Source organism: Nocardia ninae NBRC 108245 (genome assembly GCF_007990755.1).
Taxonomy (GTDB): Bacteria; Actinomycetota; Actinomycetes; order Mycobacteriales; family Mycobacteriaceae; genus Nocardia; species Nocardia ninae.
The window spans coordinates 57,672-173,014 of sequence record NZ_BJXA01000008.1 but is presented as its reverse complement, the minus strand read 5'-3'; the positions used below and the strand labels follow the sequence as shown (position 1 = coordinate 173,014).

88 protein-coding genes and 2 pseudogenes (2 of these 90 cut by a window edge) are annotated in these 115,343 nt (G+C 66.9%); 30 read left to right on the top strand and 60 right to left on the bottom strand.

Annotated features, from left to right (window positions below; translation table 11 throughout):
- The 23 genes from NN4_RS08950 to NN4_RS08840 form a co-directional block, all read right to left on the bottom strand.
- On the bottom strand, positions 1-123 hold the 5' portion of the coding sequence (locus NN4_RS08950) for a WXG100 family type VII secretion target (protein ID WP_147129459.1). It extends 174 nt beyond the left edge of the window; the window shows 123 of its 297 coding nt (coding positions 1-123); its start codon is at positions 121-123; the stop codon falls past the left edge of the window.
- 87 nt (positions 124-210) lie between these two features.
- Positions 211-1,002, bottom strand: coding sequence for an ESX secretion-associated protein EspG (locus NN4_RS08945; protein WP_147129458.1), 792 nt, complete (start codon positions 1,000-1,002; stop codon positions 211-213).
- Positions 999-1,985: a PPE domain-containing protein gene (locus NN4_RS08940; RefSeq protein WP_147129457.1), complete on the bottom strand. Its 987-nt coding sequence runs from the start codon at positions 1,983-1,985 to the stop codon at positions 999-1,001. Before NN4_RS08940 ends, NN4_RS08945 begins: the two co-directional genes overlap by 4 nt.
- Before the next feature lie 47 nt (positions 1,986-2,032).
- The gene (locus NN4_RS08935; protein WP_107654189.1) at positions 2,033-2,377 is read right to left on the bottom strand and encodes a PE domain-containing protein; all 345 of its coding nucleotides are present in this window, start codon (positions 2,375-2,377) and stop codon (positions 2,033-2,035) included.
- A gap of 17 nt (positions 2,378-2,394) precedes the next feature.
- A complete protein-coding gene (locus NN4_RS08930; protein ID WP_147129456.1) occupies positions 2,395-3,792 on the bottom strand; it encodes a hypothetical protein in 1,398 nt (465 codons plus the stop codon).
- Complete coding sequence (locus NN4_RS08925; protein WP_107654187.1) at positions 3,789-4,106, bottom strand: type VII secretion target; 318 nt, start codon at positions 4,104-4,106, stop codon at positions 3,789-3,791. The genes NN4_RS08930 and NN4_RS08925 overlap by 4 nt, the downstream gene beginning before the upstream one ends.
- A gap of 93 nt (positions 4,107-4,199) precedes the next feature.
- Positions 4,200-4,502: a YbaB/EbfC family nucleoid-associated protein gene (locus tag NN4_RS08920; RefSeq protein ID WP_147129455.1), complete on the bottom strand. Its 303-nt coding sequence runs from the start codon at positions 4,500-4,502 to the stop codon at positions 4,200-4,202.
- 26 nt (positions 4,503-4,528) lie between these two features.
- Positions 4,529-4,885, bottom strand: coding sequence for a hypothetical protein (locus tag NN4_RS08915; RefSeq protein ID WP_147129454.1), 357 nt, complete (start codon positions 4,883-4,885; stop codon positions 4,529-4,531).
- 48 nt (positions 4,886-4,933) lie between these two features.
- The gene (locus NN4_RS08910) at positions 4,934-5,737 is read right to left on the bottom strand and encodes an ESX secretion-associated protein EspG (protein WP_246180784.1); all 804 of its coding nucleotides are present in this window, start codon (positions 5,735-5,737) and stop codon (positions 4,934-4,936) included.
- A complete protein-coding gene (locus NN4_RS08905) occupies positions 5,737-7,425 on the bottom strand; it encodes a hypothetical protein (RefSeq protein ID WP_147129453.1) in 1,689 nt (562 codons plus the stop codon). The genes NN4_RS08910 and NN4_RS08905 overlap by 1 nt, the downstream gene beginning before the upstream one ends.
- Positions 7,426-7,904: 479 nt before the next feature.
- Positions 7,905-8,291: a hypothetical protein gene (locus tag NN4_RS08900; RefSeq protein ID WP_147129452.1), complete on the bottom strand. Its 387-nt coding sequence runs from the start codon at positions 8,289-8,291 to the stop codon at positions 7,905-7,907.
- A gap of 75 nt (positions 8,292-8,366) precedes the next feature.
- Positions 8,367-8,633 carry a hypothetical protein gene (locus NN4_RS08895; protein ID WP_147129451.1) on the bottom strand — a complete coding sequence of 89 codons (267 nt, stop codon included), beginning with the start codon at positions 8,631-8,633 and terminating at the stop codon, positions 8,367-8,369.
- Between the two features lie 15 nt (positions 8,634-8,648).
- Positions 8,649-27,827 (bottom strand): WXG100-like domain-containing protein, encoded by a 19,179-nt coding sequence (locus NN4_RS08890; protein ID WP_147129450.1) that lies wholly within the window; start codon positions 27,825-27,827, stop codon positions 8,649-8,651.
- Positions 27,828-27,844: 17 nt separating this feature from the next.
- A complete protein-coding gene (locus NN4_RS08885; protein ID WP_147129449.1) occupies positions 27,845-28,354 on the bottom strand; it encodes a YbaB/EbfC family nucleoid-associated protein in 510 nt (169 codons plus the stop codon).
- Positions 28,355-28,370: 16 nt separating this feature from the next.
- The gene (locus NN4_RS08880; RefSeq protein WP_147129448.1) at positions 28,371-28,721 is read right to left on the bottom strand and encodes a hypothetical protein; all 351 of its coding nucleotides are present in this window, start codon (positions 28,719-28,721) and stop codon (positions 28,371-28,373) included.
- Between the two features lie 181 nt (positions 28,722-28,902).
- The gene (locus NN4_RS08875) at positions 28,903-29,313 is read right to left on the bottom strand and encodes a toxin-antitoxin system YwqK family antitoxin (RefSeq protein WP_147129447.1); all 411 of its coding nucleotides are present in this window, start codon (positions 29,311-29,313) and stop codon (positions 28,903-28,905) included.
- Entirely contained in the window at positions 29,310-30,947 is a 1,638-nt protein-coding gene (locus tag NN4_RS08870) for a hypothetical protein (protein WP_147129446.1), read from the bottom strand. The genes NN4_RS08875 and NN4_RS08870 overlap by 4 nt, the downstream gene beginning before the upstream one ends.
- A gap of 156 nt (positions 30,948-31,103) precedes the next feature.
- Positions 31,104-31,553: a TY-Chap domain-containing protein gene (locus tag NN4_RS08865; RefSeq protein WP_147129445.1), complete on the bottom strand. Its 450-nt coding sequence runs from the start codon at positions 31,551-31,553 to the stop codon at positions 31,104-31,106.
- Positions 31,550-32,041 (bottom strand): DUF6301 family protein, encoded by a 492-nt coding sequence (locus NN4_RS08860; protein ID WP_147129444.1) that lies wholly within the window; start codon positions 32,039-32,041, stop codon positions 31,550-31,552. Before NN4_RS08860 ends, NN4_RS08865 begins: the two co-directional genes overlap by 4 nt.
- A 103-nt stretch (positions 32,042-32,144) precedes the next feature.
- The gene (locus tag NN4_RS08855) at positions 32,145-33,110 is read right to left on the bottom strand and encodes an alpha/beta hydrolase (RefSeq protein WP_147129443.1); all 966 of its coding nucleotides are present in this window, start codon (positions 33,108-33,110) and stop codon (positions 32,145-32,147) included.
- Between the two features lie 138 nt (positions 33,111-33,248).
- Positions 33,249-42,959: a WXG100-like domain-containing protein gene (locus tag NN4_RS08850; RefSeq protein WP_147129442.1), complete on the bottom strand. Its 9,711-nt coding sequence runs from the start codon at positions 42,957-42,959 to the stop codon at positions 33,249-33,251.
- Positions 42,960-43,075: 116 nt separating this feature from the next.
- Complete coding sequence (locus NN4_RS08845) at positions 43,076-43,399, bottom strand: hypothetical protein (RefSeq protein WP_147129441.1); 324 nt, start codon at positions 43,397-43,399, stop codon at positions 43,076-43,078.
- Between the two features lie 463 nt (positions 43,400-43,862).
- Positions 43,863-44,645 carry a MerR family transcriptional regulator gene (locus NN4_RS08840; protein ID WP_135234818.1) on the bottom strand — a complete coding sequence of 261 codons (783 nt, stop codon included), beginning with the start codon at positions 44,643-44,645 and terminating at the stop codon, positions 43,863-43,865.
- A 285-nt stretch (positions 44,646-44,930) separates the two neighbouring features.
- Here NN4_RS08840 and NN4_RS08835 point away from each other — a divergent pair, with 285 nt between their 5' ends.
- The 4 genes from NN4_RS08835 (at position 44,931) to NN4_RS08820 (ending at position 51,061) form a co-directional block, all read left to right on the top strand.
- Positions 44,931-46,496, top strand: coding sequence for an amino acid permease (locus NN4_RS08835; RefSeq protein ID WP_147129440.1), 1,566 nt, complete (start codon positions 44,931-44,933; stop codon positions 46,494-46,496).
- A gap of 103 nt (positions 46,497-46,599) precedes the next feature.
- Positions 46,600-48,912, top strand: a complete 2,313-nt coding sequence (locus NN4_RS08830; protein ID WP_147129439.1) for a serine/threonine-protein kinase — start codon at positions 46,600-46,602, stop codon at positions 48,910-48,912.
- 49 nt (positions 48,913-48,961) lie between these two features.
- Complete coding sequence (dtd, locus tag NN4_RS08825; RefSeq protein WP_147129474.1) at positions 48,962-49,405, top strand: D-aminoacyl-tRNA deacylase; 444 nt, start codon at positions 48,962-48,964, stop codon at positions 49,403-49,405.
- A gap of 132 nt (positions 49,406-49,537) precedes the next feature.
- The gene (locus NN4_RS08820; RefSeq protein ID WP_246180783.1) at positions 49,538-51,061 is read left to right on the top strand and encodes a hypothetical protein; all 1,524 of its coding nucleotides are present in this window, start codon (positions 49,538-49,540) and stop codon (positions 51,059-51,061) included.
- 4 nt (positions 51,062-51,065) lie between these two features.
- Here NN4_RS08820 and NN4_RS08815 read toward each other — a convergent pair whose 3' ends face one another.
- Complete coding sequence (locus tag NN4_RS08815) at positions 51,066-51,347, bottom strand: PLD nuclease N-terminal domain-containing protein (protein ID WP_147129438.1); 282 nt, start codon at positions 51,345-51,347, stop codon at positions 51,066-51,068.
- 436 nt (positions 51,348-51,783) lie between these two features.
- Between NN4_RS08815 and NN4_RS08810 the strand changes: the two genes are divergently transcribed.
- The 3 genes from NN4_RS08810 to NN4_RS08800 are packed head-to-tail and all read left to right on the top strand — an operon-like array spanning position 51,784 to position 53,500.
- Complete coding sequence (locus NN4_RS08810) at positions 51,784-52,242, top strand: DNA-directed RNA polymerase subunit beta (protein ID WP_135234815.1); 459 nt, start codon at positions 51,784-51,786, stop codon at positions 52,240-52,242.
- Positions 52,239-52,667 carry a DUF4254 domain-containing protein gene (locus NN4_RS08805; protein ID WP_107654166.1) on the top strand — a complete coding sequence of 143 codons (429 nt, stop codon included), beginning with the start codon at positions 52,239-52,241 and terminating at the stop codon, positions 52,665-52,667. The genes NN4_RS08810 and NN4_RS08805 overlap by 4 nt, the downstream gene beginning before the upstream one ends.
- Positions 52,668-52,708: 41 nt before the next feature.
- Complete coding sequence (locus NN4_RS08800) at positions 52,709-53,500, top strand: class I SAM-dependent methyltransferase (RefSeq protein WP_147129437.1); 792 nt, start codon at positions 52,709-52,711, stop codon at positions 53,498-53,500.
- A gap of 584 nt (positions 53,501-54,084) precedes the next feature.
- Here the strand turns inward: NN4_RS08800 and map are convergent.
- From map to rpsH, 9 genes are all read right to left on the bottom strand, one after another.
- Positions 54,085-54,882, bottom strand: coding sequence for a type I methionyl aminopeptidase (gene map / locus NN4_RS08795; protein WP_147129436.1), 798 nt, complete (start codon positions 54,880-54,882; stop codon positions 54,085-54,087).
- A 6-nt stretch (positions 54,883-54,888) separates the two neighbouring features.
- On the bottom strand, positions 54,889-55,434 hold the full coding sequence (locus NN4_RS08790; protein WP_107654163.1) for an adenylate kinase: 546 nt from the start codon (positions 55,432-55,434) through the stop codon (positions 54,889-54,891).
- Positions 55,431-56,753 (bottom strand): preprotein translocase subunit SecY, encoded by a 1,323-nt coding sequence (secY, locus tag NN4_RS08785; protein ID WP_107654162.1) that lies wholly within the window; start codon positions 56,751-56,753, stop codon positions 55,431-55,433. Before secY ends, NN4_RS08790 begins: the two co-directional genes overlap by 4 nt.
- Positions 56,754-56,934: 181 nt before the next feature.
- On the bottom strand, positions 56,935-57,378 hold the full coding sequence (rplO, locus tag NN4_RS08780; protein WP_147129435.1) for a 50S ribosomal protein L15: 444 nt from the start codon (positions 57,376-57,378) through the stop codon (positions 56,935-56,937).
- 1 nt (position 57,379) lies between these two features.
- Positions 57,380-57,559: a 50S ribosomal protein L30 gene (gene rpmD, locus NN4_RS08775; RefSeq protein WP_135234810.1), complete on the bottom strand. Its 180-nt coding sequence runs from the start codon at positions 57,557-57,559 to the stop codon at positions 57,380-57,382.
- A complete protein-coding gene (rpsE, locus tag NN4_RS08770) occupies positions 57,559-58,218 on the bottom strand; it encodes a 30S ribosomal protein S5 (protein ID WP_107654159.1) in 660 nt (219 codons plus the stop codon). The genes rpmD and rpsE overlap by 1 nt, the downstream gene beginning before the upstream one ends.
- 28 nt (positions 58,219-58,246) lie before the next feature.
- A complete protein-coding gene (rplR, locus tag NN4_RS08765; protein ID WP_135234809.1) occupies positions 58,247-58,654 on the bottom strand; it encodes a 50S ribosomal protein L18 in 408 nt (135 codons plus the stop codon).
- A 2-nt stretch (positions 58,655-58,656) separates the two neighbouring features.
- On the bottom strand, positions 58,657-59,196 hold the full coding sequence (gene rplF / locus NN4_RS08760) for a 50S ribosomal protein L6 (protein WP_107654157.1): 540 nt from the start codon (positions 59,194-59,196) through the stop codon (positions 58,657-58,659).
- A 15-nt stretch (positions 59,197-59,211) separates the two neighbouring features.
- The gene (gene rpsH / locus NN4_RS08755; protein WP_069161946.1) at positions 59,212-59,610 is read right to left on the bottom strand and encodes a 30S ribosomal protein S8; all 399 of its coding nucleotides are present in this window, start codon (positions 59,608-59,610) and stop codon (positions 59,212-59,214) included.
- A 287-nt stretch (positions 59,611-59,897) separates the two neighbouring features.
- Between rpsH and NN4_RS08750 the strand changes: the two genes are divergently transcribed.
- From NN4_RS08750 to NN4_RS08725, 6 genes are all read left to right on the top strand, one after another.
- On the top strand, positions 59,898-60,206 hold the full coding sequence (locus NN4_RS08750; protein ID WP_147129434.1) for a WXG100 family type VII secretion target: 309 nt from the start codon (positions 59,898-59,900) through the stop codon (positions 60,204-60,206).
- Complete coding sequence (locus tag NN4_RS08745; RefSeq protein WP_147129433.1) at positions 60,206-60,493, top strand: WXG100 family type VII secretion target; 288 nt, start codon at positions 60,206-60,208, stop codon at positions 60,491-60,493. The genes NN4_RS08750 and NN4_RS08745 overlap by 1 nt, the downstream gene beginning before the upstream one ends.
- A complete protein-coding gene (locus NN4_RS08740; protein ID WP_246180786.1) occupies positions 60,493-61,707 on the top strand; it encodes a colicin E3/pyocin S6 family cytotoxin in 1,215 nt (404 codons plus the stop codon). The genes NN4_RS08745 and NN4_RS08740 overlap by 1 nt, the downstream gene beginning before the upstream one ends.
- Positions 61,708-61,758: 51 nt before the next feature.
- Positions 61,759-61,989, top strand: a complete 231-nt coding sequence (locus NN4_RS08735) for a DUF7683 domain-containing protein (protein WP_147129431.1) — start codon at positions 61,759-61,761, stop codon at positions 61,987-61,989.
- 42 nt (positions 61,990-62,031) lie between these two features.
- Entirely contained in the window at positions 62,032-62,394 is a 363-nt protein-coding gene (locus NN4_RS08730; protein WP_186818328.1) for a YbaB/EbfC family nucleoid-associated protein, read from the top strand.
- Positions 62,395-62,923: 529 nt separating this feature from the next.
- Complete coding sequence (locus NN4_RS08725; protein WP_228540923.1) at positions 62,924-63,112, top strand: hypothetical protein; 189 nt, start codon at positions 62,924-62,926, stop codon at positions 63,110-63,112.
- Positions 63,113-63,151: 39 nt separating this feature from the next.
- Here the strand turns inward: NN4_RS08725 and NN4_RS08720 are convergent, their stop codons facing one another.
- Positions 63,152-63,730, bottom strand: coding sequence for a TetR/AcrR family transcriptional regulator (locus NN4_RS08720; RefSeq protein ID WP_147129429.1), 579 nt, complete (start codon positions 63,728-63,730; stop codon positions 63,152-63,154).
- Between the two features lie 87 nt (positions 63,731-63,817).
- Here NN4_RS08720 and NN4_RS08715 point away from each other — a divergent pair, with 87 nt between their 5' ends.
- The 3 genes and pseudogenes from NN4_RS08715 to NN4_RS08710 all read left to right on the top strand — a co-directional run bounded on the left by NN4_RS08715 (position 63,818) and on the right by NN4_RS08710 (position 64,866).
- On the top strand, positions 63,818-64,219 hold the full coding sequence (locus tag NN4_RS08715) for a nitroreductase family deazaflavin-dependent oxidoreductase (RefSeq protein WP_147129428.1): 402 nt from the start codon (positions 63,818-63,820) through the stop codon (positions 64,217-64,219).
- Between the two features lie 213 nt (positions 64,220-64,432).
- A pseudogene (locus tag NN4_RS46875) lies at positions 64,433-64,558 on the top strand (ATP-binding protein); the annotation flags it as partial.
- A complete protein-coding gene (locus NN4_RS08710) occupies positions 64,501-64,866 on the top strand; it encodes a DNA glycosylase AlkZ-like family protein (RefSeq protein ID WP_222595008.1) in 366 nt (121 codons plus the stop codon). The pseudogene NN4_RS46875 and the gene NN4_RS08710, both read left to right, overlap by 58 nt.
- 74 nt (positions 64,867-64,940) lie before the next feature.
- Here the strand turns inward: NN4_RS08710 and NN4_RS08705 are convergent, their stop codons facing one another.
- From NN4_RS08705 to rplN, 13 genes are all read right to left on the bottom strand, one after another.
- Entirely contained in the window at positions 64,941-65,294 is a 354-nt protein-coding gene (locus tag NN4_RS08705; protein WP_147129427.1) for a DUF6086 family protein, read from the bottom strand.
- A 125-nt stretch (positions 65,295-65,419) separates the two neighbouring features.
- The gene (locus tag NN4_RS08700) at positions 65,420-65,764 is read right to left on the bottom strand and encodes a hypothetical protein (protein WP_147129426.1); all 345 of its coding nucleotides are present in this window, start codon (positions 65,762-65,764) and stop codon (positions 65,420-65,422) included.
- A gap of 93 nt (positions 65,765-65,857) precedes the next feature.
- Positions 65,858-66,181 carry a hypothetical protein gene (locus NN4_RS08695; protein WP_246180781.1) on the bottom strand — a complete coding sequence of 108 codons (324 nt, stop codon included), beginning with the start codon at positions 66,179-66,181 and terminating at the stop codon, positions 65,858-65,860.
- A 125-nt stretch (positions 66,182-66,306) separates the two neighbouring features.
- Entirely contained in the window at positions 66,307-66,651 is a 345-nt protein-coding gene (locus NN4_RS08690; RefSeq protein ID WP_147129424.1) for an Imm8 family immunity protein, read from the bottom strand.
- Complete coding sequence (locus NN4_RS08685) at positions 66,648-67,070, bottom strand: SMI1/KNR4 family protein (protein WP_147129423.1); 423 nt, start codon at positions 67,068-67,070, stop codon at positions 66,648-66,650. The genes NN4_RS08690 and NN4_RS08685 overlap by 4 nt, the downstream gene beginning before the upstream one ends.
- A 137-nt stretch (positions 67,071-67,207) precedes the next feature.
- Positions 67,208-67,831 carry a hypothetical protein gene (locus NN4_RS08680; RefSeq protein WP_147129422.1) on the bottom strand — a complete coding sequence of 208 codons (624 nt, stop codon included), beginning with the start codon at positions 67,829-67,831 and terminating at the stop codon, positions 67,208-67,210.
- 48 nt (positions 67,832-67,879) lie between these two features.
- Positions 67,880-69,298, bottom strand: coding sequence for a glycohydrolase toxin TNT-related protein (locus NN4_RS08675; protein WP_147129421.1), 1,419 nt, complete (start codon positions 69,296-69,298; stop codon positions 67,880-67,882).
- A complete protein-coding gene (locus tag NN4_RS08670; RefSeq protein ID WP_147129420.1) occupies positions 69,295-69,597 on the bottom strand; it encodes a WXG100 family type VII secretion target in 303 nt (100 codons plus the stop codon). Before NN4_RS08670 ends, NN4_RS08675 begins: the two co-directional genes overlap by 4 nt.
- Before the next feature lie 12 nt (positions 69,598-69,609).
- Positions 69,610-69,912 carry a WXG100 family type VII secretion target gene (locus NN4_RS08665; RefSeq protein ID WP_147129419.1) on the bottom strand — a complete coding sequence of 101 codons (303 nt, stop codon included), beginning with the start codon at positions 69,910-69,912 and terminating at the stop codon, positions 69,610-69,612.
- 191 nt (positions 69,913-70,103) lie between these two features.
- A complete protein-coding gene (locus tag NN4_RS08660; protein ID WP_040731429.1) occupies positions 70,104-70,289 on the bottom strand; it encodes a type Z 30S ribosomal protein S14 in 186 nt (61 codons plus the stop codon).
- A gap of 2 nt (positions 70,290-70,291) precedes the next feature.
- Positions 70,292-70,855, bottom strand: a complete 564-nt coding sequence (gene rplE, locus NN4_RS08655) for a 50S ribosomal protein L5 (RefSeq protein ID WP_107654148.1) — start codon at positions 70,853-70,855, stop codon at positions 70,292-70,294.
- A gap of 1 nt (position 70,856) precedes the next feature.
- Entirely contained in the window at positions 70,857-71,174 is a 318-nt protein-coding gene (gene rplX / locus NN4_RS08650) for a 50S ribosomal protein L24 (RefSeq protein ID WP_107654147.1), read from the bottom strand.
- A gap of 1 nt (position 71,175) precedes the next feature.
- On the bottom strand, positions 71,176-71,544 hold the full coding sequence (gene rplN / locus NN4_RS08645) for a 50S ribosomal protein L14 (protein ID WP_107654146.1): 369 nt from the start codon (positions 71,542-71,544) through the stop codon (positions 71,176-71,178).
- 343 nt (positions 71,545-71,887) lie between these two features.
- Here rplN and NN4_RS08640 point away from each other — a divergent pair, with 343 nt between their 5' ends.
- From NN4_RS08640 to NN4_RS08630, 3 genes are all read left to right on the top strand, one after another.
- Positions 71,888-73,936 (top strand): M13 family metallopeptidase, encoded by a 2,049-nt coding sequence (locus tag NN4_RS08640; protein WP_147129418.1) that lies wholly within the window; start codon positions 71,888-71,890, stop codon positions 73,934-73,936.
- A 95-nt stretch (positions 73,937-74,031) separates the two neighbouring features.
- On the top strand, positions 74,032-76,071 hold the full coding sequence (locus NN4_RS08635) for a M13 family metallopeptidase (RefSeq protein ID WP_147129417.1): 2,040 nt from the start codon (positions 74,032-74,034) through the stop codon (positions 76,069-76,071).
- 111 nt (positions 76,072-76,182) lie between these two features.
- On the top strand, positions 76,183-76,641 hold the full coding sequence (locus NN4_RS08630) for a nuclear transport factor 2 family protein (RefSeq protein ID WP_222595007.1): 459 nt from the start codon (positions 76,183-76,185) through the stop codon (positions 76,639-76,641).
- Between the two features lie 43 nt (positions 76,642-76,684).
- On the opposite strand, the gene NN4_RS08625 is transcribed toward NN4_RS08630, so the two are convergent.
- Positions 76,685-78,463: an MFS transporter gene (locus NN4_RS08625; protein ID WP_147129416.1), complete on the bottom strand. Its 1,779-nt coding sequence runs from the start codon at positions 78,461-78,463 to the stop codon at positions 76,685-76,687.
- 161 nt (positions 78,464-78,624) lie between these two features.
- On the opposite strand from NN4_RS08625, the gene NN4_RS08620 reads away from it, so the two are divergent.
- Both NN4_RS08620 and NN4_RS08615 read left to right on the top strand, forming a co-directional pair.
- Complete coding sequence (locus tag NN4_RS08620) at positions 78,625-79,605, top strand: ABC transporter substrate-binding protein (protein WP_246180780.1); 981 nt, start codon at positions 78,625-78,627, stop codon at positions 79,603-79,605.
- 45 nt (positions 79,606-79,650) lie between these two features.
- Positions 79,651-81,033, top strand: coding sequence for a SagB family peptide dehydrogenase (locus tag NN4_RS08615; protein WP_147129469.1), 1,383 nt, complete (start codon positions 79,651-79,653; stop codon positions 81,031-81,033).
- On the opposite strand, the gene NN4_RS08610 is transcribed toward NN4_RS08615, so the two are convergent.
- The 7 genes and pseudogenes from NN4_RS08610 to NN4_RS08580 all read right to left on the bottom strand — a co-directional run bounded on the left by NN4_RS08610 (position 81,002) and on the right by NN4_RS08580 (position 98,137).
- Entirely contained in the window at positions 81,002-82,108 is a 1,107-nt protein-coding gene (locus NN4_RS08610; protein ID WP_147129415.1) for an MAB_1171c family putative transporter, read from the bottom strand. The genes NN4_RS08615 and NN4_RS08610 overlap by 32 nt on opposite strands.
- Positions 82,105-83,199 carry an MAB_1171c family putative transporter gene (locus NN4_RS08605; protein WP_147129414.1) on the bottom strand — a complete coding sequence of 365 codons (1,095 nt, stop codon included), beginning with the start codon at positions 83,197-83,199 and terminating at the stop codon, positions 82,105-82,107. The genes NN4_RS08610 and NN4_RS08605 overlap by 4 nt, the downstream gene beginning before the upstream one ends.
- A 94-nt stretch (positions 83,200-83,293) precedes the next feature.
- Positions 83,294-87,829: a non-ribosomal peptide synthetase gene (locus NN4_RS08600; RefSeq protein WP_186818327.1), complete on the bottom strand. Its 4,536-nt coding sequence runs from the start codon at positions 87,827-87,829 to the stop codon at positions 83,294-83,296.
- A pseudogene (locus NN4_RS08595) lies at positions 87,826-92,938 on the bottom strand (amino acid adenylation domain-containing protein). Before NN4_RS08595 ends, NN4_RS08600 begins: the two are co-directional and overlap by 4 nt.
- A gap of 13 nt (positions 92,939-92,951) precedes the next feature.
- A complete protein-coding gene (gene nbtC, locus NN4_RS08590) occupies positions 92,952-96,047 on the bottom strand; it encodes a nocobactin polyketide synthase NbtC (RefSeq protein ID WP_147129412.1) in 3,096 nt (1,031 codons plus the stop codon).
- Positions 96,040-97,362, bottom strand: a complete 1,323-nt coding sequence (locus NN4_RS08585; protein ID WP_147129411.1) for a beta-ketoacyl [acyl carrier protein] synthase domain-containing protein — start codon at positions 97,360-97,362, stop codon at positions 96,040-96,042. Before NN4_RS08585 ends, nbtC begins: the two co-directional genes overlap by 8 nt.
- A gap of 19 nt (positions 97,363-97,381) precedes the next feature.
- On the bottom strand, positions 97,382-98,137 hold the full coding sequence (locus NN4_RS08580; RefSeq protein WP_147129410.1) for a thioesterase II family protein: 756 nt from the start codon (positions 98,135-98,137) through the stop codon (positions 97,382-97,384).
- 250 nt (positions 98,138-98,387) lie between these two features.
- Here NN4_RS08580 and NN4_RS08575 point away from each other — a divergent pair, with 250 nt between their 5' ends.
- Positions 98,388-99,059 carry a GNAT family N-acetyltransferase gene (locus tag NN4_RS08575; protein WP_147129409.1) on the top strand — a complete coding sequence of 224 codons (672 nt, stop codon included), beginning with the start codon at positions 98,388-98,390 and terminating at the stop codon, positions 99,057-99,059.
- Between the two features lie 21 nt (positions 99,060-99,080).
- Here the strand turns inward: NN4_RS08575 and NN4_RS08570 are convergent, their stop codons facing one another.
- Entirely contained in the window at positions 99,081-100,358 is a 1,278-nt protein-coding gene (locus tag NN4_RS08570; RefSeq protein ID WP_147129408.1) for a SidA/IucD/PvdA family monooxygenase, read from the bottom strand.
- A 142-nt stretch (positions 100,359-100,500) separates the two neighbouring features.
- On the opposite strand from NN4_RS08570, the gene NN4_RS08565 reads away from it, so the two are divergent.
- The 3 genes from NN4_RS08565 to NN4_RS08555 all read left to right on the top strand — a co-directional run bounded on the left by NN4_RS08565 (position 100,501) and on the right by NN4_RS08555 (position 103,378).
- Positions 100,501-100,989 (top strand): MTB12 C-terminal domain-containing protein, encoded by a 489-nt coding sequence (locus tag NN4_RS08565; protein WP_246180778.1) that lies wholly within the window; start codon positions 100,501-100,503, stop codon positions 100,987-100,989.
- 114 nt (positions 100,990-101,103) lie between these two features.
- Entirely contained in the window at positions 101,104-101,805 is a 702-nt protein-coding gene (locus tag NN4_RS08560; RefSeq protein WP_147129407.1) for a siderophore-interacting protein, read from the top strand.
- A 160-nt stretch (positions 101,806-101,965) separates the two neighbouring features.
- Entirely contained in the window at positions 101,966-103,378 is a 1,413-nt protein-coding gene (locus NN4_RS08555) for an alpha/beta hydrolase family protein (protein WP_147129406.1), read from the top strand.
- 55 nt (positions 103,379-103,433) lie between these two features.
- On the opposite strand, the gene NN4_RS08550 is transcribed toward NN4_RS08555, so the two are convergent.
- The 3 genes from NN4_RS08550 to NN4_RS08540 form a co-directional block, all read right to left on the bottom strand.
- Positions 103,434-105,170 carry an ABC transporter ATP-binding protein gene (locus tag NN4_RS08550; RefSeq protein ID WP_147129405.1) on the bottom strand — a complete coding sequence of 579 codons (1,737 nt, stop codon included), beginning with the start codon at positions 105,168-105,170 and terminating at the stop codon, positions 103,434-103,436.
- Positions 105,170-107,017 carry an ABC transporter ATP-binding protein gene (locus NN4_RS08545; RefSeq protein WP_147129404.1) on the bottom strand — a complete coding sequence of 616 codons (1,848 nt, stop codon included), beginning with the start codon at positions 107,015-107,017 and terminating at the stop codon, positions 105,170-105,172. Before NN4_RS08545 ends, NN4_RS08550 begins: the two co-directional genes overlap by 1 nt.
- Before the next feature lie 123 nt (positions 107,018-107,140).
- Positions 107,141-107,752 carry a maleylpyruvate isomerase N-terminal domain-containing protein gene (locus NN4_RS08540; RefSeq protein ID WP_147129403.1) on the bottom strand — a complete coding sequence of 204 codons (612 nt, stop codon included), beginning with the start codon at positions 107,750-107,752 and terminating at the stop codon, positions 107,141-107,143.
- A 500-nt stretch (positions 107,753-108,252) separates the two neighbouring features.
- On the opposite strand from NN4_RS08540, the gene NN4_RS08530 reads away from it, so the two are divergent.
- The 5 genes from NN4_RS08530 (at position 108,253) to NN4_RS08510 (ending at position 113,910) form a co-directional block, all read left to right on the top strand.
- A complete protein-coding gene (locus NN4_RS08530; protein ID WP_147129401.1) occupies positions 108,253-108,708 on the top strand; it encodes a TIGR03667 family PPOX class F420-dependent oxidoreductase in 456 nt (151 codons plus the stop codon).
- A gap of 13 nt (positions 108,709-108,721) precedes the next feature.
- Entirely contained in the window at positions 108,722-109,300 is a 579-nt protein-coding gene (locus tag NN4_RS08525) for a putative glycolipid-binding domain-containing protein (protein WP_147129400.1), read from the top strand.
- A 45-nt stretch (positions 109,301-109,345) separates the two neighbouring features.
- Positions 109,346-110,275, top strand: a complete 930-nt coding sequence (locus NN4_RS08520; protein WP_147129399.1) for an RluA family pseudouridine synthase — start codon at positions 109,346-109,348, stop codon at positions 110,273-110,275.
- 210 nt (positions 110,276-110,485) lie between these two features.
- Positions 110,486-111,229 (top strand): CPBP family intramembrane glutamic endopeptidase, encoded by a 744-nt coding sequence (locus NN4_RS08515; RefSeq protein ID WP_147129398.1) that lies wholly within the window; start codon positions 110,486-110,488, stop codon positions 111,227-111,229.
- Between the two features lie 290 nt (positions 111,230-111,519).
- Positions 111,520-113,910 carry a hypothetical protein gene (locus tag NN4_RS08510; protein ID WP_147129397.1) on the top strand — a complete coding sequence of 797 codons (2,391 nt, stop codon included), beginning with the start codon at positions 111,520-111,522 and terminating at the stop codon, positions 113,908-113,910.
- A 116-nt stretch (positions 113,911-114,026) separates the two neighbouring features.
- Here NN4_RS08510 and NN4_RS08505 read toward each other — a convergent pair whose 3' ends face one another.
- Positions 114,027-115,343, bottom strand: partial view of an MMPL family transporter gene (locus NN4_RS08505; RefSeq protein ID WP_147129396.1) — the 3' portion only. The gene runs 840 nt beyond the window's last position; only the last 1,317 of its 2,157 coding nucleotides appear in the window; its start codon lies beyond the right edge, outside the window — the gene reads right to left on this strand; its stop codon occupies positions 114,027-114,029.

The window sequence follows — 115,343 nt, the reverse complement described above, 5'->3', positions numbered from 1 at the left end:
GATTTCCCTGACCGAGGTGCGGAGATTATTGATGGCGCCCTCCAGACTGGAGACGACATTGTCGACACCGCCTTCTTCGACACCAACGGCCTTATCCGAGCCACCGAGTGAGGTGAGTGACATTTCTTTGACCTTTCGTCATATGTGAGGACCGTTCCTAGACAAACGGTCTCGTTGATATCCGAGACAACCGAAGTTGCCACCCGAGTACTACTGAGGCAGCCACCTCCCCCCGGGCAGTCCCTCGATCAACGTGGCGACTGCTTGCGCAACCCGGTGGTCGGTACCTGGCGTGACCGTGGACCAGACCTGCTGATCCGGGGAGACCGTTGGCGCGGCGACGATCCGCCCGCGGGCGGTGTCGTACACGGCGACTGCGCCGGGTGCCCTTCTGGTCACGCCGTCCTCATGGGTGCACGCCACAATTTCGGCGTAAGCGTGCGTTGCGCCGAAGGCGAGGCCCAACTTGGTGGCGTCGCGATCGGGGGCACCCAGGGCATAGAGAGCGTCGGTGAGCTCACTGGCCGTCGCGGCCGAGTCGAGCCGCTCGGCCAGCTCTGCGGCGGGGACGCTGAAATTGGGGATGTCGGCGGCGGGACACGGATCCATGGCGGCCAGCAGCGGCCGCACCAGATCGGTCGCCGAGCCGTCGGTCCACACCTGGCGCACATCGAAGTCGTCGCCGGAGCGGACGGCGACCGCGTGTGTATGCCCGCGGCGCACCACACAGACTCGGCGCGAGCCGTGCTCGGTGTAGATGCGCGCTACCAGCTCCTGCTCCGGCAGCGCCAGCGTGAACAGCGTGACCGCCAGCTCCGCGTCCACTTCACCGTGTGCGTCGATGAGGCCGTCGTCGGTCAGCGTGGCCACCGCGTGTTCCTGCGCCCGCTGCCATTCCTCGTACGAATCCTGCTGCGGCCCCACCGATAAGGCCAGCGGCAGGGTCTGCACGCCGATCCGGTCGGCGACGGCGAGTAGCGCGTCGTTGGTCAACGTGGTCACAGCGCACCGCCGGATTCGGTCCGGGTCTCGGTGGGCGCCTTGGCCACCGGCTCGGTGCCGCCGAGCACCGCTGGAGCGGCTTGGATTTCGCCTTCGAGCCCGATCTGGTCGGCCTCACCGGCCAGGCTGGCCCGCGGGAACCTGTTCGAATCCTGGGACGCGCCTGCCGCACCCATCGCACCGGGGGCTACGGGCGCGGACTGGCCGGTCGCGCTGGTCGTGCCGACCTGACTGCTGCGGGCCACCGGCTCGGCGGTCGTGGTGGACTGCGAGTACACCGGCGCGCGGTAGGCGGACAGCTCCCGCGGCGGCAAGGTGGGCATCGCGAACGAGCCGATCGGCACGCCCGCGAATCCCGGCATGGATTTCGGCGCGGCAGCCGCTGCCGCGGCGGCGGACTGCTCGGCGATCCACGCCTGCTCCGGCGCGATCTTCGGCGGTTCCTGATGCTGCCACGGCGTCGCCAACGGCTCGGCGGCCGTTTCGTAGCTGCGCATCACCCGCGACGCAACGGCTTTCGCCACGTCTGCTTCCGCCTCGTTGTCCGCGGCGATCGCCCGAATCGGTGCGCCGAGCATCGCGCCCACGCTTTCCACCGCCTGCTGCACCTGCTTGATCTTCTCGATCTCGGCGGTGTTCGGCATGGCCAGTCTGGCCACCTCGTACGCGGTGACCTGCGCCTGCAGGCGCGCGGCGTTCGAGCTGGCGGTCGCGGCCGCGTCCACCAGCCACTGGCGCAGGGTGGACACCTTCTCCATGACCTCGCCGCTACGCCCGGACTGCCATGCGCCGCGCAGCGCAGCAAGAACCTGCTCGTATTCGAGCACCGCCGCACCGAAAACCGTGGCGAGCCGCGACCATTCGGCGGCTGCCTCAGCCATCGGCAAGGAGCCCGGTCCCGTGGTGAGATCCTGCGCGAGCCGCTCCGGCGGCCGAGCCTCCCACACCACGCCGGTGAACCCAGGCTTCGGTGGTTCGATCATTGCTGCGCTGTGCCTTTCCAAGACAGGCCTTTCCGGTGGACTTCGCCTCAGGCGGACCTGCCGCCCGCAGCGTCGAAGTCCGCGACGCTGTCACTTTCGATCTGGCTGAACTCCTTGGTGTGCATCCGCAACGTGGCGGCCAGCTTTCGCATCTCCTGCACGCTGGCCTGCGCACTCGCCAGGTACGAGGTGGCGACCTCGTTCCCGGTCTGCGCGGCCCGGCCGGAGACTTCGTCGGCTCCAGCAGGCTGGATCGTCAACGCCTCCTCGGCGGCCTGCAGATCCGCGGCCAGTCGATCGGCGAGTACGTCCAGGCCATTCGAGGCCTTCCCCGCCGCGGCAGGGTCGAACTGGACGCTCGCGAATGCGTCCCCTATCCCGTCAGCACCCATGAGATTCTCCTAATCGGTCAGAGCGTGAGTTCTTTGTCCGGCGGCGGTTCCGAAGTGCTGTCGGCCGCGCCGACCACCGGCAACGAGACCCCTTCGATGTGGCCGACCACTTCGTCGCCGTGCTGGCTGGTCACCATCTGGCCGCGCAGCGAGTCGCTGGTCGACTCGCCGTCCCTGGCCATGCCGGCCGCACCCGCGGCACCGGCCATCGGCATCATGCCACCGCTGCCACCGGTAGTGCCGCCGGTCGACATCGACGCGGGCGCAACGGAACTCGACCCGAGACCACTCAGCCCGCTCAGCGAACCGACCGAGCCGCTCGCGACCCGGGTGCCCTGCCACGGGTTCAACGGAGCAGGCGGCGGTGCGGCCACCGCGCCGGGGCCTGGGCCACCGAAACCACGCCCGCTCGCACCAGGCCCGCCCGCAGCTGCCGCCTTGGCCTTCTCCTCGTCGGAAAGCCCAGCGCCCGTATGGGCTTTCGAGTCGACCGTCTTCGGCGCGCTGAGCGCCGAGCTCGCCTGGGCGAGCTGACCGAGCGACTGCGCGGCCGTGGTCGCGGTGCCGATCAGCGGTGTGACCATGCTCATCAGCTGACTGAGCTGGTCGGCACCGCCCGCGCCCGCGACGCCCTTGGGCGCGTTGGTGATCGGGACCTTGGTCCCGGCCTTGGTCATGGTGCCGCTGTGGCCGAGCAGCTCGCCCTTGGTCTTGACGGTGATGCCGATCGCCTCCGCCATCGCCTCGACCGCGGACGCGGCCAGAAACACCTGTCCCGCAGGGGTTGCGGCATACAGCGGCGACGCGGCGAGGATGGCGGAGAACTTCGCCACCACCGCGGACATCAGCCCGGCGCCGGTGAAGACGCTGCCCGCCGCTTCGGTGAGCACGACCTTCTCTTCCGTGCTCTGGGCTTCCAGTTTGCCCGCGTCCGCCTGGGCCTCGCCTGCCTTCTTCGCCGCCTCCATCGCGGCCATGCCCTGCCAGACCGACATCGCCGTCTGGATCGCGGACGTGCCGACCTGCATGACGGTTTGCATGACGGTCGAGATGCCGGACAACAGCTGGGTCGGGTCGGGCGCAGGTGCGGGCGCCGCCGCGTTCTGCGGCGTGGCACCGGCGTTCGCGGGAGCGGGCGCAGGTGCGGGCGCACCGAGCTGTCCGCTGCCGAACGCCGCGGCCAGGTCGGTCAACGGCCGCATCAGCGCGGTGAGATCCAGCGGCGGCAGCGGCGGCATCTCCGGCATCTGGATGAACGACGGCATCTCCGGCAGGTTCGGCAGCCCCATGTCGTGCAGGATGTCGTTCACCGGCTGATCGAGCATCGGGGCAAGGGCACTGCCGCGCAACAGATCCAGCACGGTCGGATCCAGTGGCTCCGCCCCCGGCGGTGGGATGGCCCCGGGCGTCGTCATGACTGCGAGCTGACCGATCCGATGGCCGCGCCCGACGCGCTGTCGGTGACCTCGTAGGTGCTCGCGGCCTGATGCGCGGTCAGCGCGGTGCCCGCGTGCACCGCGGCCAGTTCGGCCACCGAGCTCAGGTGGTTCGCCTGCGCGAACGCGAACGAGGCGAGGAACTCCTGGCCGATCAGGCCGAACACCGGCACGACCGTGGCGATGGTCGCCGCCTGGTCCACCGCGCCCGCCGAGGCGACCCCCGCGGCCATCGCGGCCGAGGCGGAGCCGTAGGCCCGAACCGCATCCGGAACAACTTCAATGTGATTCATGACTGACGTCCAATCCCGTAACCCCACATGGGGTTTCGACAAACCTTACCTATCGGAGCAACACTTCGCTGTCACTGTGTGCGCATCATCCGGTCACGTCACCGCGCTTTCCTCGTTGTACGCCGTGACCAGCTCGGCGCGCTCGGCGAAGGCGCGATATGCCGCCGCCTGTGCGGTGTCGACCAGTGTCTTCTCGAAGTCGGCCGGCGACAGCTTGGCTATCGCACCGCCGAGGCTCAGCCCGACCAGCGCGCCGTTGCCGTCCACCGAGGCGGTCACCGCCCCGTCCGGTGACGTCTCGGTCGCCAGGATCCCGGCGGTCGCGTCGTTGAGATCGCGCAACCGGTACATCTGCTTCTGCACCCGCGCGAGCAACTCGTCCATCGTCTCGACCATGACTACCTCCCGAATCCCCGTCCCAGTCAGACTGATCGAAGCCAGCTCTGCGGCTCGGTCTCGTACTCCTGCTCTTCGATGATCTCTTGTCTGGCGACTTCCTGCTCGGTGGGCAGACCGGTCATCGACAACATCTCGGGAGTGAATCCCGCTTCCTTCAGCTGCGCCCGGCGCGCCATCCCGGCCCGATTCGCCGACTGCTTGCACAGCCGCAGGATCTCGGCGGCCAGGGCTTCCGGCGCGCGTCGCAATTGGTCTTGGTCGAGCTTGATGCCCAGCGGCAAACCCTGTTCGGTGGTGCGCACCGCGATAGAGCCGGTGAGCGAGGTCACCGTGAATTCCGTCGGAAACTCCTGCGGCGTATCGCCTTCGGGCGTGCTCATTCCCGTCCCCTCCCCGTAGCTGGGATCAATAACAGCGTCTCACGCATGTCAACCCCTTATTCGCTCGTCTTTGATGGCGCGAACCACCTCGGCGATTCGGGTATTGACCGCTGCAATCAGGCGTTTTCGATCACTGGCCATCGCCACCGGCGGATTGCTGTCGTCGATCAGGTAACGGCCGTCGTTCTCGAGATCCCGCCATTTCAGCCGATGCCGGGTGGTGCCACGCGGCCCGAATATCGATTGCACTTGGATCACGTCGATGCGTCCGACGCAGGGCGCCGGTGTCGCGAGAAACTCGGTGGCACGATCACGGACCGATCCCTCGAACGAATCGTGCACCACCGAACGGCCGTACCCGTAGTCCATTTCGTCGCCGTAATCTTGCGTGGCGAGTGCGATATCCGCGCGCTTACCCGGTTCGGCATCGGGAAGTGCGTCGACCACCACGTCGGCCAGCTGCACTGCCTCACATTCGGATACCGTGAAGCCGGAGCTGTGCTCCACCGTCTCACCCGGCAACTGGGTGACCAGGAAGCCGCGCTCACCGCGGCGGGCCGCGAGCAGCCGGATACTGGCCTTCGTGTTGGTCCAATCCCGAGCGTCCCAGCCGCGTGCTTCGATACGAATATCCGGCTGCCGAATCGCGGCGAGCACCTCGTCGAATCTCGGATCCACGGTGCCGCGCAAGGCATCCCGGGTCCGCGCCCGCTCCTCCATATAGTCGTTCCACATCGGAGTTCTACTGGTAAAGCTCAGCGGCCGAGGTAGATACGCGTTTTCCTCGCCGCCCCAGAGCACGGCGAATTCCAGGTCGCTGAACTTCCAGACGCGGCTCATCAAACTCGACATCAATTCTCCACGACGGGTTTGACCACAACCGGAGCCTCGCCGATGGCCTCTTCGAGATGTTCGTTGGAATCCAGGTAGTCGGCGCGCTTGTGCTCCTTCGTCTGTCCCGCCGCGCCGGGTCCGGGGCCGGGGCCCATCGCACCCATGCCGGCGCCGGTCGACGCGAGCCCTGCGCGTGCCGCAGTCGCGGCGCTGGTGGTCGTCGCCTCGGCGCGCGGGAACAACTTGGACGCCTTGTCCAGCTGGCCCAGATCGGCGGGTTTCGGGGCGCCGCCCGGGCCCGCACCGCTGCCCGCGCCACCACCTTTCGAGCCCGCGGCACCCATGGCCTTCTTCGCTTGCTCCTCCAGGTCCTTCAGGCTCGGGATGCCGGGCAGACCGGCCAAGCCGGCCTGTTGCGCCGCGTTGGCCAGCTGAGAACCCATCTGCTGCGCCGCCTGCGCGACCTGCTGCCCGATCTGCTGGGCAATCTGTCCCGCCTGCTGCGCCGCTTGCTGCGCGGCCTGTTGCGCGGCGCGCTGTTGTTCTTGCCGCTGCTGCTCCTTCGCGCGCTGCTCCTGCTCCAGCCGCGCCCGCTGCATCTGCTCCTCCATCGCCTTGCGCTGCGCTTCGATCTCCTTGCGCTGCTGCTCGGCCTGGGCCTGGAGTTGCTTCTGCTGATCCTTGAGCTGCGACTGGTTTCCCGGCACGCCCGGCGAGCCCGGGGTGCCCTGCTTCTGACCCAACCCCGGGGTGGCACCCGGCGTGCCGGGCGTGCTGTTGCCCGGGCGCGACGGCGGCGGCTCAGCCGGCTTCACGACGGGATCGGGGAGGATCGGAATCGCCGAGTTCGTATAGCCCAAACCTTTGACGTACCAACCCGAGAACCCCGGCCGATGCCAGAGGGGGACGCAGTCGCCTTCGTCGTCGGGGCCCATTCCCTCGCGGTCGACGTTCGATCCGCCAGGCATGTATTGGCGTGTCTCGTTCAGCCAACCAGCGGTGAAATTCAAGTTCTGGCTCATCAGGACCAAATTGTCCGCGAGCGAATTGGCCTGGGTACGGTATTTGTCCGCCGCGGCGAGGGCGGCGGCCATTCCTTTGCCTTCCCAGGCCTTGTCGGTCTGCATGCGAGTCAGCCGATTGTTGAGATTGCCGAACGCGTCGCGCAGCTGCTCGCTCATCCACTGGTAGATCGCGGCGTCTGTGACGAGCCCGTCGGGCTTGATCGCTTCACCGAACGCTTTGAACCACGCGTCGTCCTTGTTGTCCGGGTTCTCGGGCTCGATCGGGCTCGAGTCCTTTCCGTCCTTCCCGGCGGCGAATTTGGCGAGCTCGGAATACTCCCCCTTGCCCTTGTAACTCCCGTCGAGCTCCTCGATCTTGCCCATCTGGGAGTGTTTTTCGCCGGTGAAGTCGGGGACCATCGCGTCGGTCGGTCGCGGCGGCGAGCCGGGATTGACGAGCTGCTTGTCCTTCTTGATTTGTGCGAACTTGTCCTTGGAACTCTGATCCGTATCTTTGTACAGCTTGCCTGCGGCGACGAAGGTGTCGCCCATCGCGTTCAGAATTTCCAGGTAACGTCCGAGGATTCGGTCCAGATCGCCCGCGGCTTTATTGAACTTCGCCTGCAACGCATAACCCGACTCCAGATTGCCGAAGCCGGTGGGGTTCTGCAGGTCGGGGACGGACTTCTTGACCAGTTCCACCACGTGAGCTGCGGTCGCGGCGTAACCCGCCGCTTCGTTGGCCGCGCCCTCGGCGAGGGTCAGCGTGCCATTGTGTGCCTGCTCGGATAGCGCCGGCCACGGGTTGTCGGTTTCGGGCTTGTCTTTATCACCCATGGTTCACGCTCCTGCTAGCTCGAAGTTCCGAACGCGACGACGGCAGGCTTCCCGCCTGCCCTCGGCACCGAACCACGCTCTTGCGCTGGATCCCTCATCCGCTACTGGCCCTCCTCATGGCTGCGCTGCTGAAACCCTGCGCCTCGCACGTCACTGGCGCAGCCAGTACTCACAGCGTGCCAACGATTCTATGAGTACTAGTGTCAGGCCCGCATGTACAGACCCGAATCCTGGTGGCACGCTTGCAGCGATAGTGCGATGACCAGCGAGTAAACCTCTGGTTCCAGCGCTGCGGCCGATCTTGGTCACTGCCAGGTGCTCGATGGGCAAGGATGCGTCAGCGATCAGAAGTAGCGCAGGTACGCCTCGCGGAACGAGGCGTCGAGGAGGTCGTAGTCCGGCGGGGTGTAGTTGTTGGCACGGACGTGCTGGACGAATTCGTCCGGGATGGCGAGGGGGCTGGCGGTCAGGTACTCGATGGAGTCGGTGCGCCAGATCCACTCCCCGTCGGAGTGCAGTGAGGAGCCGCCCGGGATCCAGCCTTCGCCGGTGACCAGGTTGGGTACGGCCTCCATGACGTCGAAGACCTCGGGGGCTTTGCGCAGATACTCGAGAATCCGGTCGCGGTCATCGAGTTGCTGGTCGGTGGGCGTCTCGTGGATCGAGGGGAGATCGTCGTGCCCCCGCTTGTACATTTCGCGATATATGCCAACCGGTTTCAGGTCCGGCATGTCAACCTCCCCGGCGACGATCAGCAGACGACAATTCCCCGCTCACCCTAGCGCCCAGGATTCGTTCGACCGCACTCACTGGTTCTGCTCGAACGCACGATTGATCGCGGCCTGCCGTGCCGCCGCGTTGGAGCCGTCCAGCTGGCCCGCGAAGGCGGCATGCGCGGCGGCGATCAGCTCCTCATGGATGTTCGGATAGGCATCGACGATCTCCCACAGCGCGTTGACGGTGCGGAGGTCGAGACCATTGTCCGAGGAGACTCCACTCCCACTGCGGGCCGCGGCGAGCGCCGTGGCGAAGCTTTGCCACAGTTCATCTTCGGTCGGATGGTCCAAGAGCATGATTCCTCCTCACGATCAGTTGAAGACACCGACACATTGTCGCGGGTCGGCCAATATGTCACGGATCAGCAAGCCGAAGTCGGTACCGCTCCCATTGATCGGATAGGGGAAGTCGACGATGAGTTCCCCCTCGACGCGCACCAGGAACCGGGCCTGTTGTGGACCCAATTGCGCCCAGCCGACGTCGACGGCCGGGGCATCGAGGTCGAACTCGTTGGGGCCCAGGCGCAATGTCAGACGGCCCGCCTTGCGGTAGAACACGGCCAGGACCTCGCCGAAGTAGCCCAGGACGCCGCCCACCGGGCCGGTGGCTCCTGCTGCGGCGCGCAAGGATCCTGTCTCCGGATCGAAGGTCGCCAGGCGGCCGCCGTCGAGTGGCTGGATGACGATTTGGGTACTGCGCACCGGGTTCTCATCGGGCCAGCGGCGACGCTCACCCTCGCGCCCGCCCGCGCCGCCCGCTGACGGGCCCGCCATCGGCGGCATCATCGGCGGGACCATCGGGGGCAGCATCGGCTGCTGCTCCGGGTCGCCGGTGGGAGAACCGTTGGCCTGCGCCAAGTGCAGTGGCGGGCCGTTCTGCCCGGACTGACCGGGATGGCTCGGCTGCGACGGCTGGCCGGGGAGTCGGGAGCTGCCGGGCTCACCCGGGTACGGGGAAAGGTTCGCCTGCACCGGAGATGGGGATGTCGTTGGGGCCGGCTCAGTCGGGGGTTGCGTCGGCGACTGCGAGGGATCCGGAGACGTCGGGGGGGTTGTCGGCGGTGTCGTCGGGGGCGTTGTCGGCGGCGTGGTGGGAGGCGTTGTCGGCGGCGTGGTGGGAGGCGTCGTCGGCGGCGTCGGCGGCGGCGTGGTGGGAGGCGTCGTCGGCGGCGGCGTCGGCGGTGTGGTCGGCGGCGGCGTCGTCGGCGGCGTCGTCGGCGGCGTCGTTGTCGGCGGCGTCGTCGGCGGCGTGGTGGGTCGCGGCATTACCGGAATGTCCGTCGGTGTCGGCGTCGGTGTCGGTGTCGGTGACGGACGTCGAGGCGGAACCGGTGTCGTCGGGGGCTGCGGTGGCACGGGTGGCCGCGGCGGCTCCTTGTGCTCCGGCAGGTCCGGCATCGGGGCGGTCGGTGGCAGCGGCGATACCACCGGCGGCGGGAAGTCGAGCTCGAACTCGTGCGGCGGATGCGGTATGTGCGAACGGAACACCGGCGGCTTCAGGTCGGCACCCGGCGTGCGGTCCCGGTCCGCCCCGTCGGAATCATCGTCGTCGGTCCCCCGGTCCCGATGCTGACCCGAGCCCGAATCACCCGACGGCTCCGCACCCTCGGCATCGCTCTCAGCGCGATCGCGATCCGAGCCACCCTCGTCCGATCCACGAGGCCGGCGGCGGGTCGACTCCGAATCACCCAGTGCTTCCTGCGGGTTGGCGTTCTGCTCGCCCGGACGTGTCCGATCCCCGGTGCTCGGATCGGAGGGTGTCAGCTCCTCGGCGCGAGTCTCCGCGTGTCCGAGCTCCTCTTCGATGCGCGCCACCTCGGCCTCGGCGGCCAGGTAGTCCTTAGCCGCCCGCTCGAGCTCGGCGACCTTGTCCAGCCGGGCCTGCTGCTCGTTGACTTCCAACGTGCGCGACCGCAATTCTTCTGCGCGCGTTTCGATCTCGGGCTCGGAGCGCAGTTCGTGCGGCTCGATCGTCATGGACAAACTCTCGGCGGCCGCACGGCGCTCGGCCTCGGCCCGATCGAGCCGATCCTGGGCCTGCACCACCTCCAGTTCCAGCCGCTCCCGCAGTTCCGCCACTTCCCGGCGTACGTCGGCATCGGGATCGGGGTGCACGTCACCGTCCCGCGACGCGGCGGCTTCGGGCCGGGACGGGGCGGCCTCGGGTCGATCGCCCTGCGGCGTCTCCGTCACCGGGCCGGACAGTTCGTGCTGTCCACTGCGCTCCAGTGCCCGTGCCCGATCGAGCTCGGTGTCGTGGCGATCGAGGTTCTCCTCGTGGCGCCGCACCTCCGCGGCGGCGTCCTCGAACTCGTGGAAGGCTCGCGCCAGATCGTCCACCCGGCGTGCGGCGTCCGCGTCCGGCTGTTCCGCTCGCAGCTGCGCCAATCGAGTGTCGATCGGCTCCGAGGAGCCGAACAGCCAGGCGGGATCGATCCCCAAACTCTGTTCCAGTGCGAGCAGCGCGTCGGTGCGTGCGTCCAAAACGGCGCGCGCCTCGGACAATGCGAGCTGGTAGCGATCGCGCGGCAGGAACGGCGTCGTCTCGGGCAGCGGGGTGGCGGCGTAGGGAATGTCTTTGCGCCAGCCGGTCAGTGGCGGACGGTCCGCGTCCCAGTGGAAGCCGAGAGCGACCGCGTGCGTGTTCGCGTCGTGCCAGGTCTTCTTCCAATTCTCCGGGTCACGCAGGAACTCCGATTCGGCCAGCGCGTCGTACAGCAGCACGATGTCCTGCTTCAGCGGCTCGCCTGCCACGAGGCGGTTGATCGCCTCGGCGACATCGGCCAGCTGATCCATTCGCCTGCGCACCACTCTGCCGCTGGGGTCGGCGTAATCGGTGACCAGGTGTTCGTCTTTCATCAGGTGATCGAGGATCTGCTGGATCTGTTCCCTGGTGAAGTGCGGCGGCGGCACGGCGCGGTCGGCGGTGGCGTCGTGCCACATGTTCGGCGCCAGCTCCCGCGCTATCTCATCGATCTGTTCGTCCGTGATGCGCCCGGCGTTCTGGGCATCGACCAGCAGGTTGCGAATGTCGGCGATGGTGTCGCGCACCGCGATCGGGTCGTTGCTGTCGAACATGGCGAGCGTGCGCTCGGCCAGGTCTTCGATCTGCCGGTCGACCCGGTTCAGTTGCTCGGCGACGTCGGGCCGGGTCGGGTCGATGCCGCGGTGCGCGTCCACCAACTCCTTGCGCACCAGGTCGATGACCTTGCGCGCGGCGGCCGCCTGCTGGTTCTCGCCGTAGCGCGCCAACTGATCGGCGATCTTGTCGGCCAGCTGATCGTCGGCGCGGAAGCGATCGTATTCACCGTCGGCCCAGTCCTGGACCCGCTGCCATTCGGCAGCCTCCCGCGCGAAGACCTGCTGCAACCACTCGGGGATCTCCACGTGTAGGTCGTGGCGGGAGTGCTCGCTCGCCTCCCAGTCACGGAACATCGGCTGAATGTTGGTCTCCGGCGGCTTGTGCCAGTCGAAGCCGGACCACACCGTGCCGAACGGCGGCAGCTTCTGCAGCCACGGCCGCGCCTTGACCCAATCCCCGATCGCCGGATGCCGCTGGATCCATTTCCGGACGGCGGGATGGTCGATCGCCGCGAGCAGCGTGCGGATATCCCGTTGGATGGCATAGAAATCCGAGCCGATATGCACGTTGACGAGCGCATCGTCCGGTATGTCGCCCTGGAAGTACTTCACCGGGACGTTCATCGGGTTCATCGGCAGCATGTTCTTCGCCATCTGCCCGGGCGGGATATCGGCGAAAGGCGTTGCCAGATCATTGATGTAGTCGGCGAGGCCGGCCCACCAATCCGGGTCACCCGGGTCGTAGCTCTCCAGGTCGGCGCCCCGGCGCAGCTTGCCGTCCTCGCCGACATTGACCGACCAGTCGGGCCGGGTCGGATCGACCCAACGCCAGTTGCCCTCACCGTCGCGCCAGCGGACCGCCAGGACACCGGGGTCGCCGTTGATCCAGCCCGTCGCCATGTGCTCCAGCGGCGGACCCGGGTGGACCACCGTTTCTCCGCCGGGGGTGGTCTGCCGGTATTCGATCCGCGGATGCCGCAACATCGCCTGCGCGATCGAGGAACTCGTGCGTATCGCGTGTTCGAGCGCGGCATCGTGCAGGGCATGCGGACGCGCCGACTCGGGCTGCTGACCGAAGACGACGATCCGCGGCGGCTCGCCGTCGATGATGCCCACCCGGTCGGTCGCCATCCGTCCGCCCTCGGCGCGCAGGGTGTCGCGCCACTCGACCACCTCGTGCCACCGCTCGGTGAGCTGCGTCATCTGCTCCTGCAGACGAGTCATCGCGGTGTCGGACCTGATCACATCGATCGCGGCAGCCTCGAGCTCGTCGAGCATGCTCTGCCGGTCGGGATCGGTGTCATCCTCGATGCCTCGTTGCTGCCGCATCGTCTCGGCCAGTTGCCGTGGATCCGGGCCGAGTTCGGACAGCGGCACGTCCAGACGCTCGGCCAGGTCTTCCAGCACCGTGCGCCGCGGCCTGCTGTGCTGGAAGATGGCCGCCTGCTCGCGGGCCAGCCGATCCAGCGCCGCGACAACGTTATCCGCGAGCGGGCGGTCCCGGTTCACGTTCTCGCGGTGCAGTTCGTTGAGCCTGGTGTCGATCCCGTCGACGACCTGATCGAGCCGGTTGAACTCCTCGACCGCCTGGACCATCCGGCGGATGGTCCGTTCGCGCATCTCCCGCTCCGGTCCGGCCACCGGTTCGTGGGCGACCCGGCCGGGGCTGTCGAGATTGCCCCGTACCCGCACCGTCTTGGTGCGCGCCTCGTTGTGCAGCTCGAGCACCCGGCGGTCGAACGCGTCGCCGGTCAGGTCGGTCACGTTGAGTCGGGCGGCGAGGTCATCCCTGGTCGCGCGCGCAGCTTCGCGGTCGCGCGCCCGCTCGGCCCGTTCATCGAGCAGGCGATCGTATTCGGCCTCCCGGGTTTCCCTCGGGCCCGTGTCCTCGGCATCGAGCGCCGCCAGTTCGGCGTTCAGCCGCTCGATGGTCGCCGCCGCCTCGGGCACCCGATTCGACAGCCGTTCCAGCTCTTTGACCCGGATCATGTCGTGCGGCAACCGCTCCGGCCCATCGATGCGGTGGTGGTTCAACTGCCGCAGCGTGTCGGCGAGAGTGTCGCCCGGCCGCAGTGCCGCCCAGTCGTCGGCCGGGTCGACGCCGAGGAACTCGGCCAGTTCGTTGCGCCTGCGGAGCGCGACCTCGTGGTCTCGGATGGCGACGTCGCGCGCTTCGATCAGTTCGGCGCGGCGTTCGGCGTCGTCCGCCGCGCGCACGGCTGCCGGATCGGGTTGCGGCGGGCCCTCGGGTCGTGGTGTGCCTGCCGGATCCGAGGAACCCTCGGGACTCGGTGTGCCACGGCCGTTTTCGGCGCCACCGGGACTGGTGTCGTGTGGTCCACCCGGTCGTTGCGGCCCAGTGCCACCTGGCTTGTCGGGGCCGGCGGACGGGCTCCCCGGCTGCGGCGGATCGCTGTCCGGCCGCGCGTTCTGTTCGATCGTGGTCAACCGGTCGAGCACGGACTGGTGCCAGTCGGGGTGTTGCGCGAATTCCGGTGCCAGCGCCTCGATCCGGCGGCGGATCTCGGCCAGCTCGGCCGCGCTCAGATCATGCTGACGCCAGTGCAGCGTGCCGTCGGGGCCGCGCTCGAAGAAGTGGTGGGCGAACCCACTGCTGGTTTCGGCGTCCGGGCGCTTCCCATTGCCGAACGCGAGACTGTGGTCGATACCGCTGATGAGTCCATCCGGGGTGACCAGCCAGTTCGTCATGCCGCGGTCCGGCATGCGGATCAGCACATCCAGCAGGCCGAGACGAACACCGCCCGGCGTCTCGGTCAACCCGGTCTGCTGCGGGCTCCACGCGCCGGGATGCAGCGCGCTGGCCCAATCGCCGGGCATGACCTGCATGTAGATCATGTTGTCGCTGACCCGCACGATGTGCGGCACGTTGGCGCCGACGGCCCGGCCGACCAGGGCCGCAAGCACTTCCGCGTCGGCGTGCCGCGGATTGCTGAGCGTCTTGCGGATCAACTGGGTGCCGTCGTCGAGGGTGATCAGCTCGACCCGCTCGGCCATCAGCAGCGCGCCCTCGCTGAGCACCTGGACCTGGAGCCGCTCGCCCGAGGTGGGCGCGGCCTCGACTCGTGCGACCGCACGGGCGATCGCCGCCGCGTCCGGGCTGGATGTGCTCGGTCGATCAGCGGAGCTACGATCCGGCGGACGGTGCGCTCCGTCGTCGCCCGGGTCGCCGGCCGGCGGCGCCGTCGGGGGTTGCGGCGGTTTCTTTCCGCCACCCGCGCCGTCGGCCACCGGCTGGGCCGGCTCTTCCGGTGTGGCGGCTTTGACCTCGCCGGGGGCCGACACGTTGTCCGTGCGCGATCCCTCGCCCGGTTTGTTGGTTCCCGTAACGTCATTCGGCTCGCCGGCGCGTGGCGGTGCTTCGCCAACAGGCCGTGCTGGTGTGCCAACGCCCGGCCGCGCCGATGTGCCACTGGGCTGTTCGGGTGTACCGCCGCCAGTGCGTGCCGGTGTGGCGCTGGGCTGTTGCGGTGTGGCGCTGGGCTGTTGCGGTGTGGCGCTGCCGTGCGGTGCCGACGCGCCACCAGGCTGTCCCGGTGTACCGCCGCCAGGGCGTGCGGGGGTGCCACCCGGCTGTCCCGGCGTGCCACTGCCGGGAGCGGGTGGGGGTGTCTGCGGGTTAGTTCCGCCCTGCGGGTCCGGGCCGCTCGGCGGCACCAGGTCGACGATGGACACCTGTCCCTGGTCGTCGACCAGCACTTGCCGGTAGATGACCTCGACACCTTGTTGCGCCAGCGTCTCGCGAAGGTCGGCGCCGATCACGTGCTCGGGGTCCCGGAACGGCGAGGCCACGAGCACCCGCTGCGGATCGCCCGGCAGTATCGCGACGCCGTCCGAACCGGGGAGCGGCTGTCCCTCGGTGGCGAGCACGTCCCGTGCAATCACGGCCGCAGCCTCGGCGCGCAGGTCGTGCGTGGCCCGCACCGACTCGTGGTACTGGTTGAGCGCCCTCGACACCGCCACGGTCGCCCGCGCGCTGTCGGCGTAGTGCTGCTGCGCCGCGCGCAGATCGTCGAAGTACTGCACCATCTCTTCGCTCGGCACGTGGGCACGGTTCTGCAGTTCCTCGGCCCGAGACTTGGCGCTGTTCAACACATCTCGGGCCTGCTGCTCCAGCGCGTGCGGGTCCAGCCCGTCCGGATCCGCGCCGAGCGCGCGCAGCATCGCGCGCGCCTGGTCGAGGAGCTGCCGACCGGTGTCGGCGGACGCGGTGATCCGGTCGACCAATCCCTCGAACTCCGGTGTCCGGGTAGTCGGGTCGTACGGTCGGGGATCGCCGACCGTCGACCACTGTCCGGGCTGAGCGCCCGCGGGCGGACGGTTGCTACCCGGATCACCGGGCTGCACAGCGCCCTCGGGAGTATGGCTATGGCTGGTGTTGCCTTCTTCGCCGGACGCAGGCGGCTGCGGCGGCTTCTTCGCTCCGCTGTCCGTGCTCGGCTCGGGTGCCTCGGCGACAGGCCTTCCCGCCTCGGCAACGGGCTTACCCGCTGTACCAGCCGGCTTATTGGCTTCCCCCGCAGGCACGTTCGGCTCGCTGACCGGCTTCTTCGCCTCTCCAACAGGCTTACTCACCTCGCCCGACGGCGTATTCGCCTCGCCGACAGGCTTCTGTGCCTGAGCGCCGGGCTCTTCGCCCGGCTTACTCGGTGCCGCAGTTTCTTTCGGCGCCGGAGTGCTCGGCCCGTCGCCGGGCTGCGGTGCCTCGCCGGTCGGCGGCTTCTTCGCGGCACCACCGTCGCTCGGCGCGTCGGGTTCGGGGCGGGGTGCGGCCAGCGGGGGCGCGTCCGGCGGATCGTTCCGGTGCACCTGGGTGCGGCCGTCTTCGCCGGGGACGAGGCGGAAGACGATGGCGTTGTCGCGGTTCGGTCCGACGAGGTCGGCGAGGTCTGGGTGTAGCGCGACGGCGCGATCGATAAGCGTTGTGGGGTCGGCGGATTCACCGCGCACCACCACGGCGACCTGCCGCGGATCGCCGGGGATGACGCCGACCTGAGGCACCTCGGCGATCGGCTGCGCGCCTGCTTCGAGCAGGGCCCCGTCCCTGAGCTGCTCGGTGAGCAACCGGTCCAGCTCGGCCGCGTCGCGCACGGCATGGCGTTGCCGCTCGAAAGCGTCCTCGGCTTCGGCCTGGTCCCGCGCCTGCCGCAGCTGTTCCTCGGCCTCGTCCCGGACGCGCAGCGCCTCGGCTTTTTCGCGCTCCAAGCGGTTGATCTCATCGCGCCGTTGCTGTGCGTCGGCCTCGGCGGCCCGTTGCTGCTGCGCGGAGGTCTCCTGCGGCGCAGGCGCTTCCGGCAGCGCGTTCGTTTCCGCCTGCACGGCAGGAAGTTCCGGAACTCCGCCGCGCGCCACCGCGCGGGCACGTGCCCGGTCGGCGTCGTGCTGTTCGAGGCGCTGTTCGAGGCGTGTCACCTCGGCACCGGCATCGTCGAATGCTTCGAGCGCGCGGGTCAGTTCATCGATGCGCCGCTGTCCGTCGGCGTCCGGCTGCTGCGCCCGCAGGTCTGCCAAATGGGCGGCAGGATCGTCGGCGCCGAACAGTGCGTCCGGATCGGCCCTGGCGGCCTGTGCGGCAGCGAACAGCGCGGCGGTGGTCGCCTCCCAGCGGACCCGGGCCTTGGCCAATTCCAGTTCGTAGCGGTCCCGCGGCAGGAACGGTTCCGGCGTCGTGAGCGATTCCGGCGTGCTGAGTGGTTCCGGCGCATATGGAATACCCGCGCGGGGGCCGGTCAGTGGCGGCCGGTTCGCATCCCAGTGGAAGCCCTCGGCGATCGCGTGCGCGTTCGCCTCGTGCCAGGTCGCGTCCTCGTTCGCCGGATCACGCAGAAAGTTCGACTCGGCGAGCGCGTCGAGCATGAGGACGACGTCCTCCGGTCGCGGCTTGCCGTCCACGATCCGGGTGATCGCCTCCGCCACATCGGCGAGCTGATCCATCCGCACCCACACCAGGCGGGCGTCCGGGTCGGCGTAATCGCGGGCCAGATGCTCGTCGTGCATCAGGTGATTGATGATCTGCTGCACCTGATCCCTGGTGAACTCCGGGTATTCAGGCCGGGGCGGTGTCTGCTCGCCTTCGACGGTGGAGCCGCGCGGGAAGGGATCCGGCTTCGCGTGGTCTTCGATCTTCGGCAGCAGCGGGCGCATGCCCGGGGTCAGTTCGTCGACGATCCTGGTGATGTCCGCATCGGTGATGGGGCCGACGTTCCTGATCTTCAGCAGTCGCTTCCGGATATCGGCGACCGTGTTCCTGACCTCGGCCGGATCGTCGGTCGGGAACTTGTCGAAGGCATCTCTGGCGATCAGATCGATGGCCTGGTCGATCATCGCCAGCTGCCGGTCGACATCGGGACGGCCCAGGTCGACGCCCTCGTGCGAGTCGACCAGTTCCTTGCGGATGCGATCGACCAATTCCTGCGCACCGACGCGCCGCTGCTGTTCCCGATACTCGTTCAGCGGCTCGACCATGCGGTCCGCGAGCTGATCGTCGCGGCGGAACTTGTCGTATTCTTCGTCGGCCCATTCCTGCACCTTCCGCCAGTTCGCGACATCCCTATCGATCGCGCGCTGCAGCCACTCCGCGATCTCGGCCCGCTGCGGATTGTTCGAGTGCTCGTCGGCGTCCCACCGGCGGACCATCGGCTGAATGTTGGTCTCCGGCGGGCGATGCCACTGGACCGACGACCACTGGGTGGAGAACGGGGGAAGTCGCTGCAACCAGGGTCGCGCCTTGATCCAGTCGCCGATCGCCGGATGCCGGTGGATCCAATCCCGCACCATAGGAACCTTGACCACGTCGAGCAATGTGCGCAGATTCCGTTGCACGGCATAGAAATCGCTACCGGCGTGCACGGTGGCGATGTCTTCCGGCGGGATACCACCCTCGAAGTATGTGATCGTCGCGCCGATCGGGTTCATCGGCAGCATGTTTCGCGCTATCTGTCCCGGTGGGATATCCGCGAACGGTGTCGCCAAGTCGTTGCCGAAGTCGCCGAGCCCGCCCCACCAGTCCGGGTCACCCGGGTCCTTTTCATCCTTCGGTTTGCGGCCGACTTCGCCGCGCCACTCGGCTTTGGTGGGATCCACCGCATGCCATTGACCGCTCGCGTCTTGCCAGCGGACGAGCAGCAGCCCGGGATCACCGTCGATCCAGCCGGTGGCGATGCGCTCCATAGCCGGACCGCGCATCGGCACCTGCTGCCACGAACCGTCCGGCTCGGTGACAACCTGCCGGTATTCGATGCGCGGCTGCCGCATCATCGCATGTGCCACAACGGGTTCGGTAAGGATGGCGTGGGCGAGGTCCCGGTCGTGCCCGGCCCGCGGGTTGTCGAATTCCGCGCGCGGACCGAACACGATGATCCGCGGCCGCTCGCCGAAGATGATGCCGACCCGGTCGTTGACCATCCGGCCCATCTTGCCGCCCTCGGCCACGATGAGGTCGCGCCACAGGCCGGTAACCCTGGCCATCTCGTCCTGCAGCCTGCCTGCGGCGTTGTCGGCCGCGAGCACGTCGCGCGCCGCGTCGTGCAGCGCGTCGAGCAAGCGGTGCCGCTCGACGGACGCATCGGTGTTGTCCGTGATCCGGTTCCGCTGATCCCGCAGCGTTTCTTCCAGTTGATGACGCTGCGGACCGAGATCCGACTCCGGAATCCCGAGCGACCGGGCCAGATCCGCCATCAACGAGCGCCGCGCCTCGATATCGCGGAGGATCTCGGCGTGCTCGCGGGCCATCCGATCGAGGTCGCCGGTGAGATCGTCGGCCGACGGTCGATCACGGCCGATGCCCGCGTCGTGCAGCTGCGCCAAGCGCGCGTCCGTGTCGGCGACGGCCGCGTCGAGACGGTTGAATTCCGCGACCGCATCGACCAGCCGCCGGACCGTCCGGTTGTGCTGTTCCACGTCGGCACCCGAAACACGTTCTCGCACAAACTGTTCCGGGGAGTCCAGCGTGCCGGGGATCCGCGTCCGTCGGGTCCGCGCCTCGTCGTAGAGTTCGAGCATCCTGCGCTCGAACGCGTCGCCGGACAGCTCCCGGATGCCGAGGCGGTCGGCCAGTTCGTCCCGCTTCACCCTGGCGGATTCGCGCTCCCGTGCCAGCTCCCGCCGCTCCTCGAGCAGGCGGTCGTACTCCGCCGTCGGGGTCTCGCGTCGAATGGCCGCTTCGCGTTCGGCGGCCAACCGCGCCAACTCGCTATCGATCCTGGCGATGTCGGCATTCTTGTCGGCAACCTGGTTGACCAGCTGCTCCAGCTGGTCGATGCGCGCCAGCTCGCGCGGCATCTCCTCGCGCACCTCCATGGTGCGACCCCGCAGCTCCTCCAGGGTGCGCTGCAAGAGGTCCGGGTGCAATGCGATCCAGTCGGCCGCCGACGAAACTCCGAGTCGCCCCGCCAGCTCGTTGCGCTGCTGCAACAATGCGTCGCGTTCGGCGACCATACGATCACGTTCAGCGTTCAGCGCGGCCTGGCGCGCCTCGATCGTGTCTTCCGGTCGCGGTGTGCCCTCGGCCGGAGTCGGATCCTCGCCGGGACGCCGGCCGTTGTTCGCGCCTTCTTCACCCGGATCTCCGACTGGCTGTGGCGATTCCGGCGGCTTCTTGCCTCCGCCCGCGCCTGCGGCCTCCGGTTCAGGAGCTGGGGCCGAATTTTCACGCGGCCATACCTTCACATCACCCGGATGCGGGACCTCGCTGCTGGGTTCGGGCTTGTTGCCGCCCTCCGGCCGCACACCTATCGGCTCATCGGCAGCGTCCGAGGACGGCTCCGCCGCGCGGGGCAGCACGCCGTCGGCGATGTCGCGGGAGAACTCCGCGCGCATCGCCAACATCTGCGCCGTCCATTCGGCGTGGTCGGCCCGCATCTGCGAGGCCCAGTCGACGGGTTCGATATCCGCGATCCGCCGCATCTCCACCGCGTGCTCGGCGGCCATCCGCGCCCGCCATTCCGCGGTCTCGGCCCGCATGCGCGCGGACCACTCGTCGGTGGTCTCCCGGCGACCGCCGCTGTCGTCGCCCGCGGCGTCCGGGTCGCGCGGCCGATCGGCCGCCATCCTGGCCGGTGCGTCGGCGGCCGGATGCGGTGCGCCTTCGGGCACCGGAATCCGTTGTGGCCGAGCGCCGTCCGCCGGCGGTCCCGCCTCGGCACTCGGCAGCCGTGGGGCCAGCGCGTCGGGGCCCAGCTCCGCCAAGTCGGTCAGCAGCTTGTGCATGACCTGTGCGGGCTCGCTCGCGCGGTCGCCGTTCAGCTCGACGTCGCGGAAAGCGTCGGCCACTGCTTCGCCCGGGTTGAAGACGCCGTTCACGTCGAAGCTGTAGCGACTGAGCTGGCTCAGCCAATTGTCGTAGCCCGCTTTGGTATTGGGAAGCGTGGGGTCCTGCGCGGCCAGCTGCTTGTAGTGGTCCTGCAAAACCTTGTCGACATAGGTCAGCGAGTGCGGGTCACTCGGATCGATCGGTCGCAGGCTGGCCCGCTGGCCGTGGAAGTCCACCACGTGGCCGTATTCGTGCAGGATCATCTGGAAGACCGGGCGATTCGTGAGGGCTTGGTCGAATCGTCCCTTGTTTACGCCCAACTGGACTTCCTGCCGGAAGGTATCCAGGCTGCCGACGAAATCCCTGCTGATCTTTATCGATTGGGCGTATCGCGCGCCGGTCTCGGGGTTGATGGCCGGCATGACCTGGGCCAAGGTCCGGTGACGGAACGGCCCGATACCGACACTGCCCAGCGCCACGTGCGGGTACTTGGTCCGCATTTCGACGACGCCCCTGGCGATTTCGCGGGCCACCGCGGGATCGACACCGGGTTGGTCGAACCCGTACACCAGCAGACCGGTGTCCTTGGCCAGCTCCTCGCCGACTTGCGTGGCGTCCATCGGCGTCCACTTGTCGACGATCGACGACTCCGGCTGACCGCCGTCCGGACGGTCCGCGCCGTCGGTCACGTCGAGAGGGGCTGCCGGGTCGCGCGGCGTCAGCTGCGAGGCGGACTCTCGGTCGCGCGCCAAATGGTCCGTCGACATCTTCGCCGGATCGTCCGCTGCCGGACGCGGCCTCGACTCGGACGCCGAAACTTCTTGCGGGCGAGTCGGATCCACCGGACGCGGCCCCGACTCCTCGGCAGCGGGGCGCGGCCTCGGCTCGGCTGCCGAATCCTTTTGCGGGCGAGACGTATTCGGGTCTACCTCCCGTGCGCGACCGCCGTCGACCTCCCCGACCGGCGGGGTTTCGGACGTCTTGCTCGGCCCTGCACCGTCACGCGCAGCACGATCGAGGCTGCTCTGCAGGGTGGCGTCGGCCGGCGGGTATTTCGTGTGCCGATCGGTGGCGCTTTCGGCCCCGGCGAGCATGTGGTGGCAGTTGGCGCAGAACGGCGCGTCCCCGGCACGGCCGCCGAACGGAAACTGCGGAGCGTGCAGCAGGGCCGCCATCGCGCTGTGGTCGTCGGACAGTCCGGCGGCCCGTCGATCCCACAGCATCTGATTCGTGGCCTTGACCTCGGCGTGGCCGAGCGGATCGTCCGGATGCGGATACTTCTCCGTCGCAGGCACATTCGGGTCGGCGTCCTGGCTGTACAGCTGAGATTCCATGCGCCGCAGATTGTCTACCAGAGTCGGATGCAGGTCCGCCTCGGCGATGACATCGGACCGCTTACCGTTCGCCGCTTCGTAGACGCGCCCGGTCTCGCGGTCGATGCCGACGGACATGCACGCGCCCTGCGCATTTCGTGACAACACCTTGTCGGTCGCTGCCTGCCGGTACGCGTCCGCTCGCTCAGCGCCGAGCCTGCGAACGAAGTCGTCGACCGGCTCGGCGTCGACATGGGTGATGAGACCGGTGTCTGCGTCGCGAGTTACCCGTGACTCGTCGAGGGTGCCCAGTGGATGACTCTGGACCGACGGTTCCGGCAACGGGCCGCCGTTATCCGGGATGATGAACGACGACGGAGCAGGCCGGGGCGGCTCGTCGCTGTTGGACAGGTGATCGTCGTAGCTCAGTGCGTCGTCGCGGTGCTGATCCGGATCTCGTTGCGGCCCATTTTCGTTGCCCGCCGGCTCCTCCGATGGCCGGGGGCGCGTTCCGGACTCCCGGTCGGCGGTAGCGGTACCGGGATCCTTCGGCCCGCGATCGCTCGATCCGTTCTCGTCGGACGGGCGTGGGCGTGCGCCCGAATCCTCCTGCGCACCAGGGTCTTTGGAGCCACGATCGTTCGTCGACCCCGCGTCGACCGGCGCGACTTCCGCCGGTTTGATTACCAGATAGCCCTTCTCGCGCGCCTGCTGCTCGCTGAATATCCCGGCGACATCCTTGACCTTCGGGATCGGGCTCTGTCCCTCGTGCACGTCGACGAGCTTCATCAGCCCCTCGGGCGTGGTTGCCGCGACGTCGAGATCGCTATCGGCATGGAACGGCGCACCCGACTTCTCCGAGATGCCCGTTTGCCGGCTGCCGAAAATCACCAGTGGCTCACCGGTTTCGGCGACCGATCGCCGTGCGGCGTCCAGCATTTCCGGCGTCACGCCGGGACCCGGTTCGCCGATCACTTCGACGTCGGGAAGACCGGTATCCCGCCGTCCGTCATCGACCCGGTTGGGCTCGTCGGTATCGGCAGGCGGCGAAGTGTCGGTGAGTTCGTGGCGCGGACTTCCGGTGCCGTCGTGCTGCCTGCCGTCGACCGGCCGACCGACCCGGTCGCCACTGGCCGCCGCGTTCGCCTCCGCCTCGAGCATCCGGATCCGATCCGCGTGGCTGATCGGGTGATCCGGGCGACCCTCGGGCCCGCCGAGGACGATGGCGCGGGTGCCGCGCACTTCCTGCGGTGTCCGGGGCGGGTAGCTGTGGTTGTCCAGACCGGCGCCGATATCGCGGATGATGATGTCGCCGCCGACGTTGAGCATTTCGTAGGCGTGCGCGCCGACGCCGTATTCGTCGCGGCTCGCGTACGTATCGACGATCAGCGCCGAGGACCCGTCGCCCAGTTCGAGCAATCGCTGGCGGACAGTGTCATGATCGGTAGGCCGCAGCTCGCCGCCGGCCAATGCCTCCAGCTCCCTGGACGTCATTCCGTCTGGGCCGATCGTGCGCTCCGGCAACCAGATCTGGTCGCCGTGCCGGTCGCGGAGGTCGATCAGGGAGTCCTCGCCGCACCGGCCACGACGATCGTCCGGCTGGCTGGTCTGGTCGTCGGGCGAACGCGGATGCGGGCCACCGCCGTTGTCGGGCGAAGCAGGCTGCGCCGGAGTGTGATCGGATTGGATCTCACCGATGGTGTCCATCCGGACCGCAGCGCGATCGCTCGGGTTCAGGCCGAACTCGCTGACCTTTATCTTGCCGTGGATATCGACATGGACCTTGTGGTACTCGATCTTCAGCGTTCCGTCGTGGTGCGCCTTCAGCAGCTCCTCACGCGCTTTCAGCAGATCTCGGCCCGCAGGCGAATCGAGGTCGATGCCTCTGGCGCGCAACGCTTCCGGGGTCTCCGTCAGGATCGTCTTGAGATTGGCGTCCATCGCCAACGTACGCCGCAGGTATTCCGGCGACCCCTGCTGCGCCCGCCCGTCCACGGTATTTGCCCCACCGAGCCCGGAACCGACACCCTTGGCCTCGATGATCACCAGTTTCGGTGGACCACCGTCCGGATCCGGCACCAGCACAGCGAGATCGACCAGATCGGGGCCGTCCTTGGCGCCAGGGAAATCGGTGAGATTCACCGCGTCGGGATGCAGAGCCCGGTCCAGACCCCATGCCCGCGCGCCGAGTTCGCCGAGGTCCTTGGAGACCTGGACCATCCGCGGGCCGAGATCGTTGTAGTTCTCGGCGGTGGCCTGCAGATCACGCAGCAGGGCGAGTTTGGCGACCTTCTCCGCGGAGCTCAGCTCGGAGTCGTTCCGGATCTGATCCTTCAGATCACTGATCACGTCGTCGAGCTTGCTGGCCTTCAGTTCCGGGATCTCGGAGAGCCCGTACTTCGAGAACTCGGGTATGAGCCGCTTGACGAGATCGTCGGCGACCCCGTCCCGCTCGGTCTGCAAGTCCAGTCGTTGCTGGGACAGGTCGTGCAGCTGATCCTGCAGCAACGAGTCGGTCAGGGTCATCGGCTGTGTCGGGTGGTACGGGCTCGCCGGACCCTGATCCGCCAGGAAGGTGAACTTGTTGGTGCTGAGGTGGTCCTCGATGAACTGACCGGTGCGGTAGTCGTGCAGGCGGAAACGTCCGTCGCGCCACGTGTTGTCCGGGTCGGCCGGATGGTGCCACTGGGCATCCGAGCCGCGGTAGAACTGTTGACCCGCCGGCTGCTGACCGATCCGTACCGGATCGACGGGGTGGTCCCCGCCCGCCATCAGTTCGTCGCGCACATGGCTCGGCACCGGATCGATCGGGGTGCCGTCACCGTTGAAAAGGATGGCAAGCGAGCGACTGACGTCCCTGGTCGGCGCCCCGCCCTCGTCCCCGGTCAGCGTGGCGTCGCGGATCACGATCTGGCCGTTCTCGTGCACCATCAGATACGCGTGCGCGCCGACCCCGTGCCGGTCCGCAGGGCCGCTGTAGACGTCGACCACGAGTGCCGTCGCGCCCTCGCCCAAACTCATCAGACGGTTCGCGATGGCGTCGGCGCCACGGAATTCGCGCAGCGAACCGCCTGCGGCCGCGACCAATTCGCCTGCGGTCATGCCGTCGACGCCGATCGTGCGGGTGGGCAGGCGGAAGTTCTCGGCGCCGAAGCGTCGGATCAGATCGACTACCGACAGGAGGCCGCACTTGCCGCGCAGATCGTCGTCGCCGCGTGGGCGCGGAGTCTCGCCGGAATCGGTGTCACCCTCGGGTCGTGGCGATCCGTCCGCGCGAGGTGCGTCACCACCCGGATGCCTTGCGGGCGGGGCACTCCCGTCCGGGCCGACCAGCAGCGGGACCAATGCGGGGTCGTCGGAACCGCGGCGGCGGTCACTGTCGGCGTCGTCTGGGCGGGTGGCCGGATCCTCGTCACTGCGCGGCGCCGAACTCTCGTCGCGGGGTCGGGCATCGCCCTCGGCGAGCAAGCCCGGGTCGCGGCCGGTTCGCGGCGCTTCACCACTTCTCGACCGATCTGGTTGTGGCGCAGCATCTTCCGGACGCTGGACCCCGTCTTCCGAGCGAGGGGCATTGTCATCCGGACGCGGCGCGACATCGTCAGGACGCGGAGCAGCGTCATCAGGACGCGGGGCACCGGTCTCCTGCCGTGGCGCACCAGCTTCCGGACGCGGGGCACCGGCCTCATGCCGTGGCACACCGGCCTCCGGACGCACGGCGGTGGGTCCGTCCGGCGACTCGGCACGGACCTTGGCGTGCTCTCCCGCCGCACCTGTCGATCGCTCCGGTGTCCGTGGCGCCTCGGACCCGCCCGATTCCGCACGGATGCCGGGTGACGAACCGCGGTCTGCCGCACGGGGATTCGTCTCTGCGACGCCCGCGCGCGAATCGACACGCGGCCGATCGCCGCCCTGTCGCGTCTCAGGTGAGCTCGCCCGCGAATCACCGGTTCGCGGTTCGGCACCAGACTGCGCGCGAGCGGGATCGGCGCTGCGCCCCGGATCAGTGCTGCGGGCCGGTTCGGCGCCGCTGGTATGCGGACGTGCCTCGCCCGGCACGCCGGACCTCGGCTGCGACCCGTCGCCGCCCGTCCTAGCCGGGTCTGAAGTGAGTGAATTCTGTTGGGGGCCAGTCTGTCTCGACTCCGGCGGCGGCGCACCGACGTCACCACCCGCATGCTGCTGTGGCGCCACGCCACGATCCGTGCCGTTGGTTCCGGACTCGCCCGCGCCTCGGTCGTTCGCGCTACCACCGTGATCGCCTGCGGTGGTGGAACTCTGGTCCGCGCCCGCGGCGTGTTCCGGTGCGACGCCGGCGCGACTCTCGGATCCGCCCTCTTGGCGGCCGCCGTCCGCACCGCGATTCTCCGAACTGCCCCCGCTGTCGCGCTGCTGTGCTCCGCTGTCGCTTCCACTCTCGCGCTGCTGAGCTCCACCGTCGTGCTGCTGCGCTCCGCTGTCGCCGCGACTTTGCGCGCCGTCGGAGCGGCTCGCCGATCCATCGTTCGAGCTCTGCGACGTGGGCGCGTCGGCGGCCGAACTCCGGGGCGAGGAACCATCACCGGTCGACGTTCGCGACGACGAGCCGTCATCGGTGCCGCCCGAGTTGCGAGTCGAGTTGTCGCCCGCGCTACTCGATCGACCATTGCTTCCGCCGGTGCCCGTGCCGTCGCCACCGGCCCGACTCGATCCACTGCCTTGCGAACCACCGACCTGAGAACCACCAGAACCGTTGGTGCCCAACCCATTTGCCCCGGCGGGCTGAACGCCGGGCGCGTTCGTTCCGGCACCGACACCGGTCGGTTCGAGCGTGCCGAGCGAGCCGACCCGTGGCACGCCGATCGGATCTACCCGTACCCCACCGCCCCAATTCGGGGACGAGCTGAAGTAGCCGTTCGCTAACGCTTTGTTGCCGCCCGACATCGCGCCGTTGGAGATGCCCGCGGTGAACATGCGCGGATCGAGATTGCTGAACGCGCTGTCCCACCCGTTTTTGTAGACATCCATGGCGAACTGCGGGATTGCTCCGGCGACGGCACCCACTGTGCCAGCGGCCATTCCGGTGACCGCACCGGCGAAGAAGGGACGCATCTTTCCCTGCAGTGCCTGCCCGAGCCGGTCACCGACCGGGCCCGCCGCGGCACCGCCGAGGCCGGAGGACAAAGCCGTCATCCCGACCTGACCCCAGTCGACGCCCTGCTTGCGGTGTCCCTGCCACACCTGCATCTGCTGAATGCCGAGGTCCTGCATGGTGCCGAGCGCCAGGTCGATGGCCACGTGCTTCATGACAAACTTGGCGAAGCCCGCCGTGAGCATCCTGCCGAGGGCTCTGGAGATCGCGGCCATTACCCGCTGTGCGATCAGCCGAATTCCGAATCGCGTCGCCGCGATAAGTCCGACTTGCACGGCGGGCGCGGTCGGCGGAAACAGCCATGCCGCCGCGAGTTCGATAGCGAGCAGACCGAGCGAACTGGCCATCATCCATTTGGCGTATTCGATCTCATCGCCGACCTGCTCGGCGGAGTCACCGATCCCGTCGAAAAACTCCGCCATCTTTTTGAGGTTTTGGTTTTCCTGCTCCTTGGTGGCGCCGGTGCCGTTCCACAGCTTGTCGAATACGCCGGCGATTTCGTCGCGCGCCACGCCTGCTGGATACGCGGCGAGGGCCGCGTTCTTAGCGGCAGTGATATCGGCTTCGATACCGCGAATCGCCTCGGCGGCCGCATGCCAGTCCCCGCCCAGGGCCCGCATACCACTCTCGGAGCCTTCCGGCCAGTCGCTACCGGCGACCCAGCCGAGTACGTCGACGACGCCGTCCCAAAAATCCGCCATATCTGGTCACCAACCGATCACCAACCGGAATCGGTGACCCCCGGCTTCGTCGGCTTGGCCCGCTCGATGGGTTCCACGTTCTCGAAGGTCATCCCCGTGTCTTCGGCCGCGACGCGATCCGGCGCGTCGGGTTTGGACTGCGGTGCGCGCTCTGCCGTGGGCATCAGCGAACTGACATCCGGCATGCCTTCGACCAGGTCGGACAGTTTCGGCAACCGCGCGCGGTCCTGCTGGATCGGCGCCATCAACTCTTCGGCCTGACGCATCACATCGGCGGTGGCATCCTGCGCGGCCTTGAGGATCGCGCGCGCCAGATCCGGGTATTCCAGATCTTCTACGCCGCGCCCGAATTTGAGGTCGATGAGGACACCGTCGGCGTTCACCGACACCGTGACCCGGCCACCGCGCTCCGAGGCCTTGCCGACCAGGGCCATGCGCTGGCGCTGCACTTGCGCGATCGTCCGAAGCTGCGACTGCACTTCGTCCATGAGCCCCGCGACGTCTCCCCGCGAAAAATCATGCGTCACAGCGATCGACCTTCACTCATCGGTATTCGAAGCCCTGGCGGTTACGTTCTTCCAAGAGAGTCTGGATGTCGTCGGCGACCTTCGCTTGGGAGTCGGCCAAGCCACTGAAGACACCGGACATCCCCTCGCTGCCGTTCTCGCCGATGGCGAAGTCGTGCATGTTCTTCTTCGAGGCGGTGTAGCCGGGTTGCCCGTCGGCGCCGTCGCTGAACTGCTTGCCCAGCTTGTCGTTGCCCCATGGTTGCCCACGACCGGCGATCGTGGTCTCCAGATTCGACCACACCCCGGCGACACGATCGCCGACATGCCGGGTCTTACCTGCGGCTTTACGGAATGCGGCGGGATCGACCTCGAATTTTTCCGTCATCGCGAACCCCTTCCTCACTACCGACCGGGGCCACGAAGCCCTCGTTCACGATCCACTCGCCGGTTCATGCGTTGTTCATGCGCGAACCGGCGATCGGTCAAACAACCGTAACACCAACAACACTCGCCGACCACTCCGAACAGGTGAACCACCGCGCCCCAGAAACTAGGGGCATACCTGGTCAGACACCTTGTTCACCGGCACCACCCGCGGCGTCCGGTTGGCCGGTCCGCGGGATCTCATCGATCAGCACCCCGTTTTCATCCCACTTCTTCCTGGAGACCAGCTTGCCGGGTCCGTCGAACACACTGACCTCTTGCAAACGTCCATCGGGGTACCATTCACGCCACTCGCCGACGGGCCTATTTCTAGCGACCATTCCCGTATGTTTCGGAGCGCCATCGGGATACCAGCTCTTACTAGGCCCCTCTTCGAAGCCGTCGACAAATGTCCACAAGCCGATGATCGTCCCGTCGGTGCCCCGTTCTACCGCCTCACCGGTATACCGTTCGCCCCGATAGAACATCTGGCTGTATTCATTGGACATATCCGCGTCCGGATCGTCGACGTCGATCGGTTCACTGCCGGTCATCGCGTTGCCTCCACCGCGCTGTGCCGCTGTTGGAATCGTTGCTCGAACTCGGCGATATAGATGGACGGCGCCACCGATGAGGAAGACTGCTCGAGCACACCGTCGTCAGCGATGTAGAAGATCGCTCGGCCGATCGCGATCTCGCCGGGCTGGGTCGGCACGTACACCATCCAGCCCACGCTGATCCGATCCGCGCGCAGGTCCTCCAGTGGGTAGCGCGAGGTGTCCGTGCCGCTGTCGACAATGAATTGACGGACCCGGGCCAGCGCGTCCTCCTGCGGCATCGGTTCCGGCAGCGTCAATGTCACGCCGGCCATGGTGAGCTGGAAGAAGGCGCCGTCGACGTCGAATTCACCGTCGGCGCCGAAAACATCCACCAGCGTGGCGCGGGTGGCGACCCCGATCTCCGCGGCCGACACCAACGTCGCGGCAGCCGCACGCTGCCGCTGCGTCACCTGCTCGCCCAGCACGCCGCAGACAATATCGACGACCGTCTCCGAGCTCCACATGCCCGGTACCGCATCGCTCAGTTCGTCCGCGATCGGTGACTCACCGCGATACCACTTGCCGCCCTCCCACCAGTAGCAGAACGACAGCAGTCCACCCGCCACGCGCGCGTTGAGGACCGGGTTGGCGACCCACTCCGGCGCACCGGCGTACAGCCGCGGCATCGGCTCCCCTTGGTTGTAGACCCGGTCCAGCGCGGGGGCGTTCCACACCCCGCCCGAGAGCACGGCTCGCCCGCCGGGCAGCGAGTACAGGGTGGAGCCGCTGCGCTTGAGCCCCTCGAACCAGCTCATCGACGGCAGCACCCGCGGTCCGAGTTCCGATCCGGCGGCGACGAACGCGGCGGCGATCACCGCCCACCGCGCGGCCAACAACGGAAAGGCGGGGAAGTCGTCCTGCGACAACACGCCGCGCCTGCCGACGTCCCGATCCGCCCTGGCCTGCACCGCGGCCTGCTGCGGCGTGCGGGACTGGCGGTCACCGTGCGTGAGGTAGGCGCCGAGCCAAATCGGCAGGGTCGCACGGGGATACACCTCGAGGTCCGCGCGGTAGATCTCCGGCGGAAACAGCTGCTCGTCCGGGAAGGGCTCGTCGCCATAGTCGTAGTCGACCTCGACCTGGCCGGTGTTGGTCAGGGTGAGCAGGTAACGCCACCAGGGTCCGTCGCTCAGCTGGGCTGAAAGGTGCCGGTGCTCCCGGATCAGTGCGAGCACCTCCTCCGGCGGAAAGGCGCGCGCGACGCGGTCCTGCTCATCGGTGAAGACGACCAGCGCCACCTCGGCGCCCACCGCCATCGCGAAGACCGCCTCCAGCCTGGTCCAGCCCTCCGGGCCTGCCGCGCCGAGTTCGCGGGCCACCTGATGGCTGATCGCGCTCGCTCGTTCCGCGACATCCTCGGTCGGCGGCGCGGCACCGGCGAGAGTGAAACCCACGTCGGGAAGCTCACCCTCGGGGTCGACCTCCGCTTCCTCGATCGAGTCCGCGTCCTCGGACACCAGGAATCGGCGCATGAATGCCAGTTGCTCGGACGTCGTTTCGTCGGGCGAAGACGAGCCGGGGTGCTCCTGCGTCGTAGCCGGTTCGGCGCGGGGCTGGTCCTGCGAAGCCTCGTCGTCTGATCTGGTCACGTCGCGGATCTCTCCTCAAATCTGGCACACCGAACACCAGCCGACCCCGCTGGGCAAGCCGCTCGAAATCATCCTGGCACAGCGAGCGGCGCGGCGAGCGACGAACATCGCGCGGGCGGGCGCAGCCTCGGTGAGTTCAGCCGGGGTGGGCCGACGTCAGCTTGTCCGGGACAACCCGAGCGACGGCAGTTCCATGGGGCTGTTGCCTGCGTTTTCATTCCACGCGCGATAGGCCAACGCCGAGGGTTCTGAAATGCGGTACGCGTCCCGTAATCCGGTTACCACCATCGACGCCAGCCGCCGATAATCTGCCGACGCCAGCGGCCACGGCGACTCGATCCACCAATTTCCGACGTGGTCGAAGTCCGGCGGCTGCCAGCCCGCGTTCGCGATCAGCTCATTACCCTTTTCGCCCGCCTGTACGGCCGGCTCCAGCCACCTGTCGCCACCGAGCTCCGCGGCGAGTATGTCGTCGAATTGGCGGAACTGCGCGTAACGCGCGACCTCCGAGGTCGGGGCGGCCTCGGCGATGATCACCACCGCGCCCGCGGGCAGGCCCGCCAGCTCCTCGGCCAGCCCGTCTGCGAGTTCTTCCCACCCGTTCAATCCGTGTCCTGACCTTCGAGCTCGACGGCCTGGTCACGCAGCGCGAGCTTGGCGTTGGTCAACAGTGTCAACTCGACCGCCGACTTGAGTTTCTGCAGCACCAAGGTTGTTTCTGTTCCCGCCCAACGGATCTCGGGGGACTTACCCGGCTTCCGCGTGGTCGGCTCGCCGAGCGCACCGGTCAGCGTGGCGCTCATCCTGACGAAAGCGTCGCGGGTCTGCGCCTGTCCGGAAGATTCGTCGCGCCCACCACCGGTTACCTCCACGGTGATGTAGTCCGCCCGGCCGTCCCAGCCGATGATTCCCGCACTGTCGAACCCGAAAATGGCATCGAACATGACGAACTTCGGTTCGGCCACCGCTATTTCCCAGCCGAACGTATCCGCTACCTGAGCAGCGTCGTCCATTCGCCACGACCACTCCAGGGAACGCAGCTTGGTAGCCAGGTCGACGATCTCCTCGTCGGTCAGTGCGCGCCATTCCGTCATGCGATTACCCTAGTTGTACCGTCGGACCTCGTCTTTCCGCGCGACCGACTGTGCCACAACGGGTAGGCATATTCAACAGGGACGGTCGAACGTCGGCGGACCGCTACGCCGAGCGCGGACCGCGAGTGAGCTGCGCCTTTTCGATATCGGCGACGAACTGCTCGACCGCGGTCAGGGCGGCGCGGGCTTCCGGCATGACCCGATGTCCTACCTGGAACACGTGGAACATGCCCGGCCACAGCTGCACCTCGCAGCGGCCGCCCGCGGCGCGTTGCGCGGTGCCGAAGTGCTCGGCGTCGGCGCTGAGCATTTCGCTGGCCCCCGCTTGGAGCAGTATCGGCGGCAGGTCGGGGCCGACGTGGGCGGCCACGTTCAGCCGCGGATCGTCGAAATGGGTTGTGCCGGTGTAGAGCCCGGTCATTCGGGTGGCGAGGCCGAAGGACATGAAAACGTCGTTCACCTCGGCGCGGCGGGCGTCGGCCAATGACCAGGTCGGATCGACCAGTGCCGAGAAGCCGACGACTGCCCTGGGTTGCGGTAGGCCGAGTCGGCGTAGTTGAACGCATAACCCGAGGGCCATGTGGCCACCCGCCGAATCACCCATGAGCACGATGTCTCGGGCGGCGTGGCCCTGTTCGAGCAGCCACAGGTAGCCGTTGAGCACGTCGTCGTGGGCGGCGGGGAAACGGTGTTCCGGGGCACGGCGGTAGCGCAGGCTGAACGCGGGTCGATCCAGTCGTCGTGCCAGTTCGGAGACCAGGCCCCGATGGGTGGCGGGACTACAGCCGACGTAACCGCTGCCGTGCAGGTAATAGATGAACGAATGCCCCGGTTCCGGTGCCGCGCCGACCCATTCACCCATGGTCCGACCACGCGGGCCAGGGACATCGACCGGTGTGGTCGGCAGTGTGCGGTCGAACCAGATCCGGCAGGCGACGGCCAGACCGAGCCGTGCGCCGGCGACTCCGTACCGGTTGGCGGGCAGTCGGGCGCCCAGCGGGCGGAGCGTGGACTGCATCGCGAAGATCACGCCACGACTGGCCATGGACACCGGATCACCTTTGATCATCTATAGATTGAAGCAATCTCGGCGGTTGCCGGCAATAGCGGTTACAGCAACTCGGCAGAGTGCACAAAAGCAGGTACTACCTGCTGTGTCGTGGCACATCACGGGCGATTACTTCCGGCCGTCATGTGCCCCTGCGAGTCACGCGAAGATGGTGGCGCGGCGGGTCGGATCGGCGACGACGTCACGGACCAGCAAACCGAGATCCATGTCGGCGGGTAGCGACCGGTAGGTCGATGTGGCGGCCACGACGCCCGCGACGCTGACCACGAATCTGGTGTTGCGCTGATCTGCGGGGTACCAGTCGACGGTGACCGGGTCGTCCAGATCGATGTCACGGTCACCGATGCGCAGCGCCAGTCTGCCGTGGTGGCGGTAAAGCACTACCGAGACTTCGCCCAGATCGCCGTAGACGCCGCCGAGGCGACTCATATCGGCGGGGGTCGCGCGCAGCGAACCACTTGCCGGATCGAACTCGGCGAACACGCCGTAGCCGACGTAAGGCCGCACGACAATCGTTGTGCCGCTGCGGTTGTCACTGGTGTACGACCGCCGGCCATAGCCGTTGCGGCCGCCGTTGCCACCCGCCTGCGGTCCACCGCTCGTGGGCGGCAGCGGAGCGAAGGGCGGCACTGGCGGCAGCGACGATCCCGGTGGAATCGGCTCGGCCGGTGTCGGATTCGACGACCCGGGTGACCACGGTGGCGCGGACCCAGAAGGGGCGGGTAGATCCGGGGACGGAGTCGACGGGTGCGGAGATGTCGTCGGTGGCGGTGCCCACGCCTGAGGCGGCCCGGGTTGCTCCGGCGCCTGCGGCGACTGTGGCAGGTAGGGCAGTTCAGCAGGCACAGGCACGTCAGGTCGTGCCGGCAGCTGCGGAGCGGCAGGCGGTTCCGTTGGCCGCGGCACCTCGTGCGGGTTCGGCGAGCCGGACGGCTGCTGTGGGTGCGGCAGCTCAGGCGACACCGGAGTCTGGGGCGGCACCGGTAGACCAGGCACCTGTGGCGGCACAGGCGAACCCGGCAGAAACGGCACGTCCGGCAGCTCAGACGGCAACGGCAAACCCGGCGGCAGCGGCGGGCGCGGCACCTCAGGCGGCGCCGGAATCTGCGACGGCTCTGGCAAATCCGGCGGCACGGGAACTTGCGGCGGCTGCGGCAAATTCGGCGGGACCGGTACCCGAGGCGGCACAGGCGGACCCGGCTGCGACGGCAAATCCGGCGGCACCGGTACCTGAGGCGGCGGCAGGTCCGGCGAGACAGGCAAACTCGGCGGCACCGGAACCTTCGGCGGCACCGGCAGATCCGGTGGCGCAGGCAGATCCGGTGGCACCGGCAGCCACGGGGGCAGCGGTGGGCGCGGCACTTCAGGTGGCAACGGCGAATCCGGCGGAGCGGGCACCAGAGGAGGCGACGGCAGGTCCGGCAAGTTCGGCAGCACAGGCACAGGCACAGGCGGAGGGACAGGCAGACCCGGGGGCACCGGCAAATCCGGCAGCTCCGGCGGCCACGGGGGCAGCGGTGGGCGCGGCACCTCGGGTGGCAACGGCAGGTCCGGCGGAGCGGGCACCTCGGGAGGTGACGGCAAATCTGGTAGCTCTGGCAACTGCGGTGGAATAGGCAGATCTGGTGGCACCGGCAGGCCCGGTGGCACCGGCAGATCTGGTGGCACCGGCAAGTCCGGTGGGTCAGGCAAATTCGGTGGCAGCGGCGGCCACGGAGGCAACGGCGGGCGCGGAGGTTCGGGCGGTACCGGCGGGCGCGGAGGCACCGGCGGTTGCGGTGGCTCGGGCGGTACCGGCGGGCGCGGAGGCACCGGCGGTTGCGGTGGCTCGGGCGGTACCGGCGGGCGCGGAGGCACCGGCGGTTGCGGTGGCTCGGGCGGTACCGGCGGTCGCGGAGGCACCGGCGGTTGCGGTGGCTCGGGCGGTACCGGCGGTCGCGGAGGCTCGGGCAGTACGGGCGGACGCGGAGGGACCGGGGGACGTGGAGGTTCGGGCGGCCGCGGAGGCTCGGGCGGAGTTGGTGGTTGTGGGTCGGGTACGGGCCATGGTTTCGGGGCCGAATTGAACGGCTCGGGGAATTCGAACTCGTAGTCCTTGGGCGGGTGCGGGATGTGCGACCTCAGGGCTCGGCCGGGCAACTGTGGGATGCGGCGCGAATCTCCTTGGCCGGTATCGGATTCCGGGGGTTCACCGGCGTTTCCGCGATTCGTCCGTGGACCGCCCTCGGCGGGTTCGGGTCTCGGAGCGGATTCGTCTGCCGATCCTGGCGTGCGCTGGGAGGGGTCGGGATCTGTCCCGGATTCACGGTTGGCTGACGGGCCAGCGTTGTCGACCGACGGATCGCCGACCGCAGCAGGATCCGGGTGCTGTGACGGAAATCGGGGCGTCGCCCCGTCCGGGTCGGTCTCCGGTTCGCGGCTAACTGACGGCTCGGAGTCGGTGGCCGAAGGGTCCTCGCCCGCAGCGGGATCCGGATGCGCCGGTGGGATGCGGCCTGCCGATCCCGGCGGGTTCGACGGCGGATCCTGTGGTGGGACGGCGGTTGTGGGTGGTTCCTCCTCGGGGCCATGGGAGTCGCGCCGCGCGAGTTCGTCGAATTTGGCGGACATCTCGCGGTGCGCGTTCTCGAGATCCGCCATCAGGCGCTGGTGTTCGCCCTGGGCGGCGAGATCGTTGCGGATCCGTTCCAGGTGGTCCAGGACTCGCCGCAGTTCGACATCGGCTGCGTCGGCATGACGGCGGTAGGCCTCGTCCACCTTCGCCAGCTCACGCGCCAGTGCGGCATCGATCCGGGACTGCGGGTCGGCTGAATCAGGCTCGGGCCCCGCGTTATGCGTATCGAGCTGCCCGGTCAGCTCGCGACCGATTTGCTCCAGATGATCGAGCACCCGCTGCAATTCGGCGTCGGCCTCCGCCGAGTGACGCCGATACGACTCGTCGAGGGCGGCTACCTCACGCGCTAATGCCTCATCGATCCGTGAGCGCGGATCCGACGAATCCGACTCCGGCACAACATCATGCCCGTCGGCGCGCCCGGATATCTCTCGCCCGACCTGCTCGAGATGATCGAGTACCCGCCGCAGCTCGGCGTCGGCTTCATCCGCATGACGCCGGTAGGCCTCGTCCACCTTCGCCAGCTCACGCGCCAACGCCGCATCGATCCGCGACGGCGGGTCAGCCGAGTCCGACTCCGGAACAACATCACCCGCATCGGGCTGACCTGCCAAATCGCGACCGACCTGCTCGAGATGGTCCAGCACCCGCTGTAACTCGGCGTCGGCCTCCGCCGAGTGACGCCGATACGACTCATCGAGGGCGGCCACTTCATGCGCCAAGGCTTCATCGATCCGCGAGGGCCCGTCCGGTTGCGTGTCCGAACCGGGTCGGTCGTCGCGTCCTTCCGGTTTGCCGGTCGACGGCCCCTCGGGTGTGGGCGGCAGTGTCTCGACCGGACGAGTGGGGCCGCCGGGTCTGTTTTCCGAATTCTTCTGTCGTGCAGCATTATCCGTTGCGTCGTCCGTCTTCGCCCCGGGCGTTCCCACGAGTGGCTGACCATTGCTACCCGATCGTTCGGCGGCACCGCCTGACCCGGGTCGACGGGGCGGCGGATCGCTGGGAGTCGAGGCCTGGGCGGGCCCATCCTCATTGGGTCCGCCCGACGGGGGCGGCGTGGCAGGACGGTCACCGGGTCGGCCGGACTGCTCGCTCGCCCCAAGGGACTCGGGTGCTCGGTAGAACTCCGCCGCCAGGTCGGCGAGGTCCCGGATCTGCGCCGCCCGCTGAAGCACCTCGTCGCGCATCTTCGCGATTTCCGCGGCCAGCTCGGTGGGACTCAGCCCCTCGTGCTTCTCGATCTTTCCATCGCGGTACGCCTCGTACACCTTGCGGAATGTGGCGTCATCGGCACCGGCGAGATCGACGCCGACCAGCCGGGCCCAGTCCCGGTTGGGGTCGGGTCTGCTGCTCGCGGGGTCGCTGTCGCGATTCCATGCACCGTCGCCGTCCGGTTGTCCCGGATGGTCCGCGAGCGTCTGTCCGAAGTCGAGTGGATCTGCGGAACTCAGTGCGTCGCGGATGATGTCGCGCAACGCGTGGATCGCGTCGGGGTCGTGCACCGGCGGCTCACCGGTCACCCGCGGATCAGCGGACAGGTCACCGCGCGGCACATCGGAGTACGGGTCGCTCCTGATCAGCGCGTCTGTGTACTCGGTGAGCGCGTCGGTCAGCAGCTCCTGCTTGCCGTCGCGTTCCATCCGGGCGAGCAGCTTGCGCAGCTTCTTCGGATCCAGGCTGTTCGAGTCCAGCCCGTGCACGAGCCGGCCCGCTTCGTTCTTGGCGTACTTCGGCGGGAACAGCTCGGACGGCGCCACGCCGAGCCGCTGTGCCAGCTGGTCGCGGGCGGCGACGAAGGCGGCCGGGTCGAGATCGCGGAGTTGCTTGGCGTAGGCGACGAGGTCGGCTACCTGCTGTGCCCGCAACGCATTGCGGAAGTCGTTGTCGGTCAGCCCTTCCGCGAGACGCTGCGGGGTCAACTCCGCCTCCGGGATGCCGAGGCGCAGGGCCAATTGGCTACGCGCATCGCTGATGTCGTTGAAGGACGCGATGTCGTTCATCGAGCGCGCGAAGTCGGCGAGCGCCTCGATCTGCCCGGCCCGAACGGCGTTGTCCAGCTTCAGATCCGCGATCGTCTGCGCGAGCCGATCGGGGTGCAGCGACTCCGGGCCGAGCCCGAGTGTCTGCGCCAGATCCACCAGCTCCCCGAGGATTTCGGCGCGGGGTCGCGGCGGCGCTTCCGGAGCATCGCCGACGACGGGCTCGCTGAGCGGTACGTCGGCCGGGTCGAGCACGACGGGCCGCCACTGACCGTCGCTGTCGCGCAACAGAGTTACCGCGAGCTCGCGGCCATCGATGGTTTCCCGATGGTGGTAGACGTCGGGAGTATCGACCGGGTCGAGGTAGATCCGACCGGACCGGTCCGTGCGCGCGGAGTGGTAATCCACTTGGACTTCACCGCGATTGAGCGCCTGCGCGAGGTCCGGGTGCTCGGCGAGCGCTCTGGCCAGTGCGGCGGAGCGATCCTGTGGCCCATCGATGACGACGAGCCGATCCGGCACGCCCTCCCCGACCGGGATGCGGACGACCTGGTCGCCGTACGGCTGCCCGATGGGCGGCTGATCGTCCGATGTGGGATACAGGCGGAACTCGGCGGCATCGGTGAATTCGGCGACCCGCTCGGCGCGTGCCTGGTTCTCAGCTCGCAGCTGGTCGAAGAGCTGCGTGCTGAGCGTGTCCAGGTCGAGCCCGAACATCTGTGCCCAGGTAGACAATTCGTCCCGGAGCTGATCGCGGCGCAGCGCATGCTCGAAGAACGCCCGCGGTCCTTGGTCCCGACCGAGTTCGTCGTCCTCCGGCCCAATATCACCCCACTCCTTCAGCGGGTCCGCGCCGTTGCCGACCGGCGTGTAGTTCTGCACGCCGGGCGAACCGTTGAAGGCCGCATTGATCTCTTTGAGGAACCGGCCCATCGGGTTTTCGTCGAAGAAGCTGACTTCATCGGCGTACGGGACGGGCTGACCGGCCGGGTCCGGCCGGCCACGCCGGACGGGACGCTGGTCGGACTCGTCGAAATCGTCGTCGTCGAGGAAGAAGTCGTCGTCCTCGTCGCGCCTGCGCGCGTCGGGCCCCTCGAGTTCGCCGGGTGGCCGATTCCGCTGCTCACCCTCGCCCAGTGCCGGTCGCGAGTCTCGGCCTGCCACATCCTCTGTGGTGTACGGACGAGTCTGTTCCTCGTTGTAGCGGCGGAACGCGTCCGCGAGTCCTTCGATCGCCGCGGCCTCGCGCAGCGTGCGGTACTCCTGCTCGTCGATGAGCCTGCGGACCGTCGCCGGATCCTCGTCGGGCAGCTCGAAGCCGAGCCGATCCGCCAGCTCGGACAGCGACTCGTGCTCCGGTGGCGGCCCATCCGGCTCGGCCACCGGCTCCGGCTGCGGGGGCGGCTCCTGCTCGAGTGCCCTGGCCTCCTCCTCGGACACCAGCCCCAGCCGTTCCATATCGTCGACGATCCGCTGACGCTGATCCGGATCGGCAACGGAGAGTGCGTCTTCGAGGACGCCTCTGGCTTCCTCTGCCGAGATCCGTTGCACTTCATAGAGATCGGTGATGGTCTGCCGAACCAGTTCAGGGTCGGCGTCGCTGACCCAGAACCGGTACTCCGCGCCGTCGGCGGTGCGCGGCACTACGTAGTCACCCACCGCGTCGGGAACGCGTCCCGACAGCTGACCAAGAATGGGGACGTGTTCCCGGTTCAGCCACATCGTCGCGCCCTCTTTGAGGATGCGAGCGACGTTGGGCGCACCGCCCGAGCCCTCCGGGGAGGGGGCGGGCCCCATGGTCGGGAGGTCTGGGTTGGGCGGCGGGGTCGGCGCCGGGGCCGGAGGTGGCGGATCGAAAAGGTCCGGTGCGGCGACGGCCCCATCACGCAGCGCCGTTTGTCCGCGCCCGTCCTCACCAGAGCCCGACGGGTATTTGGGGTTGTCACCCTGGTAGCCGCGAACATAGGTCCGGTCCCGAAAGCGTTCCCACGCGTTGCGAACTCGTGACTTCTTCTCGACTTCGCCGGAGCCCTCTCGCTGAGCAGGCGAGTCACCCTCGTCGGCGGGTACTGCGCGCCAACGGTCTTCGCCGTCCGGATGCAGCGCCAGCGGCACCGGTTCACCGTTGATGTCGAGGGTGAGCGGATGGGCGTCGTCGGCCAGCACCACCGAGTCCGGCTCCAGCACGGGGGGTCCGCCGGAGTCGTTGTCGTGCTTCGGCTTCGATGACGAGTCGTCTCCGGGGTCACCGGGAGAAGCGGGCGGTTCGATGGGTGGCTTCCGCGCGCCGCCGTTCGAGCCCGAGGCCGGTTCGACGGGTTCACCGTCCGGCTCGGGTGGCCGTTGCCCGACGTCGACGTTGCGCAGTGCCGGTTCCCGTGACGGCACCTCGGCATCATCGCGCTGTTGCGGAATTCCGTTCTCGTCGAACAGGATCGTGCGCGTGAGCTGCACCGGATAGTCCGAACCCGGCAGGATCGGCGGGAACGGGTGCCGAAGTCCGGATGCCGGATCGTGCACGACGATCTCGCCGTTCTCCTTGACCAACACGTAGGCGTGCGCGCCGACGTTGTGCTCGTCGGTCTTGCCGTACACGTCCACGACCAGCGCGGCCACCCCGTCGGGGCGCTCTATCGGGTTGCCGTCGGAGTCGAGGATCAGACTTCCGTCCGGCCTTGTCTCGTACATCAGCGCGTCACGAATCGCATTGTGGTCCGCGACATCTCGTAGTGGTGCCTGCGCTGCCTGCTCGATTTTGTCCTGGGACACGCCGTCCGGGCCGACCTCCCCGGTCGGCGGTTCGATCACCGGGCTGCCGGTGATCCGGCGGATCAATTCGAGACTGCGCACCGCACAGTCGCGCGGATGGTCGGTGTTCGCCGGATCAGGTTGCGCGGCGGCACTGTGGTCGTCGGTGCGGGCGACGGTCTCCGGGTGCGCGGTCCGATCCGATCGTGGCGATGCCTCCGCGCCCGCTGGTGCGGCCAGCGGCAGCAGGCCGATCGCGTCGACAGCGGACGGATCGCCTGCATCGCGAGGTTGCGGCCCATCGGTGGGCACCACGGACTCGGGGTCGACCGTCTGCCGTACCGGCGCGGAACCGTCCACCCCGGCTCGGATACGCGGGGGCTGCGCACCGGTGGACTCGGACTGCAACGCCGATTGGCGGTCTGTACCGTGCGCCGCTGTATCTGCGAGACCCGTGCGGCTCGACTCCGTGCCGGAGTCGGTGCCGTCCGCACGGAGGTCGCCGGCCCGGGGTCGATCGCCCACCGGGCGAGGTTCGCCGGCAGCGCGGCTGTCCGGGGCTCCAGCCCGCGGTTCCATACCCGTTTGCGTGCGCGGTTGGTCGACCCGCGGTGTGTCGGAACCGGTCTGCACGCGCACGTCCGGCGATGCCGTGCGCGGAGTAGTGGAAGATGCTGGGGTGCTGCGGCTTTCGCCGCCGACGGGATTCGCCGTGGTCGGCTGCGCGGGAGTAGATCCCGGGTTTGCGGTGGGTGCGGTATGGGCCGGTGTGGTGGCGGCCAAGCCGTCACCGACATTGTGGTGCACCGAAACCGGGTCGTTGTTGGTAGATGCCGCGTCGATCAGGCCATCGGAGCCTGCTCCGCGCACGGCATCCGCCTCTGGCGCAGCTCCTGCCCGCTGGGTTCCGGCACCGGCCGAATCAGACTGTGCGGCAATGTGATCGGCACCCGCGGGTGCGCCATAGATCGATCGCGTACTGCTGTCGCCTGCCCGAGTTTGAGATTCACCGGTGGAACGAGTGTCCGACGTCTGATCCCCAGCGGCGCGGTCTTCTCCCCGGGATGTGTTGCCGCTCGACCGATCTGCGGCATTGTTAGATACGGCCTCATCGGTCGATCCCCCGCCGTCGCCCGACCTGTCGGTTGCTCCGGTGGCCTCGCCCGAGTCCCGGCCGTTGGCCGCGTCCGCTCCAGTCTGCCGCGCACCAGCATCTCCCCCGGTACTTCTGCCGTCGGCATCCGAAGTTCCGGCGGGCCGGGTCGTGTCGTCACCCGCCGCACCGCGGCCATTGTCGCCCGCCGATCCCCGGCCGTCGCCACCTCCGGCGCCCCGGCCGTCGCTACCGGCCCCAGCCCGGCCATCGTCACCTGACGTACCCCGCCCGCTGCCATCCCCAGCACCGGCAGGCAACCCGGCACCGTCGGGCCGAAGCCCCACGCGCGCGCCGTCATTCGAACTCGAACCGTCACTGCCCGCCGTATTGAAGACATCTTCGAACCGGGAACCGAAACTGGACCGGCTGAACATCTCCGGCCGCATGCTGCCCCAAGCATGCTGTGCCCCAACTTTGTTCACCGCCGACATCGCACCGTTCGAGGCGCCTGCGGTGAACATCCGCCAATCGACCTGAGTGTTCTTCAGGTTGTCCCAGGCATCACCCCACCCGTTCTTGGCAGCGTCGATCCCGAACTGCGTGGCGGTCGCGGCAACGAAACCCGCTCCGGCACCGGCCAAACCGGCGGCGGGTCCGGTGATCGCGGCACGCATCCACGGCTTCATCTCCGCGCTCAGCTTGTTGCCGAGCCAATCGCCGAACGGACCTGCCGCCGCACCGCCCGCGGCCGAGCTGACGGCGGTGACCGCGACCTGCTCCCAGTTGATCTCCTTGCGATTGCCCTGCGATACCTGCCACTGCTGGACGCCGAGCTCCTGCAGCGTGCCGAGCACCGTATCGATCGCCACATGCCGCAGCATGAATTTCGCGAACTTCGACGCGACGAGCTTGCCGACGTGCCGGATGATCGCGGCGACCACCCGCTGGCCGATGATCCGCACCGCCACCCTGGTGATGCCGATCGCGGCCGCCTGCACCGCAGGCGCGGTCGGCGGAAACAGCCACGCGGCAGCGAGTTCGGCGGCCAGCAGGCCGAGCGAACTCCAGTACATCAGCTTCGCGTACTCGATCTCGGTGCCGACGCTGTGCGCGGATTCACCGATCTGGTCGAAGAGTTCGGCCAGCTTCTGCACCGACTGATCCTGGTCCGAGCCGTCGCCGGACCGCATGCTGTCGAAGCCCTTGATCATCTCTTCGACGCCCTCGCCGACCGGGTAGGCGGTCAACGACGCACTCTTCGCCGCGTCGATATCGAAGAGCACGGCGCGCAGCTCGTCGGCGGCGGTGTGCCAGTCCTGGGCCAGCGCCCACATCTGGTCCTCGTTGCCCTCCGGCCACTCCATGCCGACGATCGGCTCGAGCCATTCCAGCCAGCCAGGTAGTTCGATCATGTTCGGTTATCCCGCTGTCAGCAGCGCGACACGGTGTCCGGGCCGCCGCACGCGACGATCTCGGCGACCGGACGCGCTTCGGCTTGCCCGGTCCTCAGCTGCGCACGGAGCGTGGATCAGCTGAAACCATCGCGGTTGCCGCGCTCCATCTTTTCCAGCAGCTTGGCGCTCTTGGTCTGGCCGGTGGAGAAGTTGCCGAGCGAACCTGCGATGTTCTGCGCGCCCGTGATGATGTTGTCGCGTGACGAGGTGTAGCCGCCGGAGCCATCCGCCCCGTTCGCGAAGCTGCGGCCGAGTGTGTCGTTGCCCCAAGGGTTGCCACGGGAGTTGATCGAGGCCTGCAAGGTGCTCAGTACCCCGTTGATCCGGTCGCGTGCGTCTCCGGTCTTCTTGGCCGCCTTGAAGAACAGCTCCGACTCGTACTGGACTTTGTCCGCCACCGCGTTCCCTCCGCGTACGTGCGGTCACCCGCACCCACTTCAGCTCGTACGCCTCCGACGATGACAGTCGATAGCAACTCCCCTGTTGCCCGCACATGAACGGAGAGTGCCGCGACAGTTACATGCAACAGGTGGGTACACCTAGCCGTCGATCCAGCGAAATGTGCTATACGCGTTGATGTTCGGTGAGCGGTCTGATATCAGTCGGCACCGCGGGGACCGGCCGACGACGGCACGGTCACGTAGTAATAGGAACGCAGGCGAGCGCGGCATCTCGGCACGCCGCAGCCGGGAGCGGACACTCGAGCGAGCGGCCCGGCCATAAGGTTCCGGGGGCATGCTCAGCTTGGCGTCGCTTTGCGCATGCCCCCAGATCCCAACCCCGACGCTACATTGAACAACGTACCGCTGTCCAGCGGCAAGTTATAGGCGCGCACGAGCCCCCGGATAAGGCCGATCCTTCTTACTGACCCGGGAACTCGTCAGCCAACTCGGGGATATCGCGTTCGAGATATTTGGCGACGAATCGATCGACCAGTTCGGCCGCCACCTGACCAGGCACAACCCGAACGGCGGCAACGCGCTCGGCAAGTTCGGCCCGATCCGCCGACGTGCGCCCCGATTGCCGGAACGCGCGCCATGCCGTGCGCTCGAACCCGTCTACGAACCGACGCGCGATCCGGTCGCAATCGCCGCGCAACCGCTCGACCTCGTCGAGCACCTGGGCCGGCGGCGCACCCGACGCCGCCAACTGCTGCGCGATCCGAACGAGCTGATGGTCCGCCACGCGATAGGTGGCGGCGTCGAGTGGCTCGTACATGCCGGACGCGACGACCCGCGCGAGCCCTTGCGGGACGTCACGGTACAGATCCGCGAGTTCTGTTGCGGCAATGACCATTTCACTGACCGCAGGCGGCGCATCGGGGTGGATCGGCACCGCGGTCTCGGTCGGCATCGCGACATGCGCGAGGGCCTCCGGCTCCGGAACGCCGAGGATGTCGCCCAGGTCGTCGCCGCGATCCCACGCCTCGAGCAGTTCCCGGATGCCGTTCAGCTTGATGCCCCGATCCAGCAACCGGCCGATGGTGCGCACCCGGTTGAGATGGTCGGACCCGTAGAACCCCGTGCGACCCTTCACCTGCGGGGGCGGCAGCACCCCACGCTCGTGATAGACGCGCAGACTCCGCACGGTCGTACCCGCCTCACGCGCCAGCTCGTCGATCGTAAACTCCGTACCCGCTGCCATATCTCAAGGAAACCACACCGAAACGTGGGTTGATCCCTGGTCCGAGGGTGCGGTACTTCACCATTGCGCCGCAGCCATGGACCGCAGGCCGTTCGCTGAGCCCACTCTCCCGCGCCGATGTGCCGAGCGAAGCCGCCCGAAACGGTTTGCCCTCCGATAGCCGTTGGCTCTCGCCAGATGACGATCTCGTGTCCTCAGATGACAATCATGTACGTCTATTGAACGTGCCGTTAAACAACGGTACGTTGTTGGACGTTATGACTGCCGTCACAGGAAAGGCCACGCATGACTATCGTTCGACCTCCCTCAGCGACGCAGGAGCAGGCCGCGCGGGCGCTACACGCCGAGGATGTGGGATATCACAAGGCGCTGCGCCCACGGCAGCTCCAGATGATCGCCATCGGTGGCGCGATCGGCACCGGGCTCTTCCTCGGCGCGGGCGGCCGGCTGAAGGAGGCCGGGGCGGGGCTTTTCCTGGCGTACGCGGTGTGCGGCGTGTTCGTGTTCTTCATCCTGCGGGCGCTCGGTGAGCTGATCCTGCATCGACCGTCCTCCGGCTCGTTCGTCTCCTACGCCCGCGAGTTCTACGGCGAGAAGCTGGCGTTCGGGATCGGCTGGATGTACTTCTTCCACTGGTGCATGACCGGCATCGTCGACATCACCGCGATCGCCACCTACGTGCACTACTGGGGCAGCCTGCAGGTCATCCCGCAGTGGACCATCGCGCTCATCGCGCTGGCGCTGGTGGTGAGCATCAACATGGTGTCGGTGCGGTGGTTCGGCGAGATGGAGTTCTGGGCGGCGCTGATCAAGGTGATCGCGCTCATGGGCTTCCTGATCGTCGGCACTTTCTTCCTCGCGGGCCGGTTCCCGATCGAAGGCAACACCACCGGCATCAGCGTGATCAGCGACAACGGCGGCCTGCTCCCGAACGGCCTGATTCCGGTCGTGCTGTGCACCACCGGCGTCATCTTCGCCTATGCCGCAGTGGAATTGATCGGCACCGCGGCCGGTGAGGCGGAGAACCCGGAGAAGATCATGCCGCGCGCCATCAACTCGGTCATCGCCCGGATCGCGGTGTTCTACGTCGGCTCGCTGGTGTTGCTCTCGCTCCTGTTGCCCTACACCGCTTTCAAGTCCGGCGAGAGCCCCTTCGTCACGTTCTTCGCCAAGATCGGCATCGACGGCGCGGGCACGATGATGAATCTGGTGGTCCTGACCGCGGCCTTCTCCAGCCTCAACGCCGGGCTGTATTCGACCGGGCGGATTCTGCGTTCGATGGCCATGAACGGCAGCGCGCCCAACGTGGCGGCGCTGATGTCCCGGCGCGGCGTGCCCTACGTGGGCATCCTCGCGACCGGCGCCGTCGCGCTCGTCGGTGTGGGACTCAATGCCCTGGTCCCGGAGAAGGCCTTCGAGATCGTCCTGAACATGTCGGCTCTGGGCACCATCACGGCGTGGGCGGCGATCGTGCTCTGCCAGCTCAAGCTGTGGCAGTGGTCCCGCGAGGGACGGCTGGTACGACCCACCTTCCGCCTGGTCGGCGCGCCGTACACCAGCATCGCGACGCTGGTGTTCCTCGCCGCTGTGGTGCTGCTAATGCTGCTCAGCGACAGCGACGTGCAGCGCGGTGCCGTCATCGCGATGGGCGCGATCATGGTTCCGGCCCTCGTCGGCGGCTGGTTCCTCGCGCGGCGCCGGGTTTTGCATGTCGCGGCGATCCGCACCGGCTTCACCGGCGCGTTCCCGGTGCTGGCCGAGCGCCCGCTGGAGCACCGCGACCGCCACATCGCCGATATATCCGGCGCAAGCAACGGCACGACACCGCACGATGAGGCAGAATCGCGCTAAGGCCGACCTGTCCCGCCCCGCTCCGCAGCTCGGCGACCCACCGGGGCTGCGGGGCGTGGCGGTGTCGGCCCGATGTTGTCTTCGTGGGTGTTGAGAGGGTCGAATGCCGGACTTCAGTGGCTCCGACGATCCTCCCCCCGTCGCCCACGCCAGCACACTGATTCGCGACCCCACCGAAATGGCGTACCGGGCCACCTTCCCCTGGGCGACCCGACGGGTATCGGCGACCGAGGCGTGGTCGTCCGACGACGAGGATTCGATCTCGTCGGAGGCCGAAACCCGCTCCAGCCGCAGCGTTCGGTCCCGCAGTGTGCGCCGCCTCAGCGCGGGCCTGGTCGAGCTGCCGCGGGTGTCGCTGGTCGACCCGGCGACCGCGATGCTGCGCAATCCCGAAGTTCCCGAGGACAAGCGGTTCTGCTGGAAATGCCAGAAGCCCGTCGGCCGCTCGGCCGGCAACGGAGACGGCGCGTCGGCGGGCAAGTGTCCCCGCTGCGGTTCACCGTTCAACTTCCGGCCACTGCTGGCCCGCGGCGATCTGATCGCCGGTCAGTACGAGGTGCAGGGCTGCCTCGCCTACGGCGGAATGGGCTGGATCTTCCTGGCCCTCGATCGCAATGTCAGCGACCGCTGGGTGGTCTTGAAGGGGTTGCAGAACCCGCTCGACTTCGAGGCGCACGTGGTGGCGCTCGCCGAACGTCAGTTCCTCGCGGAGATGGCACACCCGGGGATCGTGAAGATCTTCAACTTCGTCAAACACCGGTCCGCGGAGGGCATTCCGTGCGGGTACATCGTGATGGAGTACGTGGGCGGGCAATCGCTGAAGACGATGCTCGATCTCCGTGCGCCGGAACGCATTCCCGTCGCCGAGGCCATCGCCTATGTGATGGAGGTGCTGCCCGCCCTCGATTACCTGCACTCGTTCGGCCTGGCCTACAACGACCTCAAACCCGACAACATCATGGTCACCGAGGACGAGGTGAAACTCATCGACCTCGGGGCGGTGGCGGCCAGGGAATCCGGCGGCAGCCTCTACGGCACGCACGGGTACCAGGCGCCGGAGTTCACCCAGACCGGCCCGACCGTGGCCTCCGACATCCACACCGTCGGACGAACATTGGCCGCGTTGACCCTGGATATGCCCACCGAGCCGCACGGCCCGAAACTCCCCGGCATTCCGTCGGCGGACGAAGAACCGGTGCTGCGTCGCTATCCGTCCTTCGAACGGCTGCTGCGACGGGCCACCGATCCCGATCCCGCCCAGCGCTTTCCCTCGGCGTACGCGATGTACCGCCAGCTCGCGGGCGTGCTCCGCGCGGTCCTGGCCGAGGACACCAACCGCGAGTATCCGCAGACCTCCGCCGTATTCGGTTCACCGCGTGGCGATTTCGGTATCGACACACTGATCCGGCAGAACGTCGGCTTCGTCGACGATGCCCATCGCCTGCCTGTGCTCGACACCGCGAGCGTCGTCGCCGCGCTGCCGGTGCCGTTGATCGACAGCGAGGACCCGAGTGCGGAGCTGCTGTCGCCGTTGTTGCACGGTGATCCGCGGCAAGCGCTCGACACACTGCGCCAGAGCACCGCCGACATGAGCGCGGGAGTCGTCGGCACGCCCGAAAGTTTCGACCTGGAAGGGACATTGACCGCGGTGCGGGCGCACCTCGATCTCGGGGAGGTCGAGCAGGCACGGGAAAGCCTGGCGCGCTTGCGGGCCGACTATCGCACGGACTGGCGGCTCGACTGGTACACCGGCATCGCCGAACTGTGTTGCGCCGAATACGAATCGGCGTACGAGCAGTTCGATCGCGTGCACTCCATGGTCCCCGGTGAGATCGCGCCGCTGCTCGCACTCGCCGCGACCGCCGAGCTCCTCTTGCAGACGCAGGAGAACCCCGACGAGCCGGATCGGTGGCACCGGGCGGCGACCGAGCATTACCGCTCAGTCTGGCGGAACACCCGCGGTGTGGCGAGTGCCGCGTTCGGTCTGGTGCGACGGCTGGCCGTCGACGGGGATGTCGCCACCGCCGTCGCGACGATGCAGCAGGTGCCGGATGCCTCGCGGCACCACAATGCCGCCCGGATGACCGCGTGCCTGCTGCTGGTCACCAGACCGGTGGACGAGCTGACCCAGGCCGACCTCGATGCGGCAGCGGCGCACCTGCACGCGCTACCGGACGAGCCGCGACTGATGCAGTTGCGGGCGATAGTCCTCGGCGCGGCGCTGGCCTGGCTGAACCGGGGTGGGCGACCGGAAGCGCCGCCCACCACGATCCTCGGCTTCCGCTATACCGAGGCGGGTCTGCGCGGCGGACTGGAGTCGGTGTTGCGTGCGGTAGCGCGCACGACACCGAATCGGCTGCATCGCTATGCACTGATCGACTTGGCCAACGAGATTCGGCCTCGTTCCCTGTGGTAGCCGAGGCGCACTGCTTCCACTGCCCTGCCGCACGGCATGATCAATGGCTGTGCGCGTCCTACTGCAACGAGTGACCTCAGCCCAGGTGAGCGTCGACCACGAAATCGTCGGCCGCATAGATCCGACAGCCTCGGGAGTTCCGCACGGGCTCGTCGCCTTGGTCGGCGCCACACACGGCGACACCGAGTCGACCGCGAAGACACTCGCCGACAAGGTATGGCGGCTGCGCATTCTCGACGGCGAACGCTCCGCCGCCGATCTGGCCGCGCCGATCCTGGTGGTCAGCCAGTTCACCCTCTACGCCGATACCGCGAAGGGCCGCCGACCGTCCTGGAACGCGGCCGCACCGGGCCCCATCGCCGAGCCCCTCGTCGAGGCGTTCGCCCGAGCGCTGCGCGAACTCGGCGCGACGGTAGCCACCGGTCGATTCGGCGCGCACATGCATGTCGAGCTGGTCAACGACGGCCCGGTCACACTGCTGCTGGAAGGTTGAGCGACACCACCGGCCCGAAGCACACCCCGCCCACATCACCCGCAGAAGATCCTCGTGCGCCGAGCCGGTAACCGTGACAGACTCGTGCGCAGAAGGTGCGGGTGGCGCGATGCCGCCGGTTAGCGGAGGATCATGCTGGAAACGAGGGACGCGATGGATCTGGACGCGCTGGAGCGTCGGGTCGCCGCGGATCGGTATGCGGCGCTTGATCGTTCGATCGAGGCGGATCTGCGACTTGCCACCTCGCTCGCCGATCTGGCGAAGGGCTTCATCGCCACCAAGACCGACGGGTCGGTACGGGACCGGACCAGGGACGCGCTGGCGCCCGCCGAAGAGGCGGTCGGTATCCGGCTGCGTTTGCTGTCCACCGGACAGGTGCTGAACGCGCGCTTGGCGGGCGAGCTGAACGAGGCGTTGCGGTCGGTCGAGCTCGCCGCCAGGCACAGCGGTCGCCGGGAACTTGCGACCACCACCATCCGGCGCGCGTGTGACGCCTACCGGCAAGTGGCCCGGATTCATCCGGAGGTCGCGGGGCTGTGTGCCGACGGGCTGTCGAAGTGCGGTGTGTGGCTCGGGCGCCTCGATCAGGACGCCGCCGTCGCGGCCACCGAGGAGGCGGCCCGGATTCGCGCGGCACTGGCGGCGGCGAATCCGGAGCTCTCGGGCAAGTACCTGGCCAGCTTGAGCACGCTGCTGCGGACCCTCATGGTGGGCCGGTCCCGCAAACAAGCCCTCTCGATGTATCGCGAGCGGTATTCCGCGTTCACCTCGATGAGCATGTCGATCCGGTTGCGCGCGTGCGGGATTCAAGATCTCGATCTGACCCCGAAGTCGTACAAGGCGCTCGCGGAGCTCGGTTGCCGCACGCTGGAGCAGGCCGGACGGCTGACCCAGCAGCAGATCCTGTTCAAATCCTCGGGCGATCTGTCGACCGTCGAGGAGCTCAACTGGAAGCTGGCCCTCGTCGGTCTGCGACCGTTGCTGCCGGGCGCCGAGCCCGATCCGCCGTCGATGCCGGTGCAGATCGGCACCAGTTTCGGGGCGCTGAGCGTGTACTGCCCGGTGCCGGACGCGATCGCGCAGATCCGCGCGGCGATCATCGGCGCGTACGCGACCGACGACGCCTATCCGATGGACCGAGCCAGTTACCTCGGTGAGCACGAACAACATTGGAAGATCACCGACGCGGAGGTCAACACCGCGGAGAAGCTCGGCGACGATGTGGTGCTGATCGATCAGCCCTACGGCGGCTGGGTGACGGTGATGAGCCTGAACTGGGAGCTCACGCCGGTCGGCAAGCATCCGCTCGCGATGCGACTGTCCCAGGACTGGCCGGTGGCCGCGATCACGGTGACCGAGCACGTCGCCTACGAGCTGTGCTGGTACGAACACGGCGCGGCGACCCAGTACGCCGCGCTCGGCCGGCCGGCCGGGCAGGCGCCGCTGGATAAACCGTTGGCGCCGTTGGACTTCAAGATGCTGGCCGATCTGAACGCCGATCGCGCCAACGAGACGAAGCTGCGTGCGGCGTTCGGCAACACCCAGATGTTCGCCAACCTCACCTATCTTCCGTCGAGCGGTCTCCGGCAGATCAGCGCGACCACCCCGCTCGCCGAGCACGGTGATCGCGTGTTGTTCTTCCGTACGACGCCGTGAGGTGTCAGAGGGCGGTGTTCGGCCGCATCGGCTGAATGGTCGAGTTGCGGCCCCAGATGAACCACACCACCGGGCCGAGGAACGGGAACGCGAGCATGAGTAGCACCCAGATCGCTTTGCCGGCGGCCTCGTAGTTGCTGGACCGTAGCGCGCTCACCACTCCCGCGATGAACAAGACGAGGGCGCCGATCGCGACGGCGACGGCGAAAACGCCGAGGGCGATCGAGCCTGCCGTTTCGGCGGCGCTGGCCAAGGCCGGGGCGGAAGCTAGAGCAATCGTTGTCATGCTCATCAGCGTAGGGACGGGCCCTGCGCAGCACATCGGTGACTAACCCTGAATTTGCTACGCCCCCAGGGATCGCGGTGTACGCCTCGGGGATGACTCGGGGTGCGACGTCGGGGTGGTGTGTGCCCGCTTCGGCGTCAGGGTAGCCCGAAAGTCAAGTATTAAAGTACCCCGGGTTCGCAATCTTGCGCCGCGCGACTGATGCCGGGAATCCAGTGGCGGCGTGCAGCTGCACGGATCTGCACGTCAACCCGGCAGACGGCGCGAAACTCCCAGGCAAACTTCTCGAGAACTAATTGAACGGAACGTTTATGCCCTGCCATGGAGTGCTCTACTGAGATCACGCCCGAACGGTGTTGTAGGTCACCCTCAGTGTCCATAACGCACCAGCTCGGGCGGCTTCACCAGACACACGATGCTAGTCGAGGCTCTTCTCATGGACCAACTGGCGTTGGCGGAAACCCCAGCCGCCCGATGCGCCTATTACCGACACACCTGCGACCTCCCCGCCGGATTCCTTCCGGAGATCGGCCGGATCATCGTCCGCGCCGGATTCGTCGGCGCGATAACCATGCCCGCCGCGCTCGGTCAGCAGGTCCACGACGATTTGATACATCATCGAAATCCGTTGGGCCCCGTCATCTCTCATGTGCGCTCGAAGCGCTGGACCTTCCTGGTCCGGCCGGATCTGCCCGACGACGTACGGCTGTTCGCGGAACTGTTCCGGCTCAACGTCTCGATCGTGCCGATCGGTGGTGAGATCGCGCTGCCCTCGCCTGCTGATGTGCACGCCGGGTATCGCGAATGGATTGTGGCGCCGGAGAACCGCTTTCGGCCCTCCGGTACGTCGATCGTGGACACCGTGCGCTCCTGCCGGAACACAGGTATCCGATGACCACGGGCCAACTCCCCGCGAAACATCAAGTCCTGCAAGCATGCCGAGGTGAGCACCCGGAGAACAACCCACTCCTGCGGTGCGCGCACGAACTGACCACGCTGCACGAACGCAGACTGGGCGCGGGTCGTGAGGTCACCGACGAAATCGACGCGCTCCGAGCGAGTTTGGTGCGTGACATCGACCGCTGGATCACCGTCCAGCTGCCGCCCGCGCACGGTGCCGCACACGTGCACACCGAGACGGTCGGTGCCGTGATCGACCGACTCGCCCAGTTCACGGCCAACGCCTACGCCGCGCTGGCGAGTGCCTCCGAGTGGGACCTGTGGGACGCCTGGCAGCGGCTCGCGGAATTGGCCGTCGGCTACGACGACCTCGCCGCCGAGGTGTCCGCTGGCGTACGGCGGTTACCAGGCGCGTCGTAAATTTCACCCGCGCGGCGGCGACCCGGACTTAGGGTGGGCGCATGGGGAATACGACTGATCGAGATGCGAGCAAGCGTGCCCTGCATGCCCGGCGGGCCTCCTCCTTCGGCGCCCACGCCATGGACTATGCCGAACACCGGCCGGACTATCCCCTGGCGGCCATCCGGTGGGCGCTGGAGGCGGTGCCGACCGTACCGGCGCCGATCGTCGTCGACCTCGGGGCGGGCACCGGCAAGCTCACCGAGGGGCTGCTCGCCGCAGGCGTGTCGGTGGTCGCCGTGGAACCCGACGACGGCATGCGCGTCGAGCTGATGCGGCGACTGCCGGGGGTACGTGCGCTGGAGGGGTCGGCGGAGGAGATTCCGCTCCCGGACCGATCGGTGGACGCGATCGTCGCGGGGCAGGCCTTTCACTGGTTCGATCAGCAGCGCGCATTTCCGGAGTTCGCCCGGGTGTTACGCAAGCGGGGGACCTTCGCGGCGCTGTGGAACACCGACGACATGCGGGTGGGCTGGGTCGCCGAATTGGGGCGGGTCGCCCGCTCGGACGCGTCCGCCCCACCGCCGGAACTCGGCGACGTGCAGCTACCCGAGCACCCACTGTTCGAGATCTTCGAACGCGCCGAATTCCCGCATACCCAGCGGCGGACCGCGGAGTCGCTGGCCGCGACCATCGGCACCCATTCGCACACCCTGGTGGTGTCACCGCAGCAACGAGCCGAGGTGCTGCACCGCGTCACCGAATACCTGCGCAGCAGGCCGGAGACGGCGGAGGGCGAATTCGACCTTCCCCTAGTGACTTTGGTGCTGCGCGCCGAACTTCGAGACGACTGAGCGACTTCCGACGATCTTTCGCGCCGCCGGTGTCGCCGCCAAGCGACTACCTGCCGCAAGGGAATTCGCACACCACACACACTTTCCCGATGCCCGTGCTCGTCGTGCTGCAGGTGACGCGGGCCCGAACCGCGTGGTGCGCCAACCGTATTCGAGTAGTGGCCTACTCGCGTCGGCCCTACCCACCCGGACATACGCTTTCAGCAGAGTTCAGGTACCGGAGAAAGTCAGAGTTCAGGTACCGCAGGATCAGGCACAAATGTCGACCTGATTCGACACCGAGCAACGCTGCTCGGCACAACGTCACGGTCGAGCGCAGCAGGCGCAAGGAACGACGACACCGATCCAGCGACGCAGCTGGGTATCGTCCACGATTCGGTAGCGGCAGCAATGTGCCGCAGGCGAATCACGAGGCGAGATCGTCCAGCGGGGGCCGCAACCCTCGCCGGCGTCGGTGCGCATCGACTCCTCGCCGCGCGTGTCACCGGCCGCCAGTGTCTGGCGCAAACTGTTGCGCCGCCCGACCTTCCGCGTGGAGGGGCAGGAGTCGAGCGGCGCCTATAGTCGGCGCGCCCGCACTCCGCCTACTCCGGGCGGAGGGTGAGGATGCGCGGGCCGTTCTCGGTGACGGCGACGGTGTGTTCCCAGTGGGCGGCGCGGGTGCCGTCGACGGTGACCACGGTCCAGTCGTCGTCGAGCACCTGGGTCTGCGTGGTGCCGAGGGTGAGCATCGGCTCGATCGCGAGGACCGATCCGACCACGAGTTTCGGTCCCTTGCCGGGGTCGCCCTCGTTGGCCAGGAACGGGTCCAGGTGCATTTCGCGGCCGATGGCGTGCCCGCCGTAACCGTCGACAATGCCGTAGGCGCGGCCGTGCTCCTGCTCGGCGGCGCGGGTGCCCAGTTCGATGGCGTGGGAGACATCGGAGAGCCGGTTGCCGGGCAGCATCGCCGCAATGCCGGCCTCCATGGACAGCTTGGTCGCTTCGCTCAGCAGCCGGTCGGCTTCGATGATGTTGCCGACGCCGAACGTCCACGCCGAATCACCGTGCCAGCCGTCCAGAATGGCACCGCAGTCGATCGAGACCAGGTCGCCCTCGGTCAGGATTTCGTCTGCGGTCGGAATCCCGTGCACCACACGGTCGTTCACCGACGAGCAGATCGAACCGGGGAAACCGTGGTAGCCCTTGAAGGACGGCACCGCACCCGCATCGCGGATGAGCTGCTCGGCGACCTCGTCGAGTTCGAGGGTGGATACCCCCGGCTTGGCGGCCGCACGCACGGCGACCAAGGCGCGACCGACGATCGCGCCCGCCGCGGCCATGGCATCGAGCTCGCCTGCCGTGCGGAACGGCACGACCTTCTTTTTACGGTTGAAGACCATTCGGCCTCAGTGTCCCAGCGCACGCAGTGCGCGCGCGTTGACCTCGTCGACCTCGCCGACGCCGTCCACCGAGACGACCAGTCCGTCGTAGTGCTCGAGCAGCGGCTCGGTCTCCTCGCGGTACACCCGGAGCCGGTTGCGGATCACGCCTTCGTTGTCGTCGGCGCGCCCGCGGGCGAGCATCCGCTCGACGACGGTGTCCTCGGCGACGACGAAGCACAGCACCGCGTCGAGCTTGGTGTCGATGTCCTTGAGGATCTTCTCCAGCGCGTCGGCCTGGTCGACCGTGCGCGGGTAGCCGTCCAGGACAAAGCCGTTCGCGGCGTCGGGCTCGTTGACCCTGGCCTCGACCATGCGGTTGGTGATGTCGCTCGGCACCAGATCGCCTGCGTCCATGTACTTCTGTGCTTCACGGCCGAGCAGTGTCTGCTGGCTGATGTTCGCGCGGAACAGATCCCCGGTGGAGATGTGCGGGACGCCCAGTTTTTCCGACAGGAGGACGGCCTGGGTGCCCTTGCCGGCACCCGGCGGACCGAGCAGTACAACTCTCACTTGAGGAACCCTTCGTAATTTCGATTCATCAGCTGACTCTCGATCTGCTTCACCGTGTCCAGGCCGACGCTCACCATGATCAGCACCGCGGTGCCGCCGAACGGGAGGTTCTGGGTATTACCGGAGGCACCGATGTCGAGGAACAGATTCGGCAGGACAGCTACGAGACCGAGGTAGATCGAGCCGGGGAGGGTGATGCGACTCAGCACATGATTGAGGTAATCCGCGGTGGGCTTGCCGGGGCGGTACCCCGGGATGAAGCCACCGAACTTCTTCATCTCGTCCGCGCGTTCCTCCGGGTTGAAGGTGATCGCGACGTAGAAGTAGGTGAAGAACACGATCAGACCGAAGTAGATCGCGATGTAGACCGGGTTGCCCGGGTTCACCAGGTATTTGGCGATGATCTCCTGCCACCAGCTCGGGTCCGGGTTGTTCTGCGAGGACGTGAGCTGGGAGACCAGGTTGGGCAGGTACAGCAGGGAGGACGCGAAGATCACCGGGATGACACCGGCCTGGTTGACCTTCAGCGGCAGATAGGTCGAGGAGCCGCCGTACATCTTCCGGCCGACCACGCGCTTGGCGTACTGCACCGGAATGCGCCGCTGGCCCTGCTCGACGAAGATGACCGCGGTGACGATCGCCAGCGCGGCGACACACACCAGCCCGAAGACCAGACCGCCACGGCTGTCCAGGATGGACTTGCCCTCGGTCGGGATGCGGGCGGCGATACCGGCGAAGATCAGCAGCGACATGCCGTTGCCGACACCGCGCTCGGTGATCTGCTCGCCGAACCACATGACCAGCGCGGCACCCGCGGTCATCACCAGCACGATGATGATCATGGCGAAGATGCCGTTGTTGGAGATGATCTCCTTGTCGCAGCCCTGCAGCAGCTGGCCACGGGAGGCGAGCGCGACGAGGCCGGTGGCCTGCAGGACCGCGAGTGCGATCGACAGGTACCGGGTGTACTGCGTCATCTTGGTCTGGCCGGACTGGCCTTCCTTGCGCAGTTCCTCGAACCGCGGGATGACGACGGTCAGCAGCTGGATGATGATGCTCGCGGTGATGTACGGCATGATGCCGATCGCGAACACCGACAGCTGCAGCAACGCGCCACCGGAGAACAGGTTGATCAGCTGGTAGATACCGGCGTCTTCACCGCCGGACACCTGCTTGACGCACGCCTGCACGTTCTTGTAATCGACGCCGGGGGACGGCAGCGCGGCACCCAGACGGTACAGCGCGATCAACCCCAGCGTGAAGAGAATCTTCCGCCGTAAGTCCGGAGTCCGGAAGGCCGATACGAAGGCGGAAAGCACAGATCCTCCTGGCGAACGACATGGTCAGGACATGGAAATTTCAAGCAAACCCCAGATCCGACGAATCGGCATCTGGGGACGCTGAAAACCATGACGAGGCTTGGCAGACAACAACTTGAACTCTAACAGTGGCACCGGACGAGCTTTCACTCGTCCGGTGCCATTGTTTGTCAGAGTACCGTCAGCCCAGCTCGGTGACGGAGCCACCGGCCGCGGTGATCTTTTCCTTGGCAGCGCCGGTGACCTTGTCGACGGTCACCTGGACCGCGACGCCGATCTCGCCGTCGCCGAGGACCTTCACCAGCTGGTTCTTGCGAACCGCGCCGGCGGCCACGAGCTCGGCCTTGCCGATCTCGCCGCCCTCGGGGAACAGCTTGGCGATGGCACCGACGTTCACGACCTGGTATTCCGTACGGAACCGGTTCGTGAAGCCCTTGAGCTTGGGCAGCCGCATGTGCAGCGGCATCTGCCCACCCTCGAAGGCGGCCGGGACGTTCTTGCGTGCCTTGGTGCCCTTGGTACCACGGCCCGCGGTCTTACCCTTGGAACCCTCACCACGGCCGACCCGAGTCTTCTCGGTCTTGGCACCGGGCGCGGGGCGCAGGTGATGCAACTTGATGGTCATGTCAGACCTCCTCAACTGTCACGAGGTGGCGCACGACGTTGATCAGGCCACGGTTCTGCGGGTTGTCCTCGCGAACCACGGTCTGCCGGATCTTGCGCAGGCCGAGCGTGCGCAAGCTCTCACGCTGGTTCTGCTTGGCGCCGATCGTGCTCTTGATCTGGGTTACCTTGAGATCTGCCATTACCTGGCACCTCCCGCAGCCTGGGCGCGCGCACGCAGCATGCCCGCAGGGGCAACGTCCTCGAGCGGCAGGCCACGGCGAGCCGCGACCTCTTCCGGACGCTGCAGCATCTTGAGCGCCGCAACGGTCGCGTGCACGACGTTGATGGCGTTGTCGCTACCGAGCGACTTCGCCAGAATGTCATGGATACCAGCGCATTCCAGCACGGCACGCGCCGCGCCACCGGCGATCACACCGGTACCGGGCGAGGCCGGACGCAGCATGACGACACCGGCCGCCGCCTCACCCTGAACCGGGTGGACGATGGTGCTGCCGATCATCGGGACGCGGAAGAAGCTCTTGCGAGCCTCCTCGACACCCTTCTGGATGGCCGCCGGAACTTCCTTGGCCTTGCCGTAGCCGACGCCGACCAGACCGTTGCCGTCACCGACGATCACGAGGGCGGTGAAGCTGAAGCGACGACCACCCTTCACGACCTTGGAGACGCGGTTGATCGCGACTACGCGCTCGAGCTGGTTCTTCTCGGCCTGCTGGTCGCGGCGGTCGTTGCCACCGCGGCGGTCGCGGCCGCCACCACGCTGGTTGTCGCCGCCACCGGCGGCACCATTCTGCTGTCCGGCGGGTCCGTTGCCGCCGTCACGCCGTTGACGTCCCGGCATCAGACGTTCCTTCCGTTGGTCTTGATCATCAGAACTTCAACCCACCTTCGCGAGCAGCGTCGGCGAGCGCCGCGATGCGGCCGTGGTAGTCGTGACCACCACGGTCGAACACGACGGCCTCGACGCCGGCAGCCTTGGCACGCGCGGCCAGCAGTTCGCCGACCTTCTTGCTCTTGGCCGACTTGTCGCCGTCCAGCGCACGCACGTCGGCCTCGATCGAGGACGCGGCGGCGATGGTCTTGCCGATCGAATCGTCGACCAGCTGCGCGTGCAGGTGCCGCGAGGAGCGGTTGACCACCAGGCGCGGACGCTCGGTGGTGCCTTCGACCTTCTTGCGCAGACGGAAGTGACGGCGGGTCTTCGACAGACGACGCGTCGTGGACACGTCCTTGCCGCGCGGCTTGCGCTTGGCGATCTGGTTTTCGGTTTGCGCCATGATCACTTACCCGTCTTTCCGACCTTGCGGCGAACGACCTCGCCGGCGTAGCGGATGCCCTTGCCCTTGTACGGGTCGGGCTTGCGCAGTCCGTGGATCACAGCGGAGATCTGACCGACCGCCTGCTTGTCGATACCGGACACGGAGAACTTGGTGGGCGACTCCACCGCGAAGGTGATGCCCTCCGGCGCCTCGATCGGCACCGGGTGGCTGTAACCCAGAGCGAACTCCAGGTTCGAGCCCTTGGCCTGCACGCGGTAACCGACGCCGAAGATTTCCATCTTCTTCTCGTAGCCCTTGGTCACGCCTTCGACCATGTTGGCGACGAGGGTACGGGTCAGGCCGTGCAGCGAGCGGTTCTGGCGCTCGTCGTTCGGGCGAACGACCTCGAGCTGGCCGTCCTCACCCTTGGAGATGGTGATCGGCTCGGCAACGGTGTGCGACAGGGTGCCCTTGGGACCCTTCACCGACACGCGCTGGCCGTCGATGGTGATCTCGACGCCGGCCGGAATTGCGATGGGCTTCTTGCCAATACGCGACATTTGTCCTACCTCCCCTTACCAGACGTAGGCGAGGACTTCCCCGCCTACACCTTGCTTGGCCGCCTGGCGATCGGTGAGCAGACCGGTCGACGTGGAGATGATCGCCACGCCGAGGCCGCCCAGGACCTTGGGCAGGTTGGTGGACTTCGCGTACACACGCAGACCCGGCTTCGAGACGCGGCGCAGGCCCTGCAGGCTGCGCTCACGGCTGGGGCCGTACTTGAGGTCGACAACGAGGGCCTTGCCCACGGTCGCGTCCTCGGTCCGGTAATCGGCGATGTAGCCCTCGCGCTTGAGGATCTCGGCGATGTTCGCCTTGAGCTTCGAGTGCGGAGCCTTCACCTGATCGTGGTACGCCGAGTTGGCGTTGCGCAGACGAGTCAAGAAGTCCGCGATCGGATCAGTCATGGTCATGGTTAGACCTCGACACCTTTCTCGCTACGGTTCCCATGCAACACCGGCGAGCACAAGGCATGCCGATCGTGGGCCTACAGCAATTGGGCTGGTCCGGTCGACGCTTGCCGACCGGAGTTGAGTTCTCTGAACGAGTTCTCGGTGCCAGGACGGGCCGCACGTCGATGCAGTGCACCAAGACATGCAGGCACAGTTGTGCCCAGGCAACCGGTCTAGTGTAGACAACGCCCAGCTGGCGGCCAAATCGGGGTAGAACTCGGCCCACCAGCCCGTGATACGTTCTCACGGTGCGCAGCAGTCCTGAGCAGATGCACACCACTGCGGATCGGATGGCGGCAAGAGCCGAAGAGTTCTGGACCGACATCGACGCGTTGTCCAAGCAAGCCGCCGCGCTGATGGCATCGGACTGGATCGGTGAGGCGGCCGAGACCCACGCTGCGTTATGGACCGAGTGGGTGGATTCTGCTCGTAAAGTCGCGGTCGCGCTGAGCGAGGACGCGGTCCTGATACATCAAGCCGCGAACGCCCTCACTAAGACGGATCAGGCCAACGCGGACGACCTGACGTATATCCGATTCAACCTGGATGATGCGTAATGGCGTCATACAGGGTCGACACCGACCAGATCCTGGCCCTCGTCGCGAAAGCCCGGCTGATCGGCCAGCAAATCGAGCAACGCATCGCCGACGTCGAGCACGAAGTGGCCGACCTGCATATCGAGTGGCAAGGCAGTGCCGCCGAAGCGCATCGCGCCAAACATGACACTTGGCACCGCGAAATGCAGGACATGAAGTCGGCTCTCGCGGACCTCGAAACAGCCGCCAGAGCGGCACGTGACAGATACCTGGCCAACGTCGAGCACAACAAGGGGATGTGGCCCTGATGGCGCCCATCACCATGAACGCGAACCTGCTTTTCGACGCTGCACGGCTATACGAAACAGCCCGAAACAATGCCGACAGTGTGGTCAAGACCCTCGCCGCGGCACTCGACAAAGACTGGGGCTGCGCGGGGAACGACAGCGCTGGTCGCACCTGGGCGAGTAGTTACGATCCGGCCGCCTTCAGCGGAGTGAGCGGCGGAACAAATATCGTCAACGCCTTCGGCAAGTTGCACGATCTTCTCGCCTTCACCGCGGTAAATCATGCCAACACCGAGAAGCTCAACAAGACGCCACCGGAGACACCCGATCCCGATCCCGCGGTTCTCCCCGCTGCAACCTCGCCGACGTTCAAGGGCGCATTCGGTGGCGACACCGATCCGCCATTCGGCTGGGAGATGATCAGCAGTTGGCTGCAAGGCCACACCTGGCCGAACGGCGATCCGGACAAGTTGCGCAGACTCGGCACCGCGTGGCGAACCGCAGCCAAAGGACTGCGCGATGCCAGCGATGGGACCGGGCAAGCCTGGGTGAATCTGGAAGAAAACGCATCAGAAGAGCTGCCCCAGGCGCTCGCCCAAATGGACGCGGTATTTACCGCCGCCGATAACGTCGCAACGCAATACGAGAATCTCGGTCGCGCATGTGACGATTGGGCACAGCAGATCGAGGACGCACACCGCAAGATCCTTGCCATCCTGGCCGGGGCGATCGGTGTCGGCCTCATCGCCGGCGTGGTGGTCGGCTTCTTCACCGCGGGCACCGGCGCAGTGGCAACGACCGCTGCTACCGGTAGCTCCGCAGGCGCCGCCGTCGTCACCGTGCTGATCGCGTTCGACGCTGCAGCAGCTCTCGCAACAGGCGTCACCGTCGCGGCAGGTGCCGCGGCCATCGGCGTCGCCACCGACCTCCAGCCCCTCTTGGAGGCCAGCCCGACCCAATTCAATGCCAGCACAAATGCGGGCGGGAACAGCCACAAGTATGTGCCGCCACCGAAAGGTGGGCTGCCCGGGTTTCCGAACGCACGCCCGGTCAAGAAGGTCGGGCCGCGGTACAGACAGCGATGGAAAGACGACGAAGGCAATCTCTACGAGTGGGATTACCAACACGGTGCCGTCGAGAAGTACAGCAAGAACGACAAGCATCTGGGTGAGTACGACGCCAATTCGGGTACGCAGAATAAACCGCCAGAGGCGGGCCGTAAGCCCGGAAGGTAAGTTATATAACGGCTGACGAATGCGATTGCGCCGCAACCCCCTGGAGAGAATGTGAACTACCTGGAAGCCTACGACAAGAAGACCGGGACGTTGGTCGTCGAATATCCGCTACACGATCTGGAACTTCCGACCCTGAAGAACATGCTCGGCATCGAAGAAGGCATAGAAATATTCGGCTATGACGTTTCCCATGCACAGGCAGCAGCGCTCGGGAGATATATACACGAGCCTTTCGCAGTAGACGAGGCATGCGACTACCAAGTCGGTTTTTATCGCGAGTAAAGCGGTCAGCACATTCGGATAGGTCGGAACTCAGGAGCCATCGTGGATTACTTGGACCAGTGGAACGACGAGCAACGTCGCGCAGCGGCCGAATGGCGTAGCAAAAATGAAGCTCTGCAGCGCTCTCTCGCACAGATCGCGGTCCGCGCCGGATCACGCAACGGCGAGCTGAGCGCCACGGTCGACGGCCACGGCAACGTCACCGATCTTCGCCTCACTCCGCAGGCATTGCGGCTTGGCGAGGTTCAACTGCGCCGCCTACTCCTCGAGGCGATTCAGAGCGCCCAATCCGACGCACGGAGGCAAGCTGAAGCCGCGGCGCGCCCCCTCACCGACGACCCGGCCAACGCAGACGCCATGACCTTCATCCGCAAGATACTGGACGGCGATGCGCCGCCACTGTGATCCAGAACCCGCTGCTGAGACGAGCCAGATGTGCAGATGAGTGCTGATTGCCCGGGCCATTCGCACTGTCAACTCGTCCAACGACTCTGCCGCTCGTCTCTCCTGCACAAGATGACGGACCAGGCGATCGGATGCGACGCGCAGCACGTCGGCCACGGCCGCGAGGAAACCGACCGAACCAACCCCGCGACCCCGCTCTCCAGCCTCGGCCGTCGACCGACCCCGAGCTCATTGCGCCAAGCGCTACACGGGTCCGCCGGCAATCTTGGAGCTTATTCAACGCAACAAGATCGCAATTCACCTGCAAGCGGGCGCCCTACTGATCTTCAGGTTCACGGATACGCGATCCAGCAACCTCCAGAGGACATCTCAGCAAACGGCACGTGACCTCTATTGCGCGGAGATAGAGCTGCGCACACTGGTTGAGTACTCCCGACTGGCGTAACACTCCGAACGCGGGTCACGGTGTACCGACCGGAAGATCTGAAACATCGTTGAGGAGGAACCGCGGGTGAACGTCATGGTCGAAATGACTGCCCTGACTCTGAACCGCCCCACCGCCGAGGCCGGCGACATCGAACGCGCGGCCTGGTACGAGGCGAAAGCCAATCTGCACACCTACCTCGCCGGACAAGGTGGCTCCGACGCTGCGCGGGAAACCGCCCTGGCAGTCAGCGCGCACCAGCGCTCGCTGGAACTGCTGGGTCAGCAGAACTGAGTCCCCTGCCGTAAACCGCCAGCGGTCGCCCACGCGCAATCAGACGTCCAGATGCGTCTTGATCGCCGGGGCGACTCGGGCGATCAACTCATCCAGGCTTTCCGAGGCGATGGGCTCTACCCGCAGGATGTAGCGCAGATAGGCGATGCCGAGGAGTTGGGCCATCGCCAGGTCGATCCGCAATTCCGCATCCGGGCCGGGTAGTGCCGCCGCGATCTGGGCGTACACCTGGCCTTGGATGAATTGCCGGACCAGGTTGGCGGACTCTTCGTGGGTGGCGGCGCCGCGCAGGATCGCCGACAGCGGGGCGCGGGTTTCCGGACGCTCCCAGGCTTCGAAGAACACCCGTGTCAGCCGCTCCCCTATCCCGCGCGGGTCACCAGCGGTGATCCGGGTCGCGAGGTCCGCAGGCTCGAACGGCCATCCCATCGTCGCACGGAACAGGTCCGCCTTGCTGCCGAAATAGTGCCTGATCAGCGCGGGATCGACCGCGGCTTCCGCAGCGATCTCCCGCACCGTCGTCTTGTCGTAGCCGGCTTCGGCGAATCGGCGGCGCGCCGTCGCCAACAGAACTTCCCTGGTATCGGCCTTGCCGGGCCGTCGTCCGATCGGAGGCATGGTGCCAGAAACTCTACAAGCGTTGATTTCCTGCCGCCCGCAGCGATACGCTGGCAGCAGTAATTCCACAACTGAGGAGTTCCTGGAATGCCTGCTCCACGCTGGATCGCCCGCGTCAACCGGGTAGGGCTCAACCGGATCACCAGATTCATCGCACCCTGGGCGCCGGGCTGGGCAGTGGTGATACACCGTGGACGCAAATCCGGCCGAACCTTCCGCACCCCGCTATGGGCCTTCCGACGCGACGACAGATACGTCATCGCGCTGACATACGGCCCCGAATCCGATTGGGTGCGAAACGTTCTCGCCGCCGGAGGATGCCAACTCGAATCCCGACGGCGCTGCTACGAGGTCGACAACCCCCGCGTATACCGCGACGAAACCGCCGCCGAGATGCCACCGTTCATCCGCTTCATGCTCCGCCGCGTGATCAAGGCGCCGGATTTTCTCAGCCTCAATGTTCGTCACACAGTGAAATCAGCGCGCTGAACCTGAGGTATCCGAACCAGGTGCACCGCACGACAACGCCACTCGAGCGGCGCACCCAAACCCACACCGGCGGGCAGTCCCGACCATGAAGCATGAGTGCTTCGCATAAATTTGCACTGATTGTTTCTAGCCAACCGATCTATGCAAATTTGTGCTTGCCATATCCATATGGATGCCAACCGCGTACGCGGTCTGATCGCCGGTGGATAGACGCTGACCACCGAGTTCAAGCGGGGAACCGCCAACAAGTTCAACGACAGCGAGCTCGATGAGGCCGCTGTATGCATGACCAACGGCGAGGGCGGCGTACTGATCATCGGGGTCGAAGACGACGGCCGAGTGACCGGCGCAGCCCGCGCCACAGTGATGCGACCGACCCCCGCACGATCTACCGCGCCATGGACAAATCCCCCGCCTACATCCGAGTGCGCGGTGCAGATGCGATTCAACAGGAGCGCATGGTGTTGCAGTACGTCGAGTCCTTCGGCTCGGTCACCAGATCGCAGGCCGCCGAACTCTGCATGATCACATCTCAACAAGCCAGCACTTTGCTGCGCAGGATGGCCCGTGCGGGAACGCTCGTATTAACGGGAGAACGGAAAGGCGCACGATACGTCGCGCCGGCAGATACCGTGCCCCCGGCCTAATGGTGCCTCGTACGGGCTACAGGGACCTCGCCACAAGACACTGCGGGCAGTGGTACGAAGTACAGGCCGCTTCTTCATCGAGCCATAGATAATTTCAGCGCTCTATCGCGGAACTCTCGCTCTTGCCCAGTGCGCGAGTGGATCTCTTTTCCACCACGCTCCAGGAGGACGATCGACGGCGCCAGGACACCCTCGATCAGGACCTTTAATACCGAATTCCCGGTGCTGAAATATGTTTCATACATCGTCTTTACGAGATTTTCGAAGGCATCGATATCAATGTCCCACATATCAGAAGATATCGCACTCAACCCAGTGGGGACACCCAGAACCGATCCGACATCCTGCAGCATTCGCACGTACAGGTCGCCCACTCGCAGGGAGGGACTCCAAACTGTCTCATCATCGATATCGAAAACGTAACTCAATGCATTCTCTCGAATCTATTCAGCACATTTAAGGCGTAGCCATATGTCGGCAACCACCTTCCACAGATACTCCACCCAAAGACACCCGAAGATCGATCACCATGCGTCACAGCATCTGCTCCGGGTCAGCATGCCACGAAGACATCGGTAACCCGAATCGGATACACCTCGACCGTTAGCTCTCCGGACAGGTCAGGTCCCCTCGTGGAGATTCTGATGATCCCAGCGCGGTCAACGGAGATTCGGGTTACCTGCTCACGAAAAATGTCAGCGAGGAGCACCGAGTCCTGAGTCCATCGCACACGGGCAGACCGGGCGATGACGTCATAGGATAGTCGCAGCTTGTTCCGTTCGTCGGCGACGATATCCACTACAAAAGAAGCGACTGTTCCCGCAACCGCCACGCGCTCTGCCCCGAAGGTTTCGAGAAGTTCCGACTCCTCCGGCTCGATGAACTCATAGTCGGACATTTATTATCCTCTACGCTTCCACAGCGTCACGATTTGCCGTGAATCGAAACGCCGATCCTCCAGGCCACCCACCGTAGCCGACAGGGCGTGGGTTCAGTCGGTCCCAGAAATTCGAAACTCCGGATCTGGACTGCTATGAATATGCACTCTTCCCCAGTCACCCACTACCGTATATATCCCCTCCGAACTGGTCAAGGAATCGATGTTTCCCAGATCCTCGGTACCGGTTGCATCTTTATACTTCCGGAACGAGCGATAGACCCACTCGACACGGCGCACTTCGCTGAAAACGAGATCACCGCAAGCGTAGCAATACTGCTCACCAGCCCCAGGCGGATGGTACTGTGGATGTTCAGGCGTCAATACCGCTTCGAGCACAAACTTGATCTCGGAAGCCCTCTCGACAATGTCCGTCACGTAACTGTCCTCCAGATAGAGGCCAGTAAGATATGGACAGTCTACGTAATCATGGGTCACGGCAGTTCCGATCAATCGATGTTTGGCTAGCTTCCGGGAACTCACACTCGCTGGCCATCGAGTAGTTACGGCGTATATTCGTGGAACTCCCACCTGGCGAGTTGACCAATCTGCAACGCCAACTCCTGCCACGTTGGTCGTTCGATGTCCTTCAGAAAGTCTTCCACGTACCGCTTGATCAGTGCAGGATCGATTCGCTCGAGTACCAACAGATAGCGGCTCGAGTCCGGATTGCTCTGATCTACGACCGAATCACGTGCCTCCGGTGTGCATACCATGAGATCGAAGGATTCCTCGGCGGGGCCGTCCGCAGGACCGATCATCAGCTGCACGAACAGCGCGTCCGAAGGCACCGGCCCCCTCTCCAAGTCCGCATCCGGACTGTGGATGTATTTCAGTTCAGCCTTCATAGCCGCTCCGTGCCGTCAGGATTCCCATGCTTTTGAAACTCGAAAGCCTGTCGCAGGAAGCAGAGGAAAGAGTTCGCCAGCCGTTGATTTTCCGGGCATCCCTCTTGGTATGCGTATACCGCCTCGGAGCCCGGGTCGAAATAGTACACCTTATAGCCCTGATGGTGTCCGATGAAGAAGCGATTCTGCAAAGACAGCGTCTCTCCCGGTCCACTGCTTACATCAGCCGCCGCCTCGTTTGCCGCTAGCAATGAAGGAAAGAACAGGTCGGTTCCCACGAAGAAACCTCCAGCACCCCTGCCCAGTATCTCCAGGAATGCAAGATATTCGTCCGGAATCGGAAATCCGTCCGGGGCACTGGATACAACCTCAGCGACCTCGTCGGCAGTGCAGCCAGTGATCTCGTCAACCGTCGCCAACCCCGATCCGACTAGGTCTCGACATAGAACCAAGACAGCCTCAGAGGCCAGCATATCGACTTTCATAAACTGGGTCAATCAGCATTAAACTGAGGCTGGCCGGCAACACTGGAACGAAAATCCGCGCAAGCAGAAGTTCATTCGATCATGTCGATCTCGAGTGCGAACCACTCGGGCGGCAAGCCTGCCTTGAAAGTAGATTCGATCTGCCGATAGTTCATCACGAGCGGATGCGAGAATCTGACTGCGTCAATTTCTCCGAGGTGGCCCCGATCGACGACTTCGTCATCGACATAGAGAAGTCTATCCGAATACTCGAGAGTCGGGTCTACCTTTTCGAGCCGCACACGGGGATGAACGCCTTCCCGATACCACCTTGTACCGGGCGCCTCAGCGCGGAACCTTCCCACGTAAGGCACTCCCCCCATCAAGCACAGGAGATATTTCTCCATGTCGGCGAATCTGCGAAGCTCACCAACAGGACTAGGGAGATTTCGCTCGTCTTTGGTTAGCAGCCAGCCATCTCCGGAATCAGCAACCACCCAACTGAGTCCACCGATGTCGAGATACAGTCGACCGCCTTCGGAACGCGGCGCGTTGGCGAGCCAGAATTCATACTCTGGATCAGCTCCGGGGATTCGAGTTCGACCGAGGTCCTTGCCTTGACTGCGCACCGAAGCAGCCTGCCATTCGTACCAACTGCGCACTACCCGCCGCATATCCGAAGGAAATATCCGTAGATCAATCGCTGCGTGCGTCAAACCATCCGTCCTTGTCTGCTATAAAACTCGAAGTCACACGGCCGCTCGTCAGATCAGATATCCACAATCTATTAGATCCGCCACACTTCCTTCGACCTCGGGACTCTTCGACTTCAGGATCCGATATTGGATCCCGCCGCCCTCTTCGCCGAACCAGGAAGCTACCTTCGATTCCTCGATGGTCCACCCAGGCGGCAGCTTTGCGCCGGGTGCCACTTCGTAGGTGTTGTATGCCTTGGTTGCGAGGGTGTCCGGCGGCAGCGAACGTGCGGTTAGCGGGGTCCCCTCCGGCGATAGCCAAGACCCGTATTCCGATCCGTACCGATCGATCTTCATCCCCGGAGGAAGATCGGCATCCTGTTTCGTCCCGGGAACAGCATAATCTTTACCTGGATACTTCCAGTTGCCCGGCTCGCCATACTTTGCCACGTACTCCGCATCCGTGAGATTCTCGCCGGAGGGATAGGTCTTCCTTGCTCCTGCCTTGCTTGGCAGCTTGGATCGCAAGCGTTCATACAGGTCCTTCACGGCCTGTTTTCCCTTTGCCAGCACGGCCTTGGCGTCGTCAGCCAATCCCTTGAGCTGCAACGCCTTCCGTGCTCGCCAGGCAGTGACGGTTGCTTTGATCTTCACCGCCCAGCGTCGTGCCGACTCGACAGCTTTGGCGCCAGCGATCAGACCACCGACTCCGGTGAGGCAGGTGGCGACGACGGTGACCGCTACGTTGATCGCGGCTTCTTGGATGATGGCTTCGATGAAACCTTTGACCTCGTTACGTAGCTCTTCGATCGATTGCTTGTAGTCGAGGCAGGTTTTGCTGATCTGCTTGCAGGTGTCGAGTAGAGCTCCGATGGAGCTCTCCAGGGTCTTCAGGTCTTCGCGGACCTGCACCGCATCCTTGGAGGTCACTCCGTCGAAGAGACTCGCGGAGATCGTGATTTTGTCTTTGGCGTTGGTGTTCTGGTAGATCGTGCCGAGCCGATCCCAGGCGTCGGCTGCTTTGGTGAGTGTGCCGGTGTTGCCGTCGGGGAGGGGGCAGTTGATGGCGTCAAGTACTTCGATGGAGGTTTTCGCTAGGCCCTGTGGGGTGCCGCCGGCGGCTGATGCGGGGAGGGCGTAGGGGCCGAAGGTCAGTGTTGATGGTGCATCGGCCGGGCGGTCGGGCTGGGCCGTACCTTTCAGCGCGGCATCGGATTTGGCGTGTTCGAAACCTAGGTCGTTGAGGGCGGTGCCGTAGGCGCGCAGGGTGGAGAAGGTTTGGTCGAAGAAGGATACGGTTTCGCGGGCTGACTCGTCGTAGGAGGTGGCCCAGGCTCGGCCGTCTTCGTCTCGGCCTGCCATTTGCCCGCAGCTGTTGAGTTCGGCGAAGACGTATTTGAAGCTGTCGTTGAGGGCGGCGGCGGCGTCGAAGCAGTTGGTGGCGGCCTGGTAATAGACCTTGGGATCCACCTCGAGTTTCTCGGTCATATGCCGAGAATCCGGAGGGTTTGGGAGGCGGCGTTGGTGTAGCTTTCGTGGGCTTTTTTCAACGCATCTTCCAGAGCCGCGAGCCCGTCCTGCATGTCGGTGACACCTGCTGCCCACTCGGTATGCGCCTCGCTATAGGCCACCGCTGCCGCGCCGACCCACACGCCCTCGACTTCCTTGGCCTTCGCCTCGAGCTCGGCCAAGCGATCGGCGACGGCCGCCCTGTATGCGCGCATGCGAGCGGCCAACTCCTCGAGTTTGGCGAGGTCGACCGAGAATGCTGGTGTCTCACCGGTCATCAGATGCCCCGATCAAGGAAGGTCCAGGGAGCTGAGGCCTTCGGCGTAGGACTGGTCGGTCGTACGGAGGGTTTCGGCGGTGACCCCGAGCTTCTCGGCCAGCTCGAACAATGCGTCCCACACCTGGTCCGCACCCTCGTGGAACTCGTCCCACGCGGCCGTGAAAGCACCTGCGTTGTTCCCTGCCCAACTGTCGATCGTGACCTTCGTGTCGGTGACCAGCGACGAATACCCGGACTTCAACTCGTCCGCGATCTGGTAGGCCATCCGCCCCAACGCTTTCACCTCTTCGGGCTCGACCGATAGCTCTCCCATGGCCCACTCCTCTCGATGGTGACGCAGGCGGTGATCTGTCCCCGTTTCTTGTATGACGCACCAGGCGCCGCCGCGGTTCCGTTGGATTCGTCCCACACCGCGAATAAACGCGCAAAGGCACGGCCTCCAGTGGAGGCCGTGCCTTTGTACGGGTTCCCGCTTACGCGGGCGCACTCACGAAGAGCGCAAGCTCACCAGGAGCTCTTGTGCACGCCCGGGAGCTCACCGCGGTGCGCCATCTCACGAAGGCAGACGCGGCAGAGGCCGAACTTGCGGTAGACCGCGTGCGGGCGACCGCAACGCTGGCAGCGGGTGTAGGCGCGAACGGCGAACTTCGGCTTGGCCTCAGCCTTGATCCGCAGTGCTTTCTTGGCCATCGTCAGTTCTCCTTGAACGGGAAGCCGAGGTGCTTGAGCAGGGCGCGGCCCTCTTCGTTGTTCGTCGCGGTGGTCACGACGGTGATGTCCATACCGCGCGGACGGTCGATGGAGTCCACGTCGATCTCGTGGAACATCGACTGCTCGCTGAGGCCGAACGTGTAGTTGCCGTTGCCGTCGAACTGCTTCGGCGACAGGCCGCGGAAGTCGCGGATACGGGGCAGCGCGATGGAGACCAGGCGGTCGAGGAACTCCCACATGCGATCGCCACGCAGGGTGACCTTCGCGCCGATGGGCATGCCCTCACGCAGCTTGAACTGCGCGATCGACTTGGTCGCCTTGCGGATCTCCGGCTTCTGACCGGTGATCAGCTCCAGGTCCTTGACGGCACCGTTGATCAGCTTCGCGTCCCGGGCGGCGTCGCCGACACCCATGTTCACGACAACCTTGACCACGCCGGGGATCTGCATGACGTTGGCGTAGTTGAACTCGCTGTTCAGCGCGTCCTTGATCTCGGCGCGGTAGCGCGCCTTCAGACGCGGCTGGGTCTGCTCAGAGGTAGTCATGTCAGATGTCCTTCCCGTTGTTACGGGAGATCCGGACCCGCTTGCCGCTCTCCTCGTCGGTCCGGTAACCGACGCGGGTCGGCTTGCCATCGGAGTCGACGATCATCACGTTGGACACGTGGATCGGAGCTTCCTGGGTCACGATGCCGCCCGAAGAGGCGCCGCGCTGGTTGGCGGAGTTCGCGACGTGCTTCTTGATCCGGTTCACGCCCTCGACCAGGATGCGGTTGCGCTCGGGGTAGGCCTGAATGACCTTGCCCTTGGCGCCCTTGTCCTTACCCGAGATGACGAGCACGGTGTCGCCCTTGTGCACCTTCATGTCAGAGCACCTCCGGGGCCAGCGAAACGATCTTCATGAACTTCTTCTCGCGCAACTCGCGGCCGACCGGGCCGAAGATGCGGGTGCCACGCGGGTCGTTGTCCGCCTTGATCAGCACGGCCGCGTTCTCGTCGAACTTGATGTACGAACCGTCCGGGCGACGGCGCTCCTTGGTGGTGCGCACGATGACGGCCTTGACGACCTCACCCTTCTTGACGTTGCCACCGGGGACAGCGTCCTTCACGGTAGCGACGATGATGTCGCCGATACCGGCATAGCGACGCGACGAACCACCGAGAACGCGGATGCAAAGGATTTCCTTCGCGCCCGTGTTGTCGGCGACGCGCAGTCGCGACTCCTGCTGAATCACTTCAGCTCCTCCTGGACCTGGATGTATACGCACGCCGGATTGCCGACCCGACGGGCATGGTCAGTTGCCCTCCGGACGCGCGCCTGCCAGCGGTTTCGTGGCTCTGAATGTGCAACTCGAGAACCAACCACTGGGGGTTCACTGCCGGATTGCGGGCATAGCTCCCGCAGGCAACCGGTCTAGTGTAGGTGAATCCCCAGGTCGTTCCCAAATCGGGGGTCCGCGACGAATCCAGGGGGTGCGGACGCGCACCTGGAAACTCGGGCTAGCAGGCGCGCGCCACTACCCTCGGATCGAGCAAGATCAACGAAGCACCGTTCGGCTCGACCGTACCGAAAAGGGGATGCTCTTGAGCTCGTCCGCTCGTCTCGATCGCCGCGCCTTCCTGCTCGCTCTGGCGGCCGCGCCCGCCGCGGCGGCGTTGGCCTCCTGCTCCCAGCAATCACAGATCTCGGATGTTCGACTCACCGGCGTCGATCTCGCGGGTGCGAATCCGGCGGTCCGTCCGCAGGACGACCTCTATCGCCACGTCAACGGCACCTGGTTGCGCGACTATCGGCTGCCGCCGGACAAGTCGTCGTTCGGGTCGTTCGACGAGGCCAACGATCGCACCGAGCAGCAGTTGCGCGGCATCGTCGAGGGCATCCGCGATCCGCGACCGGGTTCGACAGAACAGCAGATCCGCGATCTGTACGACGCCAGGCTCGATCGCGACGAGATCGAGCGACTCGGCATGACGCCTGTCGCAGACCTGCTCGCGGCGATCGACGGCGCGGCGACAAAGGCGGACCTCGCTCGCGTGATGGGCTCGCTGCCGATCGCGGGCCTGATCGGCTTGCAGGTCGTGGTCGACCAGAAGAACTCCGCCAATTACATCGCCATGGTCAGCCAGTCCGGCATCGACATCAATCTGGACGAGCAGTACTACCGCAAGCCCGAGTACGCCGAGCAGCTCGCGGCCTACCGCACCTATCTGGAACGCATTGCCGCGGGCGCGAAGCTCAATAACCCCACCGGTACCGCGCAGCGGGTGCTCGACCTGGAGACCCGGATCGCGGCGGGTTACTGGGACAGCGTCCGCGATCGGAACCCCGACACCACCTACAACCTGCTGAGCTGGACCGAATTGACCAGGCTCGCACCGCAATTCGATTGGGATCCGTGGCTGACGGGCAGCACCGACCGCCCGAAGCAGCTCTTCGAGAGCATTGTGGTCCGGCAGCCGTCGTTCGTCACGGCCGCAGGAAACCTGTGGGCCGAGGTCGACATCGATCGGTGGCGCGAGTACCTGCGCATCAGTGTCGTCAAGGAATTCGCGCCCTACCTGCCCAAGGAAATCGCCGACGCCGCCTTCGATTTCGTCGACAAGGCGCTGCAAGGCCGCGATCAACGCCAGGAGCCCTGGAAGGACGGCCTCGCGACGGTCAGCCTGTATCTCGGCGAGCCCTTCGGCAAACTGTATGTGGAGCAACACTTTCCAGCACAAGCCAAGGATCGGGCCAAGGCACTGGTGGCGGATCTGATGGACGCCTACCGGCAAGATTTCACCAACTCGTCGTGGATGTCGCCGCCGACCAGGCAGGCGGCGCTGGCGAAGCTGGACAAGATCGTCGCCAAGATCGGTTATCCGGACAAGTGGATCGACTACTCCGGGGTAGAGATCACCAAGGGCAAGCTGGTCGAATCATTGCGTGCGGCAAGGGCTTTCGAGGTCAACCGATCCCTCGGCAAGCTCGGCACACCGGTCGATCGGGCCGAGTGGGGCTTCCCACCCCAGACGGTCAACGCGATGTATGACCCGACCGCCAACGAGATCACCTTCCCCGCCGCCATCCTGCAGTCACCGTTCTTCGACGCCGATGCCGCACCCGCGGTCAACTTCGGCGGCATCGGCGCGGTGATCGGACACGAGATCGGGCACGGCTTCGACGACCAAGGCGCCAAGTACGACGGCGACGGCAATCGACGCGACTGGTGGACACCCGAAGACATCGCCGCTTTCGAGGCCAAGACGAAACAGTTGATCGAGCAGTACAACGCGCTGGTGCCCGACGGCTTGGATCCGAGCAAGCACGTCAACGGCGCACTGACCGTCGGGGAGAACCTCGCCGACCTGCGCGGTTTGCAGATCGCGCTCGCCGCATACCGTTCTGCCGCGCAGCGCGACGGTACGGAACCGGACCTGAAGACCGTGTTCCTGTCCTGGGCCAGGATCTGGCGGCAGCAGGCGACCAAGCAGACCAAGGAGCGGATGCTCACCATGGACGTGCACTCCCCCAACGAGTTCCGTGCCAATCAGGTGGTCCGCAATATCGCCGACTTCTACTCCACCTTCGGCGTCGTGGCGGGCGACAAGCTGTTCCTCGCGCCGGACCAGCGGGTCACCCTGTGAGATGGGGCAGCCGGTAGCACCGCGGGCGGGTAGCCTCGGGCGAACAAATTGCGCCTGACGAGGATGCGGCGGACCGCATCGGGAGAGGAATCCGCGTGACACGTCTCGGACAGCTGGACCGTCGTGCCTTCCTGATCGCGCTCGGGGCGGTGCCGGCCGCTGCCGCGCTCGCGTCCTGCGCGAGCGATACCAAGGAGACGAGTAAGGCGCTCACCAGCGTCGACATGGGTGGCGCGGACGAGGCGATCCGGCCGCAGGACGATCTGTACCGCCATGTCAACGGGAAGTGGTTGCGCGAGTACCAGTTGCCGCCGGACAAGACGTCCTTCGGCTCCACGAGCGAGGCCTTCGAACGCACCCAGCAGCAACTGCGCGAGATCGTCGAGGGCATCAAGGATCCCAAGGACGGCTCCGAGGAACAGCAGATCCGCGACCTGTACGACGCCAGGGTGGACTGGGACACGATCGAGCGGCTGGGCATGACTCCGCTGGCCGGGCTGTTCGCCAAGGTGGACGGCGCGGCGACCAAGGCCGACCTGGCGAAGGTGATGGCAGAGTTGCCGATCGGCGGCCTGATCGGACTCGGTATCGGCACGGACCGGAAGAACTCCAACGCCTACATTCCCTCGGTCGGCCAGTCCGGGCTCGGGCTCGGCGAGCAGTACTACCGCAAGCCCGAGAACGCCGAGGTGCTTGCGCAATACCGGGTGTTCCTCGAACGCATCGCCGCGGGCGCGGGTTTCGCCGATCCCGCCGCGATGGCGCAGCGCGTGTTCGATCTGGAGAAGCGCATCGCGCCCGCGCATTGGGACAATGTGCGCAACCGCGATGCCGACGCGACGTACAACCTGTACAGCTGGAAAGACATGGTCGCTCTCGCACCGGGATTCGACTGGGACCCGTGGCTGGCAGGCAACACCGACCGGCCGAAGCAGCTGTTCGACACGATGGTGGTCGGCCAGCCGTCCTTCATCACGGCGGCGGGTCAGCTGTGGACCGAGGTCGACATCCCCACCTGGCGTGACTATTTGAAGCTCAGCGTGCTGCGCGAGTTCGCACCGTTCCTGCCCAAGGCGATCAACAACGCGAACTTCGAGTTCAAGGGTCGCGTGCTCAACGGGCAGGAAGAGCGGCCGGAGCGCTGGAAGTACGGTGTCGGCATCGTGGATGAGAAACTCGGCGAGCAGCTCGGAAAAGTGTACGTGGAGAAGTACTTTCCGCCCGAGGCCAAGCAGCGCGCGAAAGAAATGCTCGACGATGTCATCGCCGCGTATCGGGAGAACTTCACCAACTCGTCCTGGATGTCGCCCGCGACCAGGGAGGCGTCCCTGGCGAAGCTCGACAAGATCGATCCCAAGATCGGTTATCCGGACAAGTGGGTCGACTATTCGAAGCTGAAGATCACCAAGGGCAAGCTGATCGAATCATTGCTCGCCATCAATGAATTCGAGGTCAAGCGCGCGTTCGCCCGGCTCGGCGGTCCGGTCGACAAGTCCGAATGGGGAATGTCGCCGCAGACGGTGAATGCCTACTACTCGGCGAGCTCCAACCAGATCGTCTTCCCCGCCGCCTACCTACAGCCGCCGTTCTTCGACAAGGACGCCCAGGCCGCCGTCAACTTCGGTGCCGTCGGGGCGACCATCGGCCACGAGATCGGCCACGGCTTCGATGATCAGGGCTCGAAATACGACGGCGACGGCAACCGGCGCGACTGGTGGACCCCCGAGGACCGGGCCGCCTTCGACGCCAAGGCCAAGCAGCTCGTCGACCAATACAACGCATTGGTGCCGGAGGGGCTCGAGCCCAGCCAGCACGTCAATGGTGAACTCACCGTCGGTGAGAATCTCGCCGACCTGCGTGGTTTGCAGATCACGTTGGCGGCGTTCCGAATCGCCGAAAAGCGGCGTGGCATCGACGATCCCGACTACCGCACCATGTTCCTGTCGTGGGCCCGCAGCTGGCGCGACAAGCAGACCAAGGAACTCACGGTTCGCTTCCTCTCGTCGGACACCCACTCCCCCGCCGAGTTCCGCTGCAACCAGGTGGTGCGCAACCTGGAGGAGTTCTATCGCACGTTCGGCGTCAAGGAAGGCGACAAACTCTTCATGGCGCCGGATCAGCGCGTCACCTTCTGATCGCAACCCTCGACTTCCCGCACCCAGCGTGCGGGAAGCGCGGGCTGCTACGTCGAAAGCCACGTCCGATTAGCGCCGGTCCCGGCCAACAGACCTGGGCACACTGGGCACATGACGCGATCCACCACTGCTCCGATGACCGTGTTGACCAGCATGTATGCGGCCGAGGCGCAGTACATGGCGGCGGGTGGGCCGGGCAGTGCCTCGTTCGAGCTGCTCGCCCCGTACTTCGCCACCGACGTGGTGCTGCATCAGGCTGCCGGATTGCCTTACGGCGGAACATGGCATGGGCATGCGGGGATGGAGCAGTTCTTCCTCGCCATGGCGCGCACCTGGGAGATCTTCGAACTGCTGGAACAGAAGTTCCTGGCAACCGGGCAAACACCGGTGGTGCACACGCTCGTCCGCGCCCGCGCACGCACCACCGGGCGGGAGCTCACTTTCCCTATCCTGCAGACGATTACGATCACCGAGGGCCGGATTTCCGAGGTCCACCCGTTCTACTGGGATACGGCGGCTATCGCGGCGGTCTGCGCGCCCTCGCCGGAGGACCGTGCCGCTTCCGCGTAGAAGTCATTGCGCCCGATAGAGATTCATCTCCGATGAAGTCCGATCAGTGCGCGAGCACCGGCACGGCGAGCTTGTCGGCTTCGGCGAGTTCGGCCTGCTCGTCGTGCACGTACTTGTCGCCCGCGAAGTACGAGGCGGCGGCGGCCAGGAACATCATGATGGCGGCGGCGACGAACACGACCACCAGACCGGTGTGGAACGGCCCGGTGAGCAGATGCGGGAAGAACTCCTGGCCGGTGAGGGTGTCGGCGTGCACGCCGGGTTTGGTCAATTCGCCGGTGGGGCCGAGCAATTCCTGGATCGGGTTGAAGCCGAGGAACGCCGCGAACATGCTGGCCACCGGCGGCATCGCGGCGACCTCGGCGGCGGCGCCCACGGAAACACCCTGGGCACGGAGGCCGGCGTCCAGGGCCGAGGGCAGGCTGGCGGCGAGGCCGACGACCATGAGCGAGAAGAAGATTCCCATGGACAGCGCGTTGCCGCCGTTGAACAGGGTGCCGCGCATGCCGGAGGCCGCACCGCGTTGCGCGGCGGGCACGCTGGACATGATGGCCGCGGTGTTGGGCGAGAAGAACAATCCGCTGCCGACGCCGTTGACCAGGATGATCGCGGCGAACACCCAGTAGTTGAAGTCGACGGGGACGATCAGCAACAGCAGGAAGGTGAGTCCGGCGAGAAACGCACCGCCGGTGGTGAACGGACGTGAGCCGTAGCGATCCGACAGCCAGCCCGAAAGTGGCCCTGCCGCAAGGAATCCGATGGTCAGCGGCAGCAGATAGATACCTGCCCACAGCGGGGTCGACTCGAAGTCGTAGCCGTGCAACGGCAGCCAGATGCCTTGCAGCCAGATGATCAGCATGAACTGCATGCCGCCACGGCCGATGGAGACCATCAGATTGCTGAAATTGCCGAGCCCGAAGGCCCGGTTGCGGAACAGGGCGAGGTGGAACATCGGGTCGGCGACCTTGCTCTCCACCACGCAGAACACCCCGAGCAGCGCGATGCCGCCGAGCACCGACCCGAGCACCCACGGACTGGACCAGCCGGTGGCCTGCCCGCCGTAGGGCTGGATCCCGTAGGTGATGCCGGTGAGCAGCGCGGTGAGCCCGAGTCCGAAGGTGATCGTGCCCGCCCAGTCGACCTTGCCCGCCGTCCGGATGCCGACCTCGTGCAGCGAGCGGTACGACCAGAACGCGCCGAACAGGCCGATCGGCACGCTCACCCAGAACACCGCGCGCCAATCCCACTCCGACAGCACGCCACCGATCAACAGTCCGAGGAAGGAACCGGCGACCGCCGCGACCATATTGATGCCGAGTGCGGTTCCGCGCTGCTTCGCCGGGAAGGCGTCGGTGAGGATCGCGGCGGAGTTGGCGGTCAACATCGCGCCGCCGACGCCTTGGATCACCCGCCAGACGATGATCCACATGGCGCCCGCGCCGCCGTGGAACGGATCGAACGACAGCGCGAGCGCGCAGAGTGCGAAGACCGCGAAACCCAAGTTGTACACGCGAACTCGGCCGAAGAGGTCGCCGAGCCTGCCGAACATGACGACGAGCACCGCCGTCGCGAGCAGGTAGCCCATCAGCATCCACAGCAGGTATCCGACGTTGCCCGCGTCGAGCGGATTCAGCCCGATACCGCGGAAGATCGCGGGCAGCGAGATCAGCACGATGGACGAGTTGATCGCGGTGAGCAGCACCCCGAGTGTGGTGTTGGTCAGCACGATCCACTTGTAGTGCGGGTGCTCCTTGTCGTATCGCAGCCTGCGGCGGATGGTGCTGACCTCGCCGAGATCGAGATCGGTGGATGGAATCGTCACGGCAGCCCCTCGCAGGTCGTTATCTCCGCAAACTATATAGTTAGCCGATCTAACCATCAAGGGGCCGAGGTCGGCCGATAGGCTAGATAGGTTAGCCTTGGCTGAATTACGCTGGCGGTAGCTCGACCGGACCGGCTGAGATCTTCCTCGAAGGGGGCCACATGATGGAGTCCGTTCGGACCGCACGCTGGGCCAGAGCGACGCTGGCCACCGTCGCCGCCGCGCTGACGCTGGGCCTGGCCGCCTGCGGTTCGTCGAACGACGAGGCCGGTTCCGGCGGTGAGCCGGTCACCATCACGCACGCCCGCGGCTCGACCACGGTGCCGGGTACTCCGAAAAAGATCGTCGCCCTCGGCAATCAGTGGCTCGACACCACGCTGGCGCTCGGCGTGACGCCGGTCGGCTATGTGGACAATGTCGCCGCGGTATCCAAGAGCACGCCGCCGTGGGCGCCGAAGACGTTGGACGGGGCGAAGGCCCTGAACACCGTCGGCAATGTCGCCGAACAGGTGGCGGCGCTGGAACCGGACCTCATCCTCGCGGACCCGTTCATCGCCGACCAGAAGACCTATGACGAGCTCTCGAAGGTGGCCCCGACGCTGCCCGCGCTCGGCAAGGACGCGGTGGCGCCCTGGCCGGACCTGGTGACCACGCTAGGCAAGGTGCTGCGCAAAGAGGACGCCGCCGCCAAGGTGATCGCCGACGTCGACAAGAAGATCGAGACGATCGTGCAGGCCAATCCGGGACTGAAGGGCAAGACCTTCGCCAGCACCTGGCTGGCCAGCGCCTCGCAGCTCATGGTGCTCACCGATCCGAACGACGGCTCCAGCAAGCTGTTCACCCAGTTGGGCATGAGCATCCCGAAGAACCTCACCGACCTGCCCGCGAACCAGGGGCGACTGGCGCTGTCCCCGGAGCGGATCGACGAGATCACCGCCGACCTGGTGCTCGCCGGCTACTCCCCCGGCCTGGACGAGAAGTACCGGCAGCTGCCCGGTTACGCCGACCTGCCCGCGGTGCGGAAGGGCTCGATCGTGTTCCTCACCACCCAGGAGATCAGCGCGATCAACCAGCCGACCGCGCTGTCGGTGCCGTACATGCTGACCAAACTGGAGCCCGCCTTCGCCACCGCGGCGAAATAGGCAGCGCTACCAGCACATCGGATCGACAAGCGGAGGTCAGCGGTGTTGTCCGCCGTCACTTATCCCGAACAGACCAGATACGCACTGCGCGAGGGCGTCACCTGCCTGACGACCCCGGCGGGGGCGCTGCTGCTCAACCCGCCGCGCAACGAGAAGCTGTCCGGTCTGGGCAGTGGACAACTCCAGGCGCTGCGCACACTGAACCAGGGGCCTGCGACGGTCTCGGAATTGTCCGCCGGCTCGGGCACCGAGGATGTCGCCGGGCTGATGGGCAGGCTGACCGACGGCGGCTGGCTGTCGGTCACCGTGCGCGACGGCGGCCGCAACCTGTACAGCATCCGGCCGTTCGGTCAGCCGCCCGCGCGGCCCGCCACCCGGCTGCCGTGGCGCGCGACCCTGTCGAAATTCGCCGTGCTGCACCGTGACTCGGACGGTTTCGTGCTCGAGCACCCGCTGTCCTGGTGTGATGTGCGGATCCACGATCCGAGACTGCTCTCCCTGCTGGACGGTTTCGGCGCGGCCGAGTCGCCGCTGCCGGTCTCGATCAAGTCGCAACTAGCGGCCGATCTGCACTGGTGCGGATTCCTCGTCGCGGATCCGGAGGACGAGGAGCGCGACTTCGCCACCCGCAGTTGGAACGCCGCCGACCTGTGGTTCCACCGGCACAGCACGCTCGGCGAGCGCACCGTCACCTGGGATCACTTCGGCCCGACGAAATGGGCCAAGGACAGTTACCCGCAGCCGCCTGCGCGCAAGCCGGACTACCCCGGCGAGCCGGTGCCGCTCGCGACGCCCGACCTCGCCGCGCTGCGGGTCGCGGACCCGACGCTGACGGCGGTGCTGGAGGACCGGCGATCGACCCGGGCGTTCGACGACGCCGACCCGATCACCCGAGATCAGCTGGGCGAGTTGCTGTATCGGACGGCACGCACCCGCGGTGTCCGAAGTGCCGGTCCCGGTGAGGAATTGGCTTCGCGCCCCTATCCGTCGGGCGGCAGCGTCTACGAACTCGAGCTCTACCCGATCGTGCGACACGTCGACGGACTCGCGCCGGGCATGTACCACTACGACTCGTTCGACCATGTGCTGCGGCCGGTCGCCGACCTGGATTCGCCTGCGGTGCAACGGTTGCTGCGCGCCACCTCGGCGACCCTCGCGGAAGGCGCCGAACCGCAGCTGGTGCTGCTGCTCGCCGCGCGATCGGGGCGCGTCATGTGGACCTACGAGCAGGTGGCCTACGCCAGTATCTTGAAGCACGTCGGCGTCGTCATGCAGACCGTGTACCTCGCCGCGACGGCGATGGGACTCGGCGCGTGCGCCCAAGGCTTCAGTGACACCGCCGCTTTCGCCGCCGCGGCCGGGGTGGACGAGCTGACCGAGTGCGCGGTCGGCAGCATCATCGTCGGCTCGCCGGCGCCGGATCACTGATCGCGGCGCGAGCCCGCGGCCACTGGCGCGCCAGGTCGAGCAGGTGGGCGAGCTCGGATCGCATGTCCCGCGCCGATATCTGGGGGAAGCGTGATGGTCGCGCGCCCGTCGGCGCGATCCCGTCCATGCGGGCGCGGGCCGCTCGGGCGATCTGCATCGCGTAAGTCTCACCGGATGTCCCCGGCACCTCGTCAATAGACAGATGCTGTTTGAGATGCAGCAGCGCGTCCCTGATCTCCACCGTCGTCCGATACAGCCGTGACTCGGGCTCGCGCGGGCCCGGACCGGCGGGCAGGACGACCTCGGGCACCGCCGTGGTGAGATCGCGCCACAACGGCTCCAGCCTGCGCAGCTGTCGACCGGTCCGATCCCAGCCGGTGCGCGCCAGTATCGCGTGGACCAGCGGTACCCCGGTCACCAGCGCGAGCAGCACGCAGAACAGGCACGACACCGGACTCCACTCGGTCGATATGTAACCCGGTGGTTTGCCGTCGAAGGCGCGCAGCACGGCCAGGCCCGAGCCGAAGAACCACCCGGTCGTCAGCATGAGCAGACCGATGTAGGGAATCCGCTTCAGCAGCGAGTTCTCTACCCGGAGATCACGCAGACAAGCACGGATGATGTGCACCCCGGACACGAGCAGCGGCACATTGAACACGGCCAAACTGACTATCGCGCGCAGCCAGAAGCCAGTGTCGGTCCCTTCCGTCCGACCGACGAGGGCCGTCGCGATACCGGCTACGACGGCGGCCGCGTCGTAGATTCGCTGACGTTCGCGCGCTCGGGCCGGATCGGCGTCGGCGAAAAGCTTTGCCAGACCGTACAGATCGGCGATGGCCAGCACCGTGCAGCAGAGATAGAGGTGGATCGCCAGCTCTTCGTAGCCGATGGCGTCGAGGCACTGGTGCACCACCGAGCCGATCGATATCCACGAGATCGCCCGATTGACCCGCCGCGAGGCGGGTGTCGGCTCGATGACCAGCCATCGAGCCAGGGTGACGGCGCACAGCAGTGCGATCGCCGCGATGATCACCGGCGTCGGGGCCGGCGCTGTCACCGGTGCGGGCAGTGTCATCGGTGCGATCCATTCAAGTGCGGCACACCGATGCGAGCGCCGGGCCACACCCTTGCCAATTCCAGCATTAGTTCGAGGTCGGTGGCCCGGTCCCGCGCGATCGGTTCGTTGCGATCACCGACCGAGACCGGCACCACTGGTTCGTGGCCGCGCAGCTTGTTGTCCGCGGCATGCGCTATCCGCGCGGCATAGCTGTCGACGGACTGCGGCGGTTCCTCCCCCGGCGGCATGTACAGCTTCAAATGTTGCAGTGCGTCCTGAATCTCGATCAGCCTGCGATACAGCCGCGACTCGGAATCACGGCGCACGGGGCCCTGGTCCAGCACGACGCCGGGCACGGCCGTCGTGAGGTCGCGCCACAGTGGGAACAGGCGACGGTAATGACGACCGGTGCGGTCCCACCCTGCCCTGGCCAGCAGCACGTTGACCACCGGGACGGCCAGCAACGTGGTGATCACGAACATGCTGAAGCACGAGGCCAGCGTCCAATCCGCGCTCGGACTGTCCGACGGTTGTCCGGCGAGGACCTGCACCCCGGAGGCGCCTGCACAGTAGAGGCAATACACCGCGACCAGGAAAAGCGCTGAGAACACAAGACGTTCGCGCGTTGTCGCCGTCTTCACCCGAAGATCACGCACGGTAGCGCGAATGATGTTGATCGAGAGGGCGGCGACCGGGATGTTGAACATCGCCCAGAGCAGCGGTGACTTCCAGCCGAAGCCCGGTGCCGTGGGGTCCACCTGCTGACCGAGGAACACGACGATCACAGCACCGACAACCGCGACGGCGTCATACCCGCGCTGCCGGTGGCGGGCGGTAGCCGGATCGGCCCCGGCGAGCAGGGCCGCAATGCCGTAAGCACTGGCGACCGTGACCGCACCGCAGGCCAGAAACACCCGATACGTCAGGTCCGCGAAGTCGGTGCCTTCACCCCACTCCACAATGGCCGCGGCCCCGGTCTGCCAACTCAGCATCCGGTTGACCAGCCGATTGGTCATCGACTCCCGCACCAGCAGCCAACGGGCGACCACCACGACGAACCCGAACCCGATCACCGAAGCCGCGAACCAACCCGGTACCGGCGGGGTCATCGGTACCTCCCTCGACCTCTACATCCGATAGCTCAGCGGCAGCCGATCTTACGGTATCCGGATTACGGGTTCGAGCTCGCTGAAGCGGTGCTGATCAGGTCTCCAGCGCGTTTGCCAGGGCGGCTACGGCGCGTTGCCAGAGGGTGGCGAGGTGGTCGGCGTCGGCGGGGGTGAACAGGGCAGCGCTCCAGCGCCAGTTGGTGGATAGCTGAGGGCCGTCTGGCGTGGTTCCGATGCCGGCGATGACGTCGAGGGCGTAGCGCAGGGGTAGGTCGGGTTCGGGGTCGAGGGGTAGAGCGTCGTTGCGGGTGTCGGTGATCACCGACCACGACTGGGTCGCGTTGCCGCTCAGGTCGACTCGGCCCAGGTAGTTGAACTCGATCTGCGGCTCCGGCGCGGCCAGTAGTTCCGGTGTTCGGGCGCTGTACCGGAGCAGGCCGTAGTCCAAGCCCGCGGCGGGAATCGAGGCGAGTTGCGCGGCAACCGAATTCAACAGCGCACGGGCCGCGGCCGGATTCGCCTCGGCCTGGGCGACATCGATCGAGACAGCGCCGACGCCGAGGCGCACCGGGAAGACGCTGGTGAACCAGCCGAGGGTATTCGTGCTGTCGGTGCCGAGCAGGTCGTCCGCGCGACCATGTCCCTCCAACGCGATCAGGGCGCCTGCGCTCGCATCTTGGTTCCGCTCGTTGCGCCAGCTCGCCAACGTCATCGTCAGTGCCGTCAGCAGGAATTCCCGGACACCTTCCGCTTTCGACAACGCGGCAAGGATCCGCGCGGTGACCGGGACGGGCGTGACCGCCGGCGTGACACACAGGGAAGACCAGGTGTCGACGGACGGCTCCGGAAGTCGTTGCCCCAGTACCGGATCGGGTGCGCTGACCTGATTCACCCAGTACTCCTGCTGCGCGAACACCGCGGGGTCCGTCGCGCGCTCGGCCATCAGCTGCGACCACCGGCGGTAGGAAGTGAACTCGGGCAACGGCTTCGGCGTGGCCCCGGACTCGACGGCGGCCCACGCTTCGCCGAGGCCGCCGAGCAGGATGTGCCAGGAGACCACGTCGACCGCGAGATGGTGCACGGCCAGCAGCAGGATGTCGCCGTCGTGCGTACCCGTGAACCACACGGCGCGGACCAGCGCGCCGGCACGCGGGTCGATCCGGTCCACCGCGGTGCGGGCCGACGCCGCGATCAACGCATCGAGCTCCGCGTCGGAAGTGGTCGGGCAATCGACGCGGTCGACCAGATCGGCGGCCGCCACGACGCCCGGCGCCCGGGTCACCAAGCGGGGGCCGTCCGCGGTATCGACGAGCTGTGCGCGAAGCGTGTCGTGTCCGTCGAGCAGGGCCTGCAACACCGATTCCACTGCCGCGCGCGGGATCCCGGTGGGCAGCCGCAGCAGCGCGGTCTGGGTGAACCGGCGGAAGTTGCCGTACTCGTACATCCACGACACCACCGGCAGCGGCGGTATCGGTCCGTAGTCGGCCGTTTCGGTGCTCGCCGACTCGGCTGTCGCGGCATCGATAGCGGCGCCCAGCTCACGAATCGTCGGGGTGGCCAGCACCATGCGCGGACTCACCGCGATGCCGTGGCGCCGCGCCTTGTTGACGAGGGAGATCGCGACGATGCTGTCCACACCGAGCGCGAAGAAGTCCTCGTCCACGCCGGGCGCCCGGCCGTCGAACAGCTCGGCGAAGACCTCGCACAGCGCGTGTTCGGTCGCGGTGACCGCGGCGCCACCATTGCCCGGGCCGCCGGACAGCGCCGCTTCGGCGAGCCGGTTCAGCGCATGACCGTCGAGCTTGCCGTTCGAGTTCACCGGTAGCCGATCGAGCACGACGATCTGCGCCGGAATCATGTACGCGGGCAAGCGTTCCGCGAGACCGGCCCGCATCCGAGCCGAGTCGAGATCTCGGTTCGGCAGGCCGACAACGAAACCGGTGAGACTCGCGCCGCCGGCACGGCGGACGACGGTGACCGCGGCGGTGTCCACACCGGGTAGCTGACGCAGTGCGGTGTCGATCTCGCCGATCTCGATGCGATAGCCGCGGACCTTCACCTGCGCGTCGGCGCGGCCGAGGTAGCCGAAGCCGCCGTGCGGCAGGTGACGGACCAGGTCGCCGGTGCGATACATCCGCTGCCCCGGCCGCAGCGGATCCGCGACGAAGCGATCGGCGGTGGTCCCCGCCTGGCCGACATAGCCTCGGGCCAGCTGGATTCCGGACAGGTACAGCTCGCCGACGACACCGCGCGGCACCGGCCGCAGCATGGAATCGAGGACATAGCCCGACATTCCGGCGGTCGGCCGGCCGATGGTCGGCGTCTCGGTGGCCGCGACGGCGGCGACCACCGCCTCGACGGTTGTCTCGGTCGGCCCGTAGCAGTTGTATACAGCGGTCCCGGTCAGCGCCCGCAGCCGAGTCCAGAGCGCCAAATCGATGGCCTCGCCGCCGAGTGCCAGGACCGGAAGTCCCCTTTCCAGCAGGCCCACCGCGCTGAGCTGCGCGAACATCGACGGAGTCGTGTCGATCATGTCGATGTCGTGGCGAGCCATGCCCTCGACGAGCAGGTGCGCGTCGCGCATTTCGTCGGCGTCGAACAGGTGGATCTGCTGCCCCGCCAGCAGGCCGACCATCGGCTGCCACGAAGCGTCGAAGCTGAGCGACCACGCATGCGCGATCCGCAGCGGACGACCGAGCCGTGCCATCGCGGGGCGGTAGCAACGGTCGTGGTGGTCGGCGAAATAGCCGGTCAGCGCGGCGTTGGTGCCGACAACGCCCTTCGGCTCGCCGGTGGAACCGGAGGTGAAGATCAGGTATGCACTGTGCGATGGCGAACGGTGCACCTCCGGCGCCGCCGCGGGACGTTGCGAAATGCGTTCAGTCACTGCCGGATCATCGAGCACCAAGGTGTCGACCGGGTATCCGTCCAACAGGTCGAGAGTGCTGCCGACGACGAGAGCCGACACGGGGCGCGCCTGACGCAGAATCGATTCGATCCGCACCGCAGGCAGCGAAATATCCACCGGCACATAGGCCGCGCCGGCGGCGAGCGTCGCGAGGATGCCGACGATGGACTGTGCCGATCGTGGCAATGCCAGCGCCACCACAGCTTCCGGCCCGACGCCGTGTTCGGCCAGCTCGCCGGCCAAGCGGCAGGCCGCTGCGTGCAACGCGCGGTAGGTGTACCGCTCCCCTGCGCCCGTGGTCAGCGCCGATGCTTCCGGCGTGCGTTGGGCTTGCCGCTCGAACAGTTCCCACACCGTCGACTCCGCAGCCGACGCGGAATCGATGGCAGGCGAACAGAATTCGTCCCGTTCGGCGGCGGTCAGAATGTCGAGCGCGTCGGGTGTCGCGTCGCCGATATCCGGGAGCTGCCGCAGTACCGAGAGCAGCCGGTCGCCGATCTCGGCGGCACTCAGGTGCGGCAGCGCCGCAGGCATCGCCTCCACCAGCACAACCAGGTCACCGTCGCTGAGATGCGAGACCACCGTCAACGGATAGTGGGCCAGGCTCTCCATCTCGATCGGACGGAAACACGTGCCGTCCGACGCCGTCACGGTGTTGATCGCGTCGCCGATCGGCGCGTTCTCGAACACGAAAAGCGTGTCGAACAGCGCACCGTGGCCCGCGATGCGCTGCACGGACGACAGGCTGAGATAGCCGACGTCGCGCATGGCGGCCGACTCCCGTTGCAGCGCCGCGCATTGCTCGAGCACACTCGTCGAGCGAGCCAGCCGGTGGGCGACCGGAACCGTATTGATGAACAGGCCGACCATGCCCTCCACACCGGTCAACTGTTCGGGCCTGCCGGAGATGGTGGTGCCGAACACTACGTCACGGCGGTCGGTGAGCCTGCCGAGCACGACCGTCCAGGCGAACTGCACGGCGGTGTTGAGTGTCAACCCGTGCGCGCGGGCCCACTGCTGCAGGCGCGCGGTCTGTTCGGTGGGCAACGTGAGTCGCGTCTTCACCGGTACCTCGGTGCCGGCGACAGTGCCCTCGGCAATCATCAACGGACCGCTGACTCTGCGCAGATACTCGGCCCAGCGGTCCAGCGCCGCGGCGCTGTCCTGGGCGGCCAGCCACCCGATGTAATCCCGATACGGTCGCGGCGCGGGCAGCGAATCCGCAGATCCGCCTGCCTGATACACCGCGAGCAGCTCGGTGAAGAACACCGCGACCGCCCAGCCATCCATCAGGATGTGATGCGCGGTCAGCAGCAGCCGCCGGCGGGGCGTGCCGTCGCCCGGCACGGTGAGCAGCAGAATACGCAGTGCCGGGCCATGATTCAGATCGAACGGCCGCCGCCGCTCCGACTCCGCGATCGCGTCGAATTCCGTTGGCAGCGCGGCCTGTTCGGCCCATGGCAGCTCGGTCCGAGTGGGCACGATCTGCACCGGCTTCGGCACCTCCCGATCCCAGAACGAGACACGCAGGTTCGGGTGCCGGTCGAGCATGGCCTGCGCACTCGCGCGCAACAGCGCCACGTCCACCGGTCCGTCGATGTCGACGACGAATTGCATGGTGTACAGGTCGATCTCGGCACCGGTCAACTGCGACAGCGAGTAGAGCCCCTCCTGCAGCGGGCTCAGCGCGAGGATGTCCTCGATCTGTGGCGGCGCCGTCACGACCGGGCCTGCCACGACGCGGTCAGGGCGGCCAGCGCGTCCGCGTCCAGACCGGACGCACTCATCGGCGCGTGCGCCACCTGCCCGTGCCGTGCCGGATCAGTCTCCTGCGCAGGTTGTTCCGCGGCCGCGTCGAGCGCGGCGGCCAGCTCGGCAATGGTCGGATGCTCGAAGACCAGCTGCGGCGTGAGCGGCACGCCGAGCGCTGCCGCGCGGGCCGACCACTGAATGGAGATCACACTGTCACCGCCCAGTGCGAAGAAACCGTCGTCCGCCTCGACGTCGGTGATCTCCAGCAATTCCTCGAGCAGCGCGATCAACGTCTGTTCGGTCTCCGTCCGCGGCCCATCGCCCGACGCACGCGCCACGGTCACCGGCGCCGGTGCCGCGGCGACCGGCGGCGCGAGCAGCCGCGCGAGGTCGGACTCCGGCAGTATTCGCAGGTCGGCGACGGCGGTGTCCGCAACGGTGGCGTACGCGTCCAGCGTCGCGGCTACCGCGTCGGCGATCAGCTGCGCGGTCTCCGGGTCGTAGAGGTCCGCATTGACAACGACCCGGACGGCCAAGCCACCGCTCGGCGTCACCGTGAAACTCAGATTCAGATCCAGGAACGAGACGTCGAAGTCCACCGGCAGGACGGTGGCCGTGGTGCCACCGGAGCCGGTGAGGTCAAGGGTCGCCGGTGCCCAATCCGCGCCGCGGAAGTGGATCATGCTCTGGAACAAGGGGTTCCGTGCGCGCGACCGAGGCGGGTTGAGTGCCTCGACGAGTCGCTCGATCGGCAGTTCCTGATGCCCGTGCGCATCCAGCACGACATCGCGGCTCCTGATCACCGTGTCGCGCAGGGTCGGCCGGCCGGACAGGTCGTTGCGCAGCACCACCATGTTCGCGAAGAGACCGATCAGGTTCTCGATCGTCTCGTCGACCCGGCCCGCCACCGGGGTGCCGAGTGGGATGTCGCTGCCGCCGCCGAGCCGGTGCAGCACCGTCGCGACCACCGCCGAATAGACCATGAATTCGCTGGCGCCGCACTGTTCGGCGAGCGCCGTCAAGCCATCCCGGCGGGCCGGCGGCACGGTGAACGTCACCACCTCGCCGCGCTTGCCGAGGACCGGCGGGCGCGGGCGATCGTGCGCCACCGTGATCTCGTCGGGCAGACCTGCCAGCGCGCTACGCCAGTAGTCGAGCTGGGACTGTCCGAACGCACTCGGGGTGCCTGCTGTGCCCTGGTCGAAGGCATCTCGTTGCCACAGTGCGTAATCGGCGTACTGGACCGGCAGCGGTGCCCACTCCGACGCCCGTCCGGCGTCGAAGCGTGCCCGGTACGCGGTGACCAGATCCGCGAGGAAGACGCCGAACGACGCATGATCGGCGACCATGTGGTGCACCAGCAGGGACAGCACGTGCGTTTGCGCATCGACCTCGAGCAACCGCACCTGAATCAGCGGCTCACCGTCCAGCGCGAACCGATACCGGGCGATCTCGGCCAGCTCCGCATCGATCCGATCCGCGTCGATCCGCGTGATCGGCACCGGCACCTCGGCAGCCGGGTGCACGAGTTGGTGTGGCACACCGCCACTTTCGGGGAAGGTGGTACGCAAGGCCTCGTGCCTGGCCACCACGTCACCGACCGCCGCGGTCAGCGCAGCATGGTCCAGCGGTCCGTCCAGCCGGACCGCGAACGGCAGGTTGCCTGCCGCACTCGGGCCCTCCATCCAGCACTGGAACCACATCGCCAGTTGCGAGTACGACAACGGAAGCAGGCCTCGGCGCGGTCGGCGCTCCAGCAGCGGCCGGTCAGATAGTGGTGCCGCCGAATGGTTTTCGGCGGGCTCATCGAGTTCCATCGCGTCGAGGTCGATGTCGAACTCGGCGCGGAACTGTGCGACCAACCGCTCCGCCAGACCCGCCGACGTCGGGGTGTCGAAGGCGACGCGCACGTCGAACTCGACCCCGAATTCGGCGCGGATCTGCGCGACCAACCGGGCGGCCAGCAACGAGTGGCCGCCGAGTTCGAAGAAGGAATCGTCCGCGCCCACTCGTTCGAGCTTGAACAGTCGCGCGAAGATCGCGCACATGCGCCGCTCGGTGGCCGTGGCCGGTTCCCGGTAGCGGCGCTCCACGGCAGGCGTCGGGTCGGGCAGCGCGCGCTTGTCGAGTTTGCCGTTGATGGTCAGCGGAATCTCGTCGATCACCGCGAACGCGCGGGGCACCATGTATTCCGGCAGTACGGCCGCCGCATGCACCCGCACCTGCTCCAGATCGATACTCCCACCGCCGGTTTCGGCCGGCGCGGGAACCAGGTACGCGGCAAGCATGGGGCCGACCGCGGGATCCGCCACCACCGTGACAACGCAGTGACCGACCGCCGGGTGGGTACTGATCGCGGCCTCGACCTCGCCGAGCTCGATCCGGAAGCCGCGCACCTTCACCTGCTCGTCGGCCCGGCCGACGAACTCGATCTCGCCATTGGTGTTGCGCCGGGCCAAATCCCCGGTGCGGTACAGCCGGGCGCCCGGTCCGAACGGATCCGCGACGAATCGTTCGGCCGTCGAGCCGGGCCGGTTCAGGTAGCCGCGCGCGAGTTGCGCACCGCCCAGATAGATTTCGCCGACCACGCCGGTCGGCACCAGCTGCAGCGCCCGGTCGAGCAAATACACGGCGACGTTCTGATTGGGCACGCCGATCGGCACGATCCGCGTGCCCTGCGGTCCGTCCACCGGCATGTGCGTCGCGCACACCACCGCCTCGGTCGGGCCGTAGTGGTTGCGCAGCTCGGCGTCGAAGACACCGGCGAACTTGTCGGCGACCTCACCGGGCAGCGCCTCACCACCGACCGGAACATGGCGCAGCGCCCGCCATTCGCTCACGTCGGGCAGCAGCAGGAAGGTGCTCAGCATCGACGGCACCATGTGCAACACCGTGACACCGCAGCGGGTGATCAACTCCGCGACGTAGGGAATGTCGCGGAAGGCATCGCGTTTCGGGATCACCAGCCGCGCGCCGAGCGTCAAGGTCACGAAGATGTCCAGCAGGGACGCGTCGAAGCTGACCGACGACGACTGCAGCAGCCGATCGTCGGCGGTCATACTCCATTCGGCGACGAAGGCCGAGAGGTGCTCGGCGATGGCGGCGTGAGCGACCGGGACACCCTTGGGCTTTCCGGTGGAGCCGGAGGTGTAGATGACGTAGGCGAGGTTGCCGGGGCGCAGCGGCCGCACCCGGTCGGCATCGGTCGGGTCGGTGTCCGGCAGGCCGGTCGCGGCCGTCTCGGCGGCATCCAGTTCGACCCGGCCGAGCACCAGGCTCGGCGCGGCGTCGGCGACGAGGTAATCGATGCGCTCGTCCGGATAGGCCGGGTCGATCGGCAGGTAGGCAGCCCCCGCCTTCAGCACAGCGAAGACCGCGACGACGAACTCGACCGAGTTCGACAACCGCAATCCGACGGTCTGCTCGGCACCGACGCCCTGACCGATCAGCCAGTGCGCCAAGCGATTCGAGCGCCGATTCAATGCGGCGTAGTCGAGTTCGAGGTCGGCGGCGCCGCGCCCGCCGGGCGCGACAATTGCCAGCGCGTCCGGCGTCGCGCGCACCCGTTCCTCGAACAGCGAAACCAGCGTGGCCGGCGGGTTCGGCACGATCTCACCATGCGAAAGCGCCAAGATCGTGGCTCGATCGTTCGGACCGAGGATATCGATCTCGCCCAGACTGCGGTCCGGGGTGGTCAGCGCGCTGTCGAGCAGTTGCACACAGTGGTCGAGCAGCTGCTCGACCAGCGCCGGTTCCAGCACGGCCACTTGATATTCGGCCTCGAGGTAGGCGCCCTCGGGTTCCAGCACGACGGTCAGGCCGAGCGGTACCTGTGCCACCTGGCCGGCCAGCGCCAACTGGGTCGAGTCGATGCCGTCGAAGGCGAAGCCATCCGCGCTCTTCCGCACGCTGAAACCCAGGCGCACCAGCTGCTCCAAGCCGTCGCGGCCGCTGACCCGGTCCGGGTTCGCCTCGCGGACAACACGATCGATGCCGATACTCTGATGCGCGAACGCGCCCGTGCAGGCATCGCGCACCGCGGCCACGAAGGTGGCGAAGGTCGTATCGGCGCTGATCGTGGCGCGCAGCAGCAGGGTGTTGCCGAAGTAACCGATGAGCGCTTCGGCCGCCGCGGTCTCGCGCACCGTGACCGGGACCGAGACCAGGAAATCCGTTGCGGCGGTGTACCGGTGGATCACCGCGTCGAAGGCGGCGAGCCACACCATGAACGGGGTGGCCGCATGCGCCCTGGCAAAGGTCTCCACCCGGTCGACCAGCGCGCCCGGCAGCGCCAAGGTACGGCGTTCGGCCTGCTTGGCCGGACCGGAGCCGGCCCGCGCGTTCCCCGGCAGCTCCAAGGCTTCCGGCAGCGGGCGCAACGTCCGTCGCCAGTATTCGAGGCCGGCGTCGTCGCCTGCGGACGCGGTGGGCACCGCGACATCGATGAACTGCGCGCCGAGCTCGGGCAGCGGCGCGGCACCGTTGTATGCGGCATTGAGCTCGACGAAGAAGACAGCCCACGAGTTGTCGTCCCAGGCAATGTGATGCACCACCAGGACCAGGGCGAACTCTTCGTTCCCGGTGCGCACCAGCGACATTCGCAGCGGTGACTCCGCGGTCAGGTCGAACGGCCTGCTGAACTCCCGCCGCGCGAGCACCTCGAGCCTGCTCGCCCGGCCGATTTCGGGCAGGTCACGCAGATCGTGCACCTGCCACGCCACTTCGAGGTCCGGGCGGACGACCTGATAGGGCTCGCCGTCGGCGTCCACGCCGTAGATGGTGCGCAGCACCGCATGCCGTCCGACGACCGTCGCGACCGCGGCGCGCAGCCGCGCCTCGTCCAGCGCACCGCTCAGCCGGTAGGCGACACAGATGTTGAGGGTGACGTCGTCGGGATCGCGCGTCTGCAGAAACCACATGCGCCGCTGGCCGGGCGAGAGTGGCTCGGGGTACGCCGGGTTCCGCTCGCCGCACCGGGGCGGCGGCGACCGGCGCCGCGGCAAGGCCGCTCTCGGCGAGACGCCGGCGCAGCAGCTCCTTGCGCCGGTCCAGCGCGGTCGTCAGCTCGTTGTTCGACATGCAATTCCCTCGCTCAGACGTTGCTATCGGCCATCAGGCGCACGACGTCGTCCAGCGACGCACCGCCCAGGATCGCGGCCACCGGAAGATCGCGGTTCAGTTCGGCCTGCACCCGCTTGCGCAGATCCAGTGCTTGCAGGGAGTCGAGGCCGAGGGCGATCAGTGGGACGGATCCATCGATCACATCGGAATCCGCTGCCCCCATCACCTTTTCGAGTTCGACACGCATCTGCGTGGCCAACGATGGGGCGTTCGCCGCCACTGTGGCGACCGGCGCCGCACCCGCTGTGGCGGCAGGCGCCGCGGCGGCGACCGGTGTCGCAGGCTCGACCGGCGGTGCGGTGGACGGCGCAGGTACCAGTCCGGCCACCGCCGCGCCATGCCCGTACGCGCTCGAGATCTGGTGCAGCAGCGACCAATCCGCGGAACAGACCACCGCGTCGCCGGGCTGATCGGACAGTCCCGCCGCGATGGCGGCAGCCGGATCCATCGGGATCACGCCCGCGCTCGACACCCGCGACGCTCCGGCCTCATCCAGCTGGCCCACCACCGCCCACAGCCCCCACTGCAGCGATACGCAGTCGATGCCCTGCGCCCGCAACCGGTGCGCGGTGACGTCGAGCATCCGGTTCGTCACCGCGTAGAGGATCTGCCCGCGTCCGCCCATGGTGGCCGCGAAGGACGAACACAGCACCACCCGGCAAGCCTCGGTACGGGCTACTTCAGCCAGCACGTGGTCGAGGCCGATGAGCTTCGATCGGGCGGCGGTCGCCACCATTTCCGCAGTGATGTCGGCCAATTCGGCGTCGACATAGTTGACCGCAGCATGGATCAGCAGGCTGACGGGTCGGCTCGCGCTGTCCTCGGCGTACCGGCGAACGGCCGCCGCATCGCTGATGTCGCAACGGGTGACGACCACCTCGGCGGTACCCAGACCGCGGATCCGGTCCAGCTGGCCCGCTACCGCCTCGGAAGCACCGGTACGGCTCAGTAGCGTGATCCGCGCGGCCCCGGCCCGGACGTAGTGTTCACAGAACCGCAGCCCGAGTTGCCCGGTGCCGCCGACGATCAACACGTGCTCGAGGTCCGCCGCGGCTCCCGGTGCGGACGTATCGGGCCGCAGCCGCTTGACATAGGTGCTGCCCGCGCGCAATGCCAGCTCGGGCTCGCCTGCGGTGTGCAAGGCGCCGATGATCCGGATCGCTTGCTCGGCAGCCGCTTCCGTGGCCGCGAGGTCGAGGTGGCGCAACCGCACCTCGGCGTACTCGGTGGAGACGGCGCGGAATCCGGCGCTGACCGACCCGTGGAACAGTTGCGGCACCGGATCATTCGGCACGACGGCTTCACCACCGACCGTCACCAGCCAACATTCGGTACCGGGCCGCAATCTCGGCAAGCCGTGCGCCCACGCCCTGGTGGCGAAGAAGTCGGTGATGTCGGCGACCGACCCGGCGCTGTCGGTCTCCGGCATCGGTGGCAGCAGCACCACTGCGGTATCGAACTCGTCGACCGCTGCGGCGTCGGCTGCGGTGGCGGTCGCACCGTGCCGGTCAGCCGCGGAAACCATGGCGGACACCAGCTCTGCGCACCGGCCCGTGTGGTCGATCAGCGCGATGCTGCGTGGCGGAACCAGCGATCGACGGTCCAGCCGCTCCCAGTGCTCCACCAGACGTTGCGGTTTCGGCGGCTCGTTCGGCTCGACTCGCGCGGCCGGGTCGACGGGGTATGGCGCCCACAGCTTCTTGGGATTCATCCGCGTTGCCGGGAAGTCCCGCAACGGCAGCGAGACCGTGGTCGAAGTGCGCAGCGCCGCCCACCGGTAGTTCAGATCGTGCACCGCGACGGTGGCCACATTCCGAGTGAACTCGCCGAGCCCCGTCGCGGTGCGTCGCGACGTGCCGATCACCTGCACGTCGCGCGGGGGCAGCATCGGATCGCGCGGTACCAGGGTCAGGTTCTCCTGGACGGCCAGCTGCAACATCGGATGCTCGGAGATCTCGATGAACATGTCGATGCCGTCGGTGGCCGCCGCGACGATGGCCCGGTCGAACCGGACCCGGTTGCGCAGATTCCAGTACCAGTACTCCGCCTGGGCCAGGTCGGGGGTGATCAGCTCGCCGAGTGTGGCTCCGTAGCAGGGGATCTCGGCCGGGGCGAAGTTCGGGCTGCTCAATTCGTCACCCATGAAGTTACCGACCTTGCGGCCGATCTCGACCACCATGGAGGTATGCGCCGGGTAGGCCACCCGGATTTCCTTCGCGAACTGCCCGCGCGCGGTCGCGGTGGCCACCGCGTCGACGATGGTCGCCCGGTCGCCGGAGATGGCCAGGATGTGTGGCGAGTTGACCACGGACAGCTCAGCCCAGCCGGAGTGCTTGGCCAGCAACGCTTCACAGGCTTCGCGATCCATCCCGAGCACGGCCATCGAGTAGCCGTCCGGGCTGAGCTGATCCACCAGCATGGCCCGATGGGTGACCACCAGCACCGAGTCACGCAGCGTCATCACACCGGAGACCGCGCCGGCCGACAGCTCGCCCTGACTGTGGCCGATCGTCGCGGCCGGGCTGACCCCGGCCGCCTGCCACATCGCGGCGAGGCCGGTCATCTGGAACAACAGGGCGGGCTGCACCACCTGGACGGTGTCCTCGAACCGGCCTTCATCGCCGAGCAGGTAGTGCAGCGGCTGCGCGTGACCGTATCGGTCCTCGAAGATCGTCGCGCATTCCTCGATGGCCGCGCGAAACGTCGGTGAGCAGTCGTAATAGACCCGCCCCATGCCGGGGCGCTGACTGCCCTGGCCGGGAAAGATGAAACCGATGCGATGCGCGCGGGCCGTCCCTGCCGTCGCAATCACTGCCGGATGCTCGGCGCCGGTGGCGATCGACCGTACCGCGTCGCGGAGTTCCTGGTGGGTGGTCACCATGGCGAGCGCGCGCCGTCGCCGGGCGACGCGAGTGCGAAATATCATGTCCGCCACCCGATCCGGGGACACGGCGGGGTGTTGCTCGAGGTAGGCCAGCAGCACCGCGGCCTCGGCGCGCAACCCGTCGTCGGTGTCGGAGGACAGCAGTACCGGGATGGTGCCGTCCGGCAGTCGATAGTCAGACATCGGTTTCCTCCAGCACGGGCATGGCCAGGACGGCGTGTGCGTTGGTACCCGCGACACCGAACGAGGAGACGGCGCCGTAGCGGACACCGGCTACCGGTTCCCATGTCTCGACGTCGGTGGCGAGCCGCAAGCTCGTTGCCGTCCAATCGATCTCGGTGGTCGGACGGTCCGCGTGCAGACTCGGCACGACGGTGCCGTTCGCGCCGCACAGCAGCACCTTGATCAGGCCCAGCATCCCCGCGGCCGCCTGGGCGTGCCCGGCGTTCGACTTGACCGAACCGAGCCACGGCCCGGCGGTGCCGCGCTCGGTGGTCCCGTAGGTCTTCGCCAGCGCGGTCAGCTCCAGCGGATCGCCGACCGGGGTGCCGGTGCCGTGGCCCTCAATCACCCCGACCGCGGCCGCCGCGATCCCCGCCGCGGCCAGGGTGTCGCGGATCAACCGCTCCTGTGCCTGCGCGCTGGGCACCGCGATCGGCGCGCCCTTGCCGTTGTGGTTGATGCGGGAGCCGAGCAGACGCCCGTAGACGCGGTGGCCGAGCTGCCGGGCCCGCGACTCGCGTTCCAGCACAACCACCCCCGCCCCTTCGCCCCAGAGCGTGCCGGTCGCGTCGGCGGCGTACGACCGGCAGTGGCCGTCGGTGGCGAGGGCGTTGTTCTTCGAGAATTCGTAGAAGGCGGCGGGCGAGCCCATCACGCAGACGCCGCCTGCCAGTGCCCACTCGCATTCGTCCGCGCGGATGGCCGCGGCGGCCTGATGGACCGCGGTCAGCGACGACGCGCAGGCGGTGTCGACACTGATCGACGGACCGATCAGGCCGAGCGAGTGCGAGATTCGGCCTGCCACCGCACCGAGCGCCGAGCCGGTGACCCGATACCCGCTGAACTCGTTGACCTCGGCCGCGCGCGGGCCGTACTCGCTGGTGGATACGCCCATCCAGCATCCGGCCGAATCACCCTCCAGCGCACCGGGATTGATCCCGGCATGCTCGAGCGCCTGCCAGGCGACGCGCATCGCGACCCGCTGCTGCGGATCCATCGCGACCGCTTCCCGTGGCGTGATGCCGAAGAACAAAGGGTCGAATTCCGTTGCACCGGTAAGAAACCCACCGGCATCACGGACATTGCTCCAGCCTTCGATATTTCCGAGCGCGAGAACTTCCGCTATCGGCCATTCCCGATCGCGCGGAAATCGTCCTATCAATTCACGGGACTCGATAAGTACTTCCCACAGCGCGGACAGGGTATCGATACCGCCCGGCGCCTCTACTGCCATTCCGACGACGACGATCGGATCATCCGTGCTCGAGGTACTCATCATGTCCTTCGTTCGACCGCTAGGCGATCGCGCTGGTAGCCGACACAAGCAATTCAGCGATGCCGTCGATATGTTCGTTCAGGTAGAAATGTCCGCCGGTGAACACGGTCACCTGGACATCCGTGCGGCTATGGGCCGACCACGCATACAGATAGCGCGGCGTGATGAACGGGTCCTCGTCACCGCCGAGCACCTGGATCGGCGCGTCGATTCGCACATCCGCCGCACAGGAGTAGGCGTCGAATGCCCGGTAGTCGGCCTTCATGACCGGCAAGGCCAATTTCATGATCTCCCGGCTGGCCAGCACCTCACCGCCGGTGCCGTTGAGCACGGCGGCATGGTCGAGCAATGCTTCATCGTCGTCCGGATGGTCGGGCAGTTCGGCGACTTTCGCGGGCGCGGCGGTCGCCGAGGGCACGAGAAGGCGGACATTCATACCCGCGGCCTCGGCCAATCGGACGAACTCGAATCCGACTATCCCGCCCATGCTGTGCCCGAAAACGGTGATCGGCAGGCCACGGTTGTGCGCCGAAGCCCGAAAGGCCTCGAAGGCGCCTGCCGCGATCTCCGGCAAGGTCGCCAGCGCCGCCTCACGGGCGCGATCCTGACGACCGGGGTATTGGAAGATCACCACATCGAAATGCGCACTGAGCCGCTTGGCCATCACTCGATAAGCAGAGGCGCCGGTACCCGCATGCGGAAAGATCAGCAGTGGCGGCAGTGAATCAGAGCTCGGCGCCTGGAATTGCCGCAGCCAACCGAGTTCCCGTGCCATGCCCTACTCCTACCCATCGCGGATATTGCACCGGCAGTCGTTACCACCCGACGCGCGTACGACCCGAAATGGCCGCCACGCATTCGCGAAACATCCGATGCTGCCGAAATACGTTGTACGCCAAAAGAAACCGCCGGTTCGGTGCGATATAGATGACGCCGCGTACCCAGCCGCCCAATCTTGCAGCGTAAGCTTAGCGTAGGCTACCCTAATGGCGATAGTGACTTAGGTAACGGACGAACGGAGCACCATGCCGAGGAATGGAACGGGGACGCCGTACGTCTTTCCCCGCGAGCTGACCGACATTTCCGACGATGTTCGTGAAGCTCCCGAACCGGTGGTGCCGAGCTTCTCCGATCCTTATTCGCTGCGCACGGTCGACCCGGACAGCGCCGACCCCGAAACACTCGCCGACTGGATGGCTCGCCCGCATCTGCTCGAGACCTGGGAACAGGCCTGGTCGGCGGAGCGGCGGCGGATCGACAGCAGGGCGCAGCTGGCCGGAACCTACTCGCGGCCCTGCATTCTCGGCTTCGATTTCGCGGCCGTCGATCGACCCGACCTCGGCCGTAGCGACGTCGCGTATATCGAGCTGTACCGCGCCGCGAAGGACGAGATCGCCAAACTGTACGAAGCCGACGCGCTGGACATGGGCTTCCACATCGCCACGGCGGACCCGAGCCTGGTGGGCCGGGGCGTCATGTCGGCGTGGATCGGTCAGCTGGCCACCGAGGTGTGGCGCGCCGAGCCGCAGTGCCGACGGCTGATGTGCGACCCCGACTATCGGAACCTGCCGATGCGCAAAGCATTGCAGAAGAACGGCTGGCGCCATCTCGGCGAGTTCGACATTCGCCCCGATCGCCGGATCTCGCTGCACACCCTCCCGCGCGAACCCGAGGATATGCCCGCCCTGCGGCGCTGACCGCGCAGGCACGTCCGATCCTTACCGAACCACCAGGCGCCGGGCACCGGATCCGGCACGAGCCGGCTCCGGGCTCAGCACCCGATCCGAAAGCTCCCCCAGGCAGCTCAGATTCGGAAACCCCGGCCCCTGCGCGAGTGCCGCGAGGTTGGGTAGATACAGCTTCGACGCCAGCCCGGACACCGCCAGGTCATAGCCGATGGACGACTCGAGCCGCGGCTGGGTGAGTGGGCCGCCTACCGCGAGCTCGAGCAGATCCATTGCGTAGGAGTCGAACAGCTCGAGGAACCACAACGGCTGGCCGCCGGTGGCATCGATCGCCAGGTCGAAAGCGTGTACCTGATCCGCGCGCAGTTCGTTGCGCAGGGTGACGGCCACCCCGTCCGCGTGGTCGGCGACGCGCACCACTCGGCCCTGCAGGTGATGGACTCGGTTGTCGCCAAGCAGGTTTTCCTGCACCCGCACCGAGAAGACACCGCGGTCGGTACGGCGGATGACATCTCGGCGCTCCTGCATGCTCAGCGCCGCCCATTTGCTCGGATCGCTGAAAAGCGCGTTCTCGAAATAACTTTCGCCGCGGGTATAGATGGTCGCCATCGGCGAGATCACCGAGATGGTCAGCATCTCGTGCCGGACCAACTCGTCCAGGGCGGAGCCTGCGGTCTCGCCGCCGCCGATCACTGCGGCTCTGGACGCCGCAGGCAGTGCGCGACGCCCGGCGAGTTCCCAGAACTCGGCGATACTGAGGATGCGCGCATGCTCGGCCAGCGTCTTGGTGCTGCGCCCAGGCCCGGTGATCATCAGACCGTCGGCGGCCAGCTCGGTGTCGCGACCTTCGGCGTCGGTCACCGAGACCGACCATCCGTTGTCCCCCTGCCGGATCGACCGCACCGTGCCGATGACCAGGTCGAGGTCGATCGCGCGGGCGACCCACTGCAGGTACCTGGCCCAGGTGTGGTGGTGCGGGCTCGGGCGCCCTCGATCGATCCACTCGGCGAAGGTGCCGTGCTCGACCAGGAACGAGGTCCAGCTGAACGCCTTCATCGCCGCGTTGATGGCCTGGTTGTGGCCACGCGCCCAGGTCGAGCGGTACGGGAAGCCGATGTCCTTTTCCGGGCTGGTGCCGAGCCGGTGCTGTCCGTCGGTCCAGCCGCCGCTGGGCAGCCAGTTGCCGCCGACGGCATGCGCCTCGACCACCACCACCCGCGGCGCAGGCAGTCCCAGGTTCCGTAAGACGTGCGACTTCGCCGCCACCGCAAGGGCTTTCGGCCCCGCGCCGACTACCAGAAGTGTCTCCACCGGTTCTCCACTCTCGCGCGCAGTGTCATTGATGTTGCGTTCGCGCCCACAACAACAATCCCCCGCCCAGCTATGTTTGCGTAGGCTTACCTTATATTGCGAGAGGGTTGGCCGCACAATGGCATCACAGGCAAACGATTGGATGGACAGAATGCTCCGCACCACAACAAAGAAGTCGGCGTCGTTGATCGCGCTCACCGCAGCAACTCTCATCGGCACCTTCGGCTCGGTCGCGACCACGGTCCCCGCGGCCGCAGCGCCGATCGTCGCCCCGATGCAGGCCAGCGCACCCGGCCCGGGCGAGCTGAAGGCAAAGCTGCAGGTCGTTCTGAACACCGGCGCGGCGCGGTCCGCCCGTGCCGCCGAACTCGAAGCAGGCGAGGCAGGCCTGCCGCTGGCCGATCAGGTCGGCACCGCCATGGCGGCCACCCCGCCCAGCTTCCGGTGGAACATCCTCGGCCCGGTGACAGTCAACGGCGATATCCTCGGCGCCACCCTGCAAACCGCGGTCGATGGCTATGACCCCTTCCATTTCGATCTCACCTGGAAGAACATCGACGGCACCTGGAAGCTGACTCGCGAGGCGCAATGCACCATCGCCAGCGTCGCATTCCTGCCCTGCACCGTGTAAATAACTGCGCTACAACGGAAATGGCCTCCCGCGCACCGGAGGCCATTTCCGATTGCCGCGGTGTGGTCTACGACACACGAGATTACCCGACGTTCTTAGGTTAGCCTTACCCACATGGGTAGAGGATTCGAAGGCTTGATGCTGAAGGCGTGGCGCGCCGAGGACTACCGACTCACCGTCACGTCGACCGAGACCATCACGGACAAGTTCGTGCGGCTCGGCTTCTCCGCCGGGGGGCTGCTGGAAGACCACGCCGTTCATCCGACGCAGTGGGTCAGACTGTGGATACCCAACGGGGAGAAGGAACATCAGCGGGGCTACACGCTGGTCGACCCGGATCCCGCGGGTGACCGCTTCTGGATCGACTTCGCGATACACAACGGCCCGGCCGCCGTCTGGGCGCAGAACGCGACCGTCGGCACCCAGATCGATGTGTCGGTGCTCGGCTCCGACTTCCAGCTACCGGAGCCGATGCCGAGCGAGTTCGTCGTCTTCGGCGACACGGCGTCACTGGCCGCGATCAACTCGCTGCTCGACGCGATCGGCGACACCCCGGCCCGCGTGTGGCTGGAATGGCAGTACGAGTCCGACACGACGCTGCCGGTACGGAACAAGCCGCAGCACCAGGTGACCTGGCTGCAGCGCGTCGACAACGGGCGACTGCTGCGCGAACAGGCGCAGCAGCTGGAGATCCCGAAGGACGCGTTCGCCTGGGTGGCCTGCGACGGCCACACCACGCGTTCGATCGTCAAGTCGCTCAAGACGACCCACGGCCTGCCCAAGACCTCGATCAAGTCGCAGGCTTACTGGAAGTAGGTCGCCGGCGGTATCCGGCGGGGTAGCCACTCATCCCCGAGGATGACCTCGATCGCGACCAGCTGTCGACGCGCACGCGGCAGTAGTTGCCGCACGCTGGTACTCAGGGCCGGTCCCGCGGACATCCGCGGACCGGCGTCGGAGTGGAGGTCAGCGACGCATGTCGGTCATGGATGTTCTGCTGGCGCTCGGCGCCATCGTGTTCGCGGTGTCGGCGGTCGCCTCCCGCCGGGTCGCGCGCCGGGTGGCTCCCGTGGTGGTGCCGGTGCTCGTCGTCGGCTGTGTCGTCCAGTGGTTGGTCGAGGGGTTCTACTGGCAGTTCGCGCCGACGTATGTGCTGATCGCGGCGGCGGGCGGATTGGTTGTCGCGCAGGCGAAGTGGGCCGCTGACCCGACGGCGACCCGTGCGCGACGGCTTCCGCTGACGCTGGCTCGCGGTGGTGCCGGGTTGCTGATGGTGCCGGCGGCGCTCGCCTGGGCGGTGGTTCCTGTTCCTGACCTGCCGCGACCGACCGGGCCATATGCGGTGGGTACCGAGATCTTTCGCTGGGTCGACCGGGACAGGCCGGAGCCCGCAACGGATTCGGCCGACGATCAGCGCAATGTCATTGTGCAGGCCTGGTATCCGGCGGATCCGGCGGGCGATGGTCGACCCGCTGTGTATCTCGACGGGCTGAATCAGCTGCCGGAGCAGGTCACGGTGCTGCCGGGCCTACTCATGCGCGGTTATCACCGCGTCGATACCCATGCTCGGCTGAACCTGCCGGTCAACCCCGACCGGGCCCGCTGGCCCGTCGTGCTGTTCTCGCCCGGATACGGTGCGCCACGCGCCTTCTACACCGGGTTGATCGCCGATCTCGCCAGCCGGGGCTTCGTGGTACTCGCCGTCGATCATCCGTACGAGGTCGCGGTCACCGAACTCGCCGACGGCACCATCGCGACGCCACGGCAACACTTCCCGGACAACGACCCGGACGGATCGCGCTATATGAGCGGTCAACTCGATGTCCGAGCGGCGGACCTGCGCTTCGTGGTCGATCAGCTGCAGCGACCGGATACGCTGGGGCCGCGCCTATCCGGTCGCCTGGACACCGAACATGTTGCTGCCGTCGGTCATTCGTTCGGAGGCGCGGCCGCGGCGGCTGCGCTGGCCGACGATCCCCGCCTGATGGCCGCGGCGAATATCGACGGCACGTTGTACGGCACGCTGCCCCAGCGGTCGCTGCGGAAGCCGTTTCTGTTGGTGCAGAGCGATTATGCGGAGACCGAACACTCCGAGCAGTTCCTGGACGGCAACGGGTCGTTGCTCGCCCGGTCGACCGCGCCGGGCTTTCGGTTCGAGATCGCCGAGGCCAACCATTACAGCTTCACCGACGCTCCGCGCTTCCTCGCCGACCCGGCCCGGTTCCTGGCGGCGCAGTTGCTCGGCGGCGCGCGCGGACCACGGGAAACCCAGCGGGCCACCAACGACATTCTGGTGGCATTCCTACAGGAGCCGCTCGGGGCGGGGCGTGCCGATCCCGGTGCGGCGGCGGCCCGCTACCGGGACATCCACGGCGGGCCGGTGCGCTGAACGCCAGCACCCTTGCGCCGAACTCGAGTCCGAGCGGTTGGCGTTCAGCGCCGGCTCAGACCACCGCTGGTTCCAGCCGCCATCCGGTCGCGCGGGAGCGTTCGTTCCAGAAGTCGGCGTAGCGACCACCAGCGGCCAAAAGCTCGCTGTGCGTACCGCGTTCGACTATCCGACCGCCGTCCAGGAACAAGATCTGGTCGGCGTGTGCGATGGTGGCGAGCCGGTGCGCGACGACGATGACCGTTCGGTCCCTGGTGAGTTCGTGCATGCCGCGCACCACCACCGCTTCGCTGTGCGGGTCGAGCGCACTGGTCGCCTCGTCGAGCAGCACGATCGGGGCGTCTTTGAGCAAGGCGCGGGCGATGGAAACCCGTTGCCGCTCACCGCCGGACAGCGCCGCGCCACCCTCGCCTACCAGCGTGTCCCAGCCGTCCGGGAGCCGTTCGACGATCTCGTCGACCCGCGCGGCTTCGGCGGCCCGGCGCACTTCGGCGTCGGTGGCGTCCGGTTTGCCGATGCGGATGTTGTCCGCCACCGACTGGTCGAACAGGTACACATTCTGAAAGACCAGCGACAGCTGGTTCAGCAACGTCTCCGACGGTTGGTCCCGCACATCGTGCTCGCCGACCAGGACTCGGCCGGCGTCGACGTCGTAGAACCGGGCCACCAGCCGCAACAGGGTGGTCTTACCCGCACCGCTCGGGCCGACGATCGCGGTGGTGGTTCCCGCAGGCACGCTGAACGTCAGGTCGGTGACGACCGGCTCCCCTGGCCGGTAGCCGAAGCTCACCTCGTCGAACACGACTGCCGGAACACCGGGCGTCACCGCGGTCTTCGCCTCGGGCAATACCGGTTCCGCGAGCAGCGCGCCGACCCGGTCCGCGGCGGCCGCGGCAGAGCGCAACGCATTGGCAAGCTGCGCAGCCTGATTCAGCGGCTCGATGAACCGGGAACTCACCGCGATCAACGCGATGGCGGCGGCCGCTGAGATCGCGCCTTCGGTCATCCGGCCCACGGCGACATAGACCAGGAGGAGAAACACCGCCTGCACGAACAAGCCGAACACGATCAGGCCGGGCACCGTCGCGAACATGAGCCGCGAAATCGCGGACCGCTGGCCGAGCAGCGCCGCCTCCAGCGCACGGTTGCCGGCCCCGACCGCACCGAAGGCCCGCAGCACCGGCTGTGCCTGCGCGAACTCCAGTACCCGCGCGTCCGCTTCGGCCGCGGCCGCGTGCATCCGCGCATCGGAGCGGGTGTAGGCCCGGTTGGCCAGGCTGTTGATCGTGTACAGCACGGGCGCCGCGAGCAGCATGGCGACCGAGATCCGCCAGTCGATGAACAACATGCCCACCGCGACACCCAGTGGCACCAGGATGCTGGTGATCACCTTGGTCAGCAGATAGGCGACCAAACCCTGGATTTCCCGGACATTTTCGACGACGACCCGGGACAGCACGCCCGCACTCTGCGACTCGAACCAGCCGAGCGGCAAGGCGTTGAGGTGATCGCCCAGCCGGGTCTGCAGTCCGCGCTGCATGCCGACGCCGATGCGCAGGCCGATCACCGCCTGCACGAAGCCGAACACGACGACGGCCGAGACCGCGGCCACCATCCACAGCGTCCACATCCAGGCGCGGGCCAGATCGTCATCGAACAGCGCCTCCAACACCGGGACGAGCAGCAGATAGGCCGCCGCCTGGCTCAGCGCCTGTGCGACGATCGCGGCGAGCAGTTTCGGGGTCAGCGGATCGAATTCGGCTGGCACCAGCCCGAGTACCTTGCGAATCATCAGTGCTCCTCCGTCTCGGCGAAGGCGATCGCACCGAGAGCCGCCTCGTTGATTTCCCACAGCCGCTGATAGGTCCCGCCGGCGTCACGCAGGCTGCGATGGTCGCCCCGTTCTACGAGGCTTCCGTTCTCCAACACCAGGATTCGGTCGACGCCGGTGATGGTGTGCAGCCGGTGCGCGATGACCAGAACGGTGCGCCCGGCGACCAGCACCGCGAGCGCGTCCTGCACCGCCGCTTCGGATTCCGGGTCGGCGAAGGCGGTCGCCTCGTCCAGCACGAGCACCGGTGTGTCGGCCAGCAGCGCGCGGGCGATCGAAAGCCGCTGTGCCTCACCGCCGGACAGGACGGCGTCGACCCCGATCTCGGAGTCGTAGCCGCGCGGCAGCGCCACGATGCGGTCGTGGATCTGGGCGGCGCGGGCCGCCTGCGCCAGTGCCGCGTCGTCGGCGTCCGGCCGGGCCAGCAATAGGTTGTCCCGGACGGTGCCGCCGATCAGCCGAACGTCCTGGAAGACGAAACCGACTGTGCGATAAAGCTCTTCGGTCGGGTAGTGCCGGATATCCCGGCCGCCGATGGTGATCCGGCCGGAGCCGACGTCATAGAACCGGGGCAACAGCTTGGCCAGTGTCGACTTGCCCGACCCGCTCGGGCCGACCAGCGCGGTGAGGGTGCCCGGTGTGAGTTCGATGTCGATGTCGCGCAGGACATCATGGTCTGTGCGATAGCCGAACGTGACGCCCTCGAAACGCACGACACCGGCCGGGCCGGCTGTCGGCTGATCCGAATCGGGTGCGTCCGTGCTCAATTCGGGCGTCTGCTGTAACTCGTGCAGCCGGACGGCGGCGGCACCGGCGGTGCGCAGCGCCTGCGTGCCGTACCCGAGCCCGAGCAGCGCGCTGCCCAAACCCAGTCCGACCAGCAGGAATGGCAGCACATCCACCGGTTCCACCCAGTGCAGGCCGACGCCGATGAGGCCGGCCAGCACGATCACCAGCATCACGAAGACCGGCGCGACCACCAGATCGGAGCCGGATTGCAGCCGGATCATCGGGGTCTTCAACCGGTCGAGGCTCGCCGCCTGGCCGTCCACCGCCTCCTGGAATACGCTGTGCGCCTTGCCCGCCTGGCCGAATGCCCGCACCACCTGGATGCCGTCGACGAATTCGATGGTCGCCTCCTGGGTGCGGCGCTCCCAGCGGTTGTAGACCGTCAATCGGTCGCGGGCGTCCTGATCCAGCATCCTGCCGTAGGTCACGGCATACGCGACCAGCGGAACGAGCAGCACCAGGGCGAGCCGCCACTCGACAGTGAACAGGTAGCCGAGGGTGACGAGCGGGACGGTGAGCGCACCGACGAACTCCAGCCGCGCGTGCGCCACCAGGTAGTGCAGCGCCTCGACGTCGTCTTGCAGCAGCTTCTTCACCGCACCGGCAGAGCGATCGCCGAACCAGCCGAGCGGCACCCTGGTCAATTTGGCCGCGAGCAGCCTGCGCAGCGACAGCTGGTAGTTCGCGTCGACCAGATGCGACCAGGTCAGCGCCACCGCTTGCAGCAGGCCACGCACGACGAGCACGACAACGGCGACAAGGAGCAGCCGCCAGACCCGATCGGTATCGACCTGGTCGGCCAGCAGTTCCCGGCAGGCCTCGACGATCAGCACGAACGGCAGCACGGTGCATACCGAGGCGACGGCCACGATGATGCTCGCGAGGGTGAGTGCCCGTCGCACGGGCGCCAGGATCTCCTTACGCGCCAACGCTTCCGCCTTCTTGCGCGCTTGCTGCGCCGCGCGCGGCGGCCGGTTCCCCGTCTCCGCCACAGGTAGCGGCGCGACCTCCACCGTCATAGTTCGTTGCCTCTCGCCATCATCACCAGTGCTCCCCCCGAACCGGCTCATCGTCACACAGGCCCGAGCCCAAGAAGATAGGTTAGCCTAACTTTGGCTGTATGGGGGTTTGCCGGCGATCCGCTATCGCATCACCGGCAACACCGCACTCGCGCTCCGCCCGGTCGCGGCCTCGATGAAGTCGACCGGGTCCGGCACGGCGGCCAACACCTGCACGACACTGCGCAACGTGGCCTGCGGCACCGGCGGGCCAGCGACCGCCGCGATCAGATCGAGCAGGTGCACGGCGAGGTCGACGATGGCCACCTCGAGCAGTGCCTGATAGGTCACGGCACCGAGGTGCGGATGCGGCAGCACGGTGGCCGGATCGATATCGCCGAGTTCGGCGAGGGCTCGCGGGCCGTCCTCGGTGAAGCGGCGCAGCAGCGCGTCGGTGTCGATATCCTCCGCCGTTTCGCTGGCTTGCACGGCGATGTCGTCGGCTGCCGTATGCGCTAAACCGCCGGGGGCGTTGAAGATTCGCAGAATCTCTGCTCCGTGGACAGCTACGGGCGGGCCCGTCACCTGGGCGTCACGCATCGTTGCCATGATCGCGGGATCGGGCGCTACATGCGCGAACAACGCGCGCACCGACCAGCCGGGCAGCCGTGTCGGCGTCGCCCATTGTTCCGCCGTCAGGACAGCCCCACGTTCAGCCCACGATCGCCAAAGTTCGTCCAGCATCTCGGTGTTCATTCGACCTCCTTCAGAAATGCGCGTGTTTATCGCCGAATAGCTTGTCGCGCTGCGGACTTGTTTTGGCTACCTGCGAAAACGGCTTCGTACACAAGGCTTTCCGATGTGCATCACATCGGGGAACGCTCCATGAACGGTGCCTCGACCAGGCCCGATAGCGCGGGTACATGGCTAGCTTTCACCATACGGAAACACCACATTGGAGTCGTGAATATGTTTGTTACACGGATCATTTCCACAATTTCGTCGTGTTCTATCGACCCGGGTGCGCTGACACCGGATCAGGCCCACCGCGCCATGCAGGTGCATTTGAACTGCAGCGTGGATATGTGCCGGATGCGCCGCCGAGCACGCCGGACGTTGGTGGAAGCCCGGCGGATGGTCCTCGATGAGCGAGCGACGCCGTAGCCCGATCGCGCACCCACCGGGACGGACCGGACCGCGACAGCCGAAATGCGCCGATCAGGAATCGTCCCGGCTGTCGCGGTGTTGTCCCGAGCATGACCACAACGGCCTCCGAACGATCCGCTGCTGCCCCCGTCGTCGACCCGAGCACCCCCTTCGGCGCCAAGGTCGTCGAGCGCCTCGCCAAAGAACCCGTCATCTGGCTGACCACCGTCGGGGCCTCCGGCACCCCGCAACCCAACCCGGTCTGGTTCCAGTGGGGCGACGACGAGTTCCTGCTGTTCAGCAAGCCGGACCAGGCCAAGCTGCGCAACCTGGCCCGCAACCCGCGCGTTTCGCTGAACTTCAACGCCACCGAGTGGGGCGGCGATGTCGTCGTGTTCACCGGCACCGCCCGCATCGATGACGTGGCCGCCACGCCCGACGAAATCGCCACGTACACAGCGAAATACACCGATGGCCTGAAGGACATCTCGATGACCGCCGAACAGTTCTTCACCGAGTACTCCGCTGTGGTCCGGATTCGCCCGGATCGCCTGCGCGGCTTCTGAATTCGCGCCGATCATGTTCGAACCCGCACCGCCGTCGGCCGCCTGGCAGCATCGCGGCGCGCGCACCGGTTTCGAGATCGCCTACTTCAAGGTGACCGAGAGCGGCGTGCAGATCGACGGATGCACCACCGCGGTCGAGGACGGCCGCGCGTGGGCGGTGGACTATCAGCTCACCCTCGACCCGTCGTGGCGCACCCGGCGAGCCAGGGTCGCGACCCGACGCCCCGGCGGCTGGCACACGGTCGCGCTGGACACCGACGGCGCGGGCAATTGGACGGTCGACGGGGTGCCGCACGCCGGGCTGAGCGGTTGCCTCGATGTCGATCTGGAGGCTTCCGCACTGACCAACGCGTTCCCGGTACACCGGCTCGGCCTCGACGTCGATGCGACGATCGATGCGCCGGCGGCCTACGTGCACGCCGTCGGATTGGCGGTGACCCGGCTGGAGCAGGTCTACGGCCGGATCGCCGACGACGGTCCGCATCAGCGGTTCGCCTACCAGGCACCGCAGTTCGATTTCCGTTGCACGCTCACCTATGACGAGGCCGGTTTCGTCCTCGATTACCCGGGCATCGCGGTGCGCGCCCACTGACCCGGGAGCGCGCGGCGAAACCCCCGGCGACTAGGGTCGATGCCGATGAGAAGGCGGCAGCAACCGCCGTTGCCGAAGCGGCACGGCCTGGACCCGGCCCGGCTCCGGCTGCCGGAGGACGGCGACTGGGCGACGATTCGCGACCATTTGGTCGAGCGGCTGCCAAGGGTGGATCCGGCACGGATCGATGAGTTGCTGCGCGACGGCGGGATCGTGGATCTCGACGGCCCGATCAGGCCGGACGCGCCCTACGTTCCCGGCGGCGCGGTGTGGTTCCACCGCGACCTGCCGGTCGAGACGCCGGTGCCGTTCGAGCTCACCATCGTGCACCGCGACGACGACCTGCTCGTCGTGGACAAACCACACTTCCTCGCGACCATTCCGCGTGGCCAGCACATCCTGCAGACCGCGCTGGTGCGCTTGCGCCGCGACCTCGAGCTGCCAGACCTGATCCCGGCGCATCGGCTGGATCGGGTGACGGCCGGGCTGGTGCTGTTCATCATCAACCCGGCGCGACGCGGGGCGTATCAGACGATGTTCCACAAGCGGACCGTCCGTAAGGAGTACGAGGCGATCGCGCCGTACGATCCGGCGCTGAACCTGCCGCGCGTCGTGCGCAGCCGGATCATCAAAGAGAAGCACGTGCTCGCGGCGCAGGAGGTCGACGGCGAGCCCAATGCCGAGACCTCGATCGAGTTGGTCGAGCACCGCGACGGGCTCGGCCGATATCGGTTGCGCCCGTTGACCGGCCGGACCCATCAGCTGCGGCTGCACATGAACGGCCTCGGCGTCCCGATTCTCGGCGACGACTTCTATCCCGTGCTGACCGACAAGCCGGTCGACGACTTCACCCGGCCGTTGCAGTTGCTCGCCGCGTCGCTGGAGTTCACCGATCCGATCAGCGACCTGCCGCGCCGGTTCGAGACCACCCGCAAGCTGCAAGCCTGGACCGATCCAGTGGGATGGGCCGGCTGACAAGCACTGGCAGTCAGCCGGCCCGGGGCGCCCGCCGCGGTGGCTCAGGCCACGTCGGGCGCGGCTCCTGTAACTGAAACAAGTTCTAGTCACAGTAACCGGTGCGGCGCGCCACCACATCGAGACCGATGAAACCGGCCGATTCGGGTAAGCCGACCACAAATGACCGACCACGCGGCGGGACCCGCGCCCATCCGTACACTGGGCGGGATGCTCGCACAGGACCTCGCGGAAACCACGCCGCCCCGCCACAAATTGCATGCATATGCCGACGTGGCCGTGGTTGTCGTGGTCCTGGCGGGGACCAATCTGATCGCGCACTTCACCACCGCCTGGGCCAGCATTGTGACCGTGCCCGTGGCCGCCCTCGTGCTGCTGGCGTTGATGCGCCGACGCGGCATGAATTGGCATGAATTCGGGCTCTCCCCCCGGCACTGGCGACGCGGCACGCTCTACGCGCTCGGCGCGGTCGGCGTGGTGCTCGCAGCGGTGGCCATCGGGGCGGCGCTGCCGATCACCCGGCCGTTCTTCCTGGCCGATCGCTACGCCACCATCTCCGGCGCGCTGATCGCCTCGATGATCGTGATCCCGTTGCAGACCGTGATTCCCGAGGAGCTGGCGTTCCGTGGCGTGCTGCACGGCACGCTCGATCGGGTCTATGGCGCGCGCGGCGTCTTCGCCGCCGGCTCACTGCTTTTCGGGCTCTGGCACATCGCCTCGTCGCTGGGTTTGACCAGTAGCAATCGCGGGCTTGCCGGATTCGTCGGCGGTGGCGTCATGGGGCAGATCATCGGCATCCTGCTCGCCGTCGTCGCCACTGCGGCCGCCGGTGTCGTATTCACCTGGCTGCGCCGGCGCAGCGGCAGTTTGCTGGCGCCGATCGCGCTGCATTGGTCGGTCAATGGTGCGGGTGCGCTGGCTGCTGCCATCGTTTGGCATACAACTATGAATTGAGCAGCTGTAGTGGTCGATCGGGTACGCGCCCTTCCCATCACACACGCTGACGAAATCGCGCACGTCGCTTAGGAATTCCTTACCCTGCGTGCCGCCGTTTGAGACTCCATTTCAGCCCGAGCCCAACGGCGTGTTGCTTTAAGCGGCGTGTCACGCGAGCGTCCGAGATATTCGCACTGGTTTTCGAGCGTCGGCATTGACCTCGGCCGGTGGCCGGTTTAGCCTCATTGCGATCACACATACGTTCGAGCAAGTAGGTCTGCTGACGATCTGCTCCGGGAAGGCTCGCGATGCGCGACGAACAATCCACCGGTAGTTCCGAGATCGCCGCGTTGGCGCAGCGGGTCGAGACGGCCCGTGGCAAATTGCCGCTGCAGCACGACACGGCGCTGTTCGAGGTCTTGTCCGAGGGGGAGATCGGGGCGGAACGCGAGCTCGCGGAATGGGTTCGGGCGCAGCGGCGTAAGCAGCGGCGGCGGGCGGTCGAAGAAGAGCTGGCCGCGGAGAAGCGGGATCGCCGGACGGCGGCCAAGATTCGGCGCGCCGACGAGGCGGACGAGCGGTGGCATCGGCGGGCGCTGGCCGCACGCAGGCGGGTGTCGAGCGAGGACGCGCGGCTGGCCCAGCTCTACCGGCGCGCCGAATGGTCGTCGCGGGCGCTGATCGCCGTCGTCGTGCTCGGCATGGTGTGGGCGGGTGTGAACGTGCAGCACAATCTGGTGCCCAGCGGCGACATGTCCGATCCGCTGTACTGGTTGAGCTACGGGATCGAGGCGATGATCTCGATTCCGATCATCACCATCATGGTCGCCGCCACCACCGCCGCCCGCTGGGGACGCGAGCTCGCCCGCGGCAAGGTGATCTTCTTCGAGACCGCGCTGCTCGGCACCACCATCGCGTTGAACGCCGGGCCGCATCTGGCCACAGGTTCGTGGGGGCGCGCCGCGGAATACTCGATCGCGCCCATCATGGTCGGTGTCGTGATCTGGTTGCACGCGTGGGTTTCCGCGCGCTACGCGCTGCTCATCGATGGTGCGCCGGTGCTGGACCAGGACGCGACGGTTCGGCACCGCGTCAGCGAACGGGATTCGCGCGTCGGGCTCACCGTCGACGCGCCGGATGATCGGCGGTGGTTGCTCGGTGGAGTCGATTCCTACGAGGCGACAGTCGCTGCTCGGGTGCCTGGAGCTGATGCGGACGCAGGCTCGACGGGTGCCGATAGACATTCGGAGAAATCGCGGATCGACCATGCAGAGCCGACGGACAACGGGCATGCGGTGTCGCCGTTCTCGGCCGACAGCGCCGAGCGTGGGACGTATACGCCCGCTGAAAGCTCTCGCCCCGCGACCAACGGGCATGCCACGCGCTCGGTTTCGGCTGACGATCAGCGCGCGCCGGCTTCGGCACCGGTAGCGGGCCATTTCGGCACCAACGGCCACGTCACCACCAACAGCCATGTCACGACCAATGGGCATGTCGCAGCGCCGTTCTCGGCCATCAACGGCCATCCACTGCCCGTCGAGTTGCGCGACCCGCGTACTGCACCGCCCGTCGACAATGCGCGCCCCGCGACCAACGGGTCTGCGCTGCACGCTGATTCGGCCAACAGCGCACCTCAGGACGCGGCCGCCACCTCGAGAACGGCCGCGCAGCCGCCTTTCCACACCGTCGCGTCCAGCAACGGCCATGCGATCGCGACCAACGGCCACACCGTGACTAACGGCCACGCGGTCACCGACGACGGCAGCGCGTCAACGAACGGACGGCCGGTCAGTGGCGCCAACGGCACCACACCGCCCAACGACACTGCACACACCAACGACCACGCTGCCGACGGCGATCACGCCACCCGGACTAACGGCCCCGCCCCACAAGGCAGCGGCCATGCGGCGACGAACGGTCACGCCGTCACCAACGATCACGCCACCACCGACGGCGGCCGGCCCACGTCGACGAATGGTCAGCCGGTCAATGGCACCACCCGCACCACACCCAGCAGCGGCGACACCGCACACGTCAACGGACGCACTGTCGATCGCGACCGGACGCCGACGAACGGCCAGGCTTCGCACAACGGGCACGCGATGCCGCTGTTTCCGATAGACGACATGCCGCGTGAACCCGCCGATTCGGCGCCCACCACCCCGGCACCCGGGCCCATCGCGGACGCGTCGCTCGGCGACGAGCCGGAAGAGCCTCACCCTGGTGACCCCATTCGGAAGGCCGCAGCAACGATCGCCGACACTGTCGCACAGGCGATCTCCGGGGAAACGGTTTCTCGCCCCACCACCAGCCGCCGAAAGTCGGCCTCCACGAGCATCTCCGAGGCCGAGATCGAACAACTCGTCTTCGAGGAGAACCCTGAACCGCCGCGCCCCAGCCAGCGCACCGAGCCTGCCAGTATTGTCGGGCGCGCTCCCATGGCGGACATGGAGCCGGAGCTCCCGGACGATGAGGACGAGATCGATGAGGACGACGAAATCACCGCTCTCGCACACGAGATCGCCCGCCGCCGGATGTCGAATCTCTCCGTCGAGCAGCTCGCCGAGATCCTTCGTCTCGCCGACGAATCCTGGCTGACGCCGGGCATCGCCAACGAGGTCGGCGTCTCCCGTGCGGCCGTAGCCCGCGCGGTGGAGGCGGGGATCAAGGTCCGCCGCCCCTTCGCCATCAGCGGCTGATCGCGCGCGGGTCATTCCCGCTGGACAGCAAAGGGCTGCCCTCCGGAGTTACCGGAGGGCAGCCCTTTTCGTTGCGGTTACCCGTGTTCGACCACCTCAGGCGCCGCTCGACACGGTCAGCGTGCGGTCGGCGCCGTCACCTCGTCGGTGTCGTACGCTCCCCGCTCCGGGGACATACCGGGCTTCTCGTCACCGTGCCCCGGCCACCACGCGCGGTGCCCGAGCAACGCCGTCAGCGCCGGGGTGAAGAACATCGCCATCACGAAGGCGGCGATTCCGATGCCCACGGAGATGGCGAACCCCATCTGCGAGAGAACGTTGTTGCCCGCCAACATCATCGAGGCGAAGGTACCCGCGAGGATCAGGCCTGCGGCCGCGACCGTCGGACCCGTGTGCTGCAAACCGAGCGCCGCCGCCTGCCGCGGATCGCGCCCCTCCCTGGCCTCTTCGCGCAACCGGGCCACCATCAGGATGTTGTAGTCGGTGCCGAGCGCGACCACGAACAGGTACATGATCACCGGCAGCGTGAAGATCAGGCCGGCCTCCCCCTGGATGTGCTGGAACACCAGCACCGCGGCGCCGAGCGTGGCGGCGAAGCCGAGGAACACCGACGCCATCAGGTACCACGGCGCGACCAGACTGCGCAGCAGCAAGGCCAGCACGATCATGATCAGAATCGCGGCCACCGGGAACACGATCGCGTAGTCGTGGTTCATCGCGTCCTGGAAGTCCACGAAGATCGCCGTCATCCCGCCGACGGCGGCGGTCGTGCCCGCCGGCGCGGCCGCATGCGCGGCGTCGCGCAACGGATTACGGACCGTCTCGATCGCGGCGTCCGATTCCGGTGCGGAGGTGAGCGTCACCTGGAAGTTGGCGGTCGCCTTGTCCGCGGACAGCAGCGGTTCCGCCACCTGGCCGACGCCGGGCACCGCGATCAACGCCGTCCGGTAGGTCGCGAGCTGGTCGCTGGTCAGCGCGCCGTTGTCGGCCCGCAGCAACACGTCCGACGGCTGGGTGGCACCTGCGGGCATGCCCTTGAGCAGTTCCTTGTTGTAGACCACCGATTCGGACGCATCCGAGGTCGAGCCCGAACTCAGATCGAAGGTCGGATTGAAGCCGACGGCCAGGATGCCCAGCGCGACGAGCACACCGCCGGAGACCACCGCGAAGGCGGCGGGACGACGGCCGAGGGCCGCACCGAGCGCCGCGAAACGCGCACCCTTCGGCTCCGCCTGCCACGCCTTCGACGGCCAGAACACCTTGGTGCCCAACAACGAAACCACGGCGGGCACCAGTGTGAGACCGGCCAGCAGCGCCACCGCGACCGCGATGGCCAGCGCGGGACCGAGCGCCCGGAACATGCCCAGCGTGGACAGGGTCAGTGCCATGAACGCGATGATCACCGCTGCCGCAGCGGAGGTGATGGCCTCGCC

Coding starts and splice junctions, on each gene's coding strand:
- NN4_RS08940 (WP_147129457.1), bottom strand. CDS start 1,985: ATGATCGAACCACCGAAGCCTGGGTTCACCGGCGTGGTGTGGGAGGCT.
- NN4_RS08935 (WP_107654189.1), bottom strand. CDS start 2,377: ATGGGTGCTGACGGGATAGGGGACGCATTCGCGAGCGTCCAGTTCGAC.
- NN4_RS08930 (WP_147129456.1), bottom strand. CDS start 3,792: ATGACGACGCCCGGGGCCATCCCACCGCCGGGGGCGGAGCCACTGGAT.
- NN4_RS08925 (WP_107654187.1), bottom strand. CDS start 4,106: ATGAATCACATTGAAGTTGTTCCGGATGCGGTTCGGGCCTACGGCTCC.
- NN4_RS08920 (WP_147129455.1), bottom strand. CDS start 4,502: ATGGTCGAGACGATGGACGAGTTGCTCGCGCGGGTGCAGAAGCAGATG.
- NN4_RS08915 (WP_147129454.1), bottom strand. CDS start 4,885: ATGAGCACGCCCGAAGGCGATACGCCGCAGGAGTTTCCGACGGAATTC.
- NN4_RS08910 (WP_246180784.1), bottom strand. CDS start 5,737: ATGTCGAGTTTGATGAGCCGCGTCTGGAAGTTCAGCGACCTGGAATTC.
- NN4_RS08900 (WP_147129452.1), bottom strand. CDS start 8,291: ATGCCGGACCTGAAACCGGTTGGCATATATCGCGAAATGTACAAGCGG.
- NN4_RS08895 (WP_147129451.1), bottom strand. CDS start 8,633: ATGCTCTTGGACCATCCGACCGAAGATGAACTGTGGCAAAGCTTCGCC.
- NN4_RS08890 (WP_147129450.1), bottom strand. CDS start 27,827: ATGGCGGATTTTTGGGACGGCGTCGTCGACGTACTCGGCTGGGTCGCC.
- NN4_RS08880 (WP_147129448.1), bottom strand. CDS start 28,721: ATGACGGAAAAATTCGAGGTCGATCCCGCCGCATTCCGTAAAGCCGCA.
- NN4_RS08875 (WP_147129447.1), bottom strand. CDS start 29,313: ATGACCGGCAGTGAACCGATCGACGTCGACGATCCGGACGCGGATATG.
- NN4_RS08860 (WP_147129444.1), bottom strand. CDS start 32,041: ATGACGGAATGGCGCGCACTGACCGACGAGGAGATCGTCGACCTGGCT.
- NN4_RS08855 (WP_147129443.1), bottom strand. CDS start 33,110: ATGATCAAAGGTGATCCGGTGTCCATGGCCAGTCGTGGCGTGATCTTC.
- NN4_RS08850 (WP_147129442.1), bottom strand. CDS start 42,959: ATGATCGAACTACCTGGCTGGCTGGAATGGCTCGAGCCGATCGTCGGC.
- NN4_RS08840 (WP_135234818.1), bottom strand. CDS start 44,645: ATGGCAGCGGGTACGGAGTTTACGATCGACGAGCTGGCGCGTGAGGCG.
- NN4_RS08835 (WP_147129440.1), top strand. CDS start 44,931: ATGACTATCGTTCGACCTCCCTCAGCGACGCAGGAGCAGGCCGCGCGG.
- NN4_RS08830 (WP_147129439.1), top strand. CDS start 46,600: ATGCCGGACTTCAGTGGCTCCGACGATCCTCCCCCCGTCGCCCACGCC.
- NN4_RS08820 (WP_246180783.1), top strand. CDS start 49,538: ATGCTGGAAACGAGGGACGCGATGGATCTGGACGCGCTGGAGCGTCGG.
- NN4_RS08815 (WP_147129438.1), bottom strand. CDS start 51,347: ATGACAACGATTGCTCTAGCTTCCGCCCCGGCCTTGGCCAGCGCCGCC.
- NN4_RS08810 (WP_135234815.1), top strand. CDS start 51,784: ATGGACCAACTGGCGTTGGCGGAAACCCCAGCCGCCCGATGCGCCTAT.
- NN4_RS08805 (WP_107654166.1), top strand. CDS start 52,239: ATGACCACGGGCCAACTCCCCGCGAAACATCAAGTCCTGCAAGCATGC.
- NN4_RS08800 (WP_147129437.1), top strand. CDS start 52,709: ATGGGGAATACGACTGATCGAGATGCGAGCAAGCGTGCCCTGCATGCC.
- map (WP_147129436.1), bottom strand. CDS start 54,882: ATGGTCTTCAACCGTAAAAAGAAGGTCGTGCCGTTCCGCACGGCAGGC.
- rplO (WP_147129435.1), bottom strand. CDS start 57,378: ATGACCATCAAGTTGCATCACCTGCGCCCCGCGCCCGGTGCCAAGACC.
- rpmD (WP_135234810.1), bottom strand. CDS start 57,559: ATGGCAGATCTCAAGGTAACCCAGATCAAGAGCACGATCGGCGCCAAG.
- rpsE (WP_107654159.1), bottom strand. CDS start 58,218: ATGCCGGGACGTCAACGGCGTGACGGCGGCAACGGACCCGCCGGACAG.
- rplR (WP_135234809.1), bottom strand. CDS start 58,654: ATGGCGCAAACCGAAAACCAGATCGCCAAGCGCAAGCCGCGCGGCAAG.
- rplF (WP_107654157.1), bottom strand. CDS start 59,196: ATGTCGCGTATTGGCAAGAAGCCCATCGCAATTCCGGCCGGCGTCGAG.
- rpsH (WP_069161946.1), bottom strand. CDS start 59,610: ATGACCATGACTGATCCGATCGCGGACTTCTTGACTCGTCTGCGCAAC.
- NN4_RS08745 (WP_147129433.1), top strand. CDS start 60,206: ATGGCGTCATACAGGGTCGACACCGACCAGATCCTGGCCCTCGTCGCG.
- NN4_RS08740 (WP_246180786.1), top strand. CDS start 60,493: ATGGCGCCCATCACCATGAACGCGAACCTGCTTTTCGACGCTGCACGG.
- NN4_RS08725 (WP_228540923.1), top strand. CDS start 62,924: ATGACTGCCCTGACTCTGAACCGCCCCACCGCCGAGGCCGGCGACATC.
- NN4_RS08720 (WP_147129429.1), bottom strand. CDS start 63,730: ATGCCTCCGATCGGACGACGGCCCGGCAAGGCCGATACCAGGGAAGTT.
- NN4_RS08715 (WP_147129428.1), top strand. CDS start 63,818: ATGCCTGCTCCACGCTGGATCGCCCGCGTCAACCGGGTAGGGCTCAAC.
- NN4_RS08710 (WP_222595008.1), top strand. CDS start 64,501: ATGCATGACCAACGGCGAGGGCGGCGTACTGATCATCGGGGTCGAAGA.
- NN4_RS08700 (WP_147129426.1), bottom strand. CDS start 65,764: ATGTCCGACTATGAGTTCATCGAGCCGGAGGAGTCGGAACTTCTCGAA.
- NN4_RS08690 (WP_147129424.1), bottom strand. CDS start 66,651: ATGAAGGCTGAACTGAAATACATCCACAGTCCGGATGCGGACTTGGAG.
- NN4_RS08675 (WP_147129421.1), bottom strand. CDS start 69,298: ATGACCGAGAAACTCGAGGTGGATCCCAAGGTCTATTACCAGGCCGCC.
- NN4_RS08670 (WP_147129420.1), bottom strand. CDS start 69,597: ATGACCGGTGAGACACCAGCATTCTCGGTCGACCTCGCCAAACTCGAG.
- NN4_RS08665 (WP_147129419.1), bottom strand. CDS start 69,912: ATGGGAGAGCTATCGGTCGAGCCCGAAGAGGTGAAAGCGTTGGGGCGG.
- NN4_RS08660 (WP_040731429.1), bottom strand. CDS start 70,289: ATGGCCAAGAAAGCACTGCGGATCAAGGCTGAGGCCAAGCCGAAGTTC.
- rplE (WP_107654148.1), bottom strand. CDS start 70,855: ATGACTACCTCTGAGCAGACCCAGCCGCGTCTGAAGGCGCGCTACCGC.
- rplX (WP_107654147.1), bottom strand. CDS start 71,174: ATGAAGGTGCACAAGGGCGACACCGTGCTCGTCATCTCGGGTAAGGAC.
- NN4_RS08640 (WP_147129418.1), top strand. CDS start 71,888: ATGCTCTTGAGCTCGTCCGCTCGTCTCGATCGCCGCGCCTTCCTGCTC.
- NN4_RS08630 (WP_222595007.1), top strand. CDS start 76,183: ATGACGCGATCCACCACTGCTCCGATGACCGTGTTGACCAGCATGTAT.
- NN4_RS08620 (WP_246180780.1), top strand. CDS start 78,625: ATGATGGAGTCCGTTCGGACCGCACGCTGGGCCAGAGCGACGCTGGCC.
- NN4_RS08610 (WP_147129415.1), bottom strand. CDS start 82,108: ATGACACTGCCCGCACCGGTGACAGCGCCGGCCCCGACGCCGGTGATC.
- NN4_RS08605 (WP_147129414.1), bottom strand. CDS start 83,199: ATGACCCCGCCGGTACCGGGTTGGTTCGCGGCTTCGGTGATCGGGTTC.
- nbtC (WP_147129412.1), bottom strand. CDS start 96,047: ATGTCTGACTATCGACTGCCGGACGGCACCATCCCGGTACTGCTGTCC.
- NN4_RS08585 (WP_147129411.1), bottom strand. CDS start 97,362: ATGAGTACCTCGAGCACGGATGATCCGATCGTCGTCGTCGGAATGGCA.
- NN4_RS08580 (WP_147129410.1), bottom strand. CDS start 98,137: ATGGCACGGGAACTCGGTTGGCTGCGGCAATTCCAGGCGCCGAGCTCT.
- NN4_RS08575 (WP_147129409.1), top strand. CDS start 98,388: ATGCCGAGGAATGGAACGGGGACGCCGTACGTCTTTCCCCGCGAGCTG.
- NN4_RS08565 (WP_246180778.1), top strand. CDS start 100,501: ATGGACAGAATGCTCCGCACCACAACAAAGAAGTCGGCGTCGTTGATC.
- NN4_RS08560 (WP_147129407.1), top strand. CDS start 101,104: ATGGGTAGAGGATTCGAAGGCTTGATGCTGAAGGCGTGGCGCGCCGAG.
- NN4_RS08555 (WP_147129406.1), top strand. CDS start 101,966: ATGTCGGTCATGGATGTTCTGCTGGCGCTCGGCGCCATCGTGTTCGCG.
- NN4_RS08550 (WP_147129405.1), bottom strand. CDS start 105,170: ATGATTCGCAAGGTACTCGGGCTGGTGCCAGCCGAATTCGATCCGCTG.
- NN4_RS08545 (WP_147129404.1), bottom strand. CDS start 107,017: ATGACGGTGGAGGTCGCGCCGCTACCTGTGGCGGAGACGGGGAACCGG.
- NN4_RS08540 (WP_147129403.1), bottom strand. CDS start 107,752: ATGAACACCGAGATGCTGGACGAACTTTGGCGATCGTGGGCTGAACGT.
- NN4_RS08530 (WP_147129401.1), top strand. CDS start 108,253: ATGACCACAACGGCCTCCGAACGATCCGCTGCTGCCCCCGTCGTCGAC.
- NN4_RS08525 (WP_147129400.1), top strand. CDS start 108,722: ATGTTCGAACCCGCACCGCCGTCGGCCGCCTGGCAGCATCGCGGCGCG.
- NN4_RS08520 (WP_147129399.1), top strand. CDS start 109,346: ATGAGAAGGCGGCAGCAACCGCCGTTGCCGAAGCGGCACGGCCTGGAC.
- NN4_RS08515 (WP_147129398.1), top strand. CDS start 110,486: ATGCTCGCACAGGACCTCGCGGAAACCACGCCGCCCCGCCACAAATTG.
- NN4_RS08510 (WP_147129397.1), top strand. CDS start 111,520: ATGCGCGACGAACAATCCACCGGTAGTTCCGAGATCGCCGCGTTGGCG.